The organism is Escherichia sp. HH26CH (assembly GCF_009820205.1).
GTDB classification, from domain to species: Bacteria; Pseudomonadota; Gammaproteobacteria; order Enterobacterales; family Enterobacteriaceae; genus Escherichia; species Escherichia coli_F.
Genome location: NZ_VNXM01000012.1, coordinates 229,175 through 343,432 on the forward strand (window position 1 = coordinate 229,175; position 114,258 = coordinate 343,432).

The window sequence follows — 114,258 nt, forward strand, 5'->3', positions numbered from 1 at the left end:
ATTTCTGCCGTTTTAAGCAACTGCTCTGCAGCCCAACCATGTGTGCCTATAACAATAGCAATGGTCACTTGCTACCTCCTTTATTATCGTTAACACCTCAACGTGCCAGATGTATTTTTGAATCGTCGTCCACAATCGAATCGATTCAGATAAGGGCTACAACCAAAAACCCCTGCGTTTCGCGATTTATTTTAGATATCGAAAAAATTATTTTATGTGATGAAGATCCGTAATTTAACTTTCGATTAGCAGAAATTTCGAAAGGTAAAATATCCTTGTCACATTCGTTTGCAAAGGAAGGTAAATCTTTGCCAAATCAGATGTGTCTCTGATATGTTTAACTCCCGTTTAACAACCATGGAGTATAGGGCAGTAGCCCGCAGTATGGATCGTCACCGACGTCATTTCAGCATCAGGCCTTTTAACGCCTGCTTTTCTGGCACTTTATGCCGCACCTTTCGTTTGCCTTTTGTCGTTACGCCTGCATTATTTCTGGCGCCGAATAGCTATTCCTTAAGCAGGAGCTTGTCATGGAATTCTTAATGGACCCCTCAATTTGGGCGGGGCTACTCACGCTTGTTGTTCTCGAAATTGTGCTGGGTATCGATAACCTGGTCTTCATCGCCATTCTTGCTGACAAACTGCCGCCAAAACAACGTGATAAAGCGCGTTTGCTGGGATTATCACTGGCGCTGATTATGCGTCTGGGGCTGCTGTCGCTGATTTCATGGATGGTCACGCTGACCAAACCGCTCTTTACCGTCATGGATTTCTCCTTCTCCGGACGCGACCTGATTATGTTGTTCGGGGGGATATTCTTGCTGTTTAAAGCGACAACCGAACTGCATGAACGGCTGGAAAACCGCGATCATGATTCCGGCCACGGTAAAGGCTACGCCAGTTTCTGGGTGGTCGTCACACAGATCGTCATCCTTGACGCCGTCTTCTCGTTGGATGCGGTAATTACGGCAGTAGGGATGGTTAACCATCTGCCAGTGATGATGGCGGCGGTAGTGATTGCGATGGCGGTCATGTTGCTGGCATCGAAACCGCTGACGCGATTTGTTAATCAGCATCCAACGGTAGTGGTGCTCTGTCTGAGCTTCCTGTTAATGATTGGTCTGAGTCTGGTGGCAGAAGGTTTCGGTTTCCACATTCCGAAAGGTTACCTGTATGCCGCGATTGGCTTCTCGATCATCATCGAAGTGTTTAACCAGATTGCGCGTCGCAACTTTATTCGTCACCAGTCGACTTTGCCGCTGCGTGCGCGTACTGCCGATGCCATCCTGCGTTTGATGGGGGGGAAACGTCAGGCCAATGTTCAGCACGATGCCGATAACCCGATGCCTATCCCGGTACCGGAAGGTGCGTTTGCCGAAGAAGAACGTTACATGATTAACGGCGTACTGACGCTGGCGTCGCGTTCTCTGCGCGGGATCATGACGCCGCGCGGTGAAATAAGTTGGGTTGACGCTAATCTCGGGGTGGATGAAATCCGTGAGCAGCTGCTCTCTTCACCGCACAGTCTGTTCCCGGTATGTCGCGGTGAACTGGATGAAATCATCGGTATCGTACGTGCCAAAGAACTGCTGGTGGCGCTGGAAGAGGGCGTTGATGTGGCGGCGATTGCTTCGGCGTCTCCGGCAATTATCGTTCCGGAAACCCTCGACCCGATCAACCTGCTGGGCGTGCTGCGTCGTGCTCGCGGGAGCTTTGTTATCGTGACCAACGAGTTTGGCGTGGTACAAGGCCTGGTCACGCCGCTGGATGTGCTGGAAGCCATTGCGGGTGAATTCCCGGACGCTGATGAAACGCCGGAAATCATTACCGACGGTGACGGCTGGCTGGTAAAAGGCGGTACAGATTTGCATGCCTTGCAGCAGGCGCTTGATGTTGAACACCTTGCCGATGACGATGATATCGCGACGGTCGCGGGCCTGGTGATCTCGGCAAATGGTCACATTCCGCGTGTGGGAGATGTGATTGATGTTGGGCCACTGCATATTACCATCATTGAAGCTAATGATTATCGTGTTGATCTGGTCCGCATTGTTAAAGAGCAACCGGCGCACGATGAAGATGAGTAAGTGTTAACGTAATGGCATAATGGGTGTTATATGTCCATTATGCCGGGCGGGCGGCGGTTGGCTGCCCGCCAGCCATTTGGGAAAATCACGTAGCGGCATCGGCTGTGCGTACAAATACCCTTGCAAAATATGCACGCCATGACGGCGCAAATACTTCGCCTGTTCTTGTGTTTCCACACCCTCCGCCACCAGTTCAATATTCAGTCTTTGCCCCAGTGCGATGATGATATCGGTCACCGTCGAGTTAACCGCGTCAGAACCTATAGCTGCGGTAAATGACTTATCAATTTTCAGCACGTCAGGACGTAATGTTTCAAGCCAGGAAAATGAACTGTTGCCGGTGCCGAAGTCATCAATCGCCAGTTTGACGTTTTTACGATGCAGCTCGCGGGCAATCCGATAATCAACATCCAGTAAGGCATCGCGTTCGGTGATTTCGAGGATCAGTTGCTGAATCGGGTGAGCGCTAAACCAGTACTGATTGAGATCTTTTATCAGCACACCACGGCGAAAATGGCTGGGTGCGACGTTAATGCCAACATGAAACTGACTACTCATTGGGAAAACATGCCGCTGACGGATGGTTTCTGCCATCACATAGCGGGTCAGTGGCACAATTAAATGATGTTCTTCCGCGATAGGAATAAACACATCCGGTGAAATCCATCCCTGACGTGGATTGTTCCAGCGCAGCAAAATCTCTACACCAATACATTTCTGGCTGCGCGCATTAAGCAAAGGCTGGCAGAACAATTCGAACTCATGTTGCGCCAGGCCCAGATTGATTTCACGGGAAAAACTCATCCGGTAAGCGGTCGCCAGCCAGGCGATATAGCCCACAAGTAAACTTAGCAGCACCGCCAGCGGTAATTGTGTTGGAAGATAGTGCCATGCCAGCGCCGTAGCCCCCGGACCATTAACGTTAATGGTAAAAGGAAAGCGTTGCGAAGAAACATGATAGTTTTCATTGTCTTCAGGTTGCGGAAGGGAATCTACCAGCCCATTACCATAGAGCAAATGCCGATCGTCCACCGTCAGGCTGGCGCTACTGATTTGCGGCAGTTGTGGCTCAAGCAGCATTGCCGCCAGTAAGTCGATGTTGATCATCTCCATGACCCCAGCATTGCTACTGCCCGCTGCAGGCGTCCATTGAATCAAAACCGGACTGCCTTTAATCAGGGCATGGTCGGTCGTCAGTCGTAAAAGTGGTTGCGGTGCAGGAAGTTCAGCCAGAATGTCCACGACGGGCACATTGCGATAACCAAAAATGCTGGAGCAATAAAGTGTGCCGTCTTGCACCAGGCCAATGGATCGCACAGTTTGGAGTTTTGCCGCCTGTTTACGTAATGGCAAATGGGCGACAGAGCAGGGCAGACCAATTAGCGGAAGTAAGACTTCGCTACCTGCCTGTAGGGGAAGCAGTACTTTATCTAATTCCTCTACAGCGTGATTGGCGAATTGTACTACCCGTTGTTGATTTAAGTTACGCTGTGAAATAAATCGCACGCTCAGGGTCGAAGCGAGCGTAACGAGTGCACAAATCGTACAAACAATCATTCGATTACGGCGATAGGTTTTAATGATCCGTTGTGCTTTTTGCATGCGGGCCACCCTGTAAGCGTATGGCGACAAACGCCTGACGCAACAGTGGAAGTGTAGTGGGGAAAATTACAGCAGACGAGAAAGCGGGGATAAATTCGCCCATCCGTTGCAGATGGGCGAGGATAAAGTATTAGTCACACTGGACTTTAATTGCCAGACCACCACGAGACGTTTCGCGGTACTTGGCGTTCATGTCTTTACCGGTTTCGTACATCGTTTCGATAACTTTATCCAGCGAGACGCGCGGCGCGCTGGTGCGACGCAGGGCCATCCGCGCGGCGTTAATCGCCTTGACTGACGCAATGGCGTTACGTTCAATGCACGGCACCTGAACTTGCCCTGCAACAGGGTCACAGGTCAGACCGAGGTTGTGCTCCATGCCAATTTCCGCTGCCACACAAACCTGTTCCGGGCTACCGCCCAACAGCTCGGCAAGGCCCGCAGCAGCCATTGAACAGGCAACACCCACTTCGCCCTGGCAACCGACTTCCGCACCGGAAATAGAGGCGTTCATTTTATACAGTGCACCAATCGCGCCCGCAGCCATAAAGTAACGGGTATAGATGTCCGGGCTAACCGATTCAATAAAGTGGTCATAATAAGCCAGCACTGCCGGAACAATGCCACAAGCACCGTTGGTTGGCGCAGTTACCACACGACCACCAGCGGCGTTTTCTTCGTTAACTGCCAGCGCAAACATGTTTACCCAGTCAATGACATTCATCGGATCGTTAGACAGTTTATCGCTGGAAACCAGCATCCGGCGCAGGGCCGACGCACGACGCGGCACGCGCAGCGGGCCTGGCAGTACGCCTTCGGTGTTCATCCCGCGATCGATACATGCCTGCATGGTTTGCCAGACATGCGCGAAATACTCGTCGATCTCTTTCTTGCTGTGCAGCGCCAGTTCGTTCTGCATAGCGAGACCAGACAGCGAATAGCCGGTTTCATTACAGTACGCGAGCAGTTCGGTGGCAGATTTGAACGGATACGGCACGCTCACTTCGTTGGCGGCATCCTGACCAAAGTGTTCTTCATCGACGATAAAACCGCCGCCGATGGAATAATAAGTTTTGCTGTAGACGACTTCATCGCCGTTATAGGCGTGGATTTGCATACCGTTTTCATGCAGCGGCAGGTTGCCGTTATGAAAACGCATCCCGTTGTCGCGCGGGAAATCCACTTCATGCCGTCCCTGTGCCAGCAGCAGACGTTCGCGCTCTTCTACGTCGCGAATAAAACCGGGAATACTGTCGATATCCACGGTGGCAGGTTCGTTACCTGCAAGACCCATAATAATGGCGATATCGGTGTGGTGGCCTTTACCCGTCAGCGACAGTGAACCATAAACGTCCACGGCAACGCGAGTAACGCTATCCAGTAAGCCTTTTTCGACCAGATCATCGACGAACTGTTTACCCGCCTTCATAGGCCCTACGGTATGGGAAGATGAGGGACCAATCCCCACCTTAAACATGTCGAATAGACTAATCACGATAATACTCCTGACAAGGTGACTGGACTTCCAGTAACGAACGAATAACAGCGCATAGTGTAAGAGGGAACGCGGCGACTGGCTTAACTATTCACATGAATTAAACTAATCAAAAACCGCGATTTAACTAATATTGCGATGATTGTCTCAAGTAGTGTTTTGTAGATGTAAAGATAAGTATAGTCAGGGTTTCACACCAATTTGCAGCGCCAGCTCACGAATTATGCCTGCGGTCATTCCCCATACAAAATACTGTTCATACCAGGACAGCCATACCCGATGTGAATCGCCACGGCGGTAGATATCTAAAGGGTGATAACGACCCAGATGTAATGCCTGGGCGAGCGGCATTTCAAACACAGCGGAGACTTCATCTTCACTGGCGCGATACGGTAGATCGGGCGGGATAATGCCGACCACCGGGGTTACCTGGTAGCCAGTTACGCTATCGACGGGCGGCAGCACGCCGATAACTTCAACGGCGGAAGGCGGTATAGCGACCTCTTCTTCAGCTTCGCGCAGCGCGGCGGCGATAACTGATGTGTCCGTGTCATCGACTGCACCTCCAGGGAATGCCACTTGTCCGGCGTGTTTACGCAGATGAATCGAACGCTGAGTCAGCAACAACCCCGGTTGCGGTCGACGGACGATGGGGATTAACACGGCAGCCTGACGATGATTTAGGGTTTCCCGGTTAATTTGCGGGCGCAAAAGTTGAAAACGCGATAAAAAATCATCAAGCGTCAGGCTACGGTATTCCACGTCTTACTTCTCCAGTTGGCGTAATATCTTATTAACTTTATCTAAAGTTTCCTGATATTCCGCTTCTTCCTGGCTATCGGCGACAATTCCACCGCCCGCAGAGCAGTATATTTGTCCGTTAATGGCAGTCAGCGTGCGGATAGTAATGCTGGTATCCATGTTGCCGCAAAAGCTCAAATAGCCAATGCTGCCGCACCAGGCATTGCGTCGCTGCGGTTCCAGTTCGTCGATAATTTCCATAGCCCGTACTTTCGGTGCTCCAGTTATTGAGCCACCAGGAAAAGCTGCGCGCAGCAGATCGCTGGTGTGTAACTGTTCTGGTAGTTGCGCCGTTATGGTGCTGACCAGATGATGCACGGCAGGGAAGGGTTCCACCACGAACAGCTCTGGTACTTTTACCGAACCTGCTACGGCAACACGACCGATATCATTACGCATTAAATCGACAATCATCAGATTTTCGGCACGATCTTTCGCTGAGTTCGCCAGTTTTTCTGCTTGTTTGCTATCTTCCTGAGGATCGGGCAGGCGTGGTAGCGTGCCTTTAATCGGGCGGGTCTGGATTTCACTATTATCACAAAGAATAAACCGCTCTGGCGAAAGGCTTAAAATCGCGCCCTGTTCAAGACGTAAAAAAGCGCTAAATGGCGCGCGGTTGGCCTGATTAAGCTGAAGGAATGCCTGCCATTCATCGCCAAAATAGGTCGCATGGAAACGCTGGGCGAGATTCACCTGATAGCAATCACCGCTGTGCAGATATTCCTGTACCTGGCGAAATTTTTCGCCGTACAGCTCGCGGGTCATATTGGATTGCCAGTCGGAAGTGAGCGTGAAATCTTCCTGCGGCGAGAATTGCTGGCTTTCCAGCCAGGCCCGACGGGCATTGACATCATTATGACTCAGCAAAGAAACTGTTTGACGCTGGTGGTCGACAATGAGCGCCCAGTCGTAGATACCCACAGCCATATCCGGCAGAACGATATCTTGCTGCGCAATTTCTGGCAGTGACTCAAAACGGCGGCCTAGATCGTAGCCAAACAACCCCAGCGCGCCGCCCTGAAATGGCAAATCTTCGTTATGCGCTGGGCGAATGTCTGCGCGATCCAGCACCTGCTGGAGCACCTGTAGCGGGTCATCAGTGGTCGTTGTGCGTTTTTCGCTTTCACTAACAACGGTTTCTTTACCGAAAGTGGTTAAAGTGCAAATCGGCTCGGCGACCACAATATCAAAGCGGCTATATGGATGATCGGCATAGCCGGAGTGTAAAAGCATCGCCCACGGCAGGTGACTTAAGCGGGAGAAATAAAATTCAGCGGCGTCCTGACGCCAGGGTAAAGTAATCACAGCGGGAGATAACGTCTTCATCAGTCCTGACTCTACTGGCTATGTGCCGGGTAGCATGAAATAATTAGCGCTAACAATTTAGCAGGAGTTAACAATGTTTGCAGGTTTACCTTCACTCACCCATGAACAGCAGCAAAAAGCCGTCGAGCGGATCCAGGAGCTGATGGCACAAGGGATGAGCAGCGGCCAGGCAATCGCGTTGGTGGCAGAAGAGCTGCGTGCCAACCATTCCGGCGAGCGAATCGTGGCGCGTTTTGAGGATGAAGACGAGTAACGTTATGCGTCAGGTCGTAAGTATGAGAGGGAATTTATTATGGAAGTCTGGTGGCGTTGGTGGGCGTGAAAGCCGCCCTGGAGGAACCGGATTTTTTTGCTTTTTTAAGTCAACTCAATGTTGATAGCGCACTGGATCTCAGGGACGACTCGCAATTTGATGAACGCTGGATGTGTGAGTTTAATGCCGTCCAGCGAGGAGCCTTTTCTGAAGAAGTGATTAACCTAATAGATACATTACGTGAGAGATATTTTAAATTAGCTTTTCGTATAACGGGAAACAGTGATATTTCCGCCAGAATATCTGATGATATTGAGTTGATTAGCAAACGTATGGTCATGGGGGATCAGCAATCCTGGGCGGTGAAGGTATTATGGTCCTGTTATTGCAATGGGCTGTTTCCGTGTCATATTTAAAGCCGTAATACATACTTAAGTAAATTTTTTCACGGATGATTTATTGATAAAAATAATAAATCATAATACAGGAGGTAGTGAATGATAAATATTCCTTTAACCGCAATGAGCTATCAGCCTTGCGGTGAATTTGTTTCTTGTTCCCTCAGTTTTAATGGGCAAATATCTGTACTGGAAGTGGATCAGATACCTGAACGTATCCAGGGAATGTTTGTTTCGACAATAACGGAGGAAAGAACCTGGTATATTACATTATATGGAAGAAAACCCCATTATGCGAAAACGATTAATATTCAGGATACTTATAATTTCCACAAAGTACAGATTATTGACAACCAACATATTTTATTAGTAGGTGCCCGGAGCCGGTTTGAAAATGGCGAGGGGGAGAAAAATGCAGCCATTTACACCATGGATGGAAGACTGGTACGGCGATTTACATTGGGCGATGGTATCGAGGATGTAAGTGTTACAGAAAAGGGTGAAATATGGGTAAGCTACTTTGATGAAGGTGTCTTTGGAAATTATGGCTGGCAGATCCCTATGGGACAAAACGGCCTGGCAAAATATGATCTCTACGGTAATGTTTTATGGGAACAGAATGAGTGTTGTATTTTTGATTGTTATGCCTTAAATGTTGAAAATGCGACATCAGTCTGGTTTTATTATTATACGGATTATGAACTTGTTCATATCAAAAACAATACCTTCACACGATATGAAATTCCCGTTGAAGGGATGAGTTCTTTTGCTGTTTGTTTACCGTGGATCATTGCTGATAACGGCTATCAACAACCTTATGCCTTTTCTGTATTCAGGCAAGACGGACAGCGATTTAAAAAATATGATGATGTGGTATTTACACAGCCTGATGGGCAACAAATCGCCCCGATTTTCAGGAAGATGCGCGGAAAATGGGTTTTGGTAAAGACTGAAAGAGAACTCTATTATGGGGAGATCGCGCCGTCGATGTTTTATTGATACGTCTGTACTATCCCTGTGCTTCTTGCACCCGAGATTACAATGGACGCACTGATAAAAAAGAAGAACAAGTGAGTTGTATATTGGCGAAAAAATGGACGCTTTTCTGTTATAGATGAAAGCGTCCATGTCGATTTCTGCTGATAGAGAGTTAAACTATACCAGCGCTTTGAGTTCGTCATGCATATATGACGTAAAATATTCCGGATTTTTAATCACCACGCGTTCACCAGACTCCATTTTTTTTGCCCAACCAACCATTTTCTGTGTGAACTCAGGATTCCATCCTTCCTCGTTCCCTCGCGCAATGATGACGTCGGCACTCGCGGGTACTCCCAAATCTTTCAGACATTTAAAGATTCCCTTTGCAGTGCTTTCATTCATAGAACTTGGTGTTGATGCTGAGATATCCATGGCACCAATGAAATCCAGGGCTTTATCTATTACAGCAGGCATATTCTTATCCTTAAAATTAACCACGTAATCAATAAGTCTATATGACCTCAAATTGCCTCTAAGATCAAAGGGATTATAAACCTCTATCATGCGCTAGTCTGTTGACATCTGTGTTTTTTGCCGAACGCAGTGAGGCGCGACACAATTTAAGCCTGTTTTATTGCGCCCGGAACGAGGGATAACAGAGTGGGGTCGCGAAGTACTGACCGAATCCAGCAAAATCGGTCAGTATTATCTGGTTATTTTCTGCCCTGGAATAACTTAAACCGCAGCAACAATCTTAATTTCAACTTTATACTGTGGATTCATCAGTCCCGCTTGTACCGTGCAGCGCACCGGCGCATGACCCGCGACAACCCAGGCATCCCACGCTTTATTCATCGCCGCGAAGTCGTTTTTATCAGCCAGGAAAATGGTGGCATCCAGAATGCTCGATTTATTGCTGCCCTGTTTTTCCAGCACGGCGTCAATCTGCGCCAGCGTATTCGCAGTTTGCTCAAAAGCATCGGCGTCAAGGTTTTCCGGCACACCCGTATAGTAGAGAGTGTTGTTGTGGATCACGACATCAGACCAGCGGGCTTCGGCGTCGATACGGGTAATGGTCATTTTATTCTCCTTAATATGCAAAATTTAGTGCTAAGACTGCCATAATCGCACGCTAACGTCATTCTTCAACCTCCCAGGTGCGGCGATAATAATCGTGGCGCAGCGAGGTTAAATCGGGAAAACGCATTGCGGCGTAGTCAACCCATGCGGGCACGCGGGGATCGCGAACGCCAAACAGGGCATAAATTGCCTGTTTACAGATTTCACTATCCGGATGTTTGAATAACGGTTCAAACAACGCCACATGCCAGTCCTGAGTCGCAAAATCTTTCGCCTGCGTTATTCCCCATGTTAGCCAGAGAACGTTCTTCCAACTGACATGTTGAAAGATCGGAGCAAAAGTTTCGCAGCAATTAAATTCGCTTTGCTGGATCAGTTGCACCGCTTCAGCGAACGTCGTGACATCCGTCACTTCCGCTAAATGTCGTACCAGTTGCCGGGTAAACAGCGCCAGCGGGAAGCCCTTTTTATCGGCAAGGCGTAGCAACAACTGCACGGCGTTATCTTGATACGCACCGGGCATGGACAGATGAAGATGAACGATCTCCGGAACACATTCTGCTCGCGCATTAATCAGCGCTTTCAGGGCAATATTCCCGGGTGCAGGATCTTTATCCGTGCGACAAACAGACTCCCAAAGCGCCAGTGTTTCCGGCTCGGCAAGCGGAAAACGCGCCAGCGATGAGAGGGCATCGTTGTTTTGGGTCGCCATGAAAAGCGTACGCAATTGCGCCTGACTGCCGGGGACATCGGTGCCGAAAGTTTCCATATCCATCCCGGCAACGATCTCGTCAAGCCAGCGTTCATACCAACTGAGAAAATCGGCGTCATACAGAAACTGAAACGTTTCGCTGGTTACAGGAAAATCCGAGTCAAATGAGGAACGCAGTAGTCGCCCTCTATATTGCCCGGTAACCACTAGGTAAATACCATTGCAACCAATTTGCAGCAGCCCGTTGTAAACAGGGTGATTGCCCTCATCGGAAACCGCAATCGCCTGGACCTGTTGAATATCAAGCTGCGTCAAACGCAGGGGAAGCATATTGTCGACCGGCAGTAAACCCTGTACCGGGCATTGTTCAATAGGCCATAAACCATAACCATAACATGGGCCGCCATTGGCTATGTAACGCAGAAAAATGCGGTAGACGCGCGGCAGCGAAACGCCAGATTGCTGCTCAAAGGCAAGGAGCGTCTCTTCACTGACTGCAGGCGGCCATTGGTATTTCCACTGTTTGGCACCAAATAAGGCGCAGTTTGGATCGCCTGACGAAATGCGGGGGATTTTTTGCTTAATCCGTTCGACCAGGCTCTGTTCAGCGGCGCTAAGTTGCATCCTTGCTCTCCTTAATTATCGTGGCGGTCCTGCTGGCGAAAGCGCCCTCATCCTGACATAATCCCTGTTCAAATCAACAGGGGGTAGTGTGACGGACGATTTTGCACCAGACGGTCAGCTGGCGAAAGCGATACCAGGCTTTAAGCCGCGAGAACCACAGCGTCAGATGGCGGTAGCCGTCACCCAGGCGATAGAAAAAAGCCAGCCGCTGGTGGTGGAAGCCGGAACCGGTACGGGCAAAACCTACGCTTACCTGGCCCCTGCGCTACGGGCGAAAAAGAAAGTCATTATCTCGACCGGCTCAAAAGCGTTGCAGGATCAGCTCTACAGCCGCGATTTGCCAACGGTCTCAAAGGCGTTGAAATACACGGGCAACGTGGCGTTGCTGAAAGGGCGCTCTAACTACCTCTGCCTCGAACGTCTCGAACAGCAGGCGCTGGCGGGTGGCGATCTACCGGTACAAATTTTAAGCGATGTGATCCTGCTGCGCTCCTGGTCTAATCAAACAGTCGATGGTGATATCAGCACCTGCGTCAGCGTGGCGGAAGATTCACAGGCGTGGCCGCTGGTCACCAGCACCAACGACAACTGCCTTGGCAGCGACTGCCCGATGTATAAAGATTGCTTTGTGGTCAAAGCACGCAAAAAAGCGATGGACGCCGATGTGGTGGTGGTAAACCATCATCTCTTTCTGGCGGATATGGTGGTGAAAGAGAGTGGATTTGGCGAACTGATCCCGGAAGCTGACGTGATGATCTTCGACGAAGCCCACCAACTGCCTGACATTGCCAGCCAGTATTTTGGTCAGTCACTCTCCAGTCGACAACTGCTCGACCTGGCAAAAGACATCACCATCGCCTACCGCACCGAATTAAAAGACACCCAGCAGTTACAAAAGTGCGCCGACCGCCTTGCCCAGAGCGCGCAGGATTTTCGCCTTCAATTAGGTGAGCCAGGTTATCGTGGCAACCTGCGCGAACTGTTAGCTAATCCGCAAATTCAGCGAGCATTTTTACTGCTCGATGACACCCTGGAACTTTGTTATGACGTGGCGAAACTGTCGCTGGGGCGTTCCGCCTTGCTGGATGCGGCATTTGAACGCGCCACACTTTATCGTACGCGGCTTAAACGGCTAAAAGAGATCAATCAGCCGGGCTACAGCTACTGGTACGAATGCACTTCGCGCCATTTTACTCTGGCACTCACGCCGCTCAGCGTGGCGGATAAATTCAAAGAGTTAATGGCGCAAAAACCCGGTAGCTGGATCTTTACCTCAGCAACGCTGTCGGTGAACGACGATCTGCATCATTTCACCTCGCGGCTTGGCATCGAACAGGCGGAGTCGTTGCTGTTACCCAGCCCGTTTGATTACAGCCGCCAGGCGTTACTCTGTGTGCCGCGCAACCTGCCGCAAACCAATCAACCGGGCTCCGCACGGCAACTGGCGGCAATGTTGCGACCGATCATCGAAGCTAACAACGGTCGTTGTTTTATGCTTTGTACCTCGCACGCCATGATGCGCGATCTGGCCGAGCAGTTCCGCGCTACCATGACGCTTCCCGTTTTGTTGCAGGGGGAAACTAGCAAAGGGCAACTGTTGCAGCAATTTGTCAGCGCCGGTAACGCGCTGCTTGTGGCAACCAGCAGCTTCTGGGAAGGGGTGGATGTGCGTGGCGATACATTGTCATTGGTGATTATCGACAAGTTGCCGTTTACCTCACCGGATGATCCACTATTAAAAGCGCGCATGGAAGATTGCCGTTTGCGCGGAGGCGACCCGTTCGATGAAGTACAGCTGCCGGATGCGGTCATTACTCTCAAGCAGGGGGTAGGGCGACTGATTCGCGACGCCGACGATCGAGGGGTTTTGGTGATTTGCGACAATCGGCTGGTGATGCGCCCTTACGGCGCGACGTTTCTCGCCAGTCTGCCGCCAGCGCCGCGCACCCGTGACATTGCCCGTGCGGTTCGTTTCCTTGCGATACCATCCTCCAGGTAATTTGTGATGGAGTATGGTATGATGCGCGCCTTTTTATTGATCTAAGCACGAAGACCCATGCGAATTCTGGCTATCGATACCGCGACAGAGGCCTGCTCTGTCGCCCTGTGGAACGACGGTACTGTCAACGCTCATTTTGAGCTTTGCCCTCGTGAACATACTCAACGAATCTTACCGATGGTGCAGGATATCCTGACCACCAGCGGAATTTCCCTGACGGACATAAATGCTCTGGCTTACGGGCGCGGCCCCGGTAGCTTTACCGGCGTGCGCATTGGTATTGGCATTGCGCAAGGGCTGGCGCTTGGCGCGGAATTACCGATGATTGGCGTCTCCACGCTAATGACGATGGCGCAAGGGGCGTGGCGCAAAAACGGCGCAACCCGCGTGCTGGCAGCCATTGACGCGCGAATGGGGGAAGTTTACTGGGCCGAATATCAGCGTGATGAAAACGGTATCTGGCACGGCGAAGAAACAGAAGCCGTACTGAAACCAGAACTCGTTCATGAACGGTTGCAACAGCTTTCCGGCGAATGGGTAACCGTGGGTACGGGCTGGCAAGCCTGGCCGGATCTCGGTAAAGAGAGCGGGTTGGCCCTGCGCGATGGCGATGTGTTACTGCCCGCTGCAGAAGATATGCTGCCGATTGCTTGTCAGATGTTTGCCGAGGGTAAAACGGTGGCGGTGGAACATGCCGAACCGGTTTATTTACGTAACAACGTCGCATGGAAGAAACTTCCGGGCAAAGAATGAATCTTAAGAGTATGCCCTGAGAAAAAAAGGAGTCGCATCATGGCGGTTCAAAAGAATGTTATCAAAGGCATACTGGCAGGTACGTTTGCGCTAATGCTGAGCGGTTGTGTCACTGTGCCGGACGCCATTAAAGGCAACAGTCCCACGCCGCAACAAGATTTAGTTCGGGTGATGAGTGCGCCGCAGCTGTACGTTGGTCAGGAGGCACGCTTTGGTGGCAAAGTGGTTGCGGTACAAAACCAGCAAGGGAAAACCCGCCTGGAAATTGCTACCGTACCGCTCGACAGCGGAGCCAGACCAACTTTGGGAGAACCTTCACGCGGGCGCATTTATGCCGATGTGAACGGTTTTCTTGATCCGGTGGATTTCCGTGGACAACTGGTTACGGTAGTCGGGCCAATCACCGGTGCGGTTGACGGCAAAATCGGCAACACGCCCTATAAATTTATGGTGATGCAGGTAACGGGTTACAAACGTTGGCATTTAACCCAGCAGGTGATTATGCCGCCTCAGCCGATTGATCCATGGTTTTATGGCGGTCGTGGCTGGCCCTATGGCTACGGTGGATGGGGCTGGTATAATCCCGGCCCCGCGAGAGTACAAACTGTTGTAACTGAATAATTGCTTGTTTTTAAAGAAAAAGAAACAGCGGCTGGTCCGCTGTTTCTGCATTCTTACGGTAAAGATAAAAATAAATAGTGACGCGCTTCGCAACCTTTTCGTTGGGTAATTATCAAGCTGGTATGATGAGTTAATATTATGTTAACGGCATGTATATCATTTGGGGTTGCGATGACGACGAACACGCATTTTAGAGGTGAAGAATTGAAGAAGGTTTGGCTTAACCGTTATCCCGCGGACGTTCCGACGGAGATCAACCCTGACCGTTATCAATCTCTGGTAGATATGTTTGAGCAGTCGGTCGCGCGCTACGCCGATCAACCCGCGTTTGTGAATATGGGGGAGGTGATGACCTTCCGCAAACTGGAAGAACGCAGTCGCGCGTTTGCCGCTTATTTGCAACAAGGGTTGGGACTGAAGAAAGGCGATCGCGTTGCGTTGATGATGCCTAATTTATTGCAATATCCGGTGGCGCTGTTTGGCATTTTGCGTGCCGGGATGATTGTCGTAAACGTTAACCCGTTGTATACCCCGCGTGAACTTGAGCATCAGCTTAACGATAGCGGCGCATCGGCGATTGTTATCGTGTCTAACTTTGCCCACACTCTGGAAAAAGTGGTTGATAAAACCGCCGTTCAGCACGTAATTCTGACCCGTATGGGCGATCAGCTATCTACGGCAAAAGGCACGGTAGTCAACTTCGTTGTTAAATACATCAAGCGTCTGGTGCCGAAATACCATCTGCCAGATGCCATTTCATTTCGTAGCGCCCTGCACAACGGCTACCGGATGCAGTACGTCAAACCCGAACTGGTGCCGGAAGATTTAGCTTTCCTGCAATACACCGGCGGTACCACTGGTGTGGCGAAAGGCGCGATGCTGACTCACCGCAATATGCTGGCGAACCTGGAACAGGTTAACGCGACCTATGGTCCGCTGTTGCATCCGGGCAAAGAGCTGGTGGTGACGGCGCTGCCGCTGTATCACATTTTTGCACTGACCATTAACTGCCTGCTGTTTATCGAACTGGGTGGGCAGAACCTGCTTATCACTAACCCGCGCGATATTCCAGGGTTGGTAAAAGAGTTAGCGAAATATCCGTTTACCGCGATAACCGGCGTTAACACCTTGTTCAATGCGTTGCTGAACAATAAAGAGTTCCAGCAGCTGGATTTCTCCAGTCTGCATCTTTCTGCAGGCGGTGGTATGCCTGTTCAACAAGTGGTGGCAGAACGTTGGGTGAAACTGACCGGACAGTATCTGCTGGAAGGTTATGGCCTGACCGAGTGTGCGCCGCTGGTCAGCGTTAACCCGTATGATATTGATTATCATAGTGGTAGCATCGGTTTGCCGGTGCCGTCGACGGAAGCCAAACTGGTGGATGATGATGATAATGAAGTACCACCGGGTCAACCGGGTGAGCTTTGTGTCAAAGGACCGCAGGTGATGCTGGGTTACTGGCAGCGTCCGGATGCTACCGATGAAATCATCAAAAACGGTTGGCTACACACTGGCGACATTGCCGTAATGGACGAAGAAGGTTTCTTACGCATCGTTGATCGCAAAAAAGACATGATTCTGGTTTCCGGTTTTAACGTCTATCCCAACGAGATTGAAGATGTCGTCATGCAGCATCCTGGCGTACAGGAAGTCGCGGCTGTTGGCGTACCTTCCGGCTCAAGTGGTGAAGCGGTGAAAATCTTCGTTGTGAAAAAAGATCCATCGCTTACCGAAGAGTCACTGGTGACTTTTTGCCGCCGTCAGCTCACGGGCTACAAAGTACCGAAGCTGGTGGAGTTTCGTGATGAGTTACCGAAATCTAACGTCGGAAAAATTTTGCGACGAGAATTACGTGACGAAGCGCGCGGCAAAGTGGACAATAAAGCCTGAGCGTTAAGTCAGTCGTCAGACGCCGGTTAATCCGGCGTTTTTTTTGACGCCCACTAAAGAGAATACAATTTGAATTACCAAATGATTACCACGGACGATGCGCTGGCTTCTTTGTGTGAAGCTGTCCGTGCCTTTCCGGCGATAGCCCTGGATACTGAATTTGTTCGTACGCGCACCTATTACCCGCAGCTGGGTCTAATTCAACTTTTCGATGGCGAGCATCTGGCGCTAATTGATCCTCTCGGGATCACCGACTGGTCACCGCTGAAAGCGATCCTGCGCGATCCGTCCATCACAAAATTTCTCCATGCAGGCAGTGAAGATCTGGAAGTGTTCCTCAATGTCTTTGGCGAATTACCACAACCCCTGATTGACACGCAAATCCTTGCTGCCTTCTGCGGACGCCCGATGTCATGGGGTTTTGCTTCCATGGTGGAAGAGTATTCCGGCGTTACGCTGGACAAGAGTGAATCGCGCACCGACTGGCTGGCCAGACCGCTGACTGAACGTCAGTGTGAATACGCAGCGGCGGATGTCTGGTATCTGTTACCGATCACCGCAAAGCTTATGGTAGAAACGGAGGCCTCCGGCTGGCTACCTGCGGCGCTGGATGAATGCCGCCTGATGCAAATGCGTCGTCAGGAAGTCGTTGCGCCGGAAGATGCCTGGCGTGATATCACCAATGCCTGGCAGTTACGCACACGCCAACTGGCCTGTCTGCAACTGTTAGCCGATTGGCGACTGCGTAAGGCGCGGGAGCGCGATCTGGCGGTGAACTTTGTCGTGCGTGAAGAGCATTTGTGGTCGGTAGCGCGTTATATGCCGGGAAGTTTAGGCGAACTGGACAGCCTGGGCTTATCCGGTAGCGAAATCCGCTTTCACGGTAAAACGCTGCTGGCGCTGGTGGAAAAAGCGCAGACATTGCCGGAAGAGGCCTTACCGCAGCCGATGCTTAACCTGATGGACATGCCGGGTTATCGTAAAGCGTTTAAAGCGATTAAGTCGCTGATTACTGACGTGAGCGAAACACACAAGATCAGCGCCGAATTGCTGGCATCGCGTCGGCAAATCAACCAGCTGCTGAACTGGCACTGGAAACTGAAACCGCAGAACAATTTGCCGGAGCTGATTTCCGGCTGGCGTGGTGAGCTGATGGCGGAAGCATTACACAATTTATTGCAGGAATATCCACAGTAAAATCTTCCGAAGCCGGACTGGGTGCGCTCAGCGCCACATCCGGCTTCGGCAAACTACAAATCCAACACCAGGCGTTTACCCTTCGCGCGTGAACAACAGATCAACATACTTTGCTGGCTGGCACGCTCTTCATCGCTAAAATACTGATCCCGATGGTCAGCTTCACCTTCCAGTATTGCCGTTTCGCAGGTTCCGCATACCCCTTCACGACATAAACATTCCACTTTCGCTGCTTTACTATTTTCAATAACCTGCAAAATAGTCATCTCTTCCGGCACCACAAACTCTTTTCCGGAACGGGCAAGCACCAGCGTAAATGCATCGCCGGTTTTGTCTTCGATAGCAAATTGCTCAAAGTGCAGCGTATCGGTGGCGATGTCCAGACGCGCAGCTTCACTTCTTACCGCCTCATTTAGCGCCTCGGGGCCACAGGTATAAACATGTGTGCCAGGTTCGATATCCGCCAATAATCGCGCTAATTCCAGTCGTGTTCCGGTTGATGAATGATGCAAATGGACTTTCTCGGCATGCGGATGCTGGACTAGCTCATCACGAAATGCGCAACTTTCTGGATTTCGCGAGCAGTAATGTAACTGCCAGTCGACGTCGCTGTATTGCAACTCTGCCATGTGCGACAGGAAAGGAGTAATACCAATACCGCCCGCGATAAACAGATGCTTTCTGGCCGAGGGAATTAGCGCAAACAGATTATTAGGCGTCGAAATGGTCAACCGATCGCCTGCTTTCACCTGCTGATGCAAAAAGCGCGAACCACCGCGCGAGTTTTCTTCCAGTCGAACGGCAATCTGATAATGAGTTGTATCGAGCGGCGAACTCAGCAGTGAATACGCATTGCTGTACTGGTTATCACCATCGCTCATCTGCACAATGACGTGACTTCCTCCGGTAAATGCAGGTAATGGTTTGCCATCGGTTGCCACCAGCGTGAAGCGTTTCACCTGTTCGGTAAGCGGTTCAATTTGGCTCACCTGAACTTCAAACATTTGGTAGTTTGACATTGCTGTACTCCATCAAAAATCAGCCCAGCGGCGGAAAATACCGCCGCCGATGTCATTAGTCCTTAAACACCTGCGCCAGCAGATTATGGAAATGGGCGATACCGTGTTCGGAAATTCCGCTACCGCTACTGTCGGCCATGATGCGCCCCTGACCACGATAGCCACGCGATTTCAGCCCTTTCTGTACGCTTTCAACCAGACGTAAATCTTCCGGACGGAACACGTCGCGATACCACTCAATCAGTGATTTTTGCTCGTCGGTTAACTCTTCATTGGTGAAGTAAATATCGTAGTTTTGCAGGGTAGTTTCAGAATCCACCGGGAATTCATAAATGACCGTCATCATGCCTTTGATCGGGGTGACGTTCAGCATCGTGCACGGCCACAGCCAGAAACCATGGAATGCCGCATCCGTGCCCTCTTTGAATTTGAAAGACTGTTCGGACGGTTTGGCGAAACCGTACTGCAGCGTCCAGTTACCGTGCATGGTGTGCCAGTAACGATCAACCTGAACGGAGTCGGAGAAACCTGGATGCGCCGGACCACAGTGATAGCACTCGAGATAGTTATCGACAATGTTCTTCCAGTTGGCAGGCGTGCAGGTGGTAAAGCGGGCCGCCAGTTTCAGGTCATGGACTTCCGGGCAGGCTTCCAGCACTTTCGCCCCCAGACCGGGTAACTGATCTTCTACGCTGGTGGCGTTGGGGTCCATGTTGATGAAGACGAATCCGGCATATTCTTCCAGACGTACTGGAACCAGTTGCGCTTTGTCGCTATCGAAATTGGCGACGTTTTCGCAGTTACGCGCATGGGCCAGGTTGCCATCGAGTTTGAATGCCCAGGCGTGATACGGGCAGGTAATCACATTTTTCGCTTTCCCTTCGCCGCTCAATAACTGATGACCACGGTGCGGGCAAACGTTATAGAACGCGCGCAAAACCTTATCACGACCGCGTACCAGCACGATGCTTTCGCCAATGATCTCACGCGTCACATAATCATTGGCATTCGCCAGTTCGCTGCTGTGAGCGACGCAAATCCAGCTTTTGGCGAAGACGTTCTCTTTTTCGTGTTCAAACGCGTTCTGATCGGTATAAAAACGGGCAGGAATGGTCCACGCCTCTTGTGGGTTAGCGCAAAAATTTTCGGGTAGTACAAAGTCAGGTCTCAGATTGCTCATAGGGATACCTTTATCGTTAGGATGATGGCGCTCAGTTGTCGCCTTTGAATACGGTTCCCGCAGGGAGCACTGGCGTTTTTTCCAGGGCTTCAACCGGTGTCTGCGGGAGATAATGTTCAACTTGATGAGCCGGAATGTCGGCGTAATCCTGTTTCAGCCAGCGAACAAATCCGCCGACTTTCACCAGTAAAATGGCGAGGAAGGGAAGGGCAGTGAGGACGACGGTAGTTTTCATTGTTTCCAGCGAAGCACCGGTAAACAAGATGGAAAGCGGGATCAGGGTGATCACCACGCACCAGAATAGGCGAAGACCACGGTCAGGGTCGTCACCTTCCTGAAGATTTCGCGTACTGGTCGCCGCCATAGTGTAGGCCACCGCATCCATATGCGAGGCAAGGAAAATAATCATCACGCCCAGGTATGCGGCGAGGAATAATTTACCGGCTGGCAATGACATCAGAACTTGTTGAACGGCAGTTTCACCGCCCAACGTTTCCAGCACCTGTGGGACGTTGATTACGCCATTGATAAACTGATGAATGGCATAGCTTTCCATTACGCCGAAGAAGAACCAGCAACCGACGGTGCTGCCGAGGATCAGTCCCCAGATAACTTCTTTAATCTTACGACCGCGCGAAACTCGGGTGACAAACATTGCTACGCCAGGGGTGTATGAGATCCACCACAGCCAGTAGAAAACGGTCCAGTTGCGGGTAAATGAACCATCGCCAAGCGGATCGGTGAATAAGCTCATTTGCAGGAAGTTTTGCGTGGTCAGGCCGATGGCATTGATGATGCTGTTGGTAATAAATTCGGTTGGACCGACAATCAGCACCAGTAATGGCAGCAGGAATGCGCCCCAGCCAACCATTTTGCTTAGACGTTGCAAACCGTTGTTGATACCAATCCACGAGCTTAGGCAAAAAATGCCGCCGGAAAGCAGGATCACAAATGCCTGTACGGTAAAGTTATCGGGTAAACCGGTCAGCGCGGAAAGCCCACGGGTAAAGGTTGCTGCGGTGACAACAAGGGAAATGGTCAGTGCGCCGACAGTGGCGATCAGGAACATCAAATCGACCAGTTTCCCCCACGGGCCTTGCGGGCGAACGCCGGTAATAGCAGCAATAATGCCGGAAAGGCTCAACCCTTTATTTTTCCGCACATGAAAGTGATAAGCCATGATTAATGAGGCCAGCGTATAAGTTGCCCAGGCGCTGATGCCCCAGTGGAAGAAGGAGTAGGGAACGCTAAATTCGAGTGCCTGTTGTGAACGCGGTGCGATATTTAATCCAGGCGTTTGATAATAATAGGCCCATTCAGCAACCCCCCAATAAAGCGTAGAAGAACCTAAACCTGCACAAATAAACATAAACAGCCAGGAGAGCGTGCTGTATTCCGGTTTTCCTTCGCCAAGACGAATATTGCCGTATTTACTGGTGGCTAAATAAATCACCAGTCCCATTGCCAGCAAAACCAATACCTGTACGGCGGAACCTAACGTACGCGTAACAAAAGTGTATATTGCGTTGGCCGCGTCGGCCGATTGTTGTGGGAAAAGGCTTAATGCAGCTGCGATGAAAAGAATGGCCACCAGGCTGATGCTTATCAACGGCACATCTTTTTTCCTAACATTGCTCATCATGAGTCATCTCCTGGGCATAAAAGCCCGTCTCTGGCTTTTGCCAGTTGTAATTATTTGCAGGGTATGAGTTGTATGTTGTGTTTAACAAATTGATTATTTGCATGTTACATAAATTAAACAATTAAGAATACGGAAAGCCATAAAACACGAAACGGAAACAATAAAAGGTGAAATGACGCAGGTTATTTACTGCAAAGAACGAATAAAAAAACCGCGTCAGTGACGCGGTTCAAATAAACTGGTTTGACCTTAACGCAAAATAATTTTGCAAATCGCGTCGGCAACCTGTGGCGTGGTGGCATTGCCTTTCATATCAGGTGTTTTCGGCCCGTGAGCAATCACTTCTTCAATCGCTGCCAAAATACCGTTGTGTGCTTGCTGGAAACGCTCATCGCCATTGCCGAGAAAATCGAGCATCATTGCACCGGCCCAAATCGTGGCGATAGGGTTAGCAATATTTTTCCCGTAGATATCCGGCGCGGAACCGTGGACTGGCTCGAAGAGCGACGGGAAAGTGCGTTCCGGATTCAGGTTGGCGGATGGGGCAATGCCAATGGTGCCGGTGCAGGCCGGGCCAAGATCGGAAAGGATATCGCCAAACAAATTGGACGCCACTACCACATCGAAGCGTTCCGGCTGCATCACAAAACGTGCGCAGAGAATGTCAATATGCTGCTTGTCCCAGCGGATCTCCGGGTAATTCTCAGCCATTGCTTCCACTCGCTCATCCCAGTACGGCATGCTGATGGCTAAACCGTTCGATTTAGTGGCAGAAGTTAGCGTCTTACGTGGGCGGCTTTGCGCAAGTTCAAAGGCATAGCGCAAAATACGATCGACACCACGACGAGTAAATACCGATTCCTGAATGACGACTTCATGCTCTGTACCTTCATTCACTCTACCGCCGAGCGAGGAATATTCGCCTTCGGTGTTTTCCCTGACCACGTAAAAATCGATGTCGCCAGGCTGTTTTCCCGCCAGCGGGCAGGGAACGCCAGGAAAGAGACGAACCGGGCGCAGGTTGACGTACTGGTCGAACTCACGACGAAATTTCAGCAGCGAACCCCACAACGAAATATGGTCCGGAACGGTATCCGGCCAGCCGACGGCACCAAAATAGATGGCGTCGAAACGGCTAAGTTGCTCATGCCAGTCGTCCGGCATCATTTTACCGTGATGGCTGTAATACTCGCAGCTCGCCCACTCCATTTGCTCAAAACTCAAGGCGAAGCCCCAGCGCTCAGCGGCAGCCTGTAACACGCGAATCCCTTCAGGAAGGACTTCTTTGCCAATCCCGTCTCCCGGGATCGCAGCAATACGCATCGTTTTCATCATTGGGTTCTCACTTCCTGACCATCAAAATTGACAATACCCTCATCCTATAATTGACTGAAAAGGAATTAATCCCCGTAACTGGTGAAACATAAAACACGAATCATGAATAATTTACCGCTGCTGAACGATTTGCGCGTCTTTATGCTGGTGGCTCGCCGGGCTGGTTTTGCCTCCGTGGCAGAAGAATTGGGCGTTTCACCGGCGTTCGTCAGCAAGCGCATCGCCTTGCTGGAGCAAACGCTAAACGTGGTGTTGTTACACCGTACCACCCGCCGCGTCACCATTACCGAAGAAGGAGAGCGGATTTATGAATGGGCGCAGCGGATTTTGCAGGATGTCGGTCAAATGATGGACGAACTTTCTGACGTGCGTCAGGTGCCGCAGGGGATGCTGCGTATTATCAGCAGCTTTGGTTTTGGACGACAGGTAGTGGCTCCGGCGTTATCAGCGCTTGCGAAAGCGTATCCGCAACTGGAATTACGTTTTGATGTGGAAGACCGGTTGGTCGATTTGGTCAATGAAGGCGTCGATCTCGATATTCGCATTGGCGATGACATCGCCCCTAATTTAATCGCCCGCAAACTGGCGACCAATTACCGCATTCTCTGCGCGTCGCCGGAATTTATTGCGCAACATGGCGCGCCGAAACATTTAACCGATCTTTCTGCATTGCCGTGCCTGGTCATTAAAGAGCGCGATCATCCTTTTGGTGTCTGGCAATTACGCAATAAAGAAGGCCACCATGCGATTAAAGTTACCGGCCCACTGTCGTCTAATCATGGAGAAATTGTCCATCAGTGGTGTCTCGATGGGCAGGGGATTGCTCTGCGCTCCTGGTGGGATGTTAGCGAAAACATTGCCAGTGGTCATTTAGTACAAGTGCTACCGGAATATTACCAGCCAGCAAATGTCTGGGCCGTTTATGTTTCAAGGCTGGCGACGTCAGCGAAAGTGCGGATAACGGTAGAATTTTTACGCCAGTATTTTGCCGAGCACTACCCGAATTTTTCACTGGACCACGCCTGATTAATGATTCAATTATCGGGTTGATATCAGGTTAAACCCTGATTTTCTCCTTTCTAAGCCGCTAGAGATTGGTTAGCATATTCACCTTTAATCGCGCATGATCGATAGATAATTAAAGAGGTTAATGTGTTCGCTGAATACGGGGTACTGAATTACTGGACCTATCTGGTTGGAGCCATTTTTATTGTGTTGGTGCCAGGGCCAAATACCCTGTTTGTACTCAAAAATAGCGTCAGTAGCGGTATCAAAGGCGGCTATCTTGCGGCCTGTGGCGTATTTATTGGCGATGCAGTATTGATGTTTCTGGCATGGGCCGGAGTGGCGACATTAATTAAAACCACCCCGATATTATTCAACATTGTACGTTATCTTGGTGCGTTTTATTTGCTCTACCTGGGGAGTAAAATTCTCTACGCGACCCTGAAGGGTAAAAATAGCGAGGTCAAATCCGACGAGCCCCAATACGGAGCCATCTTTAAGCGCGCGTTAATTTTGAGCCTGACTAATCCGAAAGCCATTTTGTTCTATGTGTCGTTTTTTGTACAGTTTATCGATGTTAATGCTCCACATACGGGAATTTCATTCTTTATTCTGGCGACGACGCTGGAACTGGTGAGTTTCTGCTATTTGAGCTTCCTGATTATTTCTGGTGCTTTTGTCACGCAGTACATACGTACCAAAAAGAAACTGGCTAAAGTGGGCAACTCACTGATTGGTTTGATGTTTGTGGGTTTCGCCGCCCGACTGGCGACGCTCCAGTCCTGATGCATTCAGCCCGCGTTGTCGCGGGCTTCCCACCTGTAATCCTCCCTGATTCTTCTCTGATACGGTGCTAAAAAGTAATCAATAAATGGTATTTAAAATGCAAATTATCAGGCGTACCCTGAAACGGCTGAAATAAACTGTTTTCAGCACATTCATCGAAGGAGGGAAAAGGATGCTGCAAATCCCACAGAATTATATTCATACGCGCTCAACGCCTTTCTGGAATAAACAAACTGCGCCTGCCGGAATATTCGAACGTCATCTTGATAAAGGAACGCGCCCAGGGGTATACCCACGCCTTTCCGTTATGCATGGGGCGGTCAAATATCTCGGCTACGCTGATGAACACAGTGCAGAGCCTGATCAGGTGATCCTTATCGAAGCGGGGCAGTTTGCGGTGTTTCCGCCAGAAAAGTGGCACAACATTGAAACCATGACTGACGATACTTATTTCAACATTGACTTCTTCGTTGCTCCTGAAGTCCTGATGGAAGGCGCGCAACAACGGAAAGTCATTCATAACGGGAAATGAATCATGGGCAAAGCAACGTATACCGTGACCGTTACCAATAACAGCAATGGTGTTTCTGTCGATTATGAAACAGAGACGCCGATGACTTTGCTAGTGCCAGAAGTGGCGGCTGAAGTGATAAAAGATCTGGTGAATACCGTGCGTTCTTATGACACGGAAAACGAACATGATGTTTGTGGTTGGTAATTATCACTGATCGTAGATGGCGCAATTTCTGCGCCATCGCAAAAAAATCCTCCGTGATGCTTGTCACAAATCTTGCCCTCCTGATGTTGTGCTATGCTTTTTATCAGCGACTAACCCGCTAATGCAAAACAGATAAGTGAGGAAACAATGGGCATTCTGTCATGGATTATTTTTGGGCTTATTGCCGGTATTCTGGCGAAGTGGATCATGCCAGGTAAAGATGGTGGTGGATTCTTTATGACTATCCTGCTGGGGATAGTCGGTGCCGTAGTCGGCGGATGGATCAGCACGCTGTTTGGCTTTGGTAAAGTCGATGGCTTCAATTTTGGCAGCTTCGTGGTTGCCGTTATTGGTGCGATTGTCGTGCTGTTTATCTACAGAAAGATCAAAAGTTAACGCGTAAATTGCACAAAGGCTGCACACAGGCAGCCTTTGCTATTTTTTAGATGTGACGTTACCACCATCCCAACTCAGTGCCGAGAACGACAATAATCGCTACGCCCATCATAATAATCGTTGTTTTTTTCATCTTTATGCTCCCGGGGCAGCATAGCCGCCAATAAAAAACCATGCTAAAAATACGACCGCTGTAATAAAGATTACAACCGGAAAAATAATACCGATTCGCATGTTATCACCAATCAAAAGGATGTGAATACGCCTCAGGAATGTAGCGCTGAATGCGCGACAAAAGGTGTTTTCTGTTTGTGTTTTTTCTCCTGATACATCGCGATATCGGCAGCATGCAGGGCGCTGTCTGCATCGGTCGTTTCAGGATCGACTTCTACTATGCCAAGACTGGCACCAGGATAATACAAATCAACATCACCTAAGTGATATTCTCCGCGTATTTGCTGTTGAATACGTTCTCGCAGCGATGGAATATCCGCATTCTCATTGTTCAGTGAAACAACCAAAAACTCATCACCGCCGAGACGACCAATAACTTCGCCATTTTGCTGGAGCGTATTAAGGCGCTCGCCAACCTGAATAAGAAACAGATCGCCACTATTATGACCAAAACGATCATTGATTAATTTGAAGTTATCCAGATCGATAAATGCGATCATTATCTTATGGTTAAGATGCCTCGCAAGAGAAAACAGCGTCGTCAGGTTTTCAAAAATCGCCCGCCGATTCGGTAGCCCGGTTAACGAGTCGGTATACGATTGCGCAATCAGTGCGGCATTGGCTTCGCGCAGCTGTTCAACCAGCGCCTCTTTTTGAATATATTGTGCAATCAGTCCGGCGAATAACTGCAAAACCTGTTCCGCGCGTTCACTCCACTGGCGCTTCTCACTGCTGGCGGCGCAAAGCGTGCCATAGAATGATCCATCCGGTAAGTGAATTGGCGTGCTCAGAAATGTGGTGATGCCAAGATTGCGTGCCGCAATACAGTCGCCCCAACGGTCGGGGACTTCATCGCTGAAAAAGCAGTTTTCATCAATGGCGCGTTTGCATAACGAGTAATCCCACGAGACGGTAAAATTCTCCGGGATGTGCATTTTCTGGCTGTTACGGGCAAACATTATATGCTGCAGGCGCGCTTCGACATCCACTTTGGTCAGGTAGGTTGATTCCATATCAGTGACCATTTCCAGCATCTCCAGAAGCTGTCGGACCAGACTTTCCAGTGACTGTTCTTTGGCAAGGGATTGCGAGACGCGGGCGATAATCTGATCTGACACGAAACAACTCCAGGATACGGCGGGTAAATGCTGATTATTTAATCTTTGCAGGCATGATAAAACATCATCAACAAAGATGAAACAAGACGTAATATGTTTTGAGTGAATGTAATAAAAATAGTGCTGCAAAACAAAACGATACCGCGATACTCTAAGCCTGGATAAATATGTGAGATCAATAAATGAAAATTATCAGTTTTGTTCTGCCTTGCTTGCTGGTCCTGGCTGGTTGTTCAACCCCTTCTCAGCCAGAAGCACCTAAACCGCCGCAGATTGGTATGGCAAATCCGGCGTCGGTCTATTGCCAGCAGAAGGGCGGGACGCTCATTCCTGTGCAGACAGCGCAAGGGGTCAGCAACAATTGCAAATTACCGGGCGGTGAAACGATTGATGAATGGGCATTGTGGCGACGGGACCATCCGGCTGGTGAAAAATAACCGCCGGATGCTGCACTAAAATCACAAGCTACGTAGCCAGTCTGCCAGCACCAGCGCATGGTTCTGCGTGGTGTTTTTTGCTGAGTAGAGCAGGGTTAGCGGCTGTTTTTTGGCGATGTCTGCCAGCCGCTTTCCTTCTTGCTCGTGTTGCGTCAGTTCTGCAAGATATTGCTCGCGAAAGGTTGCAAAATCGACGACTTCGCCGTGAAAGGCTTTGCGCAGTTCCGTTGACGGCGTGATTTCTTTATCCCACTCATCAAGGGCTAAATCGGTTTTTTTGATACCACGCGGCCAGAGGCGGTCGACCAGTACGCGATAACCATCGCTCTGTTCTGCCGGATCATAAACGCGTTTGCACTGAATATTCATCGTATTTGTTCTCCCTTTCACGCATGATTTGTCACGTCACTATAGCACCGGATATTAGCGAATTTCTTTGTCTCTCCCGGCGCAAAGTCCGAAAATCGCCATCAGTAGTGAAAGTATTGCAACACCCATCAGTGGTACGGACCAGTCACCGTTAGCATCGTGTATTTTACCCATCAGCGGCGGCCCACAGGCTGCCAGCAAATACCCGACGGATTGTGCCATCCCCGAGAGTGCCGCCGCCTGATGCGCAGAACTTGCCCGCAGACCAATGAACGTCAACCCCAGTATCATTGTTGCGCCGGAACCAAAACCGAAAAGCAGAGTCCAGGTGATCGCGTGTGCTGGCATAAAGCAGAGCCCAACCGCGCCCACTGCGCACATCAAGGCAACGAACGCTGCAATACCACGCTGATCTTTCACATGATGTAAGAAAAGTGGGATCAGCAAACCGGGAGCTGCTGTGGCTAGTTGCAGCAAACCATGCAGTGAACCCGCCTGTGCTTCGCTATAGCCGTGACTGATGAGGATCGCCGGAAGCCAGCCAATAATCACGTAATAGACCAGTGAGTTGATCCCAAGAAACAATGTTACCTGCCAGGCAAGCGGCGAACGCCAGATACCCCGAGTATGTAAGGCGCGTGAGGTACTCAAATTTGCATGTTGTTGACTTCGCCACTGTGGCAGCCATAAAAAAAGAGCCAGCAGAGGAAAACACATCAGCATGAGCAACGCGCCTTGCCAGCCAAAACCGTTCAAAGCCAGCGGCACGACCATAGCCGATCCCAGTGCCGCAGCAGCTCCCATTGTCAGGGAATATGCGCCGGTAAGTCTGGCGACGGAATGAGGGAAATCGCGTTTAATTAATCCTGGCAGTAAGACATTGCCTAATGCAATCCCACCGCCAATGACCGCTGTACCGCCAAATAATAAGTAAGGCGAAGGGAGAGAGCGAATTGCAATACCAGCACAGATCAAAAGTAACGCGGCAAACAGGCTACGTTCCATACCAAAACGTCGCGCCACCGGGGCAGCCAGCGGTGAGATTAGCGCAAAGGCTAATAATGGCAGGGTGGTCAATAAGCCGGTTTGCGCCGTCGTCAGCGAGTAAGCGGAACGAATCGTATCCAGTAACGGTGCTGCGCCGGTAAAGGTGACGCGTAATGTTGTGGCAATCATCAGAATGCCAGCGATAAGGACAATCCTGTTTTTGCCGCTTAATGAAGTTGAACAGGTCATATGCTTCTCATTGTTACAAACGAGGCTGTACCTTACCGTTTTTATTGTTATGTTGAATCAAGCTAAAATGACAAATTATCGCTAAATTCGGACAAAATGATGCACAGGTTGAATCTCAATGGCTATGAACCCGACCGACACCATGAAGCCGCGGTCGCATTTTGTATTCACGCCGGAACGGATGAGTTAACCAGTCCTGTACATCAGCACCGCAAAGGGCAGCTGATACTGGCGCTACATGGTGCAATTACCTGTACGGTGGAAAATGCGTTGTGGATGGTGCCGCCACAATATGCGGTTTGGATACCGGGCGGGGTGGGACATAGCAATCAAGTGACAGCTAACGCTGAACTCTGTTTTCTGTTTATCGAACCCAGCGCAGTGACATTGCCAACAACCTGTTGCACATTGAAAATATCGCCCTTATGCCGGGAATTAATTTTAACCCTGGCAAACAGGACGACGACTCAGCGTGCTGAGCCGATGACCCGCAGATTAATTCAGGTCCTGTTTGATGAACTTCCTCAGCAGCCACAACAACAGCTGCACCTGCCCGTTTCTTCTCATCCTAAAATCCGCACGATGGTGGAGATGATGGCGAAAGAGCCCGTCGAGTGGGGGGCATTGGGCCAATGGGCTCGCTTTTTTGCGATGAGTGAACGCAATCTTGCCCGGCTGATAGTGAAAGAGACGGGGTTGAGTTTTCGCCAGTGGCGTCAGCAGTTACAGCTGATTATGGCGCTTCAGGGATTAGTGAAAGGCGATACTGTACAGAAAGTTGCTCATACGCTGGGGTATGATTCAACAACGGCCTTTATTACTATGTTTAAGAAAGGCCTGGGGCAAACGCCAGGCCGATATATTGCGGGATTAACTACTGTTTCCCCACAATCAGCGAAACCAGACCCGCGGCAATAAGCGGGCCAACCGGTACGCCGCGAAACAGCGCCACGCCCAAAACAGTGCCCACCAGCAGCCCGGCGACCAGTTGCGGCTGGCTGCCCATTAACGTCACGCCGCGCCCACCCAGCCAGGAGACAATAACGCCTACTGCAATTGCCACCAGCGATTTCCAGTTCAGAAACGAGTGAATCAGGGTTGAGGGCGGTAGCGTCCCGCTGGCGATGGGGGCCATAACGCCAATCGTCAGAATGATTATCCCGATACTTAGCCCCTGTTTTTCAATCCACGGGAAAAAGGTGCTTAACGGTGTGACGCGGACAATGATTAACACCAGAATTGAAACGGCGACAGTGGTGTTATGACTGATAAAGCCCAGCGCAGCTAACCCGAGCAGGATCAGCAAAGTGACATCAAACATCGTGGTTTCCTTGCCAAAAAATAATAAGCCTGCTTACTTTACGCTTGCTGCAGGAAGGAAGTAGAAAATCTTTACGTTTTTTGCATAAAAAATCAGGCGAACTGTCATCAAACTGCCATTTGTGCACGCTAACAATAACGTGAAAACAGCTATCTCCCCGGGGCATACTATGAACGATCAAATGTTTGTCGAGACACTGATTATCACGTCATCGTTTTTTGCCATTGCTGTTGTGCTGGTTTTGTCCGTTCTGCTTATTGAACGGACAGGCTAGTTACGCAGTGCGGCGGAAATTGACCAGTTCTGGTTGCGCAATGCGCAAATAATCCGCGGTTTTCAAAATAACGGATTTATCCAGCATGCCTGCATTGAAGGCGATTTCATCAAATCGTTCGAAGAGTAGGGGATCGGCAACCAGTTTGAGTTTTGGATGGAAGCTGAAAGGGGGGATCGCGCCGAAGACACAGCCTGTGAGTTCATCGACTTCCGCCGGGCTGGCCAACGAAGCGCGTAATCCGCCTATATGGCTGGCGAGTTGGCTCAGATCGGCCTGTTGATCGGCCGCGAGGATCGCCAGAACATGTTGATTTACGCCATTGCCTTTGACTTTACATACCAGTGCCTTAGCCCCCTGGCCTAAAGCGGTGCCACGAATTTCTGACACCGCTTCACATTTACCTACCGCTTCATGGGTAACGACGCGGAAGTCAGCACCTTCTTGTGATAATAAAGCGATTAACCGCTGATGCGTCACGCTTCCTTTAGCCATTTCAGTCATTTCATGCTCCTGAGATTACAAGCAAACAACCACAGAAGGTTATCATGAACGGCTGTTTTTGTTCTGCTTATTGACATATAAACGCTCATCGGAAGCTTTATATGCATCATGTAACGTATCGTTTTCTTTCATCGCGTAAATACCGGAAGAGAAGCCGATCTCTTTCTGCGGCGCGATATGTTGCAGACGTTTTTCGATACGTTCAGGCAGTTGTGCTGCAATTTGCGGCGTCGAATCGACAAGAATGATGCAGAATTCATCGCCACCGAGTCGGATGGCATAATCACTTTTACGAATCGACTGTTTAATCGCCTGAGCTAATAACGTAATCGCTAAATCCCCCTCCTGATGACCGAGGGTGTCATTTATTTGCTTTAACTTGTCCATGTCAATAGCAATAAACATCACCGAAGAACCGGATTGCACCAGTTTCTGCAACCGCTGCTCCAGTTCAGGGGTTAAAATTTTGCGATTATACAGTCCAGTCATCGCATCACTAATATTTTCTCGCGACACATTTTGGTATAAACGGAAGTGCATCCGCACCATATTCAGCAAAATTAACGCCGTCAAAATCCAGAACAGAACGCTTTTCCACGAAGATGTGATAAAGTAAAGAATATCAATGGATAACGATACACGAATGCCGCCCGGTAAGTCATGGACGTAACTGACATACTGGAACAGATTATCTTCGCTCTGGTTGATGATAATGTCGCGCCCAGAATCTGTATCGGTTAGCGTGACATTGAGAAAACGCCAAAGGAGAGGGCGGTCATGCGTGTAAAAGATATTCCGCAGATTGTTTTTGTTAATATCCAGCAGCACAATCCCTTTTAGCTGCCCTGCGACATATACCGGCGTCAGCAAACTCATCACGTTCTGTTTAGTACGCTGATCCTGGTAAATGCTCGATAATACGGTACGCCCGGTAAATACCTTTTCAATATCTTTGCGATCGATGCCAATACTTCCTGACTGCAGGAAGGACCAGTTATTCATCGCAAAGTACTCAACATTAACCGGCTCATAAAAATAGACATAGCGGTCATTGAGATCGAGATAATAGTGAAATTTCTCTTCGGCCATCCCAAGACCTGAACCGTAATCATCCTGGTGGCGGTTGCCTTCCACTGCCTGATCAAAAGCGGGTAATAGTGCTGCAGCTTCCACAATGGTGTCGCAGTCAGTGGATGCGGTTTGTAGTGTGCCGCGTAAGCCCGGGTATTTATGGGCAGTCAGGTTTAAGCCATGGGTATTATTGGCAGACTCAAAAGCCTCGCAGATGGCGCGCCGCTGTTCTGGCGACACTTCCGACTGCTCAGCAGCGAGAGCGCGCATCACATGCGCGGCAATACTCTGATTTTGATACTTATCATAAAGAAAGGAGGAATCTGCTCTCTGCACGATATAGCGCAGATAGGCACTCATTGCTCTGTCGCTGGCGACAAGTTCAAAAATAAGGAAGGAAGATGTCAGCACAATGACACTTGCGGCGATAAAATGCCGGAGCATTCTATGGTGCAATTTCATGATAAATGGCACTCCTTCGGTTAGTGAAACGAGAAAACCAGATAAAGTTCGATTGCGGCCTGGCACAGGGGCGCTAATTATACTCATCTCTGCGCCGCTGGGGAGGGGAAATTTAGGGGTAATAGTAATAAATTGTATGCAAAAGCCACGCAAAAAGCATGGCTCTGAATATTTTTGCACTTAAATATGATGAATAATCACTTTGTTGCCCCCCTCGCTTTTCGCTTCGCGTAAGGCTTTATCTGCTTCCGTCATGACAAGCGAGATATTACGCGTGTCACCCGTTGAAAAAACCGTGCCAATACTGATGGTCATTTGTTCAGGAACATCATATCTGTTACTAAAACCGGTCAGGAGTTCGACATTTTTACGCATACGTTCCGCAATGATTTTTGCCTGGGCACTATTGAGTTCGGTAAATAGCAAGCCAAACACCTCACCCTCCAGTCGCGCTAAAATATCATCGGGGCGGATGCTTTGCTGGATAATATCGACAATTGAAACCAGCACTTTATCACCCACACGATGTCCCCATTGGGCATTGATGCGCTTGAACTGATTAATATCAACCAGCATGACACAAAAGTCCTTAACAACAGGTCGCGACAATAATGACTCTACGCTGTTGAAAAAGTAGCGCCGATTATAAATATTGGTCAGTACATCATGAACTGCCAGTTTGCTGGAGAGTTGCAGTTCCTGAAAAATGTTATAAATCAGAAAAGACACAACAAACAGTTTACTGGAAACTTCAATCCCGCGACTGATATACCAAATGGTGTAATTATACTCATCCAGAGTCAGTAGAAGTAAGTTGCAGCATAGCGATGCCAGACATAATAATGCTATTAACGGCCATAGTTCGCTGGCTAATCGTGTACGCATGATAATAAAGAACAGTAAAAATGCCCACAAACAAACCAATATTTTTGTATAGTTGATTCCCCAGGTCGCAGTATGGTTGTCCGGACAGTAATCGACGACATACAAAGAATAGTCAGCGTTATAACTGCTCAGATTGTGTGCCAGAAGGGGAAAAACTAAAAAAGGAATCAGCGCCAGCAACAGAATGCCAGTTTTTTTCTTATTGTTGTCAAGGATGTTGTCTTTCCCATAACAAAAGAGCGCCAGCGAGGTTAAACAAATGAAACTGAGTTGGCGGAAAATATAGAAAATAGAAACATCATTCGACTTTGTCTGGATCAGTGTACTGCCGTTGATTGGTTTATGGATAATTACAATGGTTTCAACTAAATAGATAAGGCCACTTAAAAATGCAAGGCTTAAAATGAGTGTTGGTAAAATTTGTTTGTTAGTGAAATACTTCATTAACATGAAAAGAAAAATGACGGCGTTAAGGAAAAACAAAGCCACAACAACCATCAGGTAATTCATCTGTGGGATGAGTTTTACATTCGTGTTTTCGTTATATAAGGTAGTAATGCAAAATAAAATTAACGTCAGCAATAAGCTGAAAATAAAAAAGCCTTGAGCTTTTAATTTTTGTGTACCCATAGAAGCCATAAAAAGGAGAGCAATGTGAGTGCTGGATTTTATTGATGGCAGAGATATATGGTTTTGACCAGGATCAATTTTCGTTGACGATAAAAAATAATTAAAGAATAACCCCAGGGAAATACGTGTTGACCGAATCATTTTTCCGAATGATTGTTTTCTGAAACTAAATTGTGTAAAGGTTATGCTGTCATATTTAAAGCGATTGTAAGCTAATGTATGTAATAAATGAGATAATTTACAGTGAGCTAAAAATCAGCCAGGCGATAATGACCCGGCTGACAGTTTTAGTCTTTAGCTGTTGCATTTTGTTTATGAAACAGTTCACGGAACACCGGATAAATATCATCCTGGTCGCGGATATGCTGCATCGCAAAATTGTCGAAAGTAGATTGCAGATGTTCATATTCTCGCCACAGTGTCTGATGAGCGCGACGGGTAATTTCGATATAGCTGTAATAACGAACAACGGGCAATAATTTTTTCGCCAGGATTTCATGGCAAAGTGGAGAGTCATCGGCCCAGTTATCGCCGTCCGATGCTTGTGCCGCGTAAATATTCCATTGCGCCGGGTTATAACGCTCTTTCACCACCTCATCCATCAGTTTCAGGGCGCTGGAAACAATGGTACCGCCAGTTTCCTGTGAGTAGAAAAACTCATGTTCATCGACTTCTTTCGCCTGGGTATGGTGCCGGATGTAAACGACTTCCACGTTCTTATACGTTCTGCTAAGGAACAGATACAGCAGAATATAAAAACGCTTAGCCATATCTTTAGTGGACTGATCCATTGAACCCGAAACGTCCATCAGGCAAAACATCACTGCCTGGCTGGAGGGATCGGGTCGTTTTTCGTAGTTCTTGTAACGTAAATCGAAGGTGTCAATAAAAGGGACGCGTTCAATTTTGGCACGTAATTCTGCAATTTCTTTGCGCAGACGTTCCTCTTCCAGTAGTTGCGCAGGCTCACTGTTGCTGATGATGGCCAAATTCTCTTCCAGCGCATGAAGTTCCCGCCGCTTGCCCGCCGTCATGGCTGTGCGTCGCGCCAGTGAGTTCTGCAATGAACGCACAACGCTGATATTGGCAGGAACGCCGTTAGCGGTATAACCCGCCCGATGCGTTTTATATTCGGTCAGCTGGCGTTGTTGGTTTTGTTTCAGATTCGGTAAGGCCAAATCTTCAAAGAGCAGATCAAGATACTCATCTTTCGAAATCTGAAAGACAAATTCATCCTGACCTTCACCATCCTGGCTGGCCTGGCCCTGACCACTGCCGGAACCACCGCCGCCGCCCTGGGGGCGTTCAATGCGGTCATTCTGGACGAAATGGTCATTGCCCGGATGAACGCGGTGGCGCAGGCCGCCACGTCCCTGATGAAACATCGGTTCGCTAATATCTTCCGTTGGAATGGATACGGACTCGCCTCTGTCGACGTCAGTCACCGAACGCTTATTAATGGCCTCGGAGATCGACTGTTTAATTTGCGCTTTATAACGGCGTAAAAAACGCTGGCGATTCACCATGCTTTTGTTTTTGCCGTTCAGACGCCGGTCAATAAACCAGGTCATATGCCCCCCGTACTACATTTGCCAACTGTTTGCTACGCCTGTGTTGCCGCTTCTCTGGCCCACGGTTCGCTGTCGTTGTAGGCCCGGTAGCATGCGTACCGGGCCATGGTTGTTAAGACGATTTACGTACGCGCAAATACCATTCGCACAGTAAACGCACCTGTTTACGGGTGTAGCCTTTTTCCATCATACGGTCGACAAAATCGTCGTGTTTCTTCTGCTCGTCGGTTGACGTTTTGGCGTTAAACGAAATAACCGGCAACAGCTCCTCGGTATTAGAGAACATTTTCTTCTCAATAACCGTGCGCAGTTTTTCATAGCTGGTCCAGTTCGGATTGCGTCCGCTGTTATTCGCTCTGGCGCGCAGTACGAAGTTGACAATCTCGTTGCGGAAATCTTTTGGATTACTGATCCCCGCCGGTTTCTCAATTTTCTCCAGCTCGGCGTTGAGAGATTCGCGGTCAAATAGCTGCCCGGTATCCGGGTCGCGATACTCCTGATCCTGAATCCAGAAATCTGCATACGTGACATAACGGTCAAAAATGTTTTGTCCATACTCAGAATAGGATTCAAGATACGCAGTCTGAATCTCTTTACCGATAAACTCGGCATATTTCGGGATCAGATAACCTTTCAGGAACTCGAGATAGCGTTCTGCCTGCTCTTGCGGGAACTGCTCGCGCTCGATCTGCTGTTCCAGGACGTAGAACAGATGAACAGGGTTTGCTGCCACTTCCACGTGGTCGAAGTTGAACACGCGAGAGAGGATCTTAAACGCAAAACGCGTGGACAGACCGTTCATCCCTTCATCAACGCCTGCGTAGTCACGATATTCCTGATACGACTTGGCTTTCGGATCGGTGTCTTTCAGACTTTCGCCATCATAAACCCGCATCTTCGAATAAATGCTGGAGTTTTCCGGCTCTTTCAGACGCGAAAGAATGGAAAAACGAGACAGCGTTTCCAGCGTGCCAGGTGCGCAGGGGGCGTGAGTCAGTTCACTATGATTAAGCAATTTCTCGTAGATTTTGATCTCTTCGGAAATACGCAAGCAATATGGCACCTTCACGATATAAACACGATCGAGGAAGGCTTCGTTGTTCTTGTTATTACGGAAAGTGACCCATTCGGATTCGTTCGAATGGGCGAGAATAATCCCGTTAAACGGCAAGGCGGAGATACCTTCCGTACCGTTGTAGTTACCTTCCTGAGTGGCGGTTAACAGGGGATGCAGCACTTTAATCGGTGCTTTAAACATCTCGACAAACTCCATGATCCCCTGGTTGGCGCGGCACAGTGCACCGGAATAGCCGTAGGCGTCCGGGTCATTCTGCGCGTAGTGTTCGAGTTTACGAATATCGACTTTCCCAACCAGCGCGGAGATGTCCTGGTTGTTCTCATCACCGGGTTCCGTTTTGGCGATAGCAATTTGTTGCAGAATTGACGGCCAGACCTTCACTACCCGGAACTTAGTGATATCGCCACCAAATTCATGCAGGCGTTTTGCCGCCCACGGCGACATGATGGTGCCGAGATAACGGCGAGGAATGCCATACTCTTTTTCCAGAATCTGCGCATCTTCCTGCGGATTGAAAAGACAGAACGGATGATCGTTGACCGGGCTCCGCTCACCGTTAGCGCTTAATACATAGATCGGCACGAGCTGCATTAATGATTTCAGTCGCTCAGCAAGCGATGATTTACCCCCACCCACAGGCCCCAGCAGATACAGGATTTGTTTCTTCTCCTCCAGCCCCTGAGCCGCGTGTTTCAGATAAGAGACAATCTGTTCAATCGCGTCTTCCATGCCGTAAAACTCTTCAAAGGCCGGGTAACGTGCAATGACCCGGTTAGAAAAGAGTCGAGAAAGTCTGGGTTCCTGGGCTGTATCGACCATGACAGGCTCACCGATAGCCATCAATAGCCGCTCAGCCGCGTTGGCATAAGCACTGCGATCTTGCCGACAAGTGGTAAGAAACTCCTGCAGTGTGAACTCTTCGTCCTTGGCAGCTTCATATCGCTGGCGATAGTGATCGAATATATTCATGGTATGCCGTCCTTTCGTTTTTTAGCACAGGTTAAGAGCCGTTCATATGAATAGTAGAGGCTCCCGGAAGAGGTAAACTGAACGACGTCTCTTGCTAAAACACAGCAACTCTCATGCCATTTTATCGACGATGAGAACAACGTGCCCGGTGATACACCTTCAAAATTAAGCGTAGATGGCAAATGGAAAACTTGCCTGCACGGCTTTCTTAATTTCAATGGCATATCAACAACTCATCCATAAAATTTGCATAATTAATGTAAAGACCAGGGTCGCCAGTAACGCGTAATTCATTTGGCTGTAAGCGTGGTGTCATCTGCGTCAGGAAAATTAAACAGTTACTTTAAAAAATGAAAACGTAAAAAGGTTGGGTTTCGATGTATTGACGGGTAAACTTTGTCGCCCGCTAAACATTTGTTTAAGGAATGATTAATTGTGACCAAACTCAAACTTCTGGCACTTGGAGTGCTTATCGCAACGTCTGCAGGCGTAGCGCACGCTGAAGGTAAATTTTCCCTGGGCGCAGGCGTAGGTGTCGTTGAACACCCATATAAAGATTACGATACCGATGTTTACCCAGTACCGGTAATCAACTATGAAGGCGATAACTTCTGGTTCCGTGGCTTAGGTGGTGGTTACTACCTGTGGAATGACGCAACGGATAAACTTTCAATTACCGCTTACTGGTCGCCGCTTTACTTCAAAGCTAAAGACAGTGGCGATCACCAAATGCGTCACCTGGATGACCGTAAGAGCACCATGATGGCTGGTCTGTCTTATGCTCACTTTACCCAGTACGGTTACCTGCGTACCACCCTGGCTGGCGATACCCTGGATAACAGCAACGGCATCATCTGGGATATGGCCTGGTTGTATCGTTACACCAACGGTGGCCTGACCGTGACTCCGGGTATTGGTGTGCAGTGGAACAGCGAAAACCAGAACGAATACTATTATGGCGTATCGCGCAAAGAGTCTGCGCGCAGCGGTCTGCGTGGCTATAACCCGAACGACAGCTGGAGCCCTTACCTGGAGCTAAGTGCCAGCTACAACTTCCTCGGTGACTGGAGTGTTTACGGTACCGCGCGCTACACCCGTCTGTCTGATGAAGTTACTGACAGCCCAATGGTGGATAAATCCTGGACTGGCCTGATTTCTACCGGGATCACCTACAAATTCTGATAATGCATCTTTCCAGGGCATTTTGTACATAAAAACAGGGCGTAACGCCCTGTTTTGCATTACGGTGGTGCAATACCTGGGAGGAAACAATGCAACAAAAAATGATTCAATTTAGTGGCGATGTCTTACTGCCAGCCATAGGGCAGGGAACATGGTATATGGGCGAAGATGCCAGTCAGCGTAAAACAGAAGTTGCTGCACTACGCGCGGGCATTGAACTCGGTTTAACCCTCATTGATACCGCCGAAATGTATGCCGATGGCGGTGCCGAAAAAGTGGTTGGGGAAGCATTAATCGGTCTGCGTGAGAACGTCTTTCTCGTCTCTAAAGTCTATCCGTGGAATGCTGGCGGGCAAAAAGCGATAAATGCATGCGAAGCCAGTTTACGCCGTCTCAATACTGATTATCTCGATCTCTACTTATTACACTGGTCTGGCAGTTTCGCTCTCGAAGAGACTGTCGCAGCGATGGAAAAATTGATCGCCCAGGGAAAAATCCGCCGCTGGGGCGTTTCTAACCTTGATTATGCCGATATGCAGGAACTCTGGCAGCTGCCGGGGGGAAATCAGTGTGCCACTAATCAGGTGCTTTACCATCTCGGTTCACGAGGGATTGAGTACGATCTACTGCCCTGGTGCCAGAAACAGCAGATGCCGGTGATGGCTTACAGTCCATTAGCCCAGGCCGGCCGGTTGCGCAATGGACTGTTAAAAAATGCGGTAGTCAACGAAATTGCACATGCTCACAATATCAGTGCGGCACAAGTATTGTTGGCGTGGGTAATCAGCCATCAGGGTGTGATGGCGATTCCAAAAGCGGCAACTGTCGCACATGTCCAACAAAATGCGGCTGTGCTTGAGGTTGAACTTTCGTCAGCGGAATTAGTTATGCTGGATAAAGCGTATCCGGCACCAAAAGGAAAAACTGCGTTGGATATGGTGTGATGTTGATACGTGCCGGATGCATCGCACCCGGCACACAATATTAACGCAAATTAACGTTTCGCAACGCGAATGGATTGCGCCAGATGTGCAGGTTTCTCTTTGGTGACTTTTTGCGTTTCTGAAGCGTATGCCGTTTCTACACAAACAAAGGTCTTGTAGCCATCATCCGGCATATCGCCCATGCTAACTGAAAGCGCCGGTCCTGGGTTCCAGCCTACAACGTTCAGATGATGCTGGTGGCCTACGGCGATAATACGATTCAGCGCTTCGTCATTAATTACGCTGCAATCTTGCGGATTCAGATACACGCGATCGGTACGGTCAGGGAAGGTCTGAATACCGTCGGTCAGTACATCTTCTTTCGCGTCATTTACTTTATCAATGAAGCGATCGCCTAGTCCACTGACGCTTACCTTAGCGATATCACCCACGTTAAAGTAGGTATGCAGAGCAGAGGTAGTTTCAAATTCGCCGTGTGCTTCAAGATCGATTTCACAGGTTTTACCCACGTGGAAATGCGCTAACAGCGTAAAGTCGTGCGGCCAGAATTTTTTCGTCTCTTCGCTTTGTGTCAATTCAAAAGTCAGCGCTACACCATCAGCATCTTCACGATGTGATTTCAGCGTCCACGGCAGGTTGCGGGCAAAACCGTGCGCAGGCAGACCTTGTTGTGCAGCCGGACCAAACCACGGCCAGCAAACCGGTATGCCACCGCGAATGGCGACGCCATTTTTGAACGGTGTGTTGTTACTCAACCACAGAACTTCTTCTTCACCCGCAGGTTTCCACGAGAGAAGGTGTGCGCCCTGTAATGCAAAAGAGGCTTTTACCTGGGGATGATCGACCACAATGAGGTCCAGTTCATCCAGTTTACGACGGGAGAGAACAGGGGAGATTTGTTCGATGACCGGAAGGGCAAAAATTTTCTTAAACATGACGCAGTCCTTTAACTTCATTTTATCAGGTAAAAAAAAGAGCGACCGAAGTCGCTCTTTTTAGATCACAGAGTCATCTCAACTTATTTGGAGATGTGAGCGATCAGGTCCAGAACTTTGTTGGAGTAACCGGTTTCGTTGTCGTACCAGGATACCAGTTTCACGAAGTTGTCGTTCAGAGCGATACCCGCTTTAGCATCGAACACGGAAGTGCAAACTTCGCCGTTGAAATCGGTAGATACTACGTCATCTTCGGTGTAGCCCAGAACGCCTTTCATTTCGCCTTCAGCAGCAGCTTTAACGGCAGCTTTGATCTGCTCGTAAGTTGCAGCTTTTTCCAGACGAACGGTCAGGTCAACTACGGATACGTTCGGGGTCGGAACGCGGAACGCCATACCAGTCAGTTTGCCATTCAGTTCTGGCAGTACTTTACCTACAGCTTTAGCAGCACCGGTAGAGGACGGGATGATGTTCTGGGAAGCGCCGCGGCCACCACGCCAGTCTTTGTGAGACGGGCCATCAACGGTTTTCTGAGTAGCGGTAGTAGCGTGAACGGTGGTCATCAGACCTTCGATGATGCCGAAGTTATCGTTGATAACTTTAGCCAGCGGAGCCAGGCAGTTGGTGGTGCAGGAAGCGTTAGAAACGATGTCCTGGCCAGCATATTTGTCGAAGTTAGCGCCTTTAACGAACATCGGAGTGTTGTCTTTAGACGGACCAGTCATAACCACTTTCTTCGCACCAGCGGTGATGTGTTTACGAGCAGTTTCGTCAGTCAGGAACAGACCAGTTGCTTCAGCGACAACGTCAACACCAACTTCGTCCCATTTCAGGTTAGCCGGATCACGTTCAGCGGTAACACGGATTTTTTTACCGTTAACGATCAGATGACCGTCTTTCACTTCAACGGTACCGTCGAAACGGCCGTGAGTGGAGTCATATTTCAGCATGTATGCCATGTAATCAGCGTCTAACAGGTCGTTGATTGCAACGATCTCGATGTCAGAACGTTTCTGAGCAGCACGGAAAACAATGCGACCGATACGGCCAAAACCGTTGATACCTACTTTGATAGTCATATATTCCACCAGCTATTTGTTAGTGAATAAAAGGTTGCCTGTAAAATTACAAAAACCTTACGCAGCGTCAAGCGGAATCGTGTCAATCATTGCGACAAATCAATCCTGTGCCTAAGCATTATGCGACTGACTCGCCTCACTCTTCCTTTGGGCTTGAGACCACATGGGGTCGGCGCCCCGAATTTTAAAGGGCAATTACGATAAAAATGTGATTTTCATCACGATTTAGGTGCAGCCATTTCGTAGAGATCAAGTTTAGGACAAAATTTTGCCAGTTGGTGTTAATGTTTTGTTAGAATCAGTCACGTAATGTGAGCACGATTAAAGTGAGATGTAAGCAAATGGCTAATAAACCTTCGGCAGAAGAACTGAAAAAAAATTTGTCCGAGATGCAGTTCTACGTGACGCAGAATCATGGGACAGAGCCGCCATTTACGGGTCGTTTACTGCATAACAAGCGTGACGGCGTATATCACTGTTTGATCTGCGATGCCCCGCTGTTTCATTCCCAAACCAAGTATGATTCCGGCTGTGGCTGGCCCAGTTTCTACGAACCGGTGAGTGAAGAATCCATTCGTTATATCAAAGACTTGTCACATGGAATGCAGCGCATAGAAATTCGTTGCGGTAACTGTGATGCCCATCTGGGGCATGTCTTCCCCGACGGGCCGCAGCCAACGGGTGAACGTTATTGTGTTAACTCAGCCTCTTTACGCTTTACCGATGGCGAAAACGGCGAAGAAATCAACGGTTGAAAAAACGATTCAGCAACTTATTCCACAGGAGCGGAAAAATTATGAATCTTGATGACATTATCAACAGCATGACGCCTGATGTATACCAGCGTTTGTCGACTGCCGTTGAGCTGGGGAAATGGCCTGATGGCGTTACGTTGACCGAGGAACAAAAAGAGAACTGCCTGCAACTGGTGATGCTGTGGCAAGCCCGCCATAATACCGAAGCTCAGCATATGACAATTGACACAAATGGTCAGATGGTTATGAAGAGCAAACAACAGTTAAAAGAAGATTTTGGTATCTCAGCAAAGCCTATTGCCATGTTTAAATGATTGGTTTATCCCCTTTTTGCCGCGGTTATAAAGGGGATAGCCAACAATAACCCCACGACTCATCTCAATTATCTCGCCCCGACCTGGCTAAGTCCCAGCCCGGTCTCTTGCAGTCGCGTTCACGCCTGAATGACTTCTCCTGAACTTAAGTCTCAGACCTATTTGGCCGGTAATCCCTCTCAAATTTGCTCATTTTGCGTTCCACCTTCCATCACCCTGTAACAGACCCAGCCATTTTCTGCGTAATTGTGATCTGAGTTGTAAAACACAGATCAATATCTGTGTTTTAAAGATTTGGTGTTGACCTCAAAAATCATGTGGGTAAGTATGATGGCCATCTAAGCAAAACAAAACACAGAGGATGACGCAATGAAAGCACTGGCTCGGTTTGGCAAAGCCTTTGGCGGCTACAAGATGATCGATGTCCCACAACCCATTTGTGGCCCGGAAGATGTGGTGGTTGAAATTAAAGCTGCGGCAATCTGCGGCGCAGACATGAAGCACTACAATGTCGATAGCGGTTCTGATGAGTTTAACTCTATCCGCGGCCATGAGTTCGCAGGTTGTATTGCGCAGGTTGGTGAAAAAGTCAAAGACTGGAAAGTGGGGCAACGCGTCGTGTCGGATAACAGCGGTCACGTTTGCGGCGTTTGTCCGGCCTGTGAACAAGGTGATTTTCTGTGTTGTACAGAAAAAGTAAACCTTGGTCTGGATAACAATACGTGGGGCGGTGGTTTTTCCAAATATTGTCTGGTTCCTGGTGAAATTCTCAAAATTCATCGTCATGCGTTGTGGGAAATCCCTGATGGTGTTGATTATGAGGACGCAGCCGTACTTGACCCTATCTGCAATGCCTACAAATCCATCGCGCAGCAATCGAAATTCCTCCCTGGTCAGGATGTAGTCGTCATCGGCACTGGCCCACTCGGGCTGTTCTCCGTACAAATGGCGCGGATTATGGGGGCGGTAAATATCGTCGTCGTTGGTCTACAAGAAGATGTGGCGGTCCGCTTCCCGGTTGCAAAAGAACTGGGTGCGACGGCTGTAGTAAATGGTTCTACCGAAGATGTGGTGGCGCGCTGCCAGCAAATTTGTGGCAAAGACAATCTGGGACTGGTGATTGAATGCTCCGGTGCCAATATCGCATTGAAACAAGCCATCGAAATGCTCCGCCCGAACGGGGAAGTGGTACGCGTTGGAATGGGCTTCAAGCCTCTTGATTTCTCGATTAATGACATTACCGCCTGGAACAAAAGCATCATTGGGCATATGGCCTATGACTCCACCTCATGGCGTAACGCTCTCCGGCTATTAGCCAGCGGCGCTATCAAAGTCAAACCGATGATCACGCATCGTATCGGCCTGTCGCAATGGCGCGAAGGGTTTGATGCGATGGTCGATAAAACCGCAATCAAAGTGATCATGACTTACGACTTTGATGAATAACTACTCTCCTGAAGGAACGTTATCGCATGGAACAGATAACAAAACCGCATTGTGGTGCACGGCTGGATCGCTTACCGGATTGCCGCTGGCATTCGTCAATGTTTGCCATCGTCGCGTTTGGCTTGCTTGTCTGCTGGAGTAATGCCGTTGGTGGCTTGATCCTCGCGCAGCTGAAAGAGTTGGGCTGGACAGATAATTCCACCACTGCCACATTCTCAGCAATTACGACCGCCGGAATGTTTCTCGGTGCGCTGGTTGGCGGCATCATCGGTGACAAAACCGGTCGCAGAAATGCGTTCATCCTCTATGAGGCCATTCATATTGCCTCGATGGTTGTCGGTGCTTTTTCACCGAATATGGATTTCCTTATTGCCTGCCGTTTTGTGATGGGCGTTGGGCTGGGAGCTTTACTGGTGACGCTGTTTGCTGGTTTCACCGAATATATGCCCGGTAGAAATCGCGGAACATGGTCCAGTCGGGTTTCCTTTATTGGCAACTGGTCATATCCGCTCTGTTCATTGATTGCGATGGGACTCACGCCACTGATTAGTGCAGAGTGGAACTGGCGAGTACAACTGCTTATCCCTGCAATATTGTCGCTTATCGCTACGGCGCTGGCCTGGCGCTACTTTCCTGAATCCCCGCGCTGGCTGGAATCGCGCGGACGGTATCAGGAAGCCGAGAAAGTCATGCGGAGTATAGAAGAAGGCGTCATACGCCAGACGGGTAAACCTTTGCCGCCCGTGGTTATTGCTGATGACGGTAAAGCGCCACAAGCGGTGCCGTATTCAGCCTTACTGACAGGAGTATTACTGAAACGCGTGATATTAGGTTCTTGTGTGCTGATTGCCATGAACGTTGTGCAGTACACACTAATTAACTGGTTGCCAACGATATTCATGACCCAGGGGATTAATTTAAAAGACTCGATTGTTTTAAATACCATGAGTATGTTTGGCGCGCCATTTGGTATTTTTATTGCCATGCTGGTGATGGATAAAATTCCGCGTAAAACAATGGGTGTGGGGTTATTAATCCTGATTGCGGTGCTCGGATATATCTATTCACTGCAAACCAGTATGTTGCTCATAACGCTGATTGGTTTCTTCCTGATTACTTTCGTCTATATGTACGTTTGCTATGCCTCGGCAGTGTATGTCCCTGAGATCTGGCCGACAGAGGCCAAATTACGTGGCTCCGGTCTGGCGAATGCAGTAGGGCGAATCAGTGGTATTGCCGCACCTTATGCCGTTGCAGTGCTGCTCAGTAGTTATGGCGTAACGGGAGTCTTTATTCTTCTGGGGGCGGTTTCAATTATTGTCGCAATTGCTATCGCTACCATTGGAATTGAAACCAAAGGTGTCTCCGTTGAAAGTTTAAGTATTGATGCAGTAGTCAAAAAATAATACTGGTGGATTCAAAATGAAAAATTCAAAAGCAATATTGCAGGTGCCGGGCACAATGAAAATTATTTCAGCAGAAATACCTGTGCCTAAAGAAGATGAAGTTTTGATTAAAGTAGAATATGTCGGTATTTGTGGTTCAGATGTACATGGTTTTGAATCAGGCCCGTTTATTCCGCCTAAAGACCCAAATCAAGAAATTGGCCTGGGTCATGAATGCGCCGGGACGGTTGTGGCTGTGGGAAGCCGTGTGCGCAAATTTAAAGCGGGGGATCGGGTAAATATCGAACCTGGCGTTCCTTGCGGTCACTGTCGTTACTGTCTGGAAGGCAAATATAACATCTGTCCGGACGTTGATTTTATGGCGACACAACCCAACTACCGCGGCGCATTAACGCACTATCTGTGTCATCCGGAGAGCTTTACTTACAAACTGCCCGACAATATGGACACGATGGAAGGGGCGCTGGTGGAGCCTGCCGCAGTCGGGATGCATGCCGCGATGCTGGCAGATGTTAAACCGGGTAAGAAGATAATTATTCTGGGAGCGGGTTGTATTGGTTTGATGACGTTGCAAGCATGCAAATGCCTGGGAGCTACGGATATTGCCGTCGTTGATGTACTGGAAAAACGTCTGACAATGGCGGAACAGCTCGGCGCGACAGTGGTTATTAACGGCGCAAAAGAAGACACTATCGCACGCTGTCAGCAATTTACCGAAGAAATGGGCGCAGATATTGTTTTCGAAACAGCGGGTTCTGCGGTCACCGTTAAACAGGCACCTTATCTGGTAATGCGCGGCGGTAAAATTATGATTGTTGGTACTGTACCGGGCGATTCGGCAATCAATTTCCTCAAAATCAATCGCGAAGTCACTATCCAGACAGTATTCCGCTATGCCAATCGTTATCCGGTCACGATTGAAGCTATTTCCTCAGGGCGATTCGATGTGAAATCGATGGTGACACATATTTACGATTATCAGGATGTACAACAGGCTTTTGAAGAGTCGGTTAACAACAAACGCGACATTATTAAAGGCGTTATTAAAATTAGCGATTAATTAATACGGGAGAACAGAATATGCTCGCAGATATCAGATATTGGGAAAACGATGCCACAAATAAATATTATGCAATTGCCCATTTTAACGTATGGAATGCAGAAATGTTGATGGGCGTTATCGACGCAGCCGAAGAAGCGAAATCACCGGTTATTATTTCTTTTGGTACAGGTTTTGTCGGAAACACCTCATTTGAAGATTTCTCTCACATGATGGTATCAATGGCAAAAAAAGCAACGGTGCCGGTAATAACTCATTGGGATCATGGTCGGAGTATGGAAATTATTCATAACGCCTGGACTCATGGTATGAATTCATTAATGCGTGATGCTTCCGCATTTGATTTCGAAGAAAATATTCGTTTAACCAAAGAGGCTGTTGATTTCTTCCATCCGCTGGGTATTCCGGTAGAGGCAGAATTAGGGCATGTCGGTAATGAAACCGTTTATGAAGAAGCGCTGGCGGGCTATCACTATACCGATCCTGACCAGGCGGCTGAATTTGTTGAACGTACGGGCTGTGACTCATTGGCTGTCGCCATCGGCAACCAGCATGGGGTTTATACGTCAGAGCCACAATTGAACTTTGAGGTCGTCAAACGCGTACGCGATGCCGTTTCTGTTCCGCTGGTTTTGCACGGCGCATCGGGGATCAGTGATACCGACATTAAAACTGCAATTTCGTTGGGTATCGCGAAAATCAACATTCATACGGAGCTCTGTCAGGCCGCAATGGTAGCAGTGAAAGAAAACCAGGATCAGCCTTTCCTGCATTTAGAACGTGAAGTACGTAAAGCTGTAAAAGAACGGGCATTGGAAAAAATTAAACTGTTCGGTTCTGATGGCAAAGCGGAATAATGATATGGATAATCTCGACGTTATTTGTATAGGTGCCGCTATTGTTGATATTCCATTGCAACCGGTCAGTAAAAATATCTTTGATGTGGATTCTTATCCTCTTGAAAGAATCGCAATGACCACCGGGGGTGATGCAATAAATGAAGCAACAATTATTTCTCGTCTGGGCCATCGCACAGCATTAATGAGTCGTATTGGTAAAGATGCCGCCGGGCAATTTATTCTCGACCATTGCCGCAAAGAGAATATTGATATTCAAAGCCTGAAGCAGGACGTCAGCATAGATACCTCTATTAACGTTGGACTGGTGACGGAGGATGGCGAGCGGACGTTTGTCACAAACCGTAACGGCAGTCTGTGGAAATTGAATATTGACGATGTTGATTTTTCGCGGTTTTCTCAGGCGAAATTATTATCTCTGGCCAGTATTTTCAACAGTCCTCTATTGGATGGTAAAGCGCTAACAGAAATTTTTACGCAAGCTAAAGCCCGGCAGATGATTATCTGTGCCGATATGATCAAACCGCGGTTGAATGAAACGCTGGATGATATTTGCGAAGCATTGAGTTATGTCGATTATCTGTTTCCTAATTTTGCCGAGGCAAAATTACTCACTGGGAAAGAGACACTGGATGAAATTGCTGACTGCTTTCTTGCGTGCGGCGTAAAAACGGTGGTGATTAAAACGGGTAAAGACGGCTGCTTTATCAAGCGTGGTGACATGACGATGAAGGTGCCGGCGGTCGCAGGAATAACCGCCATCGACACTATTGGCGCCGGCGATAACTTTGCTTCTGGCTTTATAGCGGCTCTGTTAGAAGACAAAAATCTGCGTGAATGCGCACGCTTTGCCAATGCAACGGCGGCTATCTCGGTTCTAAGCGTCGGTGCCACCACCGGTGTAAAAAACAGAAAGCTGGTCGAACAATTGCTGGAAGAATACGAAGGATAATGAAGGCAAATGAAAAAGATACCTTTAGGCACAACGGATATAACGCTTTCGCGAATGGGGTTGGGGACATGGGCCATTGGCGGCGGTCCTGCATGGAATGGCGATCTCGATCGACAAATATGTATTGATACGATTCTTGAAGCCCATCGTTGCGGCATTAACCTGATTGATACTGCGCCAGGATATAACTTTGGCAATAGTGAGGTTATCGTCGGTCAGGCGTTAAAAAAACTGCCCCGTGAACAGGTTGTAGTAGAAACCAAATGCGGCATTGTCTGGGAACGAAAAGGGAGTTTATTCAACAAAGTTGGCGATCGGCAGTTGTATAAAAACCTTTCCCCGGAATCTATCCGCGAAGAGGTAGAAGCCAGCTTGCAACGTCTGGGTATTGATTACATCGATATCTACATGACGCACTGGCAGTCGGTGCCACCATTTTTTACGCCGATAGCTGAAACTGTCGCAGTGCTCAATGAGTTAAAGGCCGAAGGGAAAATTCGCGCTATAGGCGCTGCTAACGTCGATGCTGACCATATCCGCGAGTATCTGCAATATGGTGAACTGGATATTATTCAGGCGAAATACAGTATCCTCGACCGGGCAATGGAAAGCGAACTGCTGCCGCTATGTCGTGATAATGGCATTGTGGTACAGGTTTATTCCCCGCTAGAGCAGGGATTGTTGACCGGTACCATCACTCGTGATTACGTTCCGGGCGGCGCTCGGGCAAATAAAGTCTGGTTCCAGCGTGAAAACATGCTGAAAGTGATTGATATGCTTGAACAGTGGCAGCCACTCTGTGCTCGTTATCAGTGCACAATTCCCACTCTGGCACTGGCGTGGATATTAAAACAGAGTGATTTAATATCCATTCTTAGTGGGGCTACTGCGCCGGAACAGGTACGTGAAAATGTCGCGGCACTGAATATCAACTTATCGGATGCAGACGCAACATTGATGAGGGAAATGGCAGAGGCTCTGGAGCGTTAAATACTCAACACGATTCACCTCTGTTTCTGTGAAAACTGTGATTAAAATCTGTGATTCAAACGGGTTATTTTGAAAGTAAACATCGGTTATGCGATAATCGCGCTAATGTGATGTAAAAAGATACAGGGGTGTAATCGTGGCGGCAAAAGACAGGATTCAGGCAATTAAGCAAATGGTTGCCAACGATAAAAAGGTGACAGTCTCAAATTTGAGTGGGATTTTTCAGGTAACCGAGGAAACCATTCGCCGCGATCTTGAGAAGCTGGAAGATGAAGGCTTTTTGACCAGAACCTATGGTGGTGCTGTTTTAAATACAGCGATGTTGACGGAAAATATCCATTTTTATAAGCGCGCTTCATCGTTTTATGAAGAGAAGCAGCTTATTGCACGCAAGGCGCTACCCTTTATCGACAATAAAACCACTATGGCAGCCGATTCCAGTAGTACCGTTATGGAATTGCTCAAATTGTTGCAGGACCGTAGTGACCTGACGTTGCTAACTAACTCGGCGGAAGCGATTCATGTTCTGGCTCAATCAGAAATTAAAGTCGTTTCAACGGGGGGGGAACTAAACAAAAATACACTTTCCCTGCAAGGAAGAATTACTAAAGAGATCATCAGCCGCTACCATGTCGATATCATGGTAATGAGTTGTAAAGGTCTTGATATTAACAGCGGCGCGCTGGACTCTAACGAAGCGGAAGCTGAAATCAAAAAGACAATGATCCGTCAGGCGACAGAAGTTGCGTTATTGGTTGATCACTCTAAGTTTGATCGCAAAGCTTTTGTCCAGTTAGCTGACTTTAGTCATATTAATTACATAATAACTGATAAATCACCGGGTGCAGAGTGGATAGCATTTTGCAAAGACAATAATATCCAGCTGGTGTGGTAATTTAAGCACACGTTGTCAATATTATTTGTTCCTGCGCCTGGAAAATAAAATGATGATAAAGATGCGGCAAGTGAATTTGCCGCAATTGCTACCTTTTTAGCAAATCCGAGGCACCTAATGGAACAATATGATCAAATTGGCGCAAGACTGGACCGCTTGCCTTTGGCCCGGTTTCATTATCGTATATTTGGAATTATAAGCTTTAGTCTGTTATTAACGGGTTTTTTGAGTTATTCAGGCAATGTTGTTTTAGCAAAGCTGGTAAGCAATGGATGGTCAAATAATTTCCTCAATGCCGCCTTTACCTCGGCATTAATGTTTGGTTATTTCATCGGCTCTCTTACCGGTGGGTTCATCGGTGATTATTTTGGGCGGCGCAGGGCTTTTCGCATAAATCTTCTCATCGTCGGTATTGCGGCAACAGGGGCCGCTTTTGTCCCTGATATGTACTGGCTCATTTTCTTTCGCTTCCTGATGGGCACAGGAATGGGGGCGCTGATTATGGTTGGCTATGCTTCGTTTACGGAGTTTATCCCCGCGACGGTGCGTGGAAAATGGTCCGCGCGGCTCTCATTTGTTGGTAACTGGTCGCCCATGCTGTCTGCGGCGATAGGCGTGGTGGTTATCGCTTTTTTTAGTTGGCGGATAATGTTTCTGCTGGGTGGTATTGGTATACTGTTAGCCTGGTTTCTCTCAGGTAAATACTTTATTGAGTCGCCTCGATGGTTGGCGGGGAAAGGACAAATCGCAGGTGCAGAAAGCCAACTTCGTGAAGTAGAGCAGCAAATTGAAAGAGAGAAGAGTGTTCGTTTACCCCCGCTTACTTTGAATCAGAGCAACAGCAAGGCTAACGTAATCAATGGTACTTTCTGGCTGCTGTTTAAAGGGGAAATGTTACGACGTACATTAGTCGCGATTACTGTTTTAATTGCAATGAACATTTCACTTTATACCATCACCGTATGGATACCGACCATATTTGTTAACTCCGGCATTGATGTTGATAAATCAATATTAATGACTGCTGTTATTATGATTGGCGCTCCGGTAGGTATATTTATTGCGGCATTAATTATTGATCATTTTCCTCGTCGATTATTTGGCTCCGCCTTGCTTATTATTATTGCCATGTTAGGCTATATCTATTCAATTCAGACTACAGAGTGGGCGATTTTAATCTATGGCCTGGTGATGATCTTCTTTTTATACATGTATGTTTGCTTCGCGTCGGCGGTTTATATCCCGGAGCTTTGGCCAACGCATTTACGCCTGCGCGGTTCGGGTTTCGTTAATGCCGTCGGACGGATCGTCGCGGTCTTCACGCCTTATGGCGTTGCGGCACTATTAACGCATTATGGGTCAATCACGGTGTTTATGGTGCTTGGCGTGATGTTAGTGCTCTGTGCGCTGGTCCTCTCCATTTTTGGCATCGAAACGCGGAAGGTGTCGCTGGAAGAGATTTCTGAGGTGAATTAAATCTTTCGTTGATGGCGTCAATTGTCAGATGTACCACTGACGTGTTTTATCTGGCCTACAATGGCAGTACAGAATTGTAGGCCAGCATAAAATTACTCCTGCGTCTCTTCCCAGTCTGCAAGCGTATATAGCGTTGCCCCAGCTGCTGACATCTCCATAAACGCGTGCGCACTGTGCTGTGGCTGGATATTCACGCCACGACAACCATCGGTAATCACATTAACCTTATAACCTAACTGTAACGCGTCCAGCACGGTAAACTTCACGCAATAGTCAGTAGCCAGGCCCATAATGATCAATTCATCGATTTCATGATCGCGTAACCAGTCATCGAGCGTGGTTTTCTGCCGACGGCCGTTATCAAAAAAGGCACTGTAACTGTCAACTAAAGGATTTTCGCCTTTATGGAACACCGCTGCGATCGCTTTTTGGTTCAGTAACAGATGTAATTGTGCGCCTTCACTGTTCTGCACACAGTGATCTGGCCAGAAGGTTTGTGGCAAACCGTCGAGTTGGCCTGGCGTATAAGGCTCTACACCGTGCTGACTGGCAAAACTGCCGTGATTCGCCGGGTGCCAGTCTTGACTGGCGATAACCGCTTCACCGCGCGACTGGCACCAGTCAATCAGGCGGTTAGCGACATCCACCGTACTGTCACCTTCCGGCACGGCGAGCGCGCCACCAGCACAGAAATCATTTTGTAAATCGACCAGTAACAGGGCGCGAGGGGGCATTGCAGTCTCCTTAATCATCCGGCGTCAGTTCGCCGCGCAGGTTTTGGCTCATGGCCTTGCGAATGGTTTCAGTATCCAGTTCCTGGCTAAGCAGGTAATGCAGTTTGGTTAGCGTGGCTTCTACAGTCATATCTGCACCGCCAATAACGCCGGCATGGGCGAGGGCGTTACCGGTGGCATAACCCCCCATGTTCACTTTACCGGACATACATTGTGTCAGGTTGACTACCACAATTCCGCGATCGCTGGCTTCTTGTAATTCTTGCAGGAATGCTTTGTTTTGTGGCGCATTACCCACGCCATATGAGCGCAGAATCAATGCTTTCACCGGTTGGCGCAGAAAATTGCGCACGACGTCAGCAGAAATCCCCGGATAAATCGTCACTACGCCAATTGGTTGTGGGGTGATTGGATGAACGATCAATTCCCCTTCACCGTGCGGGGCGGGGGGCGTATTCAAACGACGAATATGGATACCTGCTTCCAGTAACGGAGGAAGGTTTGGAGAGGCAAACGCATCAAAACCATCGGCATGGGCTTTGGTGGTACGGTTGCCACGATAAAGTCGATTATTAAAAAAGAGAGTTACTTCGTTGATAGGATAATTCGCCGCAACGTACAACGCATTCAGCAGATTAATTTGTCCGTCAGAGCGTAACTCAGCCAGCGGGATTTGTGACCCTGTCACAATGACCGGTTTACCGAGATTCTCGAGCATGAACGACAGCGCAGAGGCGGTATACGCCATCGTGTCGGTGCCGTGCAGAATGACAAAACCATCATAGTCGTCATAATGCGCTTTAATATCTTCAGCAATATGCTGCCAGTCTTCTGGCGTCATATCTGAAGAGTCCATCAGCGGCGTATATTCATGAATGGTGAAATCTGGCATCTCCGGGCGATGGAATTCCGGCATCAGCGCCAGTTGGCGTTGTAGATGACCTGACACCGGAATATAACCCTGCTCGGAACGCTGCATCCCGATGGTCCCGCCCGTGTAGGCGACGTAAATTGATTTCTTTTGCATGATATTGATATGAATGATATCGAAAGAGCAAAAGTATATACGTGAGGGGCAGCGAGCGCACCTGGATACTCTGTGGATATGAGAAAAGTCCGGCAGAACGGAGGGATTAGTGTCCCGCCGGAGAAAAGTGGTTAATCCTGCAACGCATAGGTTACGGTGGTGACTACGCGTACCGTTTTATTAATCGCCGTAGGATCATCTTCATCACTGCCACTGGCGAAGATCTGGAACACGCCTTGTGAGGCATCGCTAATTGACCCCACCTGGCTACCTGAGTCCGTTGCAAATTGTAATGCTGCGTTGCGTGCATCTTTGGTGGCGGCGGCAATCATCTCAGCGCGCAGTGCGCCAATACCATTAAAGCGATAGGCGACTTTGCTCTCAGCGATAGCGCCCTCCGTAGCGACTTGCAGTTCGTTTAATTTCGCGACGACTTTTTCGACAGCAGCAACATTATGGGTTTTTATCGTCACTGACCCGTCTGCGTTATAGCGTGGCATTGTGGGATCATCTTTCAGATAAAAGGAATCTGTTCGCTTGCTTGTCCATTGGCCCAGGGTTATCTCTTTCTCGTTAATCCCCTGAGCATTGAGTTCGGCAACAATTTTTTTCTGCGCGTCTTCCAGTTTCGGGAACAGTTCGCCGGGAATATTACCCTTAAAGTTAATCGCAATTGTTAATTCTGCCGTATCTGCGCGAACTTCTTTTTCAGAAAGCCCACGCACATTTACATAACGGTTATTGGTTTTTAAATGTTTAACACCATCGCCAACAAAATAACCACAGGCGCTAATCCCCAGTCCGAGGACGATAGCGGCAATTAAAGAGGGGGCCTTATTCACTGATGACTCCATATCAGATGCTAAATGAGCAAGGGAATGTAGTGGAGAGAGGGAGTGAAAGACAGTCCGATTCAGGAGTGTGGCCGACAGCATATCGGCCACATTTTTGCAGGATTTAACGCACGTTGGCGCAGGTCAGGCAAAACGCATAACGGTTTTGTGGGTCGTTAAACGCTGCCAGCTTGTCGCTTTCACTTTTAACGGTAGAGGCTACCGAGGCCAGCGGTGCAGGTAACATGGCCTGGAACGCATCTGGCAACATTGCCCGGACAGAACCAGACATATTGTCCATCACTTTGTCGAAGAAGGTCGGTTCATCAACGTAGTATTCCAGATGCCACTGTTTCACTTTTGCCAGCTCTGCTGCTTTGGCAACCGCATCATCGAAATCTCCGAGACTATCGACCAGCCCGTTAGCTTTTGCATCCTGACCGGTCCAGACGTGGCCCTGGGCGATTTTATCAATCTGCTCCGGCGTCGAATGACGCGCATCAGCAACCAGCGTGATAAAGCGTTTATAGCCATTCTCAATGCTTAACTGCATCATCTGCTGCGCTTCCAGCGGCAGTGCCTTGGTGATAGAAACATCCGCCAGCGGTGAAGTTGAGACGCCATCGGTATGAACACCAATCGAATCCAAACTATTTTCTACGGTAGTGATCACGCCGAAGATACCGATAGAACCGGTCAGGGTGCTGGGGTTAGCCACAATGTAATTAGCTGGCGTGGAAATCCAGTAACCACCAGATGCCGCCATGCCGCCCATCGATACAACCACAGGCTTACCCGCTGCCCTGGCAGCTGCCAGTTCAGCGCGAATCACTTCAGAGGCGGTAACGCTGCCGCCAGGGCTATTAACACGCAGAACAATCGCTTTCACTTTCGGGTCAAGGCGAGCGTCGCGGATTTGTGCCGCAGTGGTATCACCGCCAACATTCCCCTGAGTTTCCTCGCCATCCATAATTGCGCCATTCGCGAAGACGACACCGATGCTGTCACCGGTATCTGCCGGCGTTTTCAATGCGTAATCGTAATAACTGATGGCGCGATAATTTTTATCAGTCTTACTCCAGCCGAACTCTTTGGTCAGAGCTTTTTCGATTTCGGCACTTGATGCCAGTGCATCGACCAGCTTGTTTTCCAGCGCATATTTCGCGGTATCGCCACCTGTTTTGGTTAAACCCTCAAGCAACCCTTGCGCACCAGGGAATACCTGCTGAGCAGGGATCTGCCGGTTAGCGGCAACAGTATTCAGATAGTTTTGCCACAGCTCACCGATCCAGCGGCTGTCAGCTTCGCGGGCTGCCGGTGACATATCATCACGAATAAACGGTTCAACGGCAGATTTATACGTACCCACGCGGAACACATGGGTGGAAACTTTCAGCTTATCCAGTAACGATTTGTAGTACAGACCGTTGGTAGCAAAACCGTGCAGATCCACCACGCCTTGTGGAGATAGCCAAATTTTGTTGGCGAAACTGGCGAGATAATATTGCCCCTGGCTGTAGTTCTCGCCTATGGCATAAACTGGTTTCCCGCTGTCACGAAACTCTTTCAGGGCTTTGCCGATGTACTGCATAGACGGCTGGTCGCCGCCTGCGAAGTTTTTCAGATCCATCACGATACCGGTGATATTGCGGTCATCCTTCGCCTGGCGAATGGTGTTGACGATATCAAACAGTGAGTTTTCCTGCAGACGATCGGAACTGGCACCAAGGAGCTGGCGGCTTAGCTTACTAAACCGCTGAGAACTGTCGGGTTTATCGACGATTACACCAGATATGTCCAGCAGCAGCGCGCCACGACTGGCCGTTTCTTTCGAATCACCACCACTGACCTGCATCCAGATCCCCACACCAACCAGTACGAGAAAAATAAAGAACAGGTTAAGTACCATTTCACGGACGAAATTCAGCAGACGCCACGTCCATTTAAAAAATCCGGCAATAAATCGCCAAAGGGTTCGCATGTATTCTCCCAAATTAAGGTCACACCTGTCACAGGCGCAATAGATGTGGTTATCGTAATGACCCAACCGGCACTTGTCAGCAGGAATTGCGGACTGTGCTGTAACAAAATCCACTCTCGTGTTAATTTTGTGAATAAATATCATGACAGGAGTTAATCAAATGGATGCACTCGAACTATTGATCAATCGCCGTAGCGCCTCCCGCCTGGCTGAACCCGCGCCAACGGGTGAACAACTGCAAAACATCCTGCGTGCGGGTATGCGTGCGCCGGACCATAAGTCCATGCAACCGTGGCATTTTTTTGTGATTGAAGGGGAAGGACGCGAGCGTTTCAGCGCATTATTGGAACAGGGGGCGATTGCTGCCGGTAGTGATGACAAAGCTATCGACAAAGCGCGTAATGCGCCGTTCCGCGCACCGCTCATCATAACGGTGGTGGCAAAATGCGAAGAAAATCATAAAGTCCCGCGCTGGGAACAGGAAATGTCTGCGGGATGTGCGGTCATGGCGATGCAAATGGCAGCAGTTGCCCAGGGGTTTGGCGGCATCTGGCGCAGTGGCGCATTAACTGAAAGTCCGGTAGTGCGTGAAGCATTCGGTTGCCGTGAGCAGGATAAAATTGTCGGTTTTCTCTACCTTGGTACGCCGCAGTTGAAAGCATCTACATCGATAAACGTTCCGGACCCGACGCCGTTTGTGACTTATTTCTGATAATTGTCGCGAAACTGTCTGGATTGTGAGCAAAGGCGCAGGAATTCAGACACTCTCACTTATCACTTCATGGAATGAGGGTTACCATACCCGGATTGCATTGACAGGAGATGTCCATGAGCGAGAACTCGATTCGTTTGACCCAATACAGCCACGGTGCAGGTTGCGGCTGTAAAATTTCCCCAAAAGTGTTGGAAACCATCCTGCACAGTGAGCAGGCGAAGTTTGTTGATCCGAATTTGCTTGTGGGTAATGAAACCCGCGACGATGCGGCGGTGTACGATCTGGGCAATGGCACCAGCGTTATCAGTACCACCGACTTCTTTATGCCGATCGTTGATAATCCTTTCGATTTTGGCCGCATTGCGGCGACTAACGCCATCAGCGATATCTTCGCGATGGGTGGCAAACCGATTATGGCGATTGCGATCCTCGGCTGGCCTATTAACAAACTTTCCCCTGAAATTGCCCGCGAAGTAACCGAAGGTGGACGCTATGCATGCCGTCAGGCGGGTATTGCGCTGGCTGGCGGTCACTCCATCGATGCGCCGGAGCCGATTTTTGGTCTGGCGGTAACGGGGATCGTACCGACCGAGCGGGTGAAGAAAAACAGTACTGCACAAGCCGGATGCAAACTGTTCCTGACGAAACCGCTGGGAATTGGCGTTCTTACTACGGCTGAGAAAAAATCACTGCTGAAACCAGAACATCAGGGACTAGCGACGGAAGTGATGTGCCGGATGAACATCGCAGGCGCGTCCTTTGCCAACATCGAAGGCGTAAAAGCGATGACTGACGTGACTGGTTTTGGTCTGCTGGGGCATTTGAGCGAAATGTGTCAGGGTGCTGGTGTGCAGGCGCGAGTCGACTATGAAGCGATCCCGAAACTGCCGGGGGTTGAAGAGTACATTAAGTTGGGCGCAGTGCCTGGCGGCACCGAACGTAACTTTGCCAGCTATGGGCATCTGATGGGTGAAATGCCGCGTGAAGTGCGCGATCTGCTGTGCGATCCGCAAACTTCTGGCGGTCTGCTGCTGGCGGTCATGCCGGAAGCAGAAAATGAGGTCAAAGCTACAGCCGCCGAGTTTGGCATTGAACTGACGGCGATTGGCGAACTGGTGCCAGCGCGCGGCGGTCGTGCCATGGTTGAGATTCGTTAAGTCGATGCGGTTGTTTATTGCCGAAAAACCGAGTCTGGCGCGCGCCATTGCTGATGTCCTGCCCAAACCGCACCGGAAAGGCGATGGCTTTATCGAGTGCGGCAATGGTCAGGTGGTGACCTGGTGTATCGGTCACCTGCTTGAGCAAGCGCAGCCAGACGCCTACGACAGCCGCTATGCGCGCTGGAATCTTGCGGATTTGCCGATTGTCCCGGAAAAGTGGCAATTACAGCCCCGACCCTCCGTGACTAAACAACTTAATGTCATCAAACGATTCCTGCATGAAGCCAGCGAAATCGTTCACGCCGGTGACCCGGACCGAGAAGGGCAATTGCTGGTAGATGAAGTGCTGGACTACCTGCAACTGGCACCGGAAAAGCGCCAGCAGGTGCAGCGTTGCTTGATCAACGACCTGAACCCGCAGGCGGTTGAACGGGCGATCGATCGTCTTCGCTCCAATAGCGAGTTTGTACCACTGTGCGTTTCTGCGCTGGCGCGAGCGCGTGCCGACTGGCTGTACGGCATCAATATGACCCGTGCGTATACTATTCTCGGTCGCAATGCCGGTTATCAGGGCGTGCTTTCCGTGGGCCGCGTGCAGACGCCCGTGCTCGGGCTGGTAGTGCGCCGCGACGAAGAGATTGAAAACTTCGTGGCGAAAGACTTCTTTGAAGTCAAAGCGCATATCGTGACACCTGCCGATGAGCGGTTTACCGCTATCTGGCAACCGAGCGAAGCGTGTGAACCTTATCAGGATGAAGAAGGGCGCTTGTTACATCGTCCGCTGGCGGAGCATGTGGTCAACCGCATCAGCGGCCAACCGGCTATTGTCACCAGCTATAACGATAAACGGGAATCAGAATCCGCACCGCTGCCGTTTTCGCTTTCGGCGTTGCAGATTGAAGCGGCTAAACGCTTTGGTCTGAGCGCGCAGAATGTGCTTGATATTTGCCAGAAGCTGTACGAAACGCACAAGTTAATCACTTATCCGCGTTCCGATTGTCGCTATTTGCCAGAAGAACATTTTGCCGGACGCCACGCGGTGATGAATGCTATCAGCGTCCATGCGCCGGATCTGTTGCCGCAACCAGTGGTAGATCCAGATATACGCAACCGCTGCTGGGATGACAAAAAGGTCGATGCGCACCACGCCATCATCCCGACCGCACGGAGTTCTGCGATCAACCTGACGGAGAACGAAGCGAAGGTCTATAACCTGATTGCCCGTCAGTATTTGATGCAGTTCTGCCCGGATGCGGTGTTCCGCAAGTGTGTTATCGAACTGGACATTGCCAAAGGCAAATTTGTCGCTAAAGCCCGTTTTCTTGCTGAAGCAGGCTGGCGCACACTGTTAGGCAGCAAAGAGCGCGATGAAGAAAACGACGGCACGCCACTGCCTGTGGTGGCGAAAAGCGATGAGTTACTGTGTGAAAAAGGTGAGGTGGTAGAGCGACAAACGCAGCCGCCGCGCCATTTTACCGATGCAACACTGCTTTCGGCGATGACCGGGATCGCGCGCTTTGTGCAGGACAAAGATCTGAAAAAGATCCTTCGTGCCACCGATGGTCTGGGGACAGAAGCAACCCGTGCCGGGATTATTGAACTGTTGTTCAAGCGTGGCTTTCTGACCAAAAAAGGGCGCTATATCCACTCCACCGACGCCGGAAAAGCGTTATTCCATTCACTGCCAGAAATGGCTACGCGACCGGACATGACCGCGCACTGGGAATCGGTGCTGACGCAAATCAGCGAAAAGCAGTGCCGCTATCAGGACTTTATGCAACCGTTGGTGGGGACACTGTATCAGTTGATTGATCAGGCCAAACGTACGCCGGTGCGGCAGTTTCGCGGCATAGTGGCTCCAGATGGCGGAGAAGGAAATAAAAAGACTTCACCCCGTAAGCGAGCAGCGAAAAAAAGCCCGCCATCAGCAGAGGCGGGCAGTGGAGTGATAATGTAATGCTCTGATGCAGTCAGTTTTCGTAGGCCAGATAAGGCGTTCACGCCGCATCTGGCATAAACGCCTGAAACGGCGCTAATGACTTAAATCACCCCCTGCGCCAGCATCGCATCCGCAACCTTCACAAAACCGGCAATGTTCGCGCCCTGCACGTAGTTGGTTTGCTCACCTTCACCACCATGCTCAACACAGGCATGGTGGATATCCAGCATGATGTGATGCAAACGTGCGTCAACTTTCTCGGCTTTCCAGCCCAGGCGCGCAGCGTTTTGCGCCATTTCCAGGCCCGATGTTGCTACACCGCCAGCATTAGCCGCTTTACCCGGTGCAAACAGTACGCCTGCCTGCTGGAACAGTTCAGTCGCTTCGATGGTGGTCGGCATATTCGCCCCTTCGGCGACGGCTTTAACGCCATTGGCGATAAGCTGATGCGCGGCGTCAACATCCAGTTCGTTCTGGGTGGCGCAAGGCAGGGCGATATCAACTGGTACAGACCACGGCTGTTGGCCTTCGAGATAGACCAGACCAAATTCTTTGGCGTAATCTGCCACACGACCATCGCGGCTGGCTTTGATTTCGATAAGACGCGCCAGTTTCTCTTTCGTGAATCCGCTTTCATCAACTACAGTGCCACTGGAGTCTGACGCAGCGATCACACGAGCACCAAATTCCATCGCTTTTTCGATAGCGTACTGGGCGACGTTGCCGGAGCCAGAAACGGAAACGCGCATCCCTTCAAAACCCATACCGTGGCGTTTTAGCATTGCTTCTGTGAAATAAACCAGACCGTAGCCGGTTGCTTCCGGGCGAATAAGACTGCCGCCAAAAGAAAGCCCCTTACCGGTGAAGACGCAGGCGGTATTGTTGGAGAGCTTTTTCATCATCCCCGCCATAAAGCCGACTTCACGACCACCAACGCCGATATCGCCCGCCGGAACGTCGGTATCTGCGCCCAGGTGGCGATACAGTTCAGTCATTAGCGCCTGGCAGAACCGCATCACTTCGCCTTCGCTTTTCCCTTTCGGGTCAAAATCGCTGCCGCCTTTACCACCGCCCATCGGCAGAGTTGTCAGGGCATTTTTGAAGGTTTGTTCAAAGCCGAGGAATTTGAGAATGGAGAGGTTTACCGACGGATGGAAGCGCATACCACCTTTGTACGGGCCGATGGCGGAGCTGAACTGCACGCGCCATGCACGGTTGACCTGTACCTGGTTGCGATCGTCAACCCATACCACGCGAAACTGGATCACGCGCTCCGGCTCAACCAAGCGCTCCAGTAATGACATTTGGCGATATTTTGGATTTTGTTCAAGAAAAGGCCAGAGTGTGGTCATTACTTCACGAACGGCTTGCGCGAACTCGGTTTGATTCGGGTCGCGCTTTTGGACATGGTTGAGGAATGACTCCAGAGAATATGTCTGATCCATAGATATAAAACCCTTATATATTAATACGATTATGCTTATGTTGTTTATGTCATGTGCTTTTGCAGTTTTCGACTATACCATCAAGAATGTGACGGTAAGTAAGAAAAAAATGACTCACGAAAGCAAATTAATAACGGGAGAAATCTCATAACCAAAAGCGATAACTCAGACGCTAAAGTTTTGCCGCCCGGCTACCGTTATTAGTAGCAGAGACAATAACGTTAAGGAGTTCCCTGTGAGTCGAGCATTGTTCGCCGTAGCATTGGCATTTCCATTCATTGCACTGGCTAACCCGCATTATTGTCCGGACGTGGAGGTGAACGTACCGCCAGAAGTGTTCAGTTCAGGCGGGCAGTCAGCGCAGCCCTGTACTCAGTGCTGCGTTTATCAGGATAAAAATTATTCTGAAGGGGCGGTAATTAAAGCCGAAGGAATACTCCTGCAATGCCAGCGGGATGACAAAACCCTTAGCACTAATCCGCTGGTCTGGCGGCGCGTAAAGCCATAAACGCCTCTAATAGTGGAATGTCAGCAGGGGCCAGCGGATATTGCAGCGCCTCTTCAGGTGAGCACCAGACTAGCGCCTGATGTTCATGTGCCTGTAACGTCCCGTGGAAGTCGGGTACGTGCCAGGCATGAAGATGGATAATCCGCCCCGACACTTCTCGTTGATGGCTGGCAACATACTCACCCACAGTTGCTTCGATGCCCAATTCTTCGCGTAACTCACGCACCAGCGCCTGCCGCTGGCTTTCATCCGGCTCGACTTTACCACCGGCAAACTCCCATAATCCCGCCTGATCGCTATGGGCGGGGCGTTGAGCGAGTAAAATTTTGCCATCACGTTCGATGATGGCGGCAACAACTTCAATCATATTCATAAATTACACACGGGCAGATAAGCGAAAAATGCCATAATATCCGCACTGTTGCTCAATCAGAAAGGCTTTATATCTAAGGAGTGCCTGTGTTAGACCGCCATCTTCATCCCCGAATTAAACCTTTGTTGCATCAGTGTGTGAAGGTGCTGGATAAACCCGGCATTACGCCAGATGGTTTAACATTAGTGGGATTTGCCATCGGCGTGCTGGCACTGCCGTTTCTGGCGCTGGGCTGGTATCTGGCGGCGCTAATCGTCATTTTGTTGAACAGGCTGCTTGATGGTCTGGACGGCGCGTTGGCGCGGCGAAGAGGACTTACCGACGCGGGTGGCTTTCTCGATATTTCTCTCGATTTTCTTTTTTACGCACTGGTGCCTTTTGGGTTTATCCTCGCCGCACCGGAGCAAAACGCGCTGGCAGGCGGCTGGCTGCTGTTTGCGTTTATCGGCACGGGCAGCAGTTTTCTCGCTTTTGCTGCGCTGGCGGCGAAACATCAGATTGATAATCCCGGTTATGCGCATAAATCGTTTTATTATCTGGGCGGGTTAACCGAAGGCAGCGAGACGATTTTGCTGTTTGTTCTGAGTTGCCTCTTGCCAGCTTATTTTCCGTGGTTTGCGTGGGTATTTGGTGCGTTGTGCTGGATGACGACCTTTACGCGGGTGTGGAGTGGGTATCTGACGCTGAAGTCGCTCCAGCGCCAGTAATTGCAATGTTATTTGCTGCTGTCCGGGCCGCGCTCACCGGTTGCTACGGGATTTTTCGGATCGCTGCTCCATTCATACCAGCCGCCATCATATACGGAGACGTTATTCCAGCCCATTGCTCGTGCGTACATAAAGGTTTCGGACGCGCGCCAGCCGGTGCCGCAGTAGAATGAAACTTGCTGATCTGGTTTGATATTCCATGCTTTCCACATAGCGGCAATATCATCGGCGCTACGCATGGTGCCATCCGGGTTATGGAAATCCTCCATATGCGTCGAGTCGCTACCAGCGTGTCCCCAACGGGCTCCGGCTATTTCACCTTTTGGCTTAATATAGCTGTAACCACTGGTCGTACCGATAAATTCTGGCCACGAACGAATGCTCACCAGCGATGCATCCTGGCGATGCAGCAGCCCACGGGCCTGTTCCATATCAAGCATCAACTGCGGTTGCGCCGGGATCTTCACGCCGAAATCCGGTTCAGCTTTCACTTTCGGTGGCGTTCCGCGCTCAACAGGCAGTCCCGCGTCGGACCAGGTTTGCCAGCCGCCGTCCAGCAGGCGCACATCTTTCACCCCTGCATAGAGCATAATCTGTGCTACACGCGCTGCTGCGTATACATCACGACCATATAGAATCACCGTGGTGTCATGACGAATGCCATGCTTTGCCAGCATCGCTTTCAGTTGCTCATCAGAGACTTTATTCCATAGCGGTTCGCTTTCCACTTCGTTGGTGTCAATGTAATCCGCGCCAGGAATATGGCTAATAAGATAAAGTTTCGGTGCGCCCCAGGCTGCTTCAATGATTTTCCAGTCACCGGCAGGTTTCGCTGTAACGTCTTTTCCTTGTTGCAGGTCATGCAGCCATTGTGGATAAACCAGCTGCTCAAAGTGCGGAAGTTTTTGCAGACGGGAAGGTTCGCTTAGCGCGTCACTCAAAATGGAGATATGCGTAAAACCTGCTTTTTGCAGACGCGTTTTGACGGCGTTGACATCTTTGTCATTACCGTACAGCGCCACCGGAGCATCGGTTTTCAGGTTATGTAGCTTGATCCACTCGTTGAGCTGTTCGGTGCTCATTTTGTCGAGCCAGCTAGCAGAAAGGTTTAAGGCGGCAGGTTCATGACCGGAAGGGCCATTTAAGGTTTGTGGCCAGCCGTTATAAAACGCGCTGGGGCGAGTATCTATCGCTTTGCCATTTTGTTGTTGAAGCTGGTCAAGAGTAAGAGGCTTCGCCAGTTCAGCGGCCCACGAAGAAGCGCAAGCCAGCCCTAAAGCCATTGCCAGCGCGGTCATTTGAGAAACACGTTTCATCGAAAATCCCGACATTGTAGTTTTGAGTGCGCCATTCTGAACTGACGCATTGGGAAAAACTTTGCGTTATCGCAGTTTGTTGTAATTTTCTGACCACTGCGCCATATCCAGAACAGAACTATCAGCAGGAACATCCTGGAGATCGTGCGTTACCTGAACGACGGGGATCGCCAGTTCGCGAACTTCGCTGAACACCCACTGGCGAAAATTATCGCGCAGAGCTACATCAAGACGGCTGAACGGCTCATCCAGGAGTAACGCTTTTGGCTGGGCGAGAAGGGCGCGTAGCAGAGCAACGCGCGCTCGCTGACCACCAGACAAAGTGGCAGGATCCTGATGGAAAGCTCCGTCAAGGCCTGAACGCTCAAGTGCATCATTCACGGCATTACGTCGGGCATTCCCCTTAAGTGTCTCCGGTAGCGCCAGCAGTAAATTTTGCCCGACGCTGAACTGGTCAAATAACAGTGCATCCTGGAAAAGAATGCCAATCTGACGCTGTGCGGTGGGTAGCATGTCAATCCGTTGCTCATTGAGCCATAGCTCACCTGCACAAGAAAACTGTCCGGTCAGCGCACCAATCATCCATGAAAACAGTGTAGATTTTCCACAGCCAGACGGCCCCATTAACGTGACAATGTCACCTTTATCCACCGTAAAGTTAACGTTTGTCAGCAAGCGGCTTTCTGGTAAACGTAGCGAAACATTTTTCACGCAGAGCATTAGCGGAGTCCTTGTCTGACATAACCTACCCATTTTGCGACTAACGCGGTCAGGGCAAAAATAATAAGCGGTAATAGCAGTTGCCAAAGGGCCTGGGCAGCGAGAATACCGTTACTGCCGCCGCTACTTAACGCCACCGCTTCGGTAGTGAGTGTCGGAAAACGCCCCGCGCCCAGCCACAGCGTCGGCATATACTGCGCAATACTGACTGAAAATCCCACCGCGAAGGTAATCAGCGCAGGGCGCAACATGAGTGGGCATTTCACGTAAAAGAAGATTTTGGCCCGCGACCAGCCCAGTGTTTGCGCAATCAAAATTAACCGTGAATCAATGCGCTGCCAGGCGGGTTGCAGGATAAACAGCATCCACGGCATTACCCACAGCAGATGCCCCCAGACCACCGCTGTCCAGCTCCCATCTATGTTCAGCCATAGCGCCAGCATGTACTGGCCCGCCACCAGCGGCAGAGCGGGTAATAAAATGGGCAACCAGAGCCACAACTGGCGACGCTTTGCCCCCCATTCCAGCCACAGCAGTAACAGGACCAAAGCGATAAACGTCGCCACCAGCCCCATTGTCAGGCTGTTGATGAGCGCTTCACTATTGATCGTCGACTGATCCGCGAGGATCGCCAGCAGAACCACACACAGCACACCGGTTAAGGGTAAAAAAATCGCCAGTGTATTACCGGGTAATAAAGGCGTGGCGGGCTTACGAACGCCATCTTCCTGGGGGATCGTGCGTCGCCAGGCGCGCCATAACAGATAACCAAGCAAAACGTAGGCGGCGAGTAACAGCATCAGCAGCAGACTGGCAAGCGCGCCTTTTGTCTGTTGGTCAATGCCACCCTGGGTTAGCCACTGCCAGCTAATTACCGCCAGCGTCGGTGGATTACCCGGCCCGAGAATAATTGCCACATCCACGACCGACAACGACCATGCCACAATAGCCAGCATCGCCATTGCCAGTGCAGGCGCGACGGAGGGCAACAACAACCAGTTCAGACATTGCCAGCGGCTGTAGCCCAGCGAATCCAGTACAATAACCTGCTGCAACAGCCGTTTCTCGCTCAATACTGCCGCTAAGATCCACAGCAGAAATGCGCTTTCTTTCACCGCCAGGGTAAGGCCCAGCCCAATACCCAATTTATCCATCGGCGGAGTGAGAAAAGGAAAAACCTGATAAACCAGGCCACCTTCAGCAAACAGCAACAGGGCGCTGGTGGCAAAAGCCACATGGGGAATGGCGAGCAGCCACGGCAGACGGGCGCACATACGCTGCCATTTCGGCCCAGGCCACAGCGCCATAATTACCAGCAGGGCAATCGTCAATGCGCCGAGCGCCGCGATGGTTGTTGACACCAGCGTCGCCAGTAATGCCTGCGGTAGCTGCGGATCGGCAAATAACGCCTGCCAGTGTGCCAACGACAAAGCAGGCGATATCAGCGTGAGAGCTGCCGGGATCAGCGGTGCATAAATCACCGCCACCATCGCCCACAGCAACAAGATTAATGCGTACCGTAACGGTGTAGCCATTCTTGTTCCAGCGCATTTACCCAACCTGCGTGCGGTTCAGCCAGTACCGGCGGCAGATCCTGCGGCATTCTTGATTGCAATGTTTCACGCTGCCCGTCAGGCAGTTTTTGCGGATCGAGAACCGATGGATCGCCCCAGACAGCAGGGTCTGCTTTACGTAGCTGTGCATCAGGTGAGAGCAGGAAATTGGCAACCACCTTCGCCGCAGCACTGGCATTCGCGTTGGCAGGAACGGTGACGAAATGCACGTTGCCAATCATCCCCTCGCGAAAGCCAAAACTGTAACTGCTTGCTGGCAAATCGCCACTGGCGATTTTTTGCTGGGCATGTGCAGGATTAAAGGTCAGCGACAGGCGCAATGTGCCAGTTTTCAGCAGAGCATCCATCCGCGCGGGCGAAGGTGGAAAATCCTTTCCTTCGCGCCATAGATACGGATGCAGCGCATCAAGATATTGCCACAAGGGCGCAGTGATACGGGCGAAAGTCGCATCGTTCGGCGCTTCTTTTAATGCTGCGGGATCTGGCGTCAGCATAATCAGTAACTGTTCAAGAAATGCGGTGCCAGTAAAGTCTGGCGGGCGCGGATAGGTAACCGTGCCAGGATTGGCTTTAGCGAATTCCAGTAAGGCTTGCGGTGTTTGTGGTGGCTGTGGCGTAACATCGCGGCGGGCGATAAACGTCAGTTGAGCGCCGCCCCACGGCGATTCTGCGCCTTCGACAGGTACAGAAAAATCTTCCCGTACCGGCAGTTGTGTATCGACATAACGCCAGTTTGGCAGAGTCTCAGCCCAGCCGGTTTGCAGTAAATTGGCCTCTTTTAAGGTGCGGAAGTTTTCGCCATTCACCCAGAGCAGATCCACCGAACCGCCTGTCTCGCGCCCGGCTGCGGCTTCGGTCTGAATGCGCTTCACCGCGTCTGCGGCATCCGCCAGGCGGACAATCTTCAGGTTTATATCATAATGGGTTTTCATCTCGCCGCTAACCCAGTCGAGATAGCGGTTAATTGCGGTATCGCCGCCCCAGGCGTTAAACCAGACGGTTTGCCCTTTGGCCTCATTTTTAACTTCCTGCCAGTCACTGGCATGTGTTGCCAGAGAAAACAGCGATAACAATCCCAGCAACCACCCACAATGGCGCATCATCTCTCCTTAAGAACGTTTTTCAGGAATACGGCACAGCCCCTGAGCGGGAATGTCCATGGCAGAATTAAAACGGGCTGACAGGTTTTGCAGGCCGATCAATGCCGTCAGTTCGGTGAGCGCCTGGGCGTCAAAATGCGCAGCCAGTCGGGTACGCAGGGCATCATCGACCGTTGGCGGCGTTACGCTTGCGGCTTCGGCGTACTCCAGCGCCAGCCGTTCTTCATCGCTAAAGAGCAGGCTTTGCCGCCAGTCAGCCACTGCCAGCAACTTATCGGTGCTGCCGGTACGCTCGGCGACTTTCATACTGGTGATATCCACGCAAAACTCACACAGGCACATTTGCGCAATGCGCGCGCTGACAAGCGATCGCACTACCGGATCGAGCGGTGAGCGTTTACGCTCCAGCCAACCGACAAACATCGACACCAGATAAAAGATAAACGGGATCCGTCCCCACCAGCGAATTGGACTTAGCACCTCGCCGTAATGGCGACGATGCAGCCACGCCTGCGGACGTAAACTTAAAGGAATTTTGCTAAGCGGTGGTAAACCCATCAGGCATTCCTCTTCTGGCGTTCAAGCCATATTTTTTTCGCCATAAAAATCACCACGGTCAGGGCAAACAGAATAAACAGTCCGGTGACAAACCAGAAGGTACCGCCCGTTAACATACTGCCCGCCCAGGAATAAACAATAGTCGCCGGTAACTGACCAAGCCCGGTGGCGATAAAAAACGAGCGAAAACGTATTGACGTCAAACCGGCAGCATAGCTGATTGGATCGAAAGGGACAAAAGGCAATAACCGGCATACCAGGATAGTGTGTTTGCCGTAGCGAGTGAAAAAGCCGTCCATACTGTCAAGCACGGTTTTACCGGTTAATTTTTCCACCACTTCGCGGCCCATCACTCTGGCGATAAAAAAGCATAGCGCCGCGCCTGCCATAGAACTGGTCCACGACAGCAAGCCACCCCAGAACGCGCCAAACAGCGAGGCATTGGCAAAGGTGATCAAAAATGCAGGCAGCGGTGCAGCAATGGCCTGTAAAATCATCAACATGAACGAGACAACTGCTGCCAGTGCGCCGTAAGACTGAATAAAGCGTTCTATACCCTGTTGGTCCACGGCGGCAAACGTCGCAACGCTGCGATTGATAAACTGATGGACGCCGGGAAGCAGTGCCCATGCCAGCAGCATAGCGAACAACAGGATGATGAGGGTTATACGGTAGTACCAGATTTTACGCGATTGCATCTTCATCATCCTTTATCGTGGCTTTATTCGGTGATTTTAAAGGTAACCGTAGCCAGCGTGTTATCTGCCGGGAGAACCGAGGCATTGCCTTTGAATTGCACTTCACCACGTTTTTCCACCGCACCATAAGTGTATGTTGCATTGCTGACGATGCCGACCGGGCAGCTATCCAGACATACCAGGCAGCCCGTTTTCTTCTCTTCTGCGGCGGCTAAATTACCTCCAAAACGCATGTCCAGTTTATTACCGTTACTGTCGACAATCACCTCATCGAATGAATACGCTTTTGCTGCCCCTTGCCAGTTGACCGAAATATCCAGTTTGCTGCCCGCTACATGAGTCGTTTCTTTATTATCCATCGTCATGTTTTCGCCCGGGATACCACCGGCTTGTTTCAGTGCTTCATAAAATGCTTTCGGGGTCGCATAACCCATAAACAGCGATTTATGTCCGTTGGAGCCATCTTTAAACACTATGCCGTGTCGAGTGTCGTCTGTCAGGAAACGGCCATTAATTTGTACCAGCATGGTGACCGTATGGTTATTGGTATCGACACGCAGTGGTTGGCTGTCTGAAAGCCCGTCGTATTCCACTTTTGCTGCCGCATTCTCTTTTTGATCGCAGCCACTAAGCCCTGCAACGGCCAGTAAACACAGTGCAGCCAGTCCTTTTTTCCATGACGCTGAATAATGTTGCAACATCGTTCTATCCTTCATTTTTGGGGTGAGTAAGTGGGCTGCGGCGCGAAGCAGACAGATCCACGTGTTTGTGTCGGGCGTAGAGTTTGGCAAGCTGGACGAGAATAAACAGTGCCAGGCCCGCCAGACAGAGTTGTAAAATAAAGCGCAGCGTAATGCCTTCACTGGCGAGATCGCTGGCCATCACGGTATAAATAACGATACCGGGCAGGGTAGTGAGTGCCGAAATAAAGGTATAAGGCCAGAAGGCGATAGTGGTTAATCCGTAGGCGTAATTTTGAATATTGTAAGGAAACAGCGGGATTAAACGGGTAAGAATTAAAAAATCGATACCGTTATGTGCAATGCCTTTTTCAATGGCCTGGAAGGTATGGCTGTGACCAACGTATTTCAGCAATAAATCGCGCCCCAAAAAGCGTGCCAACAGGAATGAACTCGAGGTGGCCAGCGTAGCGGCAATTAATGAGAGTAGTGTCCCTAAGATCGGGCCAAAAACTATGCCTCCAGCGATCACCAGTATGCTTCCTGGTAACAGAAAGAGGGTGGCAATGATGAATAACACAATATAAAGGCAATAACCGAACAATCCGCTCTGGCGAATGAGAGTTTGTAAGTGGGGTAAATCGGTGAGCAGATCGAATAAACCGCAAGCGTGGATAGCGTAAATGACCAGCGCAAAAATAAAACAGGCAAAAAGAAATTTACGCTCAGCGTTCATTGTGGAGTTTCCTATATCAAACTTGATAATAGAGAAGTGGTCAGACAACTAAAAACGCTGTGACGGTATAACAAAGGACGACAAGCAACAAATCATTACTGACAGTTTGTTGATTTTTCTCAAGGTTAATTCTCCTGACTCCGTTTGAGCCAGGAGAGCAGCTAAATTAGCGGCGGAAGGTCGCCCACACAGGCGCGTGATCGGACGGTTTTTCCATGCTGCGGATTTCATAGTCGATGCCGGTTTCTACGCAACAGTCTGCCAGCGGTTGGCTGGCGAGCAGCAGGTCGATACGCAGACCACGGTTATCGTCAAAACCTTTTGAGCGGTAATCAAACCATGAGAAACGATCTGCTGTTTCCGGATTCGCATGGCGGAAGGTATCCACCAGCCCCCAACTTATCAGCCTGTCCATCCATTCACGTTCTTCAGGCAGGAAAGAACATTTACCAGTACGCAGCCAGCGTTTGCGGTTCTCTTCGCCAATGCCGATATCCAGGTCGGTGGGGCTGATATTCATATCGCCCATAATCAGCACCGGATTTTCGCGCTTAAGTTCGGTTTCGAGATAGTTTTGCAGGTTCTGATAAAACTGCGCTTTCGCCGGGAATTTAATCGGATGGTCGCGACTTTCGCCCTGTGGGAAGTAACCGTTGATCACGGTGACATTACCCAGCGGCGAGGGGATTTCCGCCATAATAATTCGCCGTTGTGCCTCTTCGCCGTCGTCAGGGAAGCCGCGACGCACAGCAATCGGCGTCTCTTTGGTCAACAATGCCACGCCGTAATGGCCTTTCTGCCCGTGATAAAACACGTTGTAGCCGAGCTTCGCCACCTCTTCTAGCGGAAACATATCGTCATGAACTTTTGTCTCCTGCAGGCCAATCACATCCGGTTGGTGCTTTTCGACGATGGCTTCAAGCTGGTGAGGTCTGGCGCGCAGGCCGTTGATATTAAAAGAGACAAATTTCATAGTCGCTGCCATTTATTCAGATAAAGAGTGCGTGGATGGTAGCAGAATTTCGCTTTGCTTACCGCCTGTTGTTAAGTGATTTGATCGATGGTTGTTAATGATGTCAACGATGGCGCAAAAAATGCCCGCTTTTGGTGCGCGCTGCGTCAGAATGGCGCAGTAATTTCCAGTAAATTTCGTCAATGATCACAATTCCAGAATTATATTTTACTTTTGCATAACATTGCGTTTTTTATTCTTTTTATTCATCATCATTGCAAACATATTCACTTTTTATGCACTTTAAATGCATAGCGTACAGTTATAACTCCTTGATTATCAGTTAATCGCCCCCTTTTATGCACTTTTATCACTGGCTGGCACGAACCCTGCAATCTACATTTACAGCGCAAACATTACTTATTATTAACATATAAATAACTAATTATTTACTGTAGAGGTCGCTATGTCTCAGCCAATTACGCGTGAAAACTTTGATGAATGGATGATACCTGTTTACGCTCCGGCACCATTTATTCCGGTACGTGGCGAAGGTTCGCGCTTGTGGGATCAGCAGGGGAAAGAGTATATCGACTTCGCGGGTGGCATTGCGGTGAACGCACTGGGCCATGCGCACCCGGAACTGCGTGAGGCGCTGAACGAACAGGCGAGTAAGTTCTGGCATACCGGTAATGGTTACACCAACGAGCCGGTACTGCGACTGGCGAAAAAATTGATCGACGCCACTTTTGCCGATCGCGTGTTCTTCTGTAACTCTGGTGCGGAAGCCAATGAAGCGGCGCTCAAACTGGCACGTAAATTCGCCCACGACCGCTTCGGCAGCCATAAGAGCGGCATCGTGGCGTTTAAAAATGCGTTCCACGGGCGCACGCTGTTTACCGTCAGCGCGGGCGGACAGCCAGCCTATTCACAGGATTTTGCGCCACTGCCGCCGGATATTCGTCATGCTGCATATAACGATATTAACTCTGCCAGTGCGCTGATTGACGACTCTACCTGTGCGGTGATTGTCGAACCCATTCAGGGAGAAGGTGGTGTGGTGCCAGCCAGCAACGCATTTTTACAGGGACTTCGCGAACTGTGTGACCGCCACAACGCATTGCTGATTTTTGATGAAGTACAAACGGGCGTCGGGCGTACCGGGGAACTGTATGCCTATATGCACTACGGCGTGACGCCCGATCTGTTAACCACTGCCAAAGCGCTGGGCGGCGGTTTCCCCGTTGGCGCTCTGTTGGCAACCGAAGAATGCGCCAACGTGATGACCGTGGGCACACATGGCACCACTTATGGCGGTAATCCGCTGGCCTCGGCGGTGGCAGGTAAAGTACTGGATCTCATCAACACGCCAGAGATGCTTAATGGCGTTAAACAGCGTCACGACTGGTTTGTTGAGCGTCTTAATACCATTAATCACCGCTATGGTTTGTTCAGTGAAGTTCGCGGCTTAGGTCTTTTAATGGGCTGTGTACTGAATGCTGATTACGCCGGGCAAGCGAAACAAATTTCTCAGGAAGCGGCGAAAGCAGGCGTGATGGTACTGATTGCGGGTGGCAACGTGGTGCGTTTTGCACCAGCGCTCAATGTCAGCGAAGAAGAGGTGACAACCGGGCTGGATCGTTTTGCTGCGGCCTGTGAACGCTTTGTGAGCGGAGGTTCATCATGATGGTCATCCGTCCCGTTGAACGCACTGATGTCTCAGCGTTAATGCAGCTTGCCAGCAAAACGGGCGGCGGCCTGACGTCGCTTCCCGCCAATGAAGCCACGCTTTCGGCGCGTATCGAAAGGGCAATCAAAACCTGGCAGGGCGAACTGCCCAAAAGCGAGCAGGGTTATGTATTTGTACTGGAAGATAGTGAGACAGGCACTGTGGCGGGAATTTGCGCCATTGAAGTGGCGGTTGGTCTGAACGATCCCTGGTATAACTACCGCGTCGGCACGCTGGTTCACGCCTCAAAAGAGCTAAATGTCTATAACGCGTTACCGACGCTGTTTCTCAGTAACGATCACACCGGCAGCAGCGAGTTGTGCACGCTATTTCTCGATCCGGAGTGGCGCAAAGAGGGCAACGGCTATTTGCTGTCGAAATCGCGCTTTATGTTTATGGCGGCTTTTCGCGACAAGTTTAATGACAAAGTGGTCGCCGAAATGCGCGGGGTGATAGACGAACACGGCTATTCACCGTTCTGGCAAAGCCTCGGTAAACGCTTCTTTTCGATGGATTTTAGCCGCGCCGATTTTCTCTGCGGCACCGGGCAAAAGGCGTTTATTGCAGAACTGATGCCGAAACATCCGATCTATACCCACTTTTTATCCCAGGAAGCGCAGGACGTCATCGGTCAGGTACATCCGCAGACCGCGCCTGCCCGCGCGGTGCTGGAGAAAGAAGGTTTTCGCTACCGTAACTATATCGACATTTTTGACGGCGGGCCGACGCTTGAGTGTGACATCGACCGCGTGCGAGCCATTCGCAAAAGTCGGCTGGTGGAAGTGGCAGAAGGGCAGCCTGCGCAGGGCGAATTCCCGGCCTGCCTGGTCGCCAATGAAAATTATCACCATTTCCGCGTGGTGCTGGTGCGTACCGATCCAGCGACCGAGCGTTTGATTTTAACCGCCGCACAACTGGATGCCCTCAAATGCCACGCAGGGGATCGCGTTCGTCTGGTGCGCCTGTGCGCAGAGGAGAAAACAGCATGACTTTATGGATCAATGGTGACTGGGTTACGGGCCAGGGCGCATTGCGTGTGAAGTGTAATCCGGTGTCGGGCGAGGTGCTATGGCAAGGCAATGATGCCGATGCCGCTCAGGTCGAGCAGGCTTGTCGGGCTGCTCGTGCGGCGTTTCCGCGTTGGGCGCGACTCTCCTTTGGCGATCGTCAGGTAAGAGTTGAACGCTTTGCCGGATTGCTGGAAAGCAATAAAGCCGAATTAACCGCGATTATTGCCAGAGAAACCGGTAAGCCGCGCTGGGAAGCGGCAACCGAAGTGACGGCGATGATCAATAAAATCGCGATATCAATTAAGGCGTATCACGTTCGTACCGGCGAGCAGCGTAGCGAAATGCCGGACGGCGCGGCGAGCCTGCGACATCGCCCACACGGCGTGCTGGCGGTGTTTGGGCCGTATAATTTCCCCGGGCATCTGCCGAACGGACATATCGTTCCGGCATTGCTGGCAGGTAACACAATTATCTTTAAACCCAGCGAACTGACACCCTGGAGCGGCGAAGTGGTAATGCGCTTATGGCAGCAGGCTGGCTTGCCGCCGGGCGTGCTGAACCTGGTGCAGGGCGGGCGTGAAACAGGGCAGGCGCTGAGTGCGCTGGAGGATCTCGACGGCTTGCTGTTTACCGGCAGCGCCAATACCGGCTACCAGTTACATCGCCAGCTCTCTGGTCAGCCGGAAAAAATCCTTGCTCTTGAGATGGGCGGTAATAACCCGCTGATTATTGATGAGGTGACGGATATCGATGCCGCTGTCCATCTGACTATTCAGTCAGCATTTGTCACTGCCGGGCAACGGTGTACCTGCGCCCGCCGTTTATTGCTTAAAAGCGGGGCGCAGGGCGATGCATTTATTGCCCGTCTGGTTGCCGTCAGCCAGCGATTAACGCCGGGCAACTGGGACGATGAACCCCAACCGTTTATTGGCGGGCTGATATCAGAGCAGGCCGCACAGCAGGTGGTTACTGCCTGGCAGGAACTGGAAGCGATGGGTGGACGAACCCTGCTTGCGCCGCGCTTATTACAAGCAGGAACATCGTTGCTGACGCCGGGGATCATTGAAATGACGGGCGTTGCTGGCGTACCAGATGAAGAGGTGTTCGGACCGTTATTGCGCGTCTGGCGGTATGATACTTTCGATGAAGCGATTCGAATGGCGAATAACACTCGCTTCGGCCTCTCATGCGGTCTGGTTTCCCCCGCGCGGGAAAAATTCGATCAACTTTTGCTGGAGGCGCGAGCAGGGATTGTTAACTGGAACAAACCGCTTACCGGTGCTGCCAGTACCGCACCATTCGGCGGTATTGGCGCTTCCGGTAACCATCGCCCCAGTGCCTGGTATGCCGCCGATTACTGCGCCTGGCCGATGGCAAGCCTGGAGTCAGACTCGTTAACGTTGCCCGCCACGCTTAACCCCGGTCTGGATTTTTCCGATGAGGTGGTGCGATGAACGCCTGGGAAGTCAATTTCGACGGGCTGGTAGGGCTGACGCATCATTACGCGGGCTTGTCGTTTGGTAATAAAGCCTCTACCCGTCACCGTTTTCAGGTGTCTAACCCGCGACTGGCGGCGAAACAGGGCTTACTGAAAATGAAAACCCTTGCCGATGCGGGATTCCCCCAGGCGGTGATCCCGCCGCACGAGCGTCCGTTTATTCCGGTGCTGCGTCAACTGGGATTCAGTGGTAGCGATGAGCAGGTACTGGAAAAAGTTGCACGCCAGGCACCGCACTGGCTTTCCAGCGTCAGCTCCGCTTCGCCAATGTGGGTAGCCAATGCGGCAACGATCGCGCCATCTGCCGATACGCTGGATGGCAAAGTGCATCTCACCGTTGCCAACCTGAACAATAAATTTCACCGTTCGCTGGAAGCCCCCGTCACCGAATCGCTGTTAAAAGCGATTTTTAACGACGAAGAGAAATTTAGTGTCCATTCGGCGTTGCCGCAGGTAGCGTTGCTCGGTGATGAGGGGGCGGCAAACCACAATCGTCTCGGCGGTCATTACGGTGAACCGGGTATGCAACTTTTTGTCTACGGGCGAGAAGAGGGCAATGATACCCGGCCTTCCCGTTATCCGGCGCGACAGACTCGCGAAGCCAGCGAGGCGGTGGCAAGGCTGAATCAGGTGAATCCCCAACAGGTGATTTTCGCCCAGCAAAACCCGGACGTTATCGACCAGGGCGTTTTTCATAATGACGTGATTGCCGTGAGTAACCGCCAGGTGCTGTTTTGTCATCAACAGGCGTTCGCTCGACAGGTGCAGTTACTGGCAAACCTGCGTGCGCGGGTGAACGGTTTTATGGCGCTAGAAGTTCCGGCGGCACAGGTTTCCGTGTCGGATGCGGTGTCTACATATCTGTTTAACAGCCAACTGCTGAGCCGCGATGATGGTTCCATGATGTTGGTGCTGCCTCAGGAGTGTCGGGAACACGCCGGAGTATGGCGTTATCTCAATGAACTCCTTGCCGCTGACAACCCGATTAGCGAACTAAAAGTTTTTGATTTACGTGAAAGCATGGCGAATGGCGGAGGCCCGGCGTGCCTGCGGTTGCGCGTGGTATTGACAGAAGAAGAACGCCGGGCGGTGAATCCGGCGGTGATGATGAACGATACGCTGTTTAATGCGCTCAATGACTGGGTGGAGCGTTACTACCGCGATCGTCTTACTGCGGCGGATCTGGCTGATCCGCTGCTGCTGCGCGAAGGAAGGGAAGCACTGGATGTATTGAGCCAATTACTGAATCTCGGTTCGGTTTATCCGTTCCAGCGCGAGGGAGGGGGCAATGGATAATTTTCTTGCTCTGACCTTAACGGGTAAAAAACCGGTTATCACCGAGCGAGAAATCAACGGCGTTCGCTGGCGCTGGCTGGGCGATGGCGTGCTGGAACTGACGCCATTAACGCCACCGCAAGGTGCGCTGGTGATTTCAGCGGGAATACACGGTAATGAGACGGCACCTGTGGAGATGCTGGACGCGTTGCTTGGCGCGATATCTCACGGCGAGATCCCGTTACGTTGGCGGCTGCTGGTGATCCTCGGGAATCCTCCTGCGCTGAAGCAAGGGAAACGTTATTGCCATAGCGATATGAACCGAATGTTTGGCGGACGTTGGCAGCTATTTGCTGAAAGCGGGGAAACCTGTCGGGCGCGCGAACTGGAACAGTGCCTGGAAGATTTTTATGACCAGGGCAAAGAATCTGTGCGCTGGCACCTTGATCTCCATACCGCAATTCGTGGCTCCTTGCATCCGCGGTTCGGTGTATTACCGCAACGCGACATTCCCTGGGACGAGAAATTTCTGACGTGGCTGGGGACGGCGGGGCTGGAGGCACTGGTGTTCCATCAGGCGCCTGGTGGTACGTTTACCCATTTCAGCGCCAGACATTTTGGCGCGCTGGCCTGTACGCTGGAACTTGGCAAAGCGTTACCCTTTGGGCAAAACGATCTTCGCCAGTTTGCAGTCACTGCCAGCGCAATTGCTGCGCTGCTATCTGGTGAGAGTGTCGGTATCGTGAGAACGCCGCCACTACGTTATCGGGTGGTTTCGCAAATTACTCGCCACTCGCCGTCCTTCGAAATGCATATGGCAAGTGACACGCTGAATTTTATGCCGTTTAAGAAAGGAACGTTGCTGGCGCAGGACGGTGAGGAACGTTTTACCGTAACCCATGATGTAGAGTATGTGTTATTCCCTAATCCGTTGGTAGCGTTGGGATTACGCGCGGGATTAATGCTCGAAAAAATAAGCTAATACTTACCCGCAGAAATCATTCTGCGGGTATTAAGTTACTTTCTTATAAATTAATACAGATTAATCCTGGTTATTTGCTTTATTTATCACCAGTCATCCGGTATAGTTCTTCATAATCTCTGCAAAATCATCGTGTTGTAATATTCTCTCATCACTCTCCATCAAATTTTCTTTTTTTCTCCATAATTGGCGCAAAAGTGTTTTTTACACTTTCATTGTTTTACCGTTGCTCTGATTAATTGACGCTAAAGTCAGTAAAGTTAATCTCGTCAACACGGCACGCTACTTAAGAAAGCCGTAATAAATAACTGAAAGGAAGGATATAGAATATGCGTAAATTAACTGCACTGTTTGTTGCCTCTACCCTGGCTCTTGGCGCGGCTAACCTGGCCCATGCCGCAGACACCACTACCGCAGCACCGGCTGACGCGAAGCCGATGATGCACCACAAAGGCAAGTTCGGTCCGCATCAGGACATGATGTTCAAAGACCTGAACCTGACCGACGCGCAGAAACAGCAGATTCGCGAAATCATGAAAGGCCAGCGTGACCAGATGAAACGTCCGCCGCTGGAAGAACGTCGCGCAATGCATGACATCATTGCCAGCGATACCTTCGATAAAGCAAAAGCTGAAGCGCAGATCGCAAAAATGGAAGAACAGCGCAAAGCTAATATGCTGGCGCACATGGAAACCCAGAACAAAATTTACAACATCCTGACGCCGGAACAGAAAAAGCAATTTAATGCTAATTTTGAGAAGCGTCTGACAGAACGTCCAGCGGCAAAAGGTAAAATGCCTGCAACTGCTGAATAATCTTTCAGCCAAAAAACTTAAGACCGCCGGTCTTGTCCACTACCTTGCAGTAATGCGGTGGACAGGGTCGGCGGTTTTCTTTTTTGTTCTCAAACAGATGCAAAAAAAGCCTGATCGCCACTAACGTAAATCACCCGAGTTGCCGATAACCATCCACGGTTACCTGAACGATAACAATGAAAAGAACGGGCCGGGAGCGAGTATGGAATACTTTGATATGCGTAAAATGTCGGTGAATTTGTGGCGAAACGCTGCCGGTGAAACGCGCGAAATTTGCACTTTCCCACCGGCAAAACGTGATTTTTACTGGCGCGCCAGCATTGCATCCATCGCGGCGAATGGGGAGTTTTCTTTGTTTCCAGGTATGGAAAGGATAGTGACGTTGCTGGAAGGCGGCGAGATGTTCCTTGAAAGCGCAGACCGCTTTAACCATACCTTAAAACCGTTACAGCCTTTTGCCTTTGCGGCGGACCAGGTGGTTAAAGCGAAACTGACGGCAGGGCAGATGTCGATGGATTTCAACATCATGACACGCCTGGATGTCTGTAAGGCGAAAGTCAGAATTGCCGAACGTACGTTTACTACCTTTGGCTCACGCGGCGGGGTGGTGTTTGTGATTAACGGGGCGTGGCAACTGGGCGATAAACTGCTCACTACCGACCAGGGCGCGTGCTGGTTCGATGGCAGGCACACCCTGCGGCTTTTACAACCGCAAGGTAAACTGTTGTTCAGTGAAATCAACTGGCTTTCGGGTCATTCACCGGATCAAGTTCGGTAATTTCATAGTTACCAGAAAGCAAAGGTTTACAGAGAATTTTATAACCGTCGTGATCAAACCCGGCGGGTGTCCGAATTAACGTTGTCGCTTCTTCCAGCGAATTAACCGCCCCCAACCACAGCCAGTTTTGAACAATATGATATTGAGTCATTTCCGGGTGCTGTTCTTTCAGTGCCACCGCACCTTGCCAAGGCCAACACACCACCCGCAAACGCGCCAGAGCCTGGCGCAAGCGTAGCGCATGTTCCTCAGGGCTCTCTTTACCGCAACACGCTCCAGCGCAACGTTTTAATGCAGAACGAAAACATGCACGACCGCGGCTTAACGGTTCCAGTCCCAACAGGCCATAGCAAAGTTTTTGTTCATCAGCGATGGTCTGCAATGCTTGCAAAGCTGCGCGCCTATTGGCAAACAGGCCAAACAGGTTGGGGGCTCGTGAAAAATCCACCTCTTTGGCATACACCACATCGACGCGCTTTTCATTTAATTGCAGGGCACAGAGCTGGCGATTGCGGCGCAACCGTTTATTAAACAGCGGCTGTTGTTCTTTGATTAATCGCGCTTCAAGGAGCAGAGCGCCGATTTCGCCTGCGGTGCAGATCCAGCTAATTCGCCGGGATTGCCGTAGCATGGCGGCTTCATCCGGGGTGCGTAAATGAGAAAGCACCCGACTGCGGATATTAACGCTTTTGCCGATATAGAGCGGCATGGTGTCACTTTCGCCATGAAACAGATACACCCCTGGTCGGGTGGGTAAGTCATTAAGGAATGATCGTAAATGTTCGGGATATTCATAAATTGCCGCAGCTTCAAATTCGAGCCGCGGAGAAGTTAAACGCCGTACCACTGTTGACTCCGAATGCTGGTTATCTATCCAGTGTAACAGGCGGGGAGCGATTAAAAAAGAGGCGGGTCGATAACAAAGGTTACACCGTCTGACGTGCTACGCCTGTCAGGCCTATTCGACTCATGCAATATATTGAATTTGCATAGTTTTGTGGGGCGAATAAGGCGTTCACGCCGCATCCGGCGTGAACAAAGTACTCTTTTTCGCACAAACCAAATGTGCAAATTATTACTTTTTCCAGAAATCATCGAAAACGGTAATTGGCGGACGGCGTTTATGTTCGGTTTTCAGATACCAGTTCTCTATTGTTCTGGCGACCTGTTCAGGTACGTTTTTCCCTTCCAGATAGTCGTCGATATTGTCATAGGTCACGCTGAGTGCCACTTCATCTGGCAGAGAAGGGCGATCATCTTCCAGATCGGCCGTTGGGGCTTTCTTATAAAGATGTTCCGGACAACCTAATGCCGCCAGTAACTGTTTACCCTGACGTTTGTTGAGGCGATACAGCGGATTAATGTCCGTACCGCCGTCACCATATTTAGTGAAGAATCCGGTAATGGCTTCTGCTGCATGATCGGTGCCCACCACGACACCGCTGGTCATACCCGCAATGCTATATTGTGCTTTCATCCGCTCACGCGCTTTTTCATTGCCACGGACAAAATCACTTAATTCAATACCCGCTTCGCGCAGCGCCTGTTCGCTGGCCAATACCGCGCCCTTGATATTAACGGTTAATACGCGATCCGGTTGAATAAAGGCAATGGCATCCTGACAATCTTGTTCGTCGGCCTGAACACCATAAGGCAGGCGTACGGCAATAAATTGCAGCGATTCGTTGCCGGTTTCCTGGCGCAGCTCATTAATCGCCATCTGGCACAGCTTACCGGCAAGCGTGGAGTCCTGACCGCCGCTGATCCCGAGCACCAGTGATTTAATGAACGGATAAGTTTGCAGGTAGCTTTTCAGAAAATCGACACTACGACGAATTTCCTCTTCAGCATTAATCTGCGGTTTTGCGCCCAGCGCCTTTATTATTTGTTGTTGCAATGTCATTGAACCCCTCCAGACAGAAAAGACAAAACTTCCTTAAAGCTAACCCGTTGCTACTGAAACGACAAGCGACAGCGGGCTGAATGGTGGTTAAAACGTCATACAGGAATCCTCTGAAAGCGGAGCCGTTTCGTTCACGGGCTTGAAAAAGCGCCCAATGTATTCCAGGCTTATCTAACACGCTGATAAACAAGAGGACGGAATATGAACAAGAATATGGCAGGAATTCTGAGTGCAGCGGCGGTATTAACCATGCTGGCGGGTTGTACGGCTTATGATCGTACCAAAGACCAGTTTGTACAGCCTGTGGTGAAAGACGTCAAAAAAGGCATGAGCCGGGCGCAGGTTGCACAAATTGCGGGTAAACCTTCGTCTGAAGTGAGCATGATTCATGCTCGTGGTACTTGCCAGACCTACATCCTGGGTCAACGTGATGGTAAAGCAGAAACCTACTTTGTCGCGTTAGATGATACCGGACATGTCATCAACTCCGGTTATCAGACCTGTGCTGAATACGACACTGATCCACAGGCTGCGAAGTAATCACTTCGTCTGAAAGCTTGAGTAACAACGGAAACCGGCCATTGCGCCGGTTTTTTTTGGCCTGTGTTCTTAATTATCTTCGCGAATTATTTGCCCGAAATGTGAAGAGGGTCATAACCACAGGTCAAGGAGAGACAATTTATAAGGTCAAAGAAATACTATTGCTCAGGTCTATACCGTATACTCCTTTCAGCCACAAAAAAAGTCATGTTGGTTTCGCAAGTTACCCAGAGCATGGAAGCAGGTTAAGGCTTGCGGAGTGTCTGGCTGACAGATAATCGTCGATGAGGGCAGTTTTATGGAAAAGAAACACATTTATCTGTTTTGTTCTGCGGGCATGTCTACCTCTTTAATGGTATCAAAAATGCGCGCACAGGCAGAAAAATATGAAGTTCCGGTCATTATTGAAGCATTTCCGGAAACACTGGCTGGTGAAAAAGGTCAGAATGCCGATGTCGTGTTATTAGGGCCGCAGATTGCTTATATGTTGCCCGAAATCCAGCGTTTGTTACCCAACAAACCGGTTGAAGTAATTGACTCGCTGCTTTATGGCAAAGTCGATGGTTTAGGCGTGCTTAAGGCTGCGGTTGCAGCGATTAAAAAAGCCGCAGCAAATTAATTTATTTTAAATTTTCCCGTCAAAGAGTTATTTCATAAATCAATACCGCAATATTTAAATTGCGGTTTTTAAGGGTATTTTTCTATGAGTAATGTTATTGCATCGCTTGAAAAGGTACTCCTCCCTTTTGCAGTTAAAATAGGAAAGCAGCCACACGTTAATGCAATCAAAAATGGCTTTATTCGCTTAATGCCGTTAACCCTTGCGGGGGCCATGTTTGTATTAATTAACAACGTTTTTCTAAGCTTTGGGGAGGGGTCGTTTTTTTATTCCTTAGGTATTCGCCTGGATGCCTCAACCATTGAAACACTTAATGGTCTGAAAGGTATTGGCGGCAACGTATATAACGGAACATTAGGGATAATGTCTTTAATGGCACCGTTCTTTATTGGCATGGCACTGGCAGAAGAGCGTAAAGTCGATGCGCTGGCGGCTGGGTTGTTATCCGTTGCAGCATTTATGACCGTCACCCCTTATAGTGTCGGTGAGGCCTATGCGGTTGGCGCAAACTGGTTAGGTGGGGCGAATATCATCTCCGGGATTATTATTGGCCTGGTGGTGGCAGAAATGTTTACCTTTATTGTCCGCCGCAATTGGGTCATTAAATTGCCCGACAGCGTACCTGCTTCAGTATCGCGTTCCTTCTCGGCATTAATCCCCGGCTTTATTATTCTTTCCGTGATGGGGATTATTGCCTGGGCGTTGAATACCTGGGGCACCAACTTCCATCAGATCATTATGGATACCATCTCAACCCCACTGGCATCGTTGGGTAGCGTGGTGGGCTGGGCCTATGTGATCTTTGTTCCACTGCTCTGGTTCTTCGGTATTCATGGTGCGCTGGCGCTGACCGCACTGGACAACGGCATTATGACGCCGTGGGCGCTGGAAAATATCGCGACCTATCAGCAATATGGTTCCGTCGAAGCGGCGCTGGCAGCCGGTAAGACCTTCCATATCTGGGCCAAGCCGATGCTGGACTCCTTTATTTTCCTTGGGGGCAGTGGTGCGACTTTAGGTCTAATTCTGGCTATCTTTATCGCCTCTCGCCGTGCTGATTATCGTCAGGTGGCAAAACTGGCGCTGCCGTCCGGCATCTTCCAGATTAACGAACCGATTCTGTTTGGTTTGCCAATTATCATGAACCCGGTGATGTTTATCCCGTTTGTACTGGTACAACCGATTCTGGCGGCAATCACTCTGGCAGCGTACTACATGGGCATTATTCCTCCGGTGACCAATATTGCACCGTGGACCATGCCAACCGGTCTGGGGGCCTTCTTTAACACCAACGGTAGCGTCGCCGCATTGCTGGTCGCACTCTTCAACCTTGGTATCGCAACGTTAATTTATCTGCCCTTTGTTGTGGTCGCTAACAAAGCACAAAACACGATTGATAAAGAAGAGAGCGAAGAAGATATCGCTAATGCCCTGAAATTTTAATCGATGCCGGTAGGAGTAATCGTGCCGGCAAGAAAAGAGAGGAACGATGTACGATGGATCTCGATAACATTCCCGATACGCAAACAGAAGCTGAAGAGCTGGAAGAAGTGGTGATGGGACTTATCATCAACTCCGGACAAGCGCGCAGCCTGGCGTATGCCGCACTGAAACAGGCGAAGCAGGGCGATTTTGCCGCAGCAAAAGCCATGATGGATCAGTCACGGATGGCATTGAATGAAGCGCATCTGGTACAGACGAAACTGATTGAAGGCGATGCGGGCGAAGGTAAGATGAAAGTGAGTCTGGTGCTGGTCCACGCTCAGGATCATTTAATGACGTCCATGCTTGCGCGTGAACTGATTACTGAATTAATTGAGCTTCATGAAAAACTGAAGGCATAAGGAGTTGATGATGCAGCCAGTGATTAACGCGCCGGAAATTGCCACTGCCCGAGAACAGCAGTTGTTTAATGGCAAAAACTTCCATGTGTTTATCTACAACAAAACTGAGAGTATCAGCGGACTGCATCAGCACGACTATTATGAATTTACTCTGGTATTAACCGGGCGTTACTTCCAGGAGATTAATGGTAAGCGCGTGTTACTGGAACGGGGCGATTTTGTTTTTATTCCGTTAGGTTCGCACCATCAAAGTTTTTATGAGTTTGGTGCCACGCGCATATTGAACGTTGGGATCAGTAAACGCTTTTTTGAGCAGCATTACCTGCCGTTGTTGCCTTATTGCTTTGTCGCTTCGCAGGTATACCGGACCAATAACGCTTTTCTCACCTATGTGGAAACAGTGATTTCTTCATTGAATTTCCGCGAAACAGGGCTGGAAGAGTTTGTTGAGATGGTGACTTTTTATGTCATTAACCGTTTGCGTCATTACCGCGAAGAACAGGTGATTGATGATGTACCGCAGTGGCTGAAAAGTACGGTAGAAAAGATGCATGATAAAGAGCAGTTTAGTGAATCGGCGCTGGAGAATATGGTGACGTTGTCAGCCAAATCACAGGAATATTTGACGCGAGCGACTCAACGATATTATGGCAAAACACCAATGCAGATTATTAATGAGATCCGTATTAATTTTGCCAAAAAACAACTGGAAATGACCAACTATTCCGTGACGGATATTGCGTTTGAGGCCGGTTATAGTAGCCCGAGCTTGTTTATTAAAACGTTTAAGAAATTAACGTCCTTTACGCCTAAGAGCTATCGTAAGAAATTGACTGAATTTAATCAGTAAGTCGTTATACCTGACAATTAACATATCTGTCCTGTTGCTGGATTATTTATGTCCGGGGGCAGATATGCCAGATATCAGTATTCTGTACTGAAGGGAGAAATTATGAGCCAGAAATTAAAAGTCGTCACTATTGGTGGCGGGAGCAGCTATACCCCGGAATTACTGGAAGGATTTATTAAGCGTTATCACGAATTGCCGGTCAGCGAATTATGGCTGGTGGATGTCGAAGATGGTAAAGAGAAACTGGATATTATTTTTGATCTCTGCCAACGGATGATTGATAACGCTGGCGTCCCGATGAAGCTTTATAAAACGCTGGATCGCCGCGAAGCATTGAAAGATGCTGATTTCGTTACTACCCAACTGCGCGTAGGCCAATTACCGGCGCGCGAACTGGATGAACGTATTCCATTAAGTCATGGTTATCTTGGTCAGGAAACTAACGGCGCGGGCGGTTTGTTTAAAGGTCTGCGTACCATTCCGGTGATTTTTGACATCGTAAAAGATGTCGAAGAACTTTGTCCGAATGCATGGGTGATTAACTTCACTAACCCGGCGGGAATGGTCACTGAAGCCGTTTATCGTCATACCGGATTTAAACGCTTTATCGGCGTGTGTAATATTCCGATCGGCATGAAGATGTTTATTCGCGATGTTCTGATGCTGAAAGACAGCGATGATTTATCTATCGATTTGTTCGGCCTCAACCATATGGTGTTCATTAAGGATGTGCTGGTAAATGGCAAATCACGCTTTGCCGAATTGCTTGATGGTGTGGCATCCGGGCAGTTAAAAGCATCTGGCGTTAAAAATATTTTCGATCTGCCATTTAGCGAAGGCTTAATTCGTTCTCTGAATCTGTTGCCGTGTTCTTATTTGCTTTATTACTTCAAGCAAAAAGAGATGCTGGCTATTGAAATGGGCGAATACTACAAAGGCGGCGCACGTGCGCAGGTAGTACAGAAAGTCGAGAAACAACTTTTTGAGCTATATAAAAACCCGGAGTTGAAAGTTAAGCCGAAAGAACTGGAACAGCGCGGTGGGGCTTATTACTCTGATGCAGCGTGCGAAGTGATCAACGCTATCTACAACGATAAGCAAGCAGAACATTACGTTAATATCCCGCATCATGGGCATATTGATAATATTCCGGCAGACTGGGCGGTAGAAATGACCTGTACGCTGGGGCGCGATGGCGCGACGCCACATCCGCGCATTACGCATTTCGATGATAAAGTGATGGGGCTGATTCACACCATCAAAGGCTTCGAGATTGCTGCCAGCAACGCCGCACTTAGCGGGGAATTTAACGATGTGTTACTGGCGCTAAACCTTAGTCCGTTGGTGCATTCCGATCGCGATGCTGAGCTGCTGGCACGCGAGATGATTCTGGCGCACGAGAAATGGCTGCCAAATTTTGCCGACTGCATCGCAGAGCTTAAAAAAGCACATTAACCGAGGCTGATTATGGAACGCTTACTGATTGTTAATGCCGATGATTTTGGCTTAAGCAAAGGTCAGAACTACGGCATTATCGAGGCCTGTCGCAATGGGATTGTCACGTCGACGACGGTGCTGGTGAATGGGCAGGCTATTGACCATGCAGTGCAGTTGAGTCGTGATGAACCGAGTCTGGCCATAGGGATGCACTTTGTCCTTACTATGGGCAAGGCACTGACAGCTATGCCGGGGTTAACCCGCGATGGTGTGCTGGGAAAATGGATCTGGCAGTTGGCAGAAGAAGATGCTTTACCGCTGGAAGAAATTACTCAGGAGCTCGCCAGTCAGTATTTGCGTTTCATTGAGCTATTTGGACACAAACCTACGCATCTTGATAGCCATCATCATGTGCATATGTTCCCGCAGATTTTCCCGATTGTTGCCAGGTTTGCGGCTGAAGAGGGGATAGCGTTGCGCATCGACCGTCAGCCGCTATCTAACGTTGGTGATTTACCGGCTAATCTGCGCAGTTCGCAGGGATTCAGTAGCGCGTTTTATGGTGAAGAGATTAGCGAGACACTGTTCCTGCAAGTGCTTGATGACTCCAGTCATCGCGGCGAGCGCTCTCTGGAAGTGATGTGCCACCCGGCGTTTATCGATAATACGATTCGCCAGAGTGCTTATTGCTTCCCTCGGTTAACGGAACTGGATGTGCTGACTTCAGCGTCGTTGAAATATGCGATTGCTGAGCGTGGTTATCGGTTGGGGAGTTATCTTGATGTGTAAGTAAGGTGGTAAGGTCACTCCCCAGGGGGCGTGACCTTATCCATATTTACGCCGGGATTTTGTCAATCTTAGGAATGCGTGACCACACGCGGTGTGCTGCCATCAGCGTTAACAGTTCATCCATAAAACTACCATCGGCGCTGTCAGCTTCCACAATCCCTTCTTCACCCTGGTCAGCGACCTTGATTGTTGCTTTAAACTTGCGCGCGTCTCCCGCCAGCGCAATCGGTTTAAGGTGTTTGTAGGCTTCCATCAGGTAGTAGTTGGCATCGCCGTTGTCAGCGATATCCGCGATATTGCCGCAAGGGACAATAACCGCATCGACCGTCAGCGAAGGCGCTCCGGCAAATGTAGCGGCTATAGGCAGCACCGTACCGTCATCCGCAGTCACTTCACCCATTCGGGAGTAGAGCAGTTTGGCATGAACGCCTTTGGCCTTCAGCGCCTTGAGAATGGCCAGAAGGTCTGCCGATCTCACTTCATCATTAAGCAAAATCGCTACCACGCGACCTTTTACATCACCGTCAGGAATGGCGTACAGACTTAAGGATGGATCCTTTTTCAGACCGTTGACGTCCGGAGGCGGGGTGATATTCAGCTGGTCGTCAGTCAGTTCGATACCGAGATTTTTCGCCACCGCCTGGGCCAGAGTGAGATCAATATGCGCCAGCTGGTCAACAACGCGCTCACGAATATACGGACGAACTACTTTGCTTAACTCAAAACTGAAACCATCGACAATATGGCGCTGCTCGAATGGCGTCTGACTTAGCCAGAACAGACGCGGATGGGAATAATATTCGCCAAACGATGGGCTGCGCTCGCGAACTTTATTGCCTTCCACGCGCTCCTGGTATGATTCAAAACCGCCGCGTTTCGGCCCCGGCGGTGTTTCGCGCGGCCAGTTATCGTTGATCGAGTTCGGTTCGTAATTCGCCGGGTTAGTGTCGATCCCCATACGATGCATGCCGTCACGCTGGAAATTATGGTAAGGGCAGGTCGGGCGGTTAATCGGAATCTCATGGAAATTGGGTCCGCCAAGACGACTGATTTGTGTATCGGTATAAGAGAACAAACGCCCCTGCAACAGCGGATCGTTGGTGAAATCCAGACCGGGGACAATATGCCCAGGATGGAAAGCCGCCTGTTCGTTTTCGGCAAAGAAGTTATCCGGGTTGCGATTGAGCACCATTTTGCCAACCCGCTGAACGGGTACCAGTTCTTCCGGGATGAGTTTGGTTGGATCGAGAAGATCGAAGTCAAACTTGAATTCATCTTCTTCAGGAATCAACTGGAAGCCCAGTTCGTATTCCGGAAAATCGCCTGCTTCGATGGCTTCCCACAACTCGCGGCGGTGGAAGTCCGGGTCACGTCCGGTTAGTTTTTGTGCTTCATCCCAAACGAGTGAGGCTTTACCTGCCAGTGGTTTCCAGTGGAAACGTACGAACGTTGCCTTCCCTTCAGCATTAATCAGGCGGAAGGTGTGAATACCGAAGCCTTCCATGGTGCGGTAACTGCGCGGGATCCCGCGATCCGACATCGCCCACATCACGTTGTGCAGAGTTTCAGGTTGCAGAGAAACATAATCCCAGAAAGTATCGTGGGCGCTTTGCCCTTGTGGGATTGCCCAGTGCGGTTCTGGTTTTACCGCATGAACAAAATCGGGGAATTTATGCGCATCCTGGATAAAGAAGATTGGCGTGTTATTGCCAACAAGGTCAAAAATACCCTCTTCGGTATAGAATTTGGTGGCAAAGCCACGGATATCACGCACCGTATCCGCCGAGCCAGCACCACCCTGAACGGTAGAGAAACGTACAAATACTGGGGTGATTTTGTTGGGGTCTGACAGAAAATCCGCTTTGGTGATATCGCTTAAGCTTTTATATGGCTGGAAATAACCGTGAGCGGCTGAGCCGCGCGCATGAACAATTCGTTCCGGGATGCGCTCATGGTCAAAGTGAGTGATTTTCTCGCGCAGAATAAAATCTTCCAGCAGTGTTGGGCCACGGCTACCGGCGCGTAGGGAGTTTTGATCATCGGCGATGCGTACACCCTGGTTGGTGGTAAGTGCATAATTTTCACTGCCTTTACGCACGTCCTCCAGGGAGTTCAGCTTTTCATTACGTGTATCAGGGGCTTTCAGACTCCCTGGCGCGGTTGGCTGCGCTCCCGGTGGCGTCGGTTCAGCCGCTGGACGATGGGAACCGTCCTCAGGTGCCAGTGAGTCCATCCCCGGTTTCGCTTCGCTGGAATCGTGTAGTGGTGACTGGTGCTGATGTGGGTTCTTTTCGTTATGTTGCGACATTGAACTCGTCTCCTTAATGTATTACTGAAAGGGCCGCTGTTTTGGTCAAAAAACTCTCTAACTATAGACCACCAGCCAGATCCCGCTTCGGAGACTATTCTGGAAACGGTGTTATGAAATACACGCAAAGCGGGACGTACAGGGGCTAAATCGGCTAAACTACAGTTTTTCTGATTTTTAATATGCGTTTAGTGAAGCCAGTAATGAAGAAACCGCTCCGTCAGCAAAACCGCCAGATTATTAGCTATGTCCCACGCACGGAACCCGCGCCGCCAGAACATGCGATAAAGATGGATTCGTTTCGTGATGTCTGGATGCTGCGTGGCAAATATGTTGCGTTTGTACTGATGGGAGAGTCATTTCTGCGCTCACCGGCGTTTACTGTGCCTGAATCCGCCCAGCGTTGGGCAAATCAGATCCGCCAGGAAGGGGAAGTGACTGAGTAAGGATTACGTACCTCCCGGTTTTGCCGGGAGTTACATGGCCTGAAATTTTGTATTTCATTGCTACATTCATTCAAACCACCTGTAACAAAAAGCTGCCTTTGACGATCTATTGCTATAAATAAGTGATCTTTTTTCTTTAATTGTTTATTTATTTTAAAATGGTTAAGTTTTGCTAATCATGATGAGCTATTTTTGATAGTTCATCCTGTGGCGTCGCTCTTAAACTTATATTGTAAATGACTTAGATTTAAATGAGATAATAATTTTGTTAACAATATGAGGCGGGAGATGTTTTCTACAAACTTAATACAGAGTAATTATGGTGATTTAAATATTAAAAGCCTGGCTTTCGACTCTTTTAAAGAAAGGCTGCAGTCTACTATGACAGCACTCACTTTCTTTATATCAACGGGGCAATGTGACTGCGATGAAATAGCAGAATCAAACTTTAATTATATGATTGCCTATATGTCTAACATTAACTATGATGCCTCAAAGCCAGGAGCGCCAGCACTTAGTTTTGATACATATCTGCAGGACAATGTTAAATATAGAGTAATAATTAATAATCTTTATGGTAGTGAAATTCGGATAAGAGGTATAAATAAAGATTTTATTGGAATGGATGTCGCTTCTGTATTTCGCCCAGAAAAGATGACCAATTTGATCAATATAAAAAACAGGTTGGTTATTCACTATTTAAGGACTATATACTATGAACAAAATTATATACATCCTGCCGGGAGTATTTTTTCTGCAATTCAAAAAAATGAGAGTCTCCTAAAGTTTCCTTCGGTAATATCAATGCTTAATGTCAATCTTCTTTTTAATCCACTGAATCTTCCGGGAATGGGAAGTGGTGTGCTTGAAGAGATTATGAGTATTTCAGATAGTTCACTTAGAAAACGTCTTGGGTATGAGGTTTTAAGCTTCTCGCTACAAGCACATTCATTGAGTCAGGAATGTATTGATAAGTTAGCCATTTTTTTCGCTGACGATCTGTTTAAATATGAGTCAGTATGCATCGCCGCGATGGAACATTTAAAAAGTAAGGCAACGGCCCCTATACAAAACGGACCGTTGCCAGCATAAGAATTAACGGTGTGCCAGTTCGGCGTCGTCTTCGCTATCCAGAATGGCTTTATCGGTTTGCTTCAGCCACTGGCTGGTCAGCGTGCCAGCGGTCATCGAGCCACTAACGTTTAGCGCCGTACGGCCCATGTCGATAAGCGGTTCAACGGAGATTAACAATGCCACCAGCGTTACAGGCAGGCCCATCGCAGGCAGCACAATCAGTGCGGCGAAAGTTGCGCCACCACCGACACCGGCAACGCCTGCGGAACTAACGGTAACAATACCGACCAGCGTCGCAATCCACATCGGGTCCAGCGGGTTAATGCCAACCGTAGGCGCAACCATCACCGCCAGCATTGCCGGATACAAACCGGCACAGCCGTTCTGACCAATGGTCGCACCGAAAGAGGCGGCGAAACTGGCGATGGATTCAGGAACACCGAGTCGACGCGTTTGTGCTTCCACATTAAGCGGGATAGACGCAGCACTGGAACGGCTGGTAAAGGCAAACGTCAGTACTGGCCATACCTTACGGAAGTACTTCAGCGGGCTCACGCCATTAATGCCCAGCAGAAGGCCATGCACTGCAAACATAATCAGAAGACCGAGGTAGGACGCGACAACGAAACTACCCAGTTTGATGATGTCTTGCAGGTTAGAACCTGCAACCACTTTGGTCATCAGCGCCAGAACGCCGTAAGGGGTCAGCTGCATGACCAGGCGAACCAGTTTCATCACCCAGCTTTGCAGGGTATCGATAGCGGTTAAGACGCGTTCACCTTTCGGCGCATCATCCTTCAGCAGCTTCAGCGCAGCTACGCCGAGGAATGCGGCAAAAATTACCACGCTGATAATTGACGTCGGATTGGCTCCGGTCAGATCGGCAAACGGGTTTTTCGGGATAAAGGACAAGACCAGCTGCGGAACGCTCAGGTCAGAGACTTTACCAACATAGTTACTTTCGATGGCGTTCAAACGTGCAGTTTCTGCACCACCCTGAACCAGACCTTCAGCCGTCAAACCAAACAGGTTGGTGACCAGCACACCGACCAGCGCCGCAATCAGCGTGGTAAACAAAAGCGTTCCGATGGTCAGAAAACTGATTTTGCCTAACTGTGATGCGTTATGCAGACGGGCAACCGCGCTCAAAATAGAGGCGAAGACTAACGGCATAACGATCATTTGCAGCAGTTGAACATAGCCATTACCAACGATGTTAAACCACTGTACAGAATCTTTAAGTACCTGGCTGTCAGAACCATAAATGGTATGCAGGGCGAGGCCAAAAACCACACCCATCACCAGACCCACCAGCACTTTTTTCGCCAGACTCCACTGTTTATGGCGGGTCTGAGCCAGCGCAAACAGCAGTACAACGAACACCACGATGTTCGCAATTAATGGAAAGTTCATCCCCGTTCTCCTGATCTTATTATTTCTATCACTGCGTAGCAGTCATAGTGTTGGCGCAAGATTAACAGAACTGTGAGCTGGCTCTTATATTCAAATGGAATTGCTTATTCCAGAAAGGCGATTTTTGCCTTTTTAGTATTCAACCTGATGCTTAATAAGCCGATGAAACTGGATCTGCAAGGTATTGATCATTTGCGATGACCAACGAACAGCGCTGTTTTCGGGTAATGAATGGGGCATCCATACCGACCAGACAAATAATGCCATGCAGATAAAACGTTCCAGTTGGTTGCCCTTTTGGGGAACCAGGATAGGCAAGCGGAAACGCCAGCGGCATGGCCAGAGCAGGGGAACACCGGCGGGTGTCAGCATATCGGCAAGTATGTGGCTCAAATAACCCAGCACCATGCCCTGCAATGCATCAGCCGGAATGAACCAGCTTTCAGGAACCTTAAGGTAAAAGGTTGCCAGCAGCGCAAATACCGCCAGCAGACTGTGGGTAAAACCACGATGCCCAAAAGCGCGGGCGATCGGTTTTGATATCCACTTTAATCGCTGCCCAAGAAACGACTTTGGGTGATCGATGTCCGGTAACAAACACGTCAGGATTGCGGAAGGGACAATATGCCACCAGTCACCCTGTGCCAGCACGGGCGTCAGCTCGGCATTTTTGGCAAATACCGCACAAGCAATAGAAAAGAGAAGGTGACCTTCCGCCGTCATGATAAAACTCACTAAACTGTCGATACGTACAGTATAGGATTTTTATACAGTGCGCGGAAGTGGTGACGGTGTAACTCTTTCTCTTAAATTGACGATTAATCCGTCAGTTGAATGCAAATTCAGATAAAGAACCAGGAGCAGCGTGATCACTGCCCCTGGTCATTAACCGAGAAGGTCTTTTGCGGTGAGTTCTGTCAGCGATGAGAGTTTGACGTTTGCTAATACAAAACGTGGATCATTTTGCGCTTCTGGCGCAGGAACGACGATGGAACGCATGCGGGCTGCTTTAGAAGCGATCATGCCATTTACCGAGTCTTCCAGCGCCACGCAGGTCAGTGGGTCAACGCCCAGTTTTGCTGCGCAGTCGAGATATACTTGCGGATGCGGCTTGCTGTAAGGCAATTTTTCAGCCGAGGCGAGGGCATCGAAACTGTCGCGTAAGTCAAACATGGTCAACACTTTTTCCAGCATATGTAGTGGTGACGCGGAGGCCAGTCCCACCAATAAACCTTGTTCTTTGCATAACGCAACGGCTTCACGCACGCCTGGCAATAATGGGTGTGTCTCTTCAACCAGTGAAATGGCACGAGCAATAACCCGTTCTACTACTTCCTGACGGCTTGGACCATTCCAGGGTTGCCGGGCGTACCAAAGATCGACCACCATATCGATGCGTAAACCTAAGGTGTCCGGCAGCTCGTTACGACGGGAGATATCCACCCCCAGGCTTGCCATCACATCCAGTTCGGCCCGATCCCATAAAGGTTCTGAGTCGATAAGTAATCCATCCATATCAAAAATTGCAGCAAGAATCTGACGCGGGGTTGACATTACAACCTCTCCTTTAGAGCATTATGTGTAAGGTATTAAGCCGTGCTTATGATTAAGCGCCTATCATATCGCCTTTAAAGAATGGGCGAAAACAGATATCTACAGGTAAACTAAGTGAAACGACGCGTCTTAATCAAGGAGAACTCATGACGTATCAACAAGCTGGACGCATTGCTGTTTTGAAAAGGATTTTAGGTTGGGTGATTTTTATACCTGCATTGATCTCTACATTGATTTCTTTGCTGAAATTTATGAATACCCGGCAGGAAAACCAGGAAGGCATTAATGCGGTCATGCTCGACTTTACTCATGTCATGATCGATATGATGCAGGCGAATACGCCTTTTTTGAATCTGTTCTGGTATAACTCCCCGACGCCCAATTTTAATGGTGGCGTGAACGTTATGTTCTGGGTGATTTTCATCCTGATTTTTGTCGGACTGGCGTTGCAGGATTCCGGTGCCCGGATGAGTCGCCAGGCGCGCTTCTTGCGGGAAGGTGTTGAAGATCAACTCATTCTGGAAAAAGCCAAAGGGGAAGAGGGGCTAACGCGTGAACAGATTGAGTCACGTATTGTTGTCCCGCACCATACTATTTTCCTGCAGTTTTTCTCGCTGTATATCCTGCCGGTTATTTGTATTGCTGCAGGTTATGTGTTCTTTTCTCTGCTGGGGTTTATTTAATCAAAAGGCCGCACGGAGCGGCCATTATCCTCACCCCATATTATGCTGCTAATAATCTATCCAGTGACTGCTGAGCAATAACCAAATGCTGACCGCCAAATAACCTTGCACGATTTAACAGCGTGTAGAGTTGGTAAACCGGTTGACGTTCAAGGAAATCGGCAGGTAGCGGGGATACTGACTGATAGCCGTCATAGATTTGTGGCGGCTGTTCAGTATGCAGCGGTAACATCGCCAGGTCGCACTCTCGGTCACCCCAGTAGCAGGCCGGGTCGAAAATGTACGGGCCATCCGGACCCAGCGCACAGTTGCCGGACCATAAATCGCCGTGCAACAGAGAAGGCTGCGGTTGATGCGAGGCCAGACGCTGCTGAATATGCTCGACGATGGCATCGATATTGCCGAAAGCGATCCCTTTTTCTGCCGCCAGTTCCAGCTGCCAGCCAATCCGTTGTTCAGCAAAAAAAGTTGACCAGCGACGTTGCCAGGTGTTGGGCTGGGGAGTTGTGGAGAGCGCGTTATCGAAATCGAGGCCAAATTGCGGTTGGTCGCTCCATTGATGTAAACGCGCAATTTGCTGACCAAGAATAAATGCGCTATGCGCATCCAGCGGGCGAGGTGGGAGATAATCCATCACCAGAAAACTGTAGTCACGGTCAGCGCCAACTGCCCAAACCTTAGGCACGGTGACGGTTTTACTACGCGACAGTAACTCCAGTTGGTCGGCTTCGGCGGTAAAACCGGGAAGCAGTTCCCTTTCATCACATTTGACGAAAAAGTCACGTCCTGCATAGCGCAAATGCCATGCGGCATGGACTTCTCCGCCAGGCAGTTCATTACGCAGTTCGATTTCGCCTTCACCTAACTGCTCGCTCAAAAGACGACTGATTGCCTGCCACATGATGTCTCTCCCATGTTGTCTGCCAGATCATAAGGTTAGCGCAAGAATGCGGTGTAAAAACACGAGCTAACGCACACCACAGACTGATTATTGCCCAAAAACCATTTATTTTTTGTTGCTATTCCATTCCTCCCAGGTCGTGATGGTGATTTCAGGATCTTTGCCGGTTGCACTTTGGGTAAGCCCCGAAACCAGTTCTCTAATTTCTTCTTCACTTTGGGTACTGATAAGTCCAAAAGTGTTAGTCCCCAGCTCATGGATATTTCCATCATCATCCGTCATGGTGAGCAAAAAACCGTCGCGAGTCAGGTAATTATTCAACTCGTTAATTTCAGTCAATGTATCCTCGTGCAACATGACGGTTATGACATAACGGACAAGATCGCCACTGGCCATAGTTCACCCCTTTGTTATCACATGACTTTTGAGCATAGTCGGAGAAACGCGTTGCCGACAGGTTGGTGGTGATTCCCCCAATGCAGGGGGAATGTTTCAGTTAGCGGGAAAGGTAAGCGTAAATTTTTTGTGTATCGTCATGGGAGCACAGGCGTGTTCCCTGATTGAGTGTGGCTGCACTCCCCGCAGCTACGCCAAAACGGACCATCTCTTCAAGAGAGGCATTTTCTGCCAGTTTCAGTGTCATCGCGCCGACCATGCTGTCACCAGCGCCAACGGTGCTCTGGCTTTTCACCGGTGGTGGCACAACCTGAATGCAGTTTTCACTATCAACGCCCAGCGCCCCTTGTGGACCCAGGGAAACGACAACTCGTTTGGCCTTGCCGCTATTAACGATTTCCTGCGCGGCTTTGCGGACATCGTCTGGCTGGGTGAGTTCGCGATTCACCAGCGCACTGAGTTCTTTTTGGTTAGGCTTAACCAACTCGATGTTACCAATCGCCAGTGCTGCACTTAACGCTTCGCCAGAACTGTCGACGATACAGCGGATCCCTTGGTTTTGCGCAGCGGAAATCAGTTGGGTTAATTTTTCTAGCTTCACACCTGGCGGCAGGCTTCCGCTTATGACCAGGATAGCACCGGATTCAATTTCCAGAACTTGCTCTTCAAGCTGGCGAAACTCATCTTCACTTAATGCCGCGCCTGGCATGACAAAACGATACTGCTCACCGCTTGCTTCCACATGTACGTGTAAATTCTGCCGGGTCCAGTCTTTGGCTTCTACAGTAGCGACGGGGACATTTTCATCTGCCAACAGTGAAACCAGATGTTCGCCGGTCGCACCACCCGCCGGGAAGATCGCTGTGGCACTGCCTCCAAGATGGGCAATGGCGCGGGCGACGTTGATGCCGCCGCCTCCGGGTTCGAATACCGGTGCGGTACAGCGCAGCTTTCCTTCGGGATAAATTTGCGGGGTAATTGTTGCGCTATCGAGAGAGGGCGCAAGTGTCAACGTATAGATACGTACCATCATTTCCTCCTATAGGCTGATTTCAGTCTGGCACCGAATCAGCGGAAAGTGAAGAAATTAACAATATGATTTATTAGAGCTTTATTTAAAATTTTGCAGATAAATATATATAAATAAAAATCTGTTTTCGCCACATGCTTATTCAAAAAATGAAATAAGAATACATTGCTAAGTTATTCGCGCCTTTTTATAATTCGTTACCTTTCCAGGGACGCTAATCTTTGATCCTTAAGAAAGTTTCCGGGACCGCGAAGGTCTCTTTTTTTGTTGTACGGACTCTTGATAAATGAAGCTTTTGAAGACAGTTCCTGCCATCGTTATGTTGGCGGGGGGCATGTTTGCGTCACTGAATGCAGCTGCCGATGATTCCGTTTTTACTGTCATGGACGATCCTGCCAGCGCTAAAAAACCTTTCGAAGGTAATCTGAATGCAGGATATCTTGCACAATCAGGCAATACGAAAAGCTCCTCACTTACGGCTGACACTACCATGACCTGGTATGGACATACCACTGCCTGGTCGCTGTGGGGGAACGCCAGTAATACCTCTTCTAATGATGAGCGTTCTTCAGAAAAATATGCGGCGGGCGGGCGTAGCCGTTTTAATTTAACTGATTATGACTATTTATTTGGGCAGGCAAGCTGGCTGACAGACCGTTATAACGGCTATCGAGAGCGCGATGTGTTGACCGCGGGTTATGGTCGCCAGTTTTTGAATGGCCCGGTACACAGTTTCCGCTTTGAATTCGGTCCAGGTGTGCGTTACGACAAATATACCGACAATGCCAGTGAAACCCAGCCGCTGGGTTATGCCTCCGGGGCTTATGCATGGCAGTTGACTGACAACGCTAAATTTACGCAGGGTGTTTCAGTCTTTGGCGCGGAAGACACAACGCTGAACTCTGAAAGCGCATTAAATGTTGCTATTAATGAACATTTTGGACTGAAGGTGGCTTACAACGTCACATGGAACTCTGAACCTCCAGAGTCTGCACCGGAACATACCGATCGTCGGACAACCTTATCGCTGGGCTACAGCATGTAACATTATCTGCCGGACCGTAGTATGCGGTCTGGCTGTTTTCGTTTGTCACTGCTCAGCCCCAAATCATTGCTGCCCAACGTAGCAACAACATAGCGCCACAGATTGCCAGTAGCACCACCACCATCTTCCAGTGTTTTTTATCAAAGCGTTTAGTCGGCATACCAGTGTCCTGCATATCTCTTGTGCGTGATAACGGAGTGTAACAAAAGGGACAGGCAACAAGGGATTTTTTGCAATTGCAGCCGTCGGGTGGCGTTGTGCACCCGGTCACTGTTATTGAGTTTAAAGTATATGTATCAACATATACATCGTAAATATTTAGTTATAAATACGCCTGTAGTTCATCTGGACTAAAGCTCAGGCTTTGGCTGATTACATTTATAGCTGCATAATATGTTTCTACCGTTTTATAATGATTATGATGAATGGCTATATGAACAGCTGATATGTTGTCATAATTTTTAGCGGCCAACAGTGTGAATAACTGATGTTGACTAAAAGAATATTTTTTTGCAAAAGTACACAGCGTCGATATATAAGATAGCACGACGTCTTCATTACCCTTGCTCATGGCGATGTATAAAGCAGGGGTTCCATGTGCTGTTGCGCCTTTTAATAAATCCATGATGTTAATTTTACTGAGGTTATATTTAAAGGCGATTCCATAAATTTTTGAGAGGAACCGTGTGACACACAAAGGGTGATTATTTTCCATTGCAGCGAATAATCCTGGTTCACCGTCGTGTATTTTCATTGCTAAAATATCCATTACCAGCTTTTTGTTTAAAAGCTCTTGTGCTATTGGAGTGGTTAATGTATTAAGGAAGATATTGATTATTTCATCGAATCCATACAACATGGTAATGTAGAGTCCAGGTGTGTCATTGGCACTTTTAGTTTGCAGTAACTTAACTAGATTACTTTTATGAATGATGCGACTATTTACCAGTGACTGAATTTCTTGCATAAATATTTTTACGTTGTCAGTATGTCCGTTCATCATAGCCAGAAATAAAGCAGGAGTACCAACGCTATTCTGCGCAGTTATTATTTTAATGATTTCTTTTTCAGGGAGTATGCGCAACTGTTTGAATAATGTAATAAGCTGTTGAGTCTGTCCTGTGGCCATTATTAACAACATTGCCGATGGATGTATAGGGGCAAATGGCATTCGTGTCGCAATACCCGCGAAAATAGCCGCTGGAACTCCCTCAGGTAATAGAGGGAGAATTGCAATTGCACAGTTGCGAACATACATATCAGCCCAGGTCTGAGCATCGGGACCTGAACTGATGAACTTATCAAGCGAGACAAAGCCTCGTGCTGTCCTGTGGGTGCCTCTGACGGCAACATTGGTGTCGTTCGGATCGTAAACGGACACAACATAATTTAACTGTCCATCCGCTGCCAGCTTTATTCGTAGCCTTACTGATAAAGTATGATTGTCTATATATAAAATCGCGGACATATGACTGACATTGTTTGCCATCATCCGACAGAAGAAAATATCTAAAGCGAAGCCAAAATCCTTACTCGCGATAACGCGACTCCCTGCAGGAGGATGGCGAAGTAATGCTCTGAACTCCGCGTCCCGGACAATAGGGACATGCTGCTGTATGGATTCAACGGAGGAGTAATGTTTAATCAGATTGACTTTGCCTTTTCCATTTCCCAATGAATCAAGGGCGTATTGTAATGACAGATGGCGGCAAAAAATAGCGTCAGAAGGAGATTGCAAAAAAAATGCACTACCATTGAGATTTACTGTTGGTTGTATAGTTTTTTCTCTATGGATTTTTTTTGAGAGCTTCATGCAATGGTTACGTTTTTCGGCAGTTGACTGTTCCTGTTCAATATAATCCAGTATGCTTCGCAAATGGTTAGCTTTAATGGGCGTGGTTTCCAGAAGTAAGGAAATGATTTCTTTTTTATAGTGTAATGTAATGAGTATATTTTCTGCATGGATGGGGGAAGTGGCAAAGTTAATGATAAAAAGGGCAGTGGAATAACAATTTTGTGATATTTTTCGACAGCTTGCGGTAAATTCCTGAGTAACACAGTATGACAGCGTCGAACTTAAATCAGAGGTATCAAGTAGGGTGATGAGCTGGCGCGCAAATTGATTAATAGGCTCTGCTGAAGGCGTTGGTATGTCGCTATCGATGTGCACTCTATGAGGAGACTTATAATGAGTTCTGATAATGATATCGTTTTCACTCATAATCTATTCGCCTTATATATGTCTGGAGGTTTTGAGTATGATGATTAATTATTATCGCCAGAACGAAATGTGCACGAAAAATTGCTATAAGAATTGTGTCACTTTTATCATTGCGATATGACCAGTTCGTCATTAATCTCATGATCGTTTAAATACCACCGCCAAATAGCGCAACGAACTTTGCTGGATTCAGTTTATATGCGTAAATCCGCTCGCAGTAAACCTTTCAGACGCTGCGTGATGTTATGAGTGGTTCTTTAAGCGTTTTGCTGGTGTACTCACTACAAACGAATTGCGAATCGAATCAATGTGAAACGGAAAGGTACAATCTCCCTTTTTTTAGTGTTAACATCGTTCAACCGGGTGGAAGGTGAGAGGTTAATGTCTTTCATTTGTGTACCTGATTGCGAACCAATTTAGCATTTGTTGGCTAGATGGTTTCGCAATGAACTGTTAATAAACAAATTTTTCTTTGTATGTGATCTTTCGTGTGGGTCACCACTGCAAATAAGGATATAAAATGCCTGTTATAACTCTTCCTGATGGCAGCCAACGCCATTACGACCACGCTGTAAGCCCCATGGATGTTGCGCTGGACATTGGTCCAGGTCTGGCGAAAGCCTGTATCGCAGGGCGCGTTAATGGTGAACTGGTTGATGCTTGCGATCTGATTGAAAACGACGCACAACTGTCGATCATTACCGCCAAAGACGAAGAAGGTCTGGAGATCATTCGTCACTCCTGTGCGCACCTGTTAGGGCACGCGATTAAACAACTTTGGCCGCATACCAAAATGGCAATCGGCCCGGTTATTGACAACGGTTTTTATTACGACGTTGATCTTGACCGCACGTTAACCCAGGAAGATGTCGAAGCACTCGAGAAGCGGATGCATGAGCTTGCTGAGAAAAACTACGACGTCATTAAAAAGAAAGTCAGCTGGCACGAAGCGCGTGAAACTTTCGCCAACCGTGGGGAGAGCTACAAAGTCTCCATTCTTGACGAAAACATCGCCCATGATGACAAGCCAGGTCTGTACTTCCATGAAGAATATGTCGACATGTGCCGCGGTCCGCACGTACCGAACATGCGTTTCTGCCATCATTTCAAACTGATGAAAACGGCAGGGGCTTACTGGCGTGGCGACAGCAACAACAAAATGTTGCAACGTATTTACGGTACGGCGTGGGCAGACAAAAAAGCGCTAAACGCTTACCTGCAGCGCCTGGAAGAAGCCGCGAAACGCGACCACCGTAAAATCGGTAAACAGCTCGACCTGTACCATATGCAGGAAGAAGCGCCGGGTATGGTCTTCTGGCACAACGACGGTTGGACCATCTTCCGTGAACTGGAAGTGTTTGTTCGTTCTAAACTGAAAGAGTACCAGTATCAGGAAGTTAAAGGTCCGTTCATGATGGACCGTGTTCTGTGGGAAAAAACCGGTCACTGGGACAACTACAAAGATGCAATGTTCACCACGTCTTCTGAGAACCGTGAATACTGCATTAAGCCGATGAACTGCCCGGGTCACGTACAAATTTTCAACCAGGGGCTGAAGTCTTATCGCGATCTGCCGCTGCGTATGGCCGAGTTTGGTAGCTGCCACCGTAACGAGCCGTCAGGTTCGCTGCATGGCCTGATGCGTGTACGTGGTTTTACCCAGGATGACGCGCATATCTTCTGTACTGAAGAACAAATTCGCGATGAAGTTAACGGATGTATCCGTTTAGTCTATGATATGTACAGCACTTTTGGCTTCGAGAAGATCGTCGTCAAACTCTCCACTCGTCCTGAAAAACGTATTGGCAGCGACGAAATGTGGGATCGTGCTGAGGCGGACCTGGCAGTTGCGCTGGAAGAAAACAACATCCCGTTTGAATATCAACTGGGTGAAGGCGCTTTCTACGGTCCGAAAATTGAATTTACCCTGTATGACTGCCTCGATCGTGCATGGCAGTGCGGTACAGTACAGCTGGACTTCTCCTTGCCGTCTCGTCTGAGCGCCTCCTATGTGGGTGAAGACAACGAGCGTAAGGTACCGGTAATGATTCACCGCGCAATTCTGGGGTCGATGGAACGTTTCATCGGTATCCTGACCGAAGAATTCGCTGGTTTCTTCCCGACCTGGCTTGCGCCGGTTCAGGTTGTTATCATGAATATTACCGATTCACAGTCTGAATACGTTAACGAATTGACGCAAAAACTATCAAATGCGGGCATTCGTGTTAAAGCAGACTTGAGAAATGAGAAGATTGGCTTTAAAATCCGCGAGCACACTTTGCGTCGCGTCCCATATATGCTGGTCTGTGGTGATAAAGAGGTGGAATCAGGCAAAGTTGCCGTTCGCACCCGCCGTGGTAAAGACCTGGGTAGCATGGACGTAAATGAAGTGATCGAGAAGCTGCAACAAGAGATTCGCAGCCGCAGTCTTAAACAATTGGAGGAATAAGGTATTAAAGGCGGAAAACGAGTTCAAACGGCGCGCCCTAACCGTATCAATGGCGAAATTCGCGCCCAGGAAGTTCGCTTAACAGGTCTGGAAGGCGAGCAGCTTGGTATTGTGAGTCTGAGAGAAGCTCTGGAGAAAGCAGAAGAAGCCGGAGTAGACTTAGTCGAGATCAGCCCTAACGCCGAGCCGCCGGTTTGTCGTATAATGGATTACGGCAAATTCCTCTATGAAAAGAGCAAGTCTTCTAAGGAACAGAAGAAAAAGCAAAAAGTTATCCAGGTTAAGGAAATTAAATTCCGTCCTGGTACAGATGAAGGCGACTATCAGGTAAAACTCCGCAGCCTGATTCGCTTTCTCGAAGAGGGTGATAAAGCCAAAATCACGCTGCGTTTCCGCGGTCGTGAGATGGCGCACCAGCAAATCGGTATGGAAGTGCTTAATCGCGTGAAAGACGATTTGCAAGAACTGGCAGTGGTCGAATCCTTCCCAACGAAGATCGAAGGCCGCCAGATGATCATGGTGCTCGCTCCTAAGAAGAAACAGTAAGGCCTTCAAGTAGCACTGTCTGTGGAGCCTTTGGGCTTCACAGGCATTGTTCGCCTTTGTTTCGTTTATTAACAATGCGAAGTGGAAGTTATTAAAATGCCAAAAATTAAGACCGTACGCGGTGCTGCTAAGCGCTTCAAAAAAACCGGTAAAGGTGGTTTTAAGCACAAGCACGCTAACCTGCGTCACATTCTGACCAAAAAAGCGACCAAACGTAAACGTCACCTGCGTCCGAAAGCCATGGTTTCCAAAGGCGATCTGGGCCTGGTAATCGCGTGCCTGCCGTACGCATAAGCCGTTAACGTTTTTTAACTTTTTAATTAGAATATAGATACAGGAGAGCACATATGGCTCGCGTAAAACGTGGTGTTATTGCACGCGCACGTCACAAGAAAATTTTGAAACAAGCTAAAGGCTACTACGGTGCGCGTTCTCGCGTATACCGCGTTGCCTTCCAGGCTGTTATCAAAGCTGGTCAGTATGCTTACCGTGACCGTCGTCAACGTAAGCGTCAGTTCCGTCAACTGTGGATTGCGCGTATCAACGCAGCAGCACGTCAGAACGGTATTTCTTACAGCAAATTCATCAATGGCCTGAAAAAAGCCTCTGTTGAAATCGACCGTAAGATCCTGGCTGATATCGCAGTATTCGACAAAGTAGCGTTCACCGCTCTGGTTGAAAAAGCGAAAGCAGCTCTGGCATAAGCCAGTTGAAAGAGGGAGCTAGTCTCCCTCTTTTCGTTTCAACGCCATCAAAACATTGACTTTTATCGCCGTAGCCTTTTCAATAAAGGTCTTTTGAAAAGTACCAAAAGGTAACGCAAGCAATGAATGCTGCTATTTTCCGCTTCTTTTTTTACTTTAGCACCTGACTCCAGGAGGCTAGCGCGTGAGAAGAGAAACGGAAAACAGCGCCTGAAAGCCTCCCAGTGGAGGCTTTTTTTGTATGCGCGTTTTGAAAAATAAAAAGCCTGTCTCATCAGGCGTAATTGTCGCAGCCAGTCTGGGCACGGCCAGCGCGGAGAAACCGGAGCGTACTTAAGTACGTGAGGATTTCGAGCACTGCCCGGGTCCAAAATGGCAAGTAAAATAGCCTGATGGGATAGGCTCTAAGTCCAACGAACCAGTGTCACCACTGACACAATGAGGAAAACCATGTCACATCTCGCAGAACTGGTTGCCAGTGCGAAGGCGGCCATTAGCCAGGCGTCAGATGTTGCCGCGTTAGACAATGTGCGCGTCGAATATTTGGGTAAAAAAGGGCACTTAACCCTTCAGATGACGACCCTGCGTGAGCTGCCGCCAGAAGAACGCCCGGCAGCCGGTGCGGTTATCAACGAAGCGAAAGAGCAGGTTCAGCAGGCGCTGAATGCACGTAAAGCGGAACTGGAAAGCGCAGCGCTGAATGCGCGTCTGGCTGCGGAAACGATTGATGTCTCCCTGCCGGGTCGTCGTATTGAAAACGGCGGTCTGCATCCGGTGACCCGTACCATCGACCGTATCGAAAGTTTCTTCGGTGAGCTTGGCTTTACCGTGGCAACCGGGCCGGAAATCGAAGACGATTATCATAACTTCGATGCTCTGAACATTCCTGGTCACCACCCGGCGCGCGCTGACCACGACACTTTCTGGTTTGACGCTACCCGCCTGCTGCGTACCCAGACCTCTGGCGTACAGATCCGCACCATGAAAGCTCAGCAGCCACCGATTCGTATCATCGCGCCTGGCCGCGTTTATCGTAACGACTACGACCAGACTCACACGCCGATGTTCCATCAGATGGAAGGTCTGATTGTTGATACCAACATCAGCTTTACCAACCTGAAAGGCACGCTGCACGACTTCCTGCGTAACTTCTTTGAGGAAGATTTGCAGATCCGCTTCCGTCCTTCCTACTTCCCGTTTACCGAACCTTCTGCAGAAGTGGACGTCATGGGTAAAAACGGTAAATGGCTGGAAGTACTGGGCTGCGGGATGGTGCATCCGAACGTGCTGCGTAATGTTGGCATCGATCCGGAAGTTTACTCTGGTTTCGCCTTCGGGATGGGGATGGAGCGTCTGACTATGTTGCGTTACGGCGTCACCGACCTGCGTTCATTCTTCGAAAACGATCTGCGTTTCCTCAAACAGTTTAAATAAGGCAGGAATAGATTATGAAATTCAGTGAACTGTGGTTACGCGAATGGGTGAACCCGGCGATTGATAGTGATGCGTTGGCAAATCAAATCACCATGGCTGGCCTGGAAGTTGACGGTGTAGAACCGGTTGCCGGTAGCTTCCACGGCGTGGTTGTGGGTGAAGTGGTTGAGTGTGCGCAGCATCCGAACGCTGACAAACTGCGAGTGACAAAAGTGAATGTCGGCGGCGATCGCCTGCTGGACATTGTCTGCGGTGCGCCAAACTGCCGTCAGGGCCTGCGTGTGGCGGTAGCGACCATTGGTGCTGTTCTGCCGGGTGATTTCAAAATTAAAGCGGCAAAACTGCGCGGCGAACCGTCTGAAGGGATGCTGTGCTCCTTTTCTGAGCTGGGAATTTCTGACGATCACAGCGGCATTATCGAACTGCCAGCGGATGCGCCGATTGGCACCGACATCCGCGAATACCTGAAACTCGATGACAACACCATCGAAATCAGCGTAACGCCAAACCGTGCCGATTGCTTAGGCATTATCGGCGTGGCGCGTGATGTTGCCGTGCTGAACCAGCTGCCGCTGGTTGAACCGGAAATCGTTCCGGTTGGTGCGACCATCGACGACACGCTGCCGATTGCAGTAGAAGCGCCGGAAGCCTGCCCGCGTTATCTTGGCCGTGTGGTAAAAGGCATTAACGTTAAAGCGCCAACTCCGCTGTGGATGAAAGAAAAACTGCGTCGTTGCGGGATCCGTTCTATCGATGCAGTTGTTGACGTCACCAACTATGTGCTGCTCGAACTGGGCCAGCCGATGCACGCTTTCGATAAAGATCGCATTGAAGGCGGCATTGTGGTGCGGATGGCGAAAGAGGGCGAAACGCTGGTACTGCTCGACGGTACCGAAGCGAAGCTGAACGCTGACACCCTGGTCATCGCCGACCACAACAAGGCGCTGGCGATGGGCGGCATCTTTGGTGGCGAACACTCTGGCGTGAATGACGAAACGCAAAACGTCCTGTTGGAATGCGCTTTCTTCAGCCCGCTGTCTATCACCGGTCGTGCTCGTCGTCATGGCCTGCATACTGATGCGTCTCACCGTTATGAGCGTGGCGTTGATCCGGCACTGCAGCACAAAGCGATGGAACGTGCGACCCGTCTGCTGATCGACATCTGCGGTGGTGAGGCTGGTCCGGTAATTGATATCACCAACGAAGCAACGCTGCCGAAGCGTGCAACCATCACTTTGCGTCGCAGCAAACTGGATCGCCTGATTGGTCATCATATTGCCGATGAGCAGGTCACTGACATTCTGCGTCGTCTCGGCTGCGAAGTGACCGAAGGCAAAGACGAGTGGCAGGCAGTTGCGCCGAGCTGGCGTTTCGACATGGAGATTGAAGAAGATCTGGTCGAAGAAGTCGCGCGTGTTTACGGCTACAACAACATCCCTGATGAGCCGGTGCAGGCAAACCTGATTATGGGTACTCACCGCGAAGCCGATCTGTCGCTCAAGCGCGTGAAAACGCTGCTCAACGACAAAGGCTATCAGGAAGTGATCACCTACAGCTTCGTTGATCCGAAAGTGCAGCAGATGATCCATCCAGGCGTTGAAGCCTTACTGCTGCCAAGCCCTATTTCCGTTGAAATGTCAGCAATGCGTCTTTCCCTGTGGACCGGCCTGCTGGCAACCGTGGTGTACAACCAGAACCGTCAGCAGAACCGTGTGCGCATTTTCGAAAGTGGTCTGCGTTTCGTGCCAGATACTCAGGCACCGTTGGGCATTCGTCAGGATTTGATGTTAGCCGGTGTGATTTGCGGTAACCGTTACGAAGAGCACTGGAACCTGGCAAAAGAGACCGTTGATTTCTATGATTTGAAAGGCGATCTTGAATCCGTTCTCGACCTGACCGGTAAACTGAATGAGGTTGAGTTCCGTGCAGAAGCGAATCCGGCACTGCATCCGGGGCAATCCGCAGCGATTTATCTGAAAGGTGAACGTATTGGTTTTGTTGGGGTTGTTCATCCTGAACTGGAACGTAAACTGGATCTTAACGGTCGCACTCTGGTGTTCGAACTGGAGTGGAACAAGCTCGCAGACCGCGTGGTGCCTCAGGCGCGCGAGATTTCTCGCTTCCCGGCGAACCGTCGTGACATCGCGGTGGTGGTCGCAGAAAACGTTCCCGCAGCGGATATTTTATCCGAATGTAAGAAAGTTGGCGTAAATCAGGTAGTTGGCGTAAACTTATTTGACGTGTACCGCGGTAAGGGTGTTGCGGAGGGGTATAAGAGCCTCGCCATAAGCCTGATCCTGCAAGATACCAGCCGTACACTCGAAGAAGAGGAGATTGCCGCTACCGTCGCCAAATGTGTAGAGGCATTAAAAGAGCGATTCCAGGCATCATTGAGGGATTGAACCTATGGCGCTTACAAAAGCTGAAATGTCAGAATATCTGTTTGATAAGCTTGGGCTTAGCAAGCGGGATGCCAAAGAACTGGTTGAACTGTTTTTCGAAGAGATCCGTCGAGCTCTGGAAAACGGCGAACAGGTGAAACTCTCTGGTTTTGGTAACTTCGATCTGCGTGATAAGAATCAACGCCCGGGACGTAACCCGAAAACGGGCGAGGATATTCCCATTACAGCACGGCGCGTGGTGACCTTCAGACCCGGGCAGAAGTTAAAAAGCCGGGTCGAAAACGCTTCGCCCAAAGACGAGTAATCTGATCTAACTAAAAAGGCCGCTCTGCGGCCTTTTTTCTTTTCACTGTCGAAGAGTCACCGTAAAATCAACGCCATGACACTTCAGCAGAACGGATACCATGCTGACACTTGCCCGCCAACAACAGCGACAAAATATTCGCTGGTTATTATGCCTGTCAGTTTTGATGCTGCTGGCGCTTCTCTTAAGCCTTTGCGCCGGTGAACAATGGATTTCGCCAGGTGACTGGTTTACTCCTCGTGGCGAACTGTTCGTCTGGCAAATTCGCCTGCCACGTACGCTGGCTGTATTGCTGGTTGGTGCGGCGCTGGCTATATCCGGCGCTGTAATGCAGGCATTGTTTGAAAATCCTCTGGCAGAACCTGGACTACTTGGCGTCTCTAACGGCGCAGGCGTAGGGCTTATCGCCGCGGTATTGCTTGGGCAAGGGCAACTCCCAAACTGGGCACTAGGGCTGTGTGCGATTGCTGGCGCGCTTATCATCACTTTAATACTCTTACGTTTTGCCCGTCGTCATCTTTCGACCAGTCGGTTATTGCTGGCTGGTGTTGCATTAGGGATTATCTGTAGCGCACTAATGACGTGGGCTATCTATTTTTCCACCTCTGTTGATTTACGTCAGCTGATGTACTGGATGATGGGCGGTTTTGGCGGCGTAGACTGGCGGCAAAGTTGGCTGATGCTGGCATTGATCCCCGTGTTGTTGTGGATCTGTTGTCAGTCCAGACCGATGAATATGTTAGCACTTGGCGAGATCTCGGCGCGGCAACTGGGTTTACCCCTGTGGTTCTGGCGCAATGTGCTGGTGGCAGCGACCGGCTGGATGGTTGGCGTCAGTGTGGCGTTGGCGGGTGCTATCGGCTTTATTGGTCTGGTGATCCCACATATTCTCCGGTTATGTGGTTTGACCGATCATCGCGTATTACTTCCCGGCTGCGCGCTGGCAGGGGCGAGCGCATTACTGCTGGCCGATGTTGTAGCGCGCCTGGCATTAGCTGCCGCAGAGCTGCCTATTGGCGTGGTCACCGCAACGTTGGGTGCGCCGGTGTTTATCTGGTTATTGTTAAAAGCAGGACGTTAGCCGCAAAAAGACGGTCTATGATTAAAAGCTAAGATTTTTACTGACCACCCAGGAGAGACGATGCAAGATTCCATTCTGACGACCGTAGTGAAAGATATCGACGGTGAAGTGACCACGCTGGAGAAGTACGCCGGTAATGTGCTGTTGATTGTCAATGTCGCCTCAAAGTGTGGCTTAACGCCGCAATATGAGCAGTTGGAGAATATTCAGAAAGCCTGGGCCGATCGTGGTTTTGTGGTGCTGGGATTCCCGTGCAACCAGTTTCTGGAGCAAGAACCGGGCAGCGATGAAGAGATTAAAACTTACTGCACCACTACCTGGGGGGTGACGTTCCCGATGTTCAGTAAGATTGAAGTTAATGGCGAAGGACGCCATCCGCTGTATCAAAAATTGATTGCCGCAGCGCCGACGGCAGTCGCGCCGGAAGAGAGCGGATTCTATGCCCGTATGGTCAGCAAAGGTCGTGCACCGCTGTACCCTGATGATATTTTATGGAATTTTGAGAAATTTTTAGTTGGCAGGGACGGATTGGTCATCCAGCGTTTTTCCCCGGATATGACGCCGGAAGATCCCATTGTGATGGAAAGCATTAAACTGGCGTTGGCGAAATAATGTCTATTGTGATGCAGCTACAGGATGTTGCGGAATCAACCCGCCTTGGGCCGCTTTCTGGCGAGGTTCGGGCTGGGGAGATCCTGCATCTGGTGGGGCCGAATGGCGCGGGTAAGAGTACCTTACTGGCGCGAATGGCCGGAATGACCAGCGGTAAGGGAAGCATTCAGTTCGCGGGGCAACCACTGGAAGCATGGTCCGCAACAAAACTCGCGCTGCATCGCGCCTATCTTTCACAACAACAGACGCCACCGTTTGCAATGCCGGTCTGGCACTACCTGACACTGCATCAGCACGATAAAACGCGTACCGAACTGCTGAATGATGTCGCAGGGGCGCTGGCTCTTGATGACAAACTCGGACGTAGCACCAATCAACTTTCCGGCGGCGAATGGCAACGCGTACGTCTTGCTGCGGTGGTGCTGCAAATCACACCACAAGCCAATCCCGCAGGCCAATTACTACTTCTTGATGAGCCTATGAACAGTCTTGATGTTGCGCAACAAAGTGCGTTAGACAAAATTCTGAGCGCGCTGTGTCAGCAAGGACTGGCGATTGTGATGAGCAGTCACGATCTCAACCACACCTTGCGTCATGCGCATCGGGCGTGGTTGCTAAAAGGTGGAAAAATGCTGGCCAGTGGACGCAGAGAAGAGGTGCTCACGCCGCCAAATCTGGCGCAGGCCTATGGGATGAATTTTCGCCGTCTGGATATCGAAGGTCACAGAATGCTGATTTCGACCATCTGATTTCATTAGTATCTTGAAAATCGGGTAATTACGACGCTAAATTAATGCAAGAATAAAAAACAGAGGAACCGTACGGAATGCGTTTCTGCCTTATTTTGATCACAGCACTGTTTCTGGCCGGGTGTAGCCACCATAAAGCACCGCCGCCAAATGCCAGACTTTCTGATTCGATTACCGTTATTGCCGGTTTGAACGACCAGCTACAGAGCTGGCATGGCACGCCGTATCGTTATGGTGGCATGACGCGGCGCGGTGTGGACTGTTCGGGGTTTGTGGTTGTGACGATGCGCGATCGTTTCGATTTGCAGCTGCCCCGTGAAACCAAACAACAAGCCTCTATCGGCACGCAAATTGATAAAGACGAGTTGCTGCCTGGTGACCTGGTCTTTTTCAAAACGGGCTCCGGACAAAATGGTTTGCATGTAGGTATTTACGATACCAACAACCAATTTATCCACGCCTCTACCAGCAAGGGAGTGATGCGTTCCTCACTCGATAATGTCTATTGGCAGAAAAATTTCTGGCAGGCGAGACGAATCTAGTATGTCGAAAAATGGACGGCGATGATACATCTCCGTCCATTTACTCCTGAATACAGTAGTATTTTACAGACAAAAATACCGTATATGGATTATTCGTTTATAATCAGGATAATCTAATAAAAGGACCCCTGAAAAAGTGGTTAACATGGAACAAATGAAAGTTACTCCTTCTGTAATTGTTATGTCTTATGGCCTCATCCCTTTTAGCCGGATACTGAAAAACATCCTTCGAGAGGGACGGTTACCATGAAGATTTTTTTGGAGAATCTTTATCATTCTGATTGCTATTTCCTGCCGATAAGAGATAACCAGCAAGACCTTGTCGGCGTTGAGTTAATTACCCATTTCTCCAGTGAAGATGGTACGGTTCGTATACCGACGAGTCGGGTTATAGCGCAACTTACCGAGGAGCAACATTGGCAATTATTTTCTGAGCAGTTGGAATTGCTAAAATCATGCCAACACTTTTTTATTCAACATAAACTCTTTGCCTGGCTTAATTTAACCCCACAAGTGGCTACTTTATTATTAGACAGGGATAATTACGCGGGCGAACTATTAAAATATCCGTTTATTGAACTGTTGATTAATGAGAATTACCCGCATCTCGATGAAGGAAAAGATAATCGCGATCTTTTGTCCTTATCGCAAATGTATCCCCTTGTGTTAGGTAATTTGGGCGCAGGCAATAGCACAATGAAAGCGGTTTTTGATGGTCTTTTCACCCGCGTCATGCTGGATAAAAGTTTTATTCAGCAACAAATCACGCATCGCTCCTTCGAACCGTTTATTCGTGCGATCCAGGCGCAAATTTCCCCATGTTGCAATTGCATCATCGCGGGGGGCATTGATACGCCAGAAATAATGGCACAGATTACCCCCTTTGATTTCCATGCTCTCCAGGGATGCCTGTGGCCTGCCGTTCCTGTAAATCAGATAACGACGTTGGTTCAGCGATAACCCTCCTGTTTGCTGGTGTTTAAGACGAGAGTAACCGTCTACACTATCAAACAGGAGGATCTATGACCCTGTCTTTTATTACCCGTTGGCGCGATGAATTGCCAGCAACCTATACAACACTTTCCCCTACGCCTTTAAATAATGCCCGGCTGATTTGGCATAATGCCGAACTGGCTAACACGCTGGGTATTCCATCGTCACTGTTTAAAAATGGCGCAGGTGTCTGGGGTGGCGAAACCCTACTGCCTGGTATGTCACCACTGGCGCAGGTTTACAGTGGTCATCAGTTCGGCGTCTGGGCGGGCCAACTGGGTGATGGGCGCGGCATTTTACTCGGCGAACAACGGCTTGCTGATGGCACTACAATGGACTGGCATCTGAAAGGTGCTGGTCTGACGCCTTATTCGCGAATGGGTGATGGACGGGCTGTTTTACGTTCGACGATACGAGAAAGTCTCGCCAGTGAGGCGATGCATTATCTGGGTATTCCGACGACCCGCGCGTTAAGTATCGTCACCAGCGATTCGCCAGTGTATCGGGAAACGGTGGAGCCAGGCGCGATGCTGATGCGTGTGGCACCAAGCCATCTGCGCTTTGGTCATTTCGAACATTTTTACTATCGCCGCGAGCCGGAAAAGGTTCGTCAGTTAGCTGAATTTGCTATTCGTCATTACTGGTCACATCTTGCAGATGATGAGGACAAATACCGTCTCTGGTTTACCGATGTTGTCGCACGTACCGCATCGTTAATTGCCCAATGGCAGACGGTCGGCTTTGCTCATGGGGTGATGAATACCGACAACATGTCGCTGCTGGGGCTGACGCTTGATTACGGGCCGTTTGGTTTTCTTGATGATTACGAACCCGGTTTTATTTGTAATCACTCGGATCACCAAGGGCGTTACAGCTTTGATAATCAACCTGCCGTCGCGTTGTGGAATTTACAGCGTCTGGCGCAGACATTGTCACCATTTGTTGCCGTAGATGCCCTGAATGAGGCCCTGGACAGCTATCAGCAGGTTTTGTTGACGCATTATGGACAACGGATGCGGCAGAAACTGGGCTTCATGACGGAGCAAAAAGAGGATAACGCGCTACTGAATGAATTATTCAGTCTGATGGCGCGAGAGCGCAGCGATTATACCCGAACATTCCGCATGCTGAGTCTGACCGAGCAGTACAGCGCGGCGTCACCGCTACGTGATGAGTTTATCGATCGTGCGGCATTTGATGACTGGTTTGCCCGTTATCGGGTACGTTTGCAACAAGACGAGGTTACCGATAGTGAG

The 114,258-nt window shown here is 49.5% G+C and carries 118 protein-coding genes and 1 other annotated feature (2 of these 119 only partly in view); of the genes, 67 read left to right on the plus strand and 51 right to left on the minus strand.

Going from position 1 to position 114,258, the window contains the following annotated elements:
• Positions 1-68, minus strand: partial view of a PTS mannose transporter subunit IIAB gene (gene manX / locus FQ015_RS03125; protein WP_000150550.1) — the 5' end (the start) only. The gene continues 904 nt to the left of window position 1, outside the view; only the first 68 of its 972 coding nucleotides appear in the window; its start codon is at positions 66-68; its stop codon lies beyond the left edge, outside the window.
• A gap of 316 nt (positions 69-384) precedes the next feature.
• On the opposite strand from manX, the gene FQ015_RS24490 reads away from it, so the two are divergent.
• Positions 385-543 carry a protein YoaL gene (locus tag FQ015_RS24490; protein ID WP_269218577.1) on the plus strand — a complete coding sequence of 53 codons (159 nt, stop codon included), beginning with the start codon at positions 385-387 and terminating at the stop codon, positions 541-543.
• Entirely contained in the window at positions 531-2,087 is a 1,557-nt protein-coding gene (gene yoaE / locus FQ015_RS03130; protein ID WP_000394976.1) for a CNNM family cation transport protein YoaE, read from the plus strand. The genes FQ015_RS24490 and yoaE overlap by 13 nt, the downstream gene beginning before the upstream one ends.
• 3 nt (positions 2,088-2,090) lie before the next feature.
• On the opposite strand, the gene FQ015_RS03135 is transcribed toward yoaE, so the two are convergent.
• The 4 genes from FQ015_RS03135 to pabB all read right to left on the minus strand — a co-directional run bounded on the left by FQ015_RS03135 (position 2,091) and on the right by pabB (position 7,311).
• Positions 2,091-3,689 carry an EAL domain-containing protein gene (locus FQ015_RS03135; RefSeq protein WP_160523695.1) on the minus strand — a complete coding sequence of 533 codons (1,599 nt, stop codon included), beginning with the start codon at positions 3,687-3,689 and terminating at the stop codon, positions 2,091-2,093.
• A gap of 130 nt (positions 3,690-3,819) precedes the next feature.
• Entirely contained in the window at positions 3,820-5,184 is a 1,365-nt protein-coding gene (gene sdaA / locus FQ015_RS03140) for an L-serine ammonia-lyase (RefSeq protein WP_000624298.1), read from the minus strand.
• A 183-nt stretch (positions 5,185-5,367) separates the two neighbouring features.
• A complete protein-coding gene (locus FQ015_RS03145; RefSeq protein ID WP_000456733.1) occupies positions 5,368-5,946 on the minus strand; it encodes a CoA pyrophosphatase in 579 nt (192 codons plus the stop codon).
• Between the two features lie 3 nt (positions 5,947-5,949).
• The gene (gene pabB, locus FQ015_RS03150; RefSeq protein ID WP_160523696.1) at positions 5,950-7,311 is read right to left on the minus strand and encodes an aminodeoxychorismate synthase component 1; all 1,362 of its coding nucleotides are present in this window, start codon (positions 7,309-7,311) and stop codon (positions 5,950-5,952) included.
• A 73-nt stretch (positions 7,312-7,384) separates the two neighbouring features.
• Here pabB and FQ015_RS03155 point away from each other — a divergent pair, with 73 nt between their 5' ends.
• The 3 genes from FQ015_RS03155 (at position 7,385) to FQ015_RS03165 (ending at position 8,961) form a co-directional block, all read left to right on the plus strand.
• The gene (locus tag FQ015_RS03155) at positions 7,385-7,564 is read left to right on the plus strand and encodes a YoaH family protein (protein WP_000457334.1); all 180 of its coding nucleotides are present in this window, start codon (positions 7,385-7,387) and stop codon (positions 7,562-7,564) included.
• 50 nt (positions 7,565-7,614) lie between these two features.
• Positions 7,615-7,980 carry a hypothetical protein gene (locus tag FQ015_RS03160; protein WP_160523697.1) on the plus strand — a complete coding sequence of 122 codons (366 nt, stop codon included), beginning with the start codon at positions 7,615-7,617 and terminating at the stop codon, positions 7,978-7,980.
• Between the two features lie 81 nt (positions 7,981-8,061).
• Positions 8,062-8,961 (plus strand): hypothetical protein, encoded by a 900-nt coding sequence (locus FQ015_RS03165; RefSeq protein WP_160523698.1) that lies wholly within the window; start codon positions 8,062-8,064, stop codon positions 8,959-8,961.
• Positions 8,962-9,117: 156 nt separating this feature from the next.
• On the opposite strand, the gene FQ015_RS03170 is transcribed toward FQ015_RS03165, so the two are convergent.
• The 3 genes from FQ015_RS03170 to FQ015_RS03180 all read right to left on the minus strand — a co-directional run bounded on the left by FQ015_RS03170 (position 9,118) and on the right by FQ015_RS03180 (position 11,359).
• Positions 9,118-9,417, minus strand: coding sequence for a DUF1889 family protein (locus tag FQ015_RS03170; RefSeq protein ID WP_032184793.1), 300 nt, complete (start codon positions 9,415-9,417; stop codon positions 9,118-9,120).
• 261 nt (positions 9,418-9,678) lie between these two features.
• Positions 9,679-10,023, minus strand: a complete 345-nt coding sequence (locus tag FQ015_RS03175) for a RidA family protein (protein WP_032184405.1) — start codon at positions 10,021-10,023, stop codon at positions 9,679-9,681.
• A gap of 58 nt (positions 10,024-10,081) precedes the next feature.
• Positions 10,082-11,359 carry an SMI1/KNR4 family protein gene (locus FQ015_RS03180; protein ID WP_160523699.1) on the minus strand — a complete coding sequence of 426 codons (1,278 nt, stop codon included), beginning with the start codon at positions 11,357-11,359 and terminating at the stop codon, positions 10,082-10,084.
• Between the two features lie 88 nt (positions 11,360-11,447).
• On the opposite strand from FQ015_RS03180, the gene FQ015_RS03185 reads away from it, so the two are divergent.
• The 5 genes from FQ015_RS03185 (at position 11,448) to rnd (ending at position 17,819) form a co-directional block, all read left to right on the plus strand.
• Positions 11,448-13,358, plus strand: a complete 1,911-nt coding sequence (locus FQ015_RS03185; RefSeq protein ID WP_160523700.1) for a helicase C-terminal domain-containing protein — start codon at positions 11,448-11,450, stop codon at positions 13,356-13,358.
• 57 nt (positions 13,359-13,415) lie between these two features.
• Positions 13,416-14,111 (plus strand): tRNA (adenosine(37)-N6)-threonylcarbamoyltransferase complex dimerization subunit type 1 TsaB, encoded by a 696-nt coding sequence (tsaB, locus tag FQ015_RS03190; RefSeq protein ID WP_160523701.1) that lies wholly within the window; start codon positions 13,416-13,418, stop codon positions 14,109-14,111.
• A 39-nt stretch (positions 14,112-14,150) separates the two neighbouring features.
• Positions 14,151-14,732: a Slp family lipoprotein YeaY gene (gene yeaY / locus FQ015_RS03195; RefSeq protein WP_000290557.1), complete on the plus strand. Its 582-nt coding sequence runs from the start codon at positions 14,151-14,153 to the stop codon at positions 14,730-14,732.
• 204 nt (positions 14,733-14,936) lie between these two features.
• Positions 14,937-16,622: a long-chain-fatty-acid--CoA ligase FadD gene (fadD, locus tag FQ015_RS03200; protein ID WP_000758422.1), complete on the plus strand. Its 1,686-nt coding sequence runs from the start codon at positions 14,937-14,939 to the stop codon at positions 16,620-16,622.
• 81 nt (positions 16,623-16,703) lie between these two features.
• Positions 16,704-17,819, plus strand: coding sequence for a ribonuclease D (gene rnd / locus FQ015_RS03205; protein WP_001303529.1), 1,116 nt, complete (start codon positions 16,704-16,706; stop codon positions 17,817-17,819).
• 53 nt (positions 17,820-17,872) lie between these two features.
• On the opposite strand, the gene yeaX is transcribed toward rnd, so the two are convergent.
• The 4 genes from yeaX to dmlA form a co-directional block, all read right to left on the minus strand.
• Positions 17,873-18,838 carry a carnitine monooxygenase reductase subunit YeaX gene (gene yeaX / locus FQ015_RS03210; protein ID WP_039020733.1) on the minus strand — a complete coding sequence of 322 codons (966 nt, stop codon included), beginning with the start codon at positions 18,836-18,838 and terminating at the stop codon, positions 17,873-17,875.
• Between the two features lie 55 nt (positions 18,839-18,893).
• Positions 18,894-20,018 (minus strand): carnitine monooxygenase, oxygenase subunit YeaW, encoded by a 1,125-nt coding sequence (gene yeaW, locus FQ015_RS03215; protein WP_039020734.1) that lies wholly within the window; start codon positions 20,016-20,018, stop codon positions 18,894-18,896.
• 31 nt (positions 20,019-20,049) lie between these two features.
• Complete coding sequence (gene yeaV / locus FQ015_RS03220; RefSeq protein WP_160523702.1) at positions 20,050-21,660, minus strand: BCCT family transporter YeaV; 1,611 nt, start codon at positions 21,658-21,660, stop codon at positions 20,050-20,052.
• A gap of 249 nt (positions 21,661-21,909) precedes the next feature.
• A complete protein-coding gene (gene dmlA, locus FQ015_RS03225) occupies positions 21,910-22,995 on the minus strand; it encodes a multifunctional D-malate/3-isopropylmalate/tartarate dehydrogenase (RefSeq protein WP_000978494.1) in 1,086 nt (361 codons plus the stop codon).
• Positions 22,996-23,097: 102 nt separating this feature from the next.
• On the opposite strand from dmlA, the gene dmlR reads away from it, so the two are divergent.
• The 5 genes from dmlR to FQ015_RS03250 all read left to right on the plus strand — a co-directional run bounded on the left by dmlR (position 23,098) and on the right by FQ015_RS03250 (position 25,900).
• On the plus strand, positions 23,098-24,021 hold the full coding sequence (gene dmlR, locus FQ015_RS03230; protein ID WP_039020770.1) for a DNA-binding transcriptional regulator DmlR: 924 nt from the start codon (positions 23,098-23,100) through the stop codon (positions 24,019-24,021).
• Positions 24,022-24,147: 126 nt separating this feature from the next.
• Positions 24,148-24,786, plus strand: coding sequence for a leucine efflux protein LeuE (leuE, locus tag FQ015_RS03235; protein ID WP_000457194.1), 639 nt, complete (start codon positions 24,148-24,150; stop codon positions 24,784-24,786).
• A gap of 172 nt (positions 24,787-24,958) precedes the next feature.
• Positions 24,959-25,318, plus strand: a complete 360-nt coding sequence (yeaR, locus tag FQ015_RS03240) for a DUF1971 domain-containing protein YeaR (protein WP_000939320.1) — start codon at positions 24,959-24,961, stop codon at positions 25,316-25,318.
• Between the two features lie 3 nt (positions 25,319-25,321).
• Complete coding sequence (locus tag FQ015_RS03245; protein ID WP_000513737.1) at positions 25,322-25,504, plus strand: DUF1869 domain-containing protein; 183 nt, start codon at positions 25,322-25,324, stop codon at positions 25,502-25,504.
• 147 nt (positions 25,505-25,651) lie between these two features.
• Positions 25,652-25,900: a GlsB/YeaQ/YmgE family stress response membrane protein gene (locus FQ015_RS03250; RefSeq protein ID WP_000512153.1), complete on the plus strand. Its 249-nt coding sequence runs from the start codon at positions 25,652-25,654 to the stop codon at positions 25,898-25,900.
• 58 nt (positions 25,901-25,958) lie between these two features.
• Here FQ015_RS03250 and yoaJ read toward each other — a convergent pair whose 3' ends face one another.
• Genes yoaJ through dgcP form a run of 3 tightly spaced genes read right to left on the minus strand, consistent with a single transcriptional unit; the run spans position 25,959 to position 27,192 of the window.
• Positions 25,959-26,033, minus strand: coding sequence for a protein YoaJ (gene yoaJ / locus FQ015_RS03255; protein ID WP_001386836.1), 75 nt, complete (start codon positions 26,031-26,033; stop codon positions 25,959-25,961).
• Between the two features lie 2 nt (positions 26,034-26,035).
• Entirely contained in the window at positions 26,036-26,134 is a 99-nt protein-coding gene (locus FQ015_RS03260) for a YoaK family small membrane protein (RefSeq protein ID WP_001219350.1), read from the minus strand.
• A 32-nt stretch (positions 26,135-26,166) separates the two neighbouring features.
• Positions 26,167-27,192: a diguanylate cyclase DgcP gene (dgcP, locus tag FQ015_RS03265; RefSeq protein WP_024212062.1), complete on the minus strand. Its 1,026-nt coding sequence runs from the start codon at positions 27,190-27,192 to the stop codon at positions 26,167-26,169.
• A gap of 182 nt (positions 27,193-27,374) precedes the next feature.
• Here dgcP and yoaF point away from each other — a divergent pair, with 182 nt between their 5' ends.
• Positions 27,375-27,629, plus strand: coding sequence for a DUF333 domain-containing lipoprotein YoaF (gene yoaF / locus FQ015_RS03270; protein WP_000691930.1), 255 nt, complete (start codon positions 27,375-27,377; stop codon positions 27,627-27,629).
• Between the two features lie 21 nt (positions 27,630-27,650).
• Here the strand turns inward: yoaF and FQ015_RS03275 are convergent, their stop codons facing one another.
• A complete protein-coding gene (locus FQ015_RS03275; protein ID WP_001354723.1) occupies positions 27,651-27,998 on the minus strand; it encodes a DUF488 domain-containing protein in 348 nt (115 codons plus the stop codon).
• A 54-nt stretch (positions 27,999-28,052) separates the two neighbouring features.
• A complete protein-coding gene (nimT, locus tag FQ015_RS03280) occupies positions 28,053-29,234 on the minus strand; it encodes a 2-nitroimidazole transporter (protein WP_000128490.1) in 1,182 nt (393 codons plus the stop codon).
• A 96-nt stretch (positions 29,235-29,330) separates the two neighbouring features.
• Here nimT and nimR point away from each other — a divergent pair, with 96 nt between their 5' ends.
• Positions 29,331-30,152 (plus strand): DNA-binding transcriptional regulator NimR, encoded by an 822-nt coding sequence (nimR, locus tag FQ015_RS03285; protein ID WP_160523703.1) that lies wholly within the window; start codon positions 29,331-29,333, stop codon positions 30,150-30,152.
• Here nimR and FQ015_RS03290 read toward each other — a convergent pair.
• The gene (locus FQ015_RS03290; RefSeq protein WP_000460707.1) at positions 30,109-30,555 is read right to left on the minus strand and encodes a DUF441 domain-containing protein; all 447 of its coding nucleotides are present in this window, start codon (positions 30,553-30,555) and stop codon (positions 30,109-30,111) included. The two genes, nimR and FQ015_RS03290, sit on opposite strands and share 44 nt — an antisense overlap.
• Before the next feature lie 169 nt (positions 30,556-30,724).
• Here FQ015_RS03290 and yoaI point away from each other — a divergent pair, with 169 nt between their 5' ends.
• Positions 30,725-30,829 (plus strand): small membrane protein YoaI, encoded by a 105-nt coding sequence (yoaI, locus tag FQ015_RS03295; RefSeq protein WP_000999630.1) that lies wholly within the window; start codon positions 30,725-30,727, stop codon positions 30,827-30,829.
• On the opposite strand, the gene yeaK is transcribed toward yoaI, so the two are convergent.
• From yeaK to yeaG, 5 genes are all read right to left on the minus strand, one after another.
• Entirely contained in the window at positions 30,830-31,333 is a 504-nt protein-coding gene (gene yeaK / locus FQ015_RS03300) for a mischarged aminoacyl-tRNA deacylase (protein WP_000138043.1), read from the minus strand.
• A 42-nt stretch (positions 31,334-31,375) separates the two neighbouring features.
• Positions 31,376-32,866: a diguanylate cyclase DgcJ gene (dgcJ, locus tag FQ015_RS03305; protein ID WP_000766137.1), complete on the minus strand. Its 1,491-nt coding sequence runs from the start codon at positions 32,864-32,866 to the stop codon at positions 31,376-31,378.
• Between the two features lie 180 nt (positions 32,867-33,046).
• Complete coding sequence (locus tag FQ015_RS03310) at positions 33,047-34,522, minus strand: sensor domain-containing diguanylate cyclase (RefSeq protein ID WP_105276946.1); 1,476 nt, start codon at positions 34,520-34,522, stop codon at positions 33,047-33,049.
• A 146-nt stretch (positions 34,523-34,668) separates the two neighbouring features.
• Positions 34,669-35,952 carry a YeaH/YhbH family protein gene (locus FQ015_RS03315; RefSeq protein WP_105267315.1) on the minus strand — a complete coding sequence of 428 codons (1,284 nt, stop codon included), beginning with the start codon at positions 35,950-35,952 and terminating at the stop codon, positions 34,669-34,671.
• Positions 35,953-36,064: 112 nt separating this feature from the next.
• On the minus strand, positions 36,065-37,999 hold the full coding sequence (gene yeaG, locus FQ015_RS03320) for a protein kinase YeaG (protein WP_001019882.1): 1,935 nt from the start codon (positions 37,997-37,999) through the stop codon (positions 36,065-36,067).
• A 435-nt stretch (positions 38,000-38,434) separates the two neighbouring features.
• On the opposite strand from yeaG, the gene mipA reads away from it, so the two are divergent.
• Both mipA and yeaE read left to right on the plus strand, forming a co-directional pair.
• Positions 38,435-39,181 carry a scaffolding protein MipA gene (gene mipA, locus FQ015_RS03325; protein ID WP_022645785.1) on the plus strand — a complete coding sequence of 249 codons (747 nt, stop codon included), beginning with the start codon at positions 38,435-38,437 and terminating at the stop codon, positions 39,179-39,181.
• Positions 39,182-39,270: 89 nt separating this feature from the next.
• Entirely contained in the window at positions 39,271-40,125 is an 855-nt protein-coding gene (gene yeaE / locus FQ015_RS03330; RefSeq protein WP_106907460.1) for a methylglyoxal reductase YeaE, read from the plus strand.
• Between the two features lie 50 nt (positions 40,126-40,175).
• Here the strand turns inward: yeaE and FQ015_RS03335 are convergent, their stop codons facing one another.
• Positions 40,176-41,060, minus strand: a complete 885-nt coding sequence (locus FQ015_RS03335; RefSeq protein ID WP_105267317.1) for a D-hexose-6-phosphate mutarotase — start codon at positions 41,058-41,060, stop codon at positions 40,176-40,178.
• A gap of 83 nt (positions 41,061-41,143) precedes the next feature.
• On the minus strand, positions 41,144-42,139 hold the full coding sequence (gene gapA, locus FQ015_RS03340; protein ID WP_000153502.1) for a glyceraldehyde-3-phosphate dehydrogenase: 996 nt from the start codon (positions 42,137-42,139) through the stop codon (positions 41,144-41,146).
• Positions 42,140-42,480: 341 nt separating this feature from the next.
• Here gapA and msrB point away from each other — a divergent pair, with 341 nt between their 5' ends.
• The 10 genes from msrB (at position 42,481) to FQ015_RS03390 (ending at position 52,290) form a co-directional block, all read left to right on the plus strand.
• Entirely contained in the window at positions 42,481-42,894 is a 414-nt protein-coding gene (gene msrB / locus FQ015_RS03345; RefSeq protein ID WP_001284618.1) for a peptide-methionine (R)-S-oxide reductase MsrB, read from the plus strand.
• A 41-nt stretch (positions 42,895-42,935) separates the two neighbouring features.
• Positions 42,936-43,208, plus strand: a complete 273-nt coding sequence (locus FQ015_RS03350) for a YeaC family protein (protein ID WP_105267318.1) — start codon at positions 42,936-42,938, stop codon at positions 43,206-43,208.
• A gap of 369 nt (positions 43,209-43,577) precedes the next feature.
• Positions 43,578-44,654 (plus strand): zinc-binding dehydrogenase, encoded by a 1,077-nt coding sequence (locus FQ015_RS03355; RefSeq protein WP_105267319.1) that lies wholly within the window; start codon positions 43,578-43,580, stop codon positions 44,652-44,654.
• A 26-nt stretch (positions 44,655-44,680) separates the two neighbouring features.
• A complete protein-coding gene (locus FQ015_RS03360; RefSeq protein WP_160523704.1) occupies positions 44,681-46,060 on the plus strand; it encodes an MFS transporter in 1,380 nt (459 codons plus the stop codon).
• Positions 46,061-46,076: 16 nt separating this feature from the next.
• Positions 46,077-47,120, plus strand: coding sequence for an NAD(P)-dependent alcohol dehydrogenase (locus FQ015_RS03365; RefSeq protein ID WP_000798095.1), 1,044 nt, complete (start codon positions 46,077-46,079; stop codon positions 47,118-47,120).
• 20 nt (positions 47,121-47,140) lie between these two features.
• Complete coding sequence (locus FQ015_RS03370; protein ID WP_160523705.1) at positions 47,141-47,977, plus strand: ketose-bisphosphate aldolase; 837 nt, start codon at positions 47,141-47,143, stop codon at positions 47,975-47,977.
• A gap of 4 nt (positions 47,978-47,981) precedes the next feature.
• Positions 47,982-48,929 carry a sugar kinase gene (locus FQ015_RS03375; RefSeq protein ID WP_001354718.1) on the plus strand — a complete coding sequence of 316 codons (948 nt, stop codon included), beginning with the start codon at positions 47,982-47,984 and terminating at the stop codon, positions 48,927-48,929.
• A gap of 9 nt (positions 48,930-48,938) precedes the next feature.
• Positions 48,939-49,919 carry an NADH-dependent methylglyoxal reductase gene (gene ydjG / locus FQ015_RS03380; protein WP_000723727.1) on the plus strand — a complete coding sequence of 327 codons (981 nt, stop codon included), beginning with the start codon at positions 48,939-48,941 and terminating at the stop codon, positions 49,917-49,919.
• 136 nt (positions 49,920-50,055) lie between these two features.
• A complete protein-coding gene (locus FQ015_RS03385) occupies positions 50,056-50,814 on the plus strand; it encodes a DeoR/GlpR family DNA-binding transcription regulator (protein WP_000719088.1) in 759 nt (252 codons plus the stop codon).
• 117 nt (positions 50,815-50,931) lie between these two features.
• Positions 50,932-52,290 (plus strand): MFS transporter, encoded by a 1,359-nt coding sequence (locus tag FQ015_RS03390; protein ID WP_000438818.1) that lies wholly within the window; start codon positions 50,932-50,934, stop codon positions 52,288-52,290.
• A 92-nt stretch (positions 52,291-52,382) separates the two neighbouring features.
• Here FQ015_RS03390 and pncA read toward each other — a convergent pair whose 3' ends face one another.
• From pncA to sppA, 4 genes are all read right to left on the minus strand, one after another.
• Positions 52,383-53,024, minus strand: a complete 642-nt coding sequence (gene pncA / locus FQ015_RS03395) for a bifunctional nicotinamidase/pyrazinamidase (RefSeq protein WP_115738676.1) — start codon at positions 53,022-53,024, stop codon at positions 52,383-52,385.
• Between the two features lie 10 nt (positions 53,025-53,034).
• Positions 53,035-54,051, minus strand: coding sequence for an asparaginase (ansA, locus tag FQ015_RS03400; RefSeq protein WP_001170162.1), 1,017 nt, complete (start codon positions 54,049-54,051; stop codon positions 53,035-53,037).
• A 131-nt stretch (positions 54,052-54,182) separates the two neighbouring features.
• Positions 54,183-54,893: an SIMPL domain-containing protein gene (locus FQ015_RS03405; protein ID WP_001030438.1), complete on the minus strand. Its 711-nt coding sequence runs from the start codon at positions 54,891-54,893 to the stop codon at positions 54,183-54,185.
• A 115-nt stretch (positions 54,894-55,008) separates the two neighbouring features.
• Complete coding sequence (gene sppA, locus FQ015_RS03410) at positions 55,009-56,865, minus strand: signal peptide peptidase SppA (RefSeq protein WP_105271081.1); 1,857 nt, start codon at positions 56,863-56,865, stop codon at positions 55,009-55,011.
• A gap of 160 nt (positions 56,866-57,025) precedes the next feature.
• On the opposite strand from sppA, the gene FQ015_RS03415 reads away from it, so the two are divergent.
• The 3 genes from FQ015_RS03415 (at position 57,026) to topB (ending at position 60,697) form a co-directional block, all read left to right on the plus strand.
• A complete protein-coding gene (locus FQ015_RS03415) occupies positions 57,026-57,577 on the plus strand; it encodes an NAD(P)H nitroreductase (protein ID WP_000339269.1) in 552 nt (183 codons plus the stop codon).
• A 116-nt stretch (positions 57,578-57,693) separates the two neighbouring features.
• Positions 57,694-58,737 carry a selenide, water dikinase SelD gene (gene selD / locus FQ015_RS03420; protein WP_001295485.1) on the plus strand — a complete coding sequence of 348 codons (1,044 nt, stop codon included), beginning with the start codon at positions 57,694-57,696 and terminating at the stop codon, positions 58,735-58,737.
• A 4-nt stretch (positions 58,738-58,741) separates the two neighbouring features.
• Positions 58,742-60,697 carry a DNA topoisomerase III gene (topB, locus tag FQ015_RS03425; RefSeq protein WP_105278824.1) on the plus strand — a complete coding sequence of 652 codons (1,956 nt, stop codon included), beginning with the start codon at positions 58,742-58,744 and terminating at the stop codon, positions 60,695-60,697.
• 83 nt (positions 60,698-60,780) lie between these two features.
• Here topB and gdhA read toward each other — a convergent pair whose 3' ends face one another.
• A complete protein-coding gene (gene gdhA, locus FQ015_RS03430; RefSeq protein ID WP_160523706.1) occupies positions 60,781-62,124 on the minus strand; it encodes an NADP-specific glutamate dehydrogenase in 1,344 nt (447 codons plus the stop codon).
• Positions 62,125-62,359: 235 nt separating this feature from the next.
• Here gdhA and FQ015_RS03435 point away from each other — a divergent pair, with 235 nt between their 5' ends.
• Positions 62,360-62,632, plus strand: coding sequence for a DUF1496 domain-containing protein (locus FQ015_RS03435; RefSeq protein WP_160523707.1), 273 nt, complete (start codon positions 62,360-62,362; stop codon positions 62,630-62,632).
• Here FQ015_RS03435 and nudG read toward each other — a convergent pair.
• Positions 62,598-63,005, minus strand: a complete 408-nt coding sequence (nudG, locus tag FQ015_RS03440; RefSeq protein WP_001055956.1) for a CTP pyrophosphohydrolase — start codon at positions 63,003-63,005, stop codon at positions 62,598-62,600. The two genes, FQ015_RS03435 and nudG, sit on opposite strands and share 35 nt — an antisense overlap.
• Positions 63,006-63,091: 86 nt before the next feature.
• Here nudG and FQ015_RS03445 point away from each other — a divergent pair, with 86 nt between their 5' ends.
• Positions 63,092-63,712 (plus strand): CDP-alcohol phosphatidyltransferase family protein, encoded by a 621-nt coding sequence (locus FQ015_RS03445; RefSeq protein WP_001353164.1) that lies wholly within the window; start codon positions 63,092-63,094, stop codon positions 63,710-63,712.
• 8 nt (positions 63,713-63,720) lie between these two features.
• On the opposite strand, the gene ynjE is transcribed toward FQ015_RS03445, so the two are convergent.
• The 9 genes from ynjE to xthA all read right to left on the minus strand — a co-directional run bounded on the left by ynjE (position 63,721) and on the right by xthA (position 72,067).
• A complete protein-coding gene (ynjE, locus tag FQ015_RS03450) occupies positions 63,721-65,028 on the minus strand; it encodes a thiosulfate sulfurtransferase YnjE (protein ID WP_160523708.1) in 1,308 nt (435 codons plus the stop codon).
• A gap of 66 nt (positions 65,029-65,094) precedes the next feature.
• The gene (locus FQ015_RS03455; protein WP_160523709.1) at positions 65,095-65,748 is read right to left on the minus strand and encodes an ATP-binding cassette domain-containing protein; all 654 of its coding nucleotides are present in this window, start codon (positions 65,746-65,748) and stop codon (positions 65,095-65,097) included.
• Positions 65,748-67,283 (minus strand): ABC transporter permease subunit, encoded by a 1,536-nt coding sequence (locus FQ015_RS03460; protein ID WP_160523710.1) that lies wholly within the window; start codon positions 67,281-67,283, stop codon positions 65,748-65,750. The genes FQ015_RS03455 and FQ015_RS03460 overlap by 1 nt, the downstream gene beginning before the upstream one ends.
• The gene (locus FQ015_RS03465; protein WP_160523779.1) at positions 67,256-68,422 is read right to left on the minus strand and encodes an ABC transporter substrate-binding protein; all 1,167 of its coding nucleotides are present in this window, start codon (positions 68,420-68,422) and stop codon (positions 67,256-67,258) included. Before FQ015_RS03465 ends, FQ015_RS03460 begins: the two co-directional genes overlap by 28 nt.
• 9 nt (positions 68,423-68,431) lie before the next feature.
• Positions 68,432-68,980: a carboxymuconolactone decarboxylase family protein gene (locus FQ015_RS03470; RefSeq protein WP_160523711.1), complete on the minus strand. Its 549-nt coding sequence runs from the start codon at positions 68,978-68,980 to the stop codon at positions 68,432-68,434.
• Complete coding sequence (locus FQ015_RS03475; RefSeq protein ID WP_160523712.1) at positions 68,980-69,687, minus strand: TVP38/TMEM64 family protein; 708 nt, start codon at positions 69,685-69,687, stop codon at positions 68,980-68,982. The genes FQ015_RS03470 and FQ015_RS03475 overlap by 1 nt, the downstream gene beginning before the upstream one ends.
• A 14-nt stretch (positions 69,688-69,701) precedes the next feature.
• Positions 69,702-70,379, minus strand: coding sequence for a lipoprotein YdjY (ydjY, locus tag FQ015_RS03480; protein ID WP_103253664.1), 678 nt, complete (start codon positions 70,377-70,379; stop codon positions 69,702-69,704).
• Between the two features lie 4 nt (positions 70,380-70,383).
• The gene (locus FQ015_RS03485) at positions 70,384-71,094 is read right to left on the minus strand and encodes a TVP38/TMEM64 family protein (protein ID WP_160523713.1); all 711 of its coding nucleotides are present in this window, start codon (positions 71,092-71,094) and stop codon (positions 70,384-70,386) included.
• 166 nt (positions 71,095-71,260) lie between these two features.
• A complete protein-coding gene (gene xthA / locus FQ015_RS03490) occupies positions 71,261-72,067 on the minus strand; it encodes an exodeoxyribonuclease III (RefSeq protein WP_000673911.1) in 807 nt (268 codons plus the stop codon).
• A gap of 445 nt (positions 72,068-72,512) precedes the next feature.
• On the opposite strand from xthA, the gene astC reads away from it, so the two are divergent.
• From astC to ves, 7 genes are all read left to right on the plus strand, one after another.
• Positions 72,513-73,733 carry a succinylornithine/acetylornithine transaminase gene (astC, locus tag FQ015_RS03495; RefSeq protein WP_160523714.1) on the plus strand — a complete coding sequence of 407 codons (1,221 nt, stop codon included), beginning with the start codon at positions 72,513-72,515 and terminating at the stop codon, positions 73,731-73,733.
• Positions 73,730-74,764, plus strand: a complete 1,035-nt coding sequence (gene astA / locus FQ015_RS03500) for an arginine N-succinyltransferase (protein ID WP_000989455.1) — start codon at positions 73,730-73,732, stop codon at positions 74,762-74,764. Before astC ends, astA begins: the two co-directional genes overlap by 4 nt.
• Positions 74,761-76,239, plus strand: coding sequence for a succinylglutamate-semialdehyde dehydrogenase (gene astD, locus FQ015_RS03505; protein WP_160523715.1), 1,479 nt, complete (start codon positions 74,761-74,763; stop codon positions 76,237-76,239). The genes astA and astD overlap by 4 nt, the downstream gene beginning before the upstream one ends.
• Positions 76,236-77,579: an N-succinylarginine dihydrolase gene (gene astB / locus FQ015_RS03510; protein WP_160523716.1), complete on the plus strand. Its 1,344-nt coding sequence runs from the start codon at positions 76,236-76,238 to the stop codon at positions 77,577-77,579. The genes astD and astB overlap by 4 nt, the downstream gene beginning before the upstream one ends.
• A complete protein-coding gene (astE, locus tag FQ015_RS03515; protein ID WP_160523717.1) occupies positions 77,572-78,540 on the plus strand; it encodes a succinylglutamate desuccinylase in 969 nt (322 codons plus the stop codon). Before astB ends, astE begins: the two co-directional genes overlap by 8 nt.
• A 329-nt stretch (positions 78,541-78,869) precedes the next feature.
• Positions 78,870-79,355, plus strand: coding sequence for an ATP-independent periplasmic protein-refolding chaperone Spy (spy, locus tag FQ015_RS03520; protein WP_001228981.1), 486 nt, complete (start codon positions 78,870-78,872; stop codon positions 79,353-79,355).
• 202 nt (positions 79,356-79,557) lie between these two features.
• Positions 79,558-80,133: an environmental stress-induced protein Ves gene (ves, locus tag FQ015_RS03525; protein WP_160523718.1), complete on the plus strand. Its 576-nt coding sequence runs from the start codon at positions 79,558-79,560 to the stop codon at positions 80,131-80,133.
• Here the strand turns inward: ves and cho are convergent.
• Positions 80,093-80,980 carry an excinuclease Cho gene (gene cho, locus FQ015_RS03530; RefSeq protein ID WP_160523719.1) on the minus strand — a complete coding sequence of 296 codons (888 nt, stop codon included), beginning with the start codon at positions 80,978-80,980 and terminating at the stop codon, positions 80,093-80,095. The genes ves and cho overlap by 41 nt on opposite strands.
• Before the next feature lie 228 nt (positions 80,981-81,208).
• The gene (gene nadE / locus FQ015_RS03535) at positions 81,209-82,036 is read right to left on the minus strand and encodes an ammonia-dependent NAD(+) synthetase (protein WP_160523720.1); all 828 of its coding nucleotides are present in this window, start codon (positions 82,034-82,036) and stop codon (positions 81,209-81,211) included.
• A gap of 201 nt (positions 82,037-82,237) precedes the next feature.
• Here nadE and osmE point away from each other — a divergent pair, with 201 nt between their 5' ends.
• From osmE to chbG, 7 genes are all read left to right on the plus strand, one after another.
• Positions 82,238-82,576, plus strand: coding sequence for an osmotically-inducible lipoprotein OsmE (gene osmE, locus FQ015_RS03540; protein ID WP_001039044.1), 339 nt, complete (start codon positions 82,238-82,240; stop codon positions 82,574-82,576).
• Positions 82,577-82,874: 298 nt separating this feature from the next.
• On the plus strand, positions 82,875-83,195 hold the full coding sequence (gene chbB / locus FQ015_RS03545) for a PTS N,N'-diacetylchitobiose transporter subunit IIB (protein ID WP_160523721.1): 321 nt from the start codon (positions 82,875-82,877) through the stop codon (positions 83,193-83,195).
• Between the two features lie 84 nt (positions 83,196-83,279).
• The gene (gene chbC, locus FQ015_RS03550) at positions 83,280-84,638 is read left to right on the plus strand and encodes a PTS N,N'-diacetylchitobiose transporter subunit IIC (RefSeq protein ID WP_039020756.1); all 1,359 of its coding nucleotides are present in this window, start codon (positions 83,280-83,282) and stop codon (positions 84,636-84,638) included.
• Positions 84,639-84,691: 53 nt separating this feature from the next.
• Positions 84,692-85,039, plus strand: coding sequence for a PTS N,N'-diacetylchitobiose transporter subunit IIA (gene chbA, locus FQ015_RS03555; protein ID WP_001299572.1), 348 nt, complete (start codon positions 84,692-84,694; stop codon positions 85,037-85,039).
• Positions 85,040-85,046: 7 nt separating this feature from the next.
• Positions 85,047-85,889: a transcriptional regulator ChbR gene (chbR, locus tag FQ015_RS03560; RefSeq protein WP_000983653.1), complete on the plus strand. Its 843-nt coding sequence runs from the start codon at positions 85,047-85,049 to the stop codon at positions 85,887-85,889.
• Positions 85,890-85,991: 102 nt separating this feature from the next.
• Entirely contained in the window at positions 85,992-87,344 is a 1,353-nt protein-coding gene (celF, locus tag FQ015_RS03565; protein WP_001571521.1) for a 6-phospho-beta-glucosidase, read from the plus strand.
• A gap of 12 nt (positions 87,345-87,356) precedes the next feature.
• Positions 87,357-88,115: a chitin disaccharide deacetylase gene (gene chbG / locus FQ015_RS03570; RefSeq protein WP_039020757.1), complete on the plus strand. Its 759-nt coding sequence runs from the start codon at positions 87,357-87,359 to the stop codon at positions 88,113-88,115.
• A gap of 46 nt (positions 88,116-88,161) precedes the next feature.
• Here the strand turns inward: chbG and katE are convergent, their stop codons facing one another.
• Positions 88,162-90,423: a catalase HPII gene (gene katE, locus FQ015_RS03575; protein WP_000077873.1), complete on the minus strand. Its 2,262-nt coding sequence runs from the start codon at positions 90,421-90,423 to the stop codon at positions 88,162-88,164.
• A gap of 182 nt (positions 90,424-90,605) precedes the next feature.
• Between katE and cedA the strand changes: the two genes are divergently transcribed.
• Positions 90,606-90,869 carry a cell division activator CedA gene (cedA, locus tag FQ015_RS03580; RefSeq protein ID WP_001241561.1) on the plus strand — a complete coding sequence of 88 codons (264 nt, stop codon included), beginning with the start codon at positions 90,606-90,608 and terminating at the stop codon, positions 90,867-90,869.
• Positions 90,870-91,157: 288 nt separating this feature from the next.
• Complete coding sequence (gene ydjO / locus FQ015_RS03585; protein WP_077900835.1) at positions 91,158-91,961, plus strand: protein YdjO; 804 nt, start codon at positions 91,158-91,160, stop codon at positions 91,959-91,961.
• Positions 91,962-91,964: 3 nt separating this feature from the next.
• Here ydjO and tcyP read toward each other — a convergent pair whose 3' ends face one another.
• From tcyP to hxpB, 3 genes are all read right to left on the minus strand, one after another.
• A complete protein-coding gene (gene tcyP, locus FQ015_RS03590) occupies positions 91,965-93,356 on the minus strand; it encodes a cystine/sulfocysteine:cation symporter (protein ID WP_001010714.1) in 1,392 nt (463 codons plus the stop codon).
• Positions 93,357-93,488: 132 nt separating this feature from the next.
• Complete coding sequence (locus FQ015_RS03595; protein ID WP_001295408.1) at positions 93,489-94,079, minus strand: metal-dependent hydrolase; 591 nt, start codon at positions 94,077-94,079, stop codon at positions 93,489-93,491.
• Between the two features lie 162 nt (positions 94,080-94,241).
• On the minus strand, positions 94,242-94,910 hold the full coding sequence (hxpB, locus tag FQ015_RS03600; RefSeq protein WP_000106826.1) for a hexitol phosphatase HxpB: 669 nt from the start codon (positions 94,908-94,910) through the stop codon (positions 94,242-94,244).
• 146 nt (positions 94,911-95,056) lie between these two features.
• On the opposite strand from hxpB, the gene FQ015_RS03605 reads away from it, so the two are divergent.
• On the plus strand, positions 95,057-95,593 hold the full coding sequence (locus FQ015_RS03605) for a YniB family protein (protein ID WP_000222172.1): 537 nt from the start codon (positions 95,057-95,059) through the stop codon (positions 95,591-95,593).
• 40 nt (positions 95,594-95,633) lie between these two features.
• Here the strand turns inward: FQ015_RS03605 and FQ015_RS03610 are convergent, their stop codons facing one another.
• The 3 genes from FQ015_RS03610 to pfkB form a co-directional block, all read right to left on the minus strand.
• Complete coding sequence (locus FQ015_RS03610; RefSeq protein WP_000267670.1) at positions 95,634-96,494, minus strand: fructosamine kinase family protein; 861 nt, start codon at positions 96,492-96,494, stop codon at positions 95,634-95,636.
• Between the two features lie 105 nt (positions 96,495-96,599).
• Positions 96,600-96,890 (minus strand): type V toxin-antitoxin system endoribonuclease antitoxin GhoS, encoded by a 291-nt coding sequence (gene ghoS, locus FQ015_RS03615; RefSeq protein WP_000146148.1) that lies wholly within the window; start codon positions 96,888-96,890, stop codon positions 96,600-96,602.
• A 100-nt stretch (positions 96,891-96,990) separates the two neighbouring features.
• Positions 96,991-97,920: a 6-phosphofructokinase II gene (gene pfkB / locus FQ015_RS03620; RefSeq protein ID WP_000251742.1), complete on the minus strand. Its 930-nt coding sequence runs from the start codon at positions 97,918-97,920 to the stop codon at positions 96,991-96,993.
• Positions 97,921-98,206: 286 nt separating this feature from the next.
• Between pfkB and FQ015_RS03625 the strand changes: the two genes are divergently transcribed.
• Positions 98,207-98,965, plus strand: coding sequence for a DUF481 domain-containing protein (locus FQ015_RS03625; RefSeq protein ID WP_000771391.1), 759 nt, complete (start codon positions 98,207-98,209; stop codon positions 98,963-98,965).
• A 52-nt stretch (positions 98,966-99,017) separates the two neighbouring features.
• Here the strand turns inward: FQ015_RS03625 and yniD are convergent, their stop codons facing one another.
• Positions 99,018-99,125 (minus strand): small membrane protein YniD, encoded by a 108-nt coding sequence (gene yniD / locus FQ015_RS03630; RefSeq protein WP_001142445.1) that lies wholly within the window; start codon positions 99,123-99,125, stop codon positions 99,018-99,020.
• A gap of 162 nt (positions 99,126-99,287) precedes the next feature.
• Positions 99,288-101,186 carry a type III secretion system effector EspL1 gene (gene espL1, locus FQ015_RS03635; RefSeq protein ID WP_160523722.1) on the minus strand — a complete coding sequence of 633 codons (1,899 nt, stop codon included), beginning with the start codon at positions 101,184-101,186 and terminating at the stop codon, positions 99,288-99,290.
• Positions 101,187-101,706: 520 nt separating this feature from the next.
• Here espL1 and thrS point away from each other — a divergent pair.
• The 14 genes from thrS to selO form a co-directional block, all read left to right on the plus strand.
• Positions 101,707-103,635, plus strand: a complete 1,929-nt coding sequence (gene thrS, locus FQ015_RS03640) for a threonine--tRNA ligase (RefSeq protein ID WP_001144202.1) — start codon at positions 101,707-101,709, stop codon at positions 103,633-103,635.
• Between the two features lie 3 nt (positions 103,636-103,638).
• Positions 103,639-104,181, plus strand: coding sequence for a translation initiation factor IF-3 (gene infC, locus FQ015_RS03645; RefSeq protein WP_001700733.1), 543 nt, complete (start codon positions 103,639-103,641; stop codon positions 104,179-104,181).
• A 96-nt stretch (positions 104,182-104,277) separates the two neighbouring features.
• Positions 104,278-104,475, plus strand: a complete 198-nt coding sequence (rpmI, locus tag FQ015_RS03650) for a 50S ribosomal protein L35 (protein ID WP_001124225.1) — start codon at positions 104,278-104,280, stop codon at positions 104,473-104,475.
• Between the two features lie 53 nt (positions 104,476-104,528).
• On the plus strand, positions 104,529-104,885 hold the full coding sequence (gene rplT / locus FQ015_RS03655) for a 50S ribosomal protein L20 (RefSeq protein ID WP_000124850.1): 357 nt from the start codon (positions 104,529-104,531) through the stop codon (positions 104,883-104,885).
• Between the two features lie 116 nt (positions 104,886-105,001).
• Positions 105,002-105,126: a sequence feature (Phe leader region), on the plus strand.
• Positions 105,008-105,052 carry a pheST operon leader peptide PheM gene (pheM, locus tag FQ015_RS03660; protein ID WP_001386830.1) on the plus strand — a complete coding sequence of 15 codons (45 nt, stop codon included), beginning with the start codon at positions 105,008-105,010 and terminating at the stop codon, positions 105,050-105,052. (Overlaps the previous feature by 45 nt.)
• 209 nt (positions 105,127-105,335) lie before the next feature.
• A complete protein-coding gene (gene pheS / locus FQ015_RS03665; protein ID WP_000018588.1) occupies positions 105,336-106,319 on the plus strand; it encodes a phenylalanine--tRNA ligase subunit alpha in 984 nt (327 codons plus the stop codon).
• A 14-nt stretch (positions 106,320-106,333) separates the two neighbouring features.
• Positions 106,334-108,721, plus strand: coding sequence for a phenylalanine--tRNA ligase subunit beta (pheT, locus tag FQ015_RS03670; protein WP_032303156.1), 2,388 nt, complete (start codon positions 106,334-106,336; stop codon positions 108,719-108,721).
• Between the two features lie 4 nt (positions 108,722-108,725).
• Complete coding sequence (gene ihfA / locus FQ015_RS03675; RefSeq protein WP_001229265.1) at positions 108,726-109,025, plus strand: integration host factor subunit alpha; 300 nt, start codon at positions 108,726-108,728, stop codon at positions 109,023-109,025.
• Between the two features lie 100 nt (positions 109,026-109,125).
• On the plus strand, positions 109,126-110,106 hold the full coding sequence (gene btuC / locus FQ015_RS03680; protein WP_000956530.1) for a vitamin B12 ABC transporter permease BtuC: 981 nt from the start codon (positions 109,126-109,128) through the stop codon (positions 110,104-110,106).
• A 60-nt stretch (positions 110,107-110,166) separates the two neighbouring features.
• Positions 110,167-110,718, plus strand: coding sequence for a bifunctional thioredoxin/glutathione peroxidase (gene btuE, locus FQ015_RS03685; protein ID WP_001154187.1), 552 nt, complete (start codon positions 110,167-110,169; stop codon positions 110,716-110,718).
• The gene (gene btuD / locus FQ015_RS03690; protein ID WP_000029466.1) at positions 110,718-111,467 is read left to right on the plus strand and encodes a vitamin B12 ABC transporter ATP-binding protein BtuD; all 750 of its coding nucleotides are present in this window, start codon (positions 110,718-110,720) and stop codon (positions 111,465-111,467) included. The genes btuE and btuD overlap by 1 nt, the downstream gene beginning before the upstream one ends.
• Positions 111,468-111,544: 77 nt before the next feature.
• Complete coding sequence (locus tag FQ015_RS03695) at positions 111,545-112,009, plus strand: C40 family peptidase (protein WP_001209785.1); 465 nt, start codon at positions 111,545-111,547, stop codon at positions 112,007-112,009.
• A 246-nt stretch (positions 112,010-112,255) separates the two neighbouring features.
• Positions 112,256-112,969, plus strand: coding sequence for an anti-FlhDC factor (ydiV, locus tag FQ015_RS03700; protein ID WP_001563444.1), 714 nt, complete (start codon positions 112,256-112,258; stop codon positions 112,967-112,969).
• Between the two features lie 62 nt (positions 112,970-113,031).
• Positions 113,032-114,258, plus strand: partial view of a protein adenylyltransferase SelO gene (selO, locus tag FQ015_RS03705; protein WP_105276969.1) — the 5' portion only. 210 nt of this gene lie beyond the right edge of the window; only the first 1,227 of its 1,437 coding nucleotides appear in the window; its start codon is at positions 113,032-113,034; its stop codon lies off the right edge, out of view.

What these genes read in the sequence shown, in the direction of transcription:
- FQ015_RS24490 (WP_269218577.1), top strand. Translation starts at nt 385, where the DNA reads ATGGATCGTCACCGACGTCATTTCAGCATCAGGCCTTTTAACGCCTGC.
- yoaE (WP_000394976.1), top strand. Translation starts at nt 531, where the DNA reads ATGGAATTCTTAATGGACCCCTCAATTTGGGCGGGGCTACTCACGCTT.
- FQ015_RS03135 (WP_160523695.1), bottom strand. Translation starts at nt 3,689, where the DNA reads ATGCAAAAAGCACAACGGATCATTAAAACCTATCGCCGTAATCGAATG.
- pabB (WP_160523696.1), bottom strand. Translation starts at nt 7,311, where the DNA reads ATGAAGACGTTATCTCCCGCTGTGATTACTTTACCCTGGCGTCAGGAC.
- FQ015_RS03155 (WP_000457334.1), top strand. Translation starts at nt 7,385, where the DNA reads ATGTTTGCAGGTTTACCTTCACTCACCCATGAACAGCAGCAAAAAGCC.
- FQ015_RS03165 (WP_160523698.1), top strand. Translation starts at nt 8,062, where the DNA reads ATGATAAATATTCCTTTAACCGCAATGAGCTATCAGCCTTGCGGTGAA.
- FQ015_RS03170 (WP_032184793.1), bottom strand. Translation starts at nt 9,417, where the DNA reads ATGCCTGCTGTAATAGATAAAGCCCTGGATTTCATTGGTGCCATGGAT.
- FQ015_RS03175 (WP_032184405.1), bottom strand. Translation starts at nt 10,023, where the DNA reads ATGACCATTACCCGTATCGACGCCGAAGCCCGCTGGTCTGATGTCGTG.
- FQ015_RS03180 (WP_160523699.1), bottom strand. Translation starts at nt 11,359, where the DNA reads ATGCAACTTAGCGCCGCTGAACAGAGCCTGGTCGAACGGATTAAGCAA.
- tsaB (WP_160523701.1), top strand. Translation starts at nt 13,416, where the DNA reads ATGCGAATTCTGGCTATCGATACCGCGACAGAGGCCTGCTCTGTCGCC.
- yeaY (WP_000290557.1), top strand. Translation starts at nt 14,151, where the DNA reads ATGGCGGTTCAAAAGAATGTTATCAAAGGCATACTGGCAGGTACGTTT.
- rnd (WP_001303529.1), top strand. Translation starts at nt 16,704, where the DNA reads ATGATTACCACGGACGATGCGCTGGCTTCTTTGTGTGAAGCTGTCCGT.
- yeaX (WP_039020733.1), bottom strand. Translation starts at nt 18,838, where the DNA reads ATGTCAAACTACCAAATGTTTGAAGTTCAGGTGAGCCAAATTGAACCG.
- yeaW (WP_039020734.1), bottom strand. Translation starts at nt 20,018, where the DNA reads ATGAGCAATCTGAGACCTGACTTTGTACTACCCGAAAATTTTTGCGCT.
- yeaV (WP_160523702.1), bottom strand. Translation starts at nt 21,660, where the DNA reads ATGATGAGCAATGTTAGGAAAAAAGATGTGCCGTTGATAAGCATCAGC.
- dmlA (WP_000978494.1), bottom strand. Translation starts at nt 22,995, where the DNA reads ATGATGAAAACGATGCGTATTGCTGCGATCCCGGGAGACGGGATTGGC.
- dmlR (WP_039020770.1), top strand. Translation starts at nt 23,098, where the DNA reads ATGAATAATTTACCGCTGCTGAACGATTTGCGCGTCTTTATGCTGGTG.
- yeaR (WP_000939320.1), top strand. Translation starts at nt 24,959, where the DNA reads ATGCTGCAAATCCCACAGAATTATATTCATACGCGCTCAACGCCTTTC.
- FQ015_RS03245 (WP_000513737.1), top strand. Translation starts at nt 25,322, where the DNA reads ATGGGCAAAGCAACGTATACCGTGACCGTTACCAATAACAGCAATGGT.
- FQ015_RS03250 (WP_000512153.1), top strand. Translation starts at nt 25,652, where the DNA reads ATGGGCATTCTGTCATGGATTATTTTTGGGCTTATTGCCGGTATTCTG.
- FQ015_RS03260 (WP_001219350.1), bottom strand. Translation starts at nt 26,134, where the DNA reads ATGCGAATCGGTATTATTTTTCCGGTTGTAATCTTTATTACAGCGGTC.
- yoaF (WP_000691930.1), top strand. Translation starts at nt 27,375, where the DNA reads ATGAAAATTATCAGTTTTGTTCTGCCTTGCTTGCTGGTCCTGGCTGGT.
- FQ015_RS03275 (WP_001354723.1), bottom strand. Translation starts at nt 27,998, where the DNA reads ATGAATATTCAGTGCAAACGCGTTTATGATCCGGCAGAACAGAGCGAT.
- nimT (WP_000128490.1), bottom strand. Translation starts at nt 29,234, where the DNA reads ATGACCTGTTCAACTTCATTAAGCGGCAAAAACAGGATTGTCCTTATC.
- nimR (WP_160523703.1), top strand. Translation starts at nt 29,331, where the DNA reads ATGATGCACAGGTTGAATCTCAATGGCTATGAACCCGACCGACACCAT.
- FQ015_RS03290 (WP_000460707.1), bottom strand. Translation starts at nt 30,555, where the DNA reads ATGTTTGATGTCACTTTGCTGATCCTGCTCGGGTTAGCTGCGCTGGGC.
- yoaI (WP_000999630.1), top strand. Translation starts at nt 30,725, where the DNA reads ATGAACGATCAAATGTTTGTCGAGACACTGATTATCACGTCATCGTTT.
- yeaK (WP_000138043.1), bottom strand. Translation starts at nt 31,333, where the DNA reads ATGACTGAAATGGCTAAAGGAAGCGTGACGCATCAGCGGTTAATCGCT.
- dgcJ (WP_000766137.1), bottom strand. Translation starts at nt 32,866, where the DNA reads ATGAAATTGCACCATAGAATGCTCCGGCATTTTATCGCCGCAAGTGTC.
- FQ015_RS03310 (WP_105276946.1), bottom strand. Translation starts at nt 34,522, where the DNA reads ATGATTCGGTCAACACGTATTTCCCTGGGGTTATTCTTTAATTATTTT.
- FQ015_RS03315 (WP_105267315.1), bottom strand. Translation starts at nt 35,952, where the DNA reads ATGACCTGGTTTATTGACCGGCGTCTGAACGGCAAAAACAAAAGCATG.
- yeaG (WP_001019882.1), bottom strand. Translation starts at nt 37,999, where the DNA reads ATGAATATATTCGATCACTATCGCCAGCGATATGAAGCTGCCAAGGAC.
- yeaE (WP_106907460.1), top strand. Translation starts at nt 39,271, where the DNA reads ATGCAACAAAAAATGATTCAATTTAGTGGCGATGTCTTACTGCCAGCC.
- FQ015_RS03335 (WP_105267317.1), bottom strand. Translation starts at nt 41,060, where the DNA reads ATGTTTAAGAAAATTTTTGCCCTTCCGGTCATCGAACAAATCTCCCCT.
- gapA (WP_000153502.1), bottom strand. Translation starts at nt 42,139, where the DNA reads ATGACTATCAAAGTAGGTATCAACGGTTTTGGCCGTATCGGTCGCATT.
- msrB (WP_001284618.1), top strand. Translation starts at nt 42,481, where the DNA reads ATGGCTAATAAACCTTCGGCAGAAGAACTGAAAAAAAATTTGTCCGAG.
- FQ015_RS03350 (WP_105267318.1), top strand. Translation starts at nt 42,936, where the DNA reads ATGAATCTTGATGACATTATCAACAGCATGACGCCTGATGTATACCAG.
- FQ015_RS03355 (WP_105267319.1), top strand. Translation starts at nt 43,578, where the DNA reads ATGAAAGCACTGGCTCGGTTTGGCAAAGCCTTTGGCGGCTACAAGATG.
- FQ015_RS03360 (WP_160523704.1), top strand. Translation starts at nt 44,681, where the DNA reads ATGGAACAGATAACAAAACCGCATTGTGGTGCACGGCTGGATCGCTTA.
- FQ015_RS03365 (WP_000798095.1), top strand. Translation starts at nt 46,077, where the DNA reads ATGAAAAATTCAAAAGCAATATTGCAGGTGCCGGGCACAATGAAAATT.
- FQ015_RS03370 (WP_160523705.1), top strand. Translation starts at nt 47,141, where the DNA reads ATGCTCGCAGATATCAGATATTGGGAAAACGATGCCACAAATAAATAT.
- FQ015_RS03375 (WP_001354718.1), top strand. Translation starts at nt 47,982, where the DNA reads ATGGATAATCTCGACGTTATTTGTATAGGTGCCGCTATTGTTGATATT.
- ydjG (WP_000723727.1), top strand. Translation starts at nt 48,939, where the DNA reads ATGAAAAAGATACCTTTAGGCACAACGGATATAACGCTTTCGCGAATG.
- FQ015_RS03390 (WP_000438818.1), top strand. Translation starts at nt 50,932, where the DNA reads ATGGAACAATATGATCAAATTGGCGCAAGACTGGACCGCTTGCCTTTG.
- pncA (WP_115738676.1), bottom strand. Translation starts at nt 53,024, where the DNA reads ATGCCCCCTCGCGCCCTGTTACTGGTCGATTTACAAAATGATTTCTGT.
- ansA (WP_001170162.1), bottom strand. Translation starts at nt 54,051, where the DNA reads ATGCAAAAGAAATCAATTTACGTCGCCTACACGGGCGGGACCATCGGG.
- sppA (WP_105271081.1), bottom strand. Translation starts at nt 56,865, where the DNA reads ATGCGAACCCTTTGGCGATTTATTGCCGGATTTTTTAAATGGACGTGG.
- FQ015_RS03415 (WP_000339269.1), top strand. Translation starts at nt 57,026, where the DNA reads ATGGATGCACTCGAACTATTGATCAATCGCCGTAGCGCCTCCCGCCTG.
- selD (WP_001295485.1), top strand. Translation starts at nt 57,694, where the DNA reads ATGAGCGAGAACTCGATTCGTTTGACCCAATACAGCCACGGTGCAGGT.
- topB (WP_105278824.1), top strand. Translation starts at nt 58,742, where the DNA reads ATGCGGTTGTTTATTGCCGAAAAACCGAGTCTGGCGCGCGCCATTGCT.
- gdhA (WP_160523706.1), bottom strand. Translation starts at nt 62,124, where the DNA reads ATGGATCAGACATATTCTCTGGAGTCATTCCTCAACCATGTCCAAAAG.
- nudG (WP_001055956.1), bottom strand. Translation starts at nt 63,005, where the DNA reads ATGAATATGATTGAAGTTGTTGCCGCCATCATCGAACGTGATGGCAAA.
- ynjE (WP_160523708.1), bottom strand. Translation starts at nt 65,028, where the DNA reads ATGAAACGTGTTTCTCAAATGACCGCGCTGGCAATGGCTTTAGGGCTG.
- FQ015_RS03455 (WP_160523709.1), bottom strand. Translation starts at nt 65,748, where the DNA reads ATGCTCTGCGTGAAAAATGTTTCGCTACGTTTACCAGAAAGCCGCTTG.
- FQ015_RS03460 (WP_160523710.1), bottom strand. Translation starts at nt 67,283, where the DNA reads ATGGCTACACCGTTACGGTACGCATTAATCTTGTTGCTGTGGGCGATG.
- FQ015_RS03465 (WP_160523779.1), bottom strand. Translation starts at nt 68,422, where the DNA reads ATGCGCCATTGTGGGTGGTTGCTGGGATTGTTATCGCTGTTTTCTCTG.
- FQ015_RS03470 (WP_160523711.1), bottom strand. Translation starts at nt 68,980, where the DNA reads ATGGGTTTACCACCGCTTAGCAAAATTCCTTTAAGTTTACGTCCGCAG.
- FQ015_RS03475 (WP_160523712.1), bottom strand. Translation starts at nt 69,687, where the DNA reads ATGATGAAGATGCAATCGCGTAAAATCTGGTACTACCGTATAACCCTC.
- ydjY (WP_103253664.1), bottom strand. Translation starts at nt 70,379, where the DNA reads ATGTTGCAACATTATTCAGCGTCATGGAAAAAAGGACTGGCTGCACTG.
- FQ015_RS03485 (WP_160523713.1), bottom strand. Translation starts at nt 71,094, where the DNA reads ATGAACGCTGAGCGTAAATTTCTTTTTGCCTGTTTTATTTTTGCGCTG.
- xthA (WP_000673911.1), bottom strand. Translation starts at nt 72,067, where the DNA reads ATGAAATTTGTCTCTTTTAATATCAACGGCCTGCGCGCCAGACCTCAC.
- astC (WP_160523714.1), top strand. Translation starts at nt 72,513, where the DNA reads ATGTCTCAGCCAATTACGCGTGAAAACTTTGATGAATGGATGATACCT.
- astA (WP_000989455.1), top strand. Translation starts at nt 73,730, where the DNA reads ATGATGGTCATCCGTCCCGTTGAACGCACTGATGTCTCAGCGTTAATG.
- astD (WP_160523715.1), top strand. Translation starts at nt 74,761, where the DNA reads ATGACTTTATGGATCAATGGTGACTGGGTTACGGGCCAGGGCGCATTG.
- astB (WP_160523716.1), top strand. Translation starts at nt 76,236, where the DNA reads ATGAACGCCTGGGAAGTCAATTTCGACGGGCTGGTAGGGCTGACGCAT.
- astE (WP_160523717.1), top strand. Translation starts at nt 77,572, where the DNA reads ATGGATAATTTTCTTGCTCTGACCTTAACGGGTAAAAAACCGGTTATC.
- spy (WP_001228981.1), top strand. Translation starts at nt 78,870, where the DNA reads ATGCGTAAATTAACTGCACTGTTTGTTGCCTCTACCCTGGCTCTTGGC.
- ves (WP_160523718.1), top strand. Translation starts at nt 79,558, where the DNA reads ATGGAATACTTTGATATGCGTAAAATGTCGGTGAATTTGTGGCGAAAC.
- nadE (WP_160523720.1), bottom strand. Translation starts at nt 82,036, where the DNA reads ATGACATTGCAACAACAAATAATAAAGGCGCTGGGCGCAAAACCGCAG.
- osmE (WP_001039044.1), top strand. Translation starts at nt 82,238, where the DNA reads ATGAACAAGAATATGGCAGGAATTCTGAGTGCAGCGGCGGTATTAACC.
- chbB (WP_160523721.1), top strand. Translation starts at nt 82,875, where the DNA reads ATGGAAAAGAAACACATTTATCTGTTTTGTTCTGCGGGCATGTCTACC.
- chbC (WP_039020756.1), top strand. Translation starts at nt 83,280, where the DNA reads ATGAGTAATGTTATTGCATCGCTTGAAAAGGTACTCCTCCCTTTTGCA.
- chbA (WP_001299572.1), top strand. Translation starts at nt 84,692, where the DNA reads ATGGATCTCGATAACATTCCCGATACGCAAACAGAAGCTGAAGAGCTG.
- chbR (WP_000983653.1), top strand. Translation starts at nt 85,047, where the DNA reads ATGATGCAGCCAGTGATTAACGCGCCGGAAATTGCCACTGCCCGAGAA.
- celF (WP_001571521.1), top strand. Translation starts at nt 85,992, where the DNA reads ATGAGCCAGAAATTAAAAGTCGTCACTATTGGTGGCGGGAGCAGCTAT.
- chbG (WP_039020757.1), top strand. Translation starts at nt 87,357, where the DNA reads ATGGAACGCTTACTGATTGTTAATGCCGATGATTTTGGCTTAAGCAAA.
- katE (WP_000077873.1), bottom strand. Translation starts at nt 90,423, where the DNA reads ATGTCGCAACATAACGAAAAGAACCCACATCAGCACCAGTCACCACTA.
- cedA (WP_001241561.1), top strand. Translation starts at nt 90,606, where the DNA reads ATGCGTTTAGTGAAGCCAGTAATGAAGAAACCGCTCCGTCAGCAAAAC.
- ydjO (WP_077900835.1), top strand. Translation starts at nt 91,158, where the DNA reads ATGTTTTCTACAAACTTAATACAGAGTAATTATGGTGATTTAAATATT.
- tcyP (WP_001010714.1), bottom strand. Translation starts at nt 93,356, where the DNA reads ATGAACTTTCCATTAATTGCGAACATCGTGGTGTTCGTTGTACTGCTG.
- FQ015_RS03595 (WP_001295408.1), bottom strand. Translation starts at nt 94,079, where the DNA reads ATGACGGCGGAAGGTCACCTTCTCTTTTCTATTGCTTGTGCGGTATTT.
- hxpB (WP_000106826.1), bottom strand. Translation starts at nt 94,910, where the DNA reads ATGTCAACCCCGCGTCAGATTCTTGCTGCAATTTTTGATATGGATGGA.
- FQ015_RS03605 (WP_000222172.1), top strand. Translation starts at nt 95,057, where the DNA reads ATGACGTATCAACAAGCTGGACGCATTGCTGTTTTGAAAAGGATTTTA.
- FQ015_RS03610 (WP_000267670.1), bottom strand. Translation starts at nt 96,494, where the DNA reads ATGTGGCAGGCAATCAGTCGTCTTTTGAGCGAGCAGTTAGGTGAAGGC.
- ghoS (WP_000146148.1), bottom strand. Translation starts at nt 96,890, where the DNA reads ATGGCCAGTGGCGATCTTGTCCGTTATGTCATAACCGTCATGTTGCAC.
- pfkB (WP_000251742.1), bottom strand. Translation starts at nt 97,920, where the DNA reads ATGGTACGTATCTATACGTTGACACTTGCGCCCTCTCTCGATAGCGCA.
- FQ015_RS03625 (WP_000771391.1), top strand. Translation starts at nt 98,207, where the DNA reads ATGAAGCTTTTGAAGACAGTTCCTGCCATCGTTATGTTGGCGGGGGGC.
- yniD (WP_001142445.1), bottom strand. Translation starts at nt 99,125, where the DNA reads ATGCCGACTAAACGCTTTGATAAAAAACACTGGAAGATGGTGGTGGTG.
- espL1 (WP_160523722.1), bottom strand. Translation starts at nt 101,186, where the DNA reads ATGAGTGAAAACGATATCATTATCAGAACTCATTATAAGTCTCCTCAT.
- thrS (WP_001144202.1), top strand. Translation starts at nt 101,707, where the DNA reads ATGCCTGTTATAACTCTTCCTGATGGCAGCCAACGCCATTACGACCAC.
- rpmI (WP_001124225.1), top strand. Translation starts at nt 104,278, where the DNA reads ATGCCAAAAATTAAGACCGTACGCGGTGCTGCTAAGCGCTTCAAAAAA.
- rplT (WP_000124850.1), top strand. Translation starts at nt 104,529, where the DNA reads ATGGCTCGCGTAAAACGTGGTGTTATTGCACGCGCACGTCACAAGAAA.
- pheS (WP_000018588.1), top strand. Translation starts at nt 105,336, where the DNA reads ATGTCACATCTCGCAGAACTGGTTGCCAGTGCGAAGGCGGCCATTAGC.
- pheT (WP_032303156.1), top strand. Translation starts at nt 106,334, where the DNA reads ATGAAATTCAGTGAACTGTGGTTACGCGAATGGGTGAACCCGGCGATT.
- ihfA (WP_001229265.1), top strand. Translation starts at nt 108,726, where the DNA reads ATGGCGCTTACAAAAGCTGAAATGTCAGAATATCTGTTTGATAAGCTT.
- btuC (WP_000956530.1), top strand. Translation starts at nt 109,126, where the DNA reads ATGCTGACACTTGCCCGCCAACAACAGCGACAAAATATTCGCTGGTTA.
- btuE (WP_001154187.1), top strand. Translation starts at nt 110,167, where the DNA reads ATGCAAGATTCCATTCTGACGACCGTAGTGAAAGATATCGACGGTGAA.
- btuD (WP_000029466.1), top strand. Translation starts at nt 110,718, where the DNA reads ATGTCTATTGTGATGCAGCTACAGGATGTTGCGGAATCAACCCGCCTT.
- FQ015_RS03695 (WP_001209785.1), top strand. Translation starts at nt 111,545, where the DNA reads ATGCGTTTCTGCCTTATTTTGATCACAGCACTGTTTCTGGCCGGGTGT.
- ydiV (WP_001563444.1), top strand. Translation starts at nt 112,256, where the DNA reads ATGAAGATTTTTTTGGAGAATCTTTATCATTCTGATTGCTATTTCCTG.